The organism is Geoalkalibacter subterraneus (genome assembly GCF_000827125.1).
GTDB classification, from domain to species: Bacteria; Desulfobacterota; Desulfuromonadia; order Desulfuromonadales; family Geoalkalibacteraceae; genus Geoalkalibacter_A; species Geoalkalibacter_A subterraneus.
The window spans coordinates 1-115,343 of the sequence record NZ_CP010312.1; the positions used below are offsets into that span (position 1 = coordinate 1).

109 protein-coding genes and 5 pseudogenes (1 of these 114 running past the window's edge) are annotated in these 115,343 nt (G+C 51.6%); 94 read left to right on the top strand and 20 right to left on the bottom strand.

The annotated features are described in order from the left end of the window. Positions 1-154 precede the first annotated feature (154 nt). From traF to GSUB_RS16555, 23 genes are all read left to right on the top strand, one after another. Complete coding sequence (traF, locus tag GSUB_RS16440) at positions 155-1,108, top strand: conjugal transfer protein TraF (protein ID WP_040202984.1); 954 nt, start codon at positions 155-157, stop codon at positions 1,106-1,108. 17 nt (positions 1,109-1,125) lie between these two features. Further along, positions 1,126-2,559 carry a conjugal transfer protein TraH gene (locus GSUB_RS18835; RefSeq protein WP_084212228.1) on the top strand — a complete coding sequence of 478 codons (1,434 nt, stop codon included), beginning with the start codon at positions 1,126-1,128 and terminating at the stop codon, positions 2,557-2,559. A 14-nt stretch (positions 2,560-2,573) separates the two neighbouring features. Next, the gene (locus tag GSUB_RS16450) at positions 2,574-6,638 is read left to right on the top strand and encodes a conjugal transfer protein TraG N-terminal domain-containing protein (RefSeq protein WP_040202729.1); all 4,065 of its coding nucleotides are present in this window, start codon (positions 2,574-2,576) and stop codon (positions 6,636-6,638) included. Between the two features lie 91 nt (positions 6,639-6,729). Then, positions 6,730-7,083: a MerR family DNA-binding transcriptional regulator gene (locus GSUB_RS16455; protein WP_040202730.1), complete on the top strand. Its 354-nt coding sequence runs from the start codon at positions 6,730-6,732 to the stop codon at positions 7,081-7,083. Continuing rightward, entirely contained in the window at positions 7,080-8,276 is a 1,197-nt protein-coding gene (locus GSUB_RS16460) for an RNA-guided endonuclease InsQ/TnpB family protein (protein ID WP_040202731.1), read from the top strand. The genes GSUB_RS16455 and GSUB_RS16460 overlap by 4 nt, the downstream gene beginning before the upstream one ends. A gap of 1,399 nt (positions 8,277-9,675) precedes the next feature. Then, a complete protein-coding gene (locus GSUB_RS16470; RefSeq protein ID WP_158414117.1) occupies positions 9,676-14,070 on the top strand; it encodes an Ig-like domain-containing protein in 4,395 nt (1,464 codons plus the stop codon). An 18-nt stretch (positions 14,071-14,088) separates the two neighbouring features. Then, on the top strand, positions 14,089-14,487 hold the full coding sequence (tnpA, locus tag GSUB_RS16475) for an IS200/IS605 family transposase (RefSeq protein ID WP_040202734.1): 399 nt from the start codon (positions 14,089-14,091) through the stop codon (positions 14,485-14,487). Further along, positions 14,484-15,737, top strand: a complete 1,254-nt coding sequence (locus tag GSUB_RS16480) for an RNA-guided endonuclease InsQ/TnpB family protein (protein ID WP_052465101.1) — start codon at positions 14,484-14,486, stop codon at positions 15,735-15,737. Before tnpA (GSUB_RS16475) ends, GSUB_RS16480 begins: the two co-directional genes overlap by 4 nt. Positions 15,738-16,097: 360 nt before the next feature. Continuing rightward, on the top strand, positions 16,098-16,379 hold the full coding sequence (gene traL / locus GSUB_RS16485) for a type IV conjugative transfer system protein TraL (RefSeq protein ID WP_040202735.1): 282 nt from the start codon (positions 16,098-16,100) through the stop codon (positions 16,377-16,379). Between the two features lie 40 nt (positions 16,380-16,419). Then, positions 16,420-16,998: a TraE/TraK family type IV conjugative transfer system protein gene (locus tag GSUB_RS16490; RefSeq protein ID WP_158414118.1), complete on the top strand. Its 579-nt coding sequence runs from the start codon at positions 16,420-16,422 to the stop codon at positions 16,996-16,998. A gap of 404 nt (positions 16,999-17,402) precedes the next feature. Continuing rightward, positions 17,403-17,933 (top strand): prepilin-type N-terminal cleavage/methylation domain-containing protein, encoded by a 531-nt coding sequence (locus GSUB_RS16495; RefSeq protein ID WP_040202737.1) that lies wholly within the window; start codon positions 17,403-17,405, stop codon positions 17,931-17,933. A gap of 96 nt (positions 17,934-18,029) precedes the next feature. Further along, complete coding sequence (locus GSUB_RS16500) at positions 18,030-18,479, top strand: prepilin-type N-terminal cleavage/methylation domain-containing protein (RefSeq protein ID WP_040202738.1); 450 nt, start codon at positions 18,030-18,032, stop codon at positions 18,477-18,479. Between the two features lie 71 nt (positions 18,480-18,550). Next, the gene (locus GSUB_RS16505) at positions 18,551-20,767 is read left to right on the top strand and encodes a hypothetical protein (protein WP_040202739.1); all 2,217 of its coding nucleotides are present in this window, start codon (positions 18,551-18,553) and stop codon (positions 20,765-20,767) included. 29 nt (positions 20,768-20,796) lie between these two features. After that, positions 20,797-22,485, top strand: coding sequence for a secretin GspD/PilQ domain-containing protein (locus tag GSUB_RS16510; RefSeq protein WP_040202740.1), 1,689 nt, complete (start codon positions 20,797-20,799; stop codon positions 22,483-22,485). Between the two features lie 13 nt (positions 22,486-22,498). Continuing rightward, a complete protein-coding gene (locus tag GSUB_RS16515; protein WP_040202741.1) occupies positions 22,499-23,233 on the top strand; it encodes a PilZ domain-containing protein in 735 nt (244 codons plus the stop codon). After that, positions 23,223-24,227: a hypothetical protein gene (locus GSUB_RS16520; protein WP_040202742.1), complete on the top strand. Its 1,005-nt coding sequence runs from the start codon at positions 23,223-23,225 to the stop codon at positions 24,225-24,227. Before GSUB_RS16515 ends, GSUB_RS16520 begins: the two co-directional genes overlap by 11 nt. Further along, positions 24,190-24,489: a hypothetical protein gene (locus tag GSUB_RS19480; RefSeq protein WP_158414119.1), complete on the top strand. Its 300-nt coding sequence runs from the start codon at positions 24,190-24,192 to the stop codon at positions 24,487-24,489. Before GSUB_RS16520 ends, GSUB_RS19480 begins: the two co-directional genes overlap by 38 nt. Positions 24,490-24,512: 23 nt before the next feature. Beyond that, entirely contained in the window at positions 24,513-25,592 is a 1,080-nt protein-coding gene (locus GSUB_RS16530; protein ID WP_040202986.1) for a type IV pilus twitching motility protein PilT, read from the top strand. 12 nt (positions 25,593-25,604) lie between these two features. Then, the gene (locus GSUB_RS16535) at positions 25,605-26,837 is read left to right on the top strand and encodes a type II secretion system F family protein (protein WP_040202744.1); all 1,233 of its coding nucleotides are present in this window, start codon (positions 25,605-25,607) and stop codon (positions 26,835-26,837) included. A 16-nt stretch (positions 26,838-26,853) separates the two neighbouring features. After that, on the top strand, positions 26,854-27,531 hold the full coding sequence (locus GSUB_RS16540) for a PilZ domain-containing protein (RefSeq protein WP_040202745.1): 678 nt from the start codon (positions 26,854-26,856) through the stop codon (positions 27,529-27,531). 12 nt (positions 27,532-27,543) lie between these two features. Beyond that, positions 27,544-29,283: a GspE/PulE family protein gene (locus GSUB_RS16545; protein ID WP_040202746.1), complete on the top strand. Its 1,740-nt coding sequence runs from the start codon at positions 27,544-27,546 to the stop codon at positions 29,281-29,283. Then, positions 29,283-30,053, top strand: a complete 771-nt coding sequence (locus tag GSUB_RS16550; protein ID WP_040202747.1) for a prepilin peptidase — start codon at positions 29,283-29,285, stop codon at positions 30,051-30,053. Before GSUB_RS16545 ends, GSUB_RS16550 begins: the two co-directional genes overlap by 1 nt. 426 nt (positions 30,054-30,479) lie before the next feature. Further along, the gene (locus tag GSUB_RS16555; RefSeq protein ID WP_040202748.1) at positions 30,480-31,616 is read left to right on the top strand and encodes a hypothetical protein; all 1,137 of its coding nucleotides are present in this window, start codon (positions 30,480-30,482) and stop codon (positions 31,614-31,616) included. A gap of 71 nt (positions 31,617-31,687) precedes the next feature. On the opposite strand, the gene trfA is transcribed toward GSUB_RS16555, so the two are convergent. Beyond that, on the bottom strand, positions 31,688-32,509 hold the full coding sequence (gene trfA / locus GSUB_RS16560) for a plasmid replication initiator TrfA (RefSeq protein ID WP_158414120.1): 822 nt from the start codon (positions 32,507-32,509) through the stop codon (positions 31,688-31,690). Positions 32,510-32,611: 102 nt separating this feature from the next. Further along, positions 32,612-33,256: a hypothetical protein gene (locus tag GSUB_RS16565; protein WP_040202750.1), complete on the bottom strand. Its 645-nt coding sequence runs from the start codon at positions 33,254-33,256 to the stop codon at positions 32,612-32,614. A gap of 785 nt (positions 33,257-34,041) precedes the next feature. Here GSUB_RS16565 and mobH point away from each other — a divergent pair. From mobH to GSUB_RS16585, 4 genes are read left to right on the top strand one after another with little or no spacing between them, the layout of a single operon-like run. Next, a complete protein-coding gene (mobH, locus tag GSUB_RS18330) occupies positions 34,042-36,369 on the top strand; it encodes a MobH family relaxase (protein WP_144402092.1) in 2,328 nt (775 codons plus the stop codon). A gap of 26 nt (positions 36,370-36,395) precedes the next feature. Continuing rightward, positions 36,396-38,225, top strand: a complete 1,830-nt coding sequence (traD, locus tag GSUB_RS16575) for a conjugative transfer system coupling protein TraD (protein WP_052465103.1) — start codon at positions 36,396-36,398, stop codon at positions 38,223-38,225. Then, the gene (locus tag GSUB_RS16580; RefSeq protein WP_158414121.1) at positions 38,146-38,748 is read left to right on the top strand and encodes a hypothetical protein; all 603 of its coding nucleotides are present in this window, start codon (positions 38,146-38,148) and stop codon (positions 38,746-38,748) included. The genes traD and GSUB_RS16580 overlap by 80 nt, the downstream gene beginning before the upstream one ends. A gap of 30 nt (positions 38,749-38,778) precedes the next feature. Continuing rightward, positions 38,779-39,432, top strand: a complete 654-nt coding sequence (locus GSUB_RS16585; protein WP_040202753.1) for an IncC plasmid conjugative DNA transfer DtrJ family protein — start codon at positions 38,779-38,781, stop codon at positions 39,430-39,432. 16 nt (positions 39,433-39,448) lie between these two features. On the opposite strand, the pseudogene tnpA (GSUB_RS18840) reads toward GSUB_RS16585, so the two are convergent. Continuing rightward, a pseudogene (gene tnpA, locus GSUB_RS18840) lies at positions 39,449-39,676 on the bottom strand (IS200/IS605 family transposase); the annotation flags it as partial. 194 nt (positions 39,677-39,870) lie between these two features. On the opposite strand from tnpA (GSUB_RS18840), the gene GSUB_RS16590 reads away from it, so the two are divergent. The 11 genes and pseudogenes from GSUB_RS16590 (at position 39,871) to GSUB_RS16640 (ending at position 49,962) form a co-directional block, all read left to right on the top strand. After that, positions 39,871-40,992: a TraK domain-containing protein gene (locus tag GSUB_RS16590; protein WP_040202754.1), complete on the top strand. Its 1,122-nt coding sequence runs from the start codon at positions 39,871-39,873 to the stop codon at positions 40,990-40,992. After that, the gene (locus GSUB_RS16595) at positions 40,878-42,320 is read left to right on the top strand and encodes a TraB/TrbI/VirB10 family type IV secretion system protein (RefSeq protein WP_084212232.1); all 1,443 of its coding nucleotides are present in this window, start codon (positions 40,878-40,880) and stop codon (positions 42,318-42,320) included. The genes GSUB_RS16590 and GSUB_RS16595 overlap by 115 nt, the downstream gene beginning before the upstream one ends. A 90-nt stretch (positions 42,321-42,410) precedes the next feature. Beyond that, the gene (locus GSUB_RS16600; RefSeq protein ID WP_040202756.1) at positions 42,411-43,172 is read left to right on the top strand and encodes a DsbC family protein; all 762 of its coding nucleotides are present in this window, start codon (positions 42,411-42,413) and stop codon (positions 43,170-43,172) included. Positions 43,173-43,235: 63 nt separating this feature from the next. Continuing rightward, positions 43,236-43,733, top strand: a complete 498-nt coding sequence (locus GSUB_RS16605; RefSeq protein ID WP_268747577.1) for a TraV family lipoprotein — start codon at positions 43,236-43,238, stop codon at positions 43,731-43,733. Positions 43,734-43,735: 2 nt separating this feature from the next. Beyond that, positions 43,736-44,047: a TraA family conjugative transfer protein gene (gene traA, locus GSUB_RS16610; protein ID WP_040202989.1), complete on the top strand. Its 312-nt coding sequence runs from the start codon at positions 43,736-43,738 to the stop codon at positions 44,045-44,047. Positions 44,048-44,139: 92 nt separating this feature from the next. After that, positions 44,140-46,533 (top strand): annotated as a pseudogene (gene traC / locus GSUB_RS16615) (type IV secretion system protein TraC); the annotation flags it as partial. A 130-nt stretch (positions 46,534-46,663) separates the two neighbouring features. After that, a complete protein-coding gene (locus GSUB_RS19220) occupies positions 46,664-46,966 on the top strand; it encodes a hypothetical protein (RefSeq protein ID WP_158414123.1) in 303 nt (100 codons plus the stop codon). 39 nt (positions 46,967-47,005) lie between these two features. Continuing rightward, positions 47,006-47,494 carry a signal peptidase I gene (lepB, locus tag GSUB_RS16625; RefSeq protein WP_084212234.1) on the top strand — a complete coding sequence of 163 codons (489 nt, stop codon included), beginning with the start codon at positions 47,006-47,008 and terminating at the stop codon, positions 47,492-47,494. 27 nt (positions 47,495-47,521) lie between these two features. Beyond that, positions 47,522-47,914: a hypothetical protein gene (locus tag GSUB_RS16630; RefSeq protein WP_040202760.1), complete on the top strand. Its 393-nt coding sequence runs from the start codon at positions 47,522-47,524 to the stop codon at positions 47,912-47,914. Positions 47,915-48,013: 99 nt separating this feature from the next. Continuing rightward, the gene (locus GSUB_RS16635) at positions 48,014-48,754 is read left to right on the top strand and encodes an EAL domain-containing protein (protein WP_040202761.1); all 741 of its coding nucleotides are present in this window, start codon (positions 48,014-48,016) and stop codon (positions 48,752-48,754) included. Between the two features lie 80 nt (positions 48,755-48,834). After that, positions 48,835-49,962 carry a TrbC family F-type conjugative pilus assembly protein gene (locus GSUB_RS16640; RefSeq protein WP_158414124.1) on the top strand — a complete coding sequence of 376 codons (1,128 nt, stop codon included), beginning with the start codon at positions 48,835-48,837 and terminating at the stop codon, positions 49,960-49,962. 37 nt (positions 49,963-49,999) lie between these two features. Here the strand turns inward: GSUB_RS16640 and GSUB_RS19815 are convergent, their stop codons facing one another. Beyond that, positions 50,000-50,203, bottom strand: a complete 204-nt coding sequence (locus GSUB_RS19815; protein WP_435051175.1) for a zinc ribbon domain-containing protein — start codon at positions 50,201-50,203, stop codon at positions 50,000-50,002. Here GSUB_RS19815 and GSUB_RS18850 point away from each other — a divergent pair. From GSUB_RS18850 to traN, 4 genes and pseudogenes are all read left to right on the top strand, one after another. Next, positions 50,186-50,305: pseudogene (locus GSUB_RS18850) on the top strand (transposase); the annotation flags it as partial. The gene GSUB_RS19815 and the pseudogene GSUB_RS18850 sit on opposite strands and share 18 nt — an antisense overlap. A 78-nt stretch (positions 50,306-50,383) precedes the next feature. Further along, on the top strand, positions 50,384-51,022 hold the full coding sequence (locus tag GSUB_RS16645; RefSeq protein WP_040202763.1) for a uracil-DNA glycosylase family protein: 639 nt from the start codon (positions 50,384-50,386) through the stop codon (positions 51,020-51,022). A gap of 15 nt (positions 51,023-51,037) precedes the next feature. Beyond that, complete coding sequence (locus tag GSUB_RS16650) at positions 51,038-52,189, top strand: TraU family protein (RefSeq protein ID WP_040202764.1); 1,152 nt, start codon at positions 51,038-51,040, stop codon at positions 52,187-52,189. A gap of 7 nt (positions 52,190-52,196) precedes the next feature. Then, entirely contained in the window at positions 52,197-54,986 is a 2,790-nt protein-coding gene (traN, locus tag GSUB_RS16655) for a conjugal transfer protein TraN (protein WP_040202765.1), read from the top strand. Positions 54,987-55,043: 57 nt separating this feature from the next. On the opposite strand, the gene GSUB_RS16660 is transcribed toward traN, so the two are convergent. From GSUB_RS16660 to GSUB_RS16695, 7 genes are all read right to left on the bottom strand, one after another. After that, positions 55,044-55,877, bottom strand: a complete 834-nt coding sequence (locus GSUB_RS16660; protein ID WP_040202766.1) for a hypothetical protein — start codon at positions 55,875-55,877, stop codon at positions 55,044-55,046. Between the two features lie 221 nt (positions 55,878-56,098). After that, positions 56,099-57,148, bottom strand: a complete 1,050-nt coding sequence (locus GSUB_RS19225; RefSeq protein WP_144402094.1) for a hypothetical protein — start codon at positions 57,146-57,148, stop codon at positions 56,099-56,101. Positions 57,149-57,298: 150 nt separating this feature from the next. Beyond that, positions 57,299-57,574, bottom strand: a complete 276-nt coding sequence (locus tag GSUB_RS16675; RefSeq protein WP_040202768.1) for an HU family DNA-binding protein — start codon at positions 57,572-57,574, stop codon at positions 57,299-57,301. Between the two features lie 4 nt (positions 57,575-57,578). Further along, positions 57,579-58,085, bottom strand: coding sequence for a VRR-NUC domain-containing protein (locus tag GSUB_RS18335; RefSeq protein ID WP_158414125.1), 507 nt, complete (start codon positions 58,083-58,085; stop codon positions 57,579-57,581). A 94-nt stretch (positions 58,086-58,179) separates the two neighbouring features. Then, positions 58,180-61,023: a DUF6531 domain-containing protein gene (locus GSUB_RS16685; RefSeq protein ID WP_158414126.1), complete on the bottom strand. Its 2,844-nt coding sequence runs from the start codon at positions 61,021-61,023 to the stop codon at positions 58,180-58,182. A 1,160-nt stretch (positions 61,024-62,183) separates the two neighbouring features. Next, complete coding sequence (gene recJ / locus GSUB_RS16690; protein ID WP_040202770.1) at positions 62,184-63,923, bottom strand: single-stranded-DNA-specific exonuclease RecJ; 1,740 nt, start codon at positions 63,921-63,923, stop codon at positions 62,184-62,186. Positions 63,924-64,105: 182 nt separating this feature from the next. Then, positions 64,106-64,633, bottom strand: coding sequence for a hypothetical protein (locus GSUB_RS16695; protein ID WP_040202771.1), 528 nt, complete (start codon positions 64,631-64,633; stop codon positions 64,106-64,108). Positions 64,634-64,916: 283 nt separating this feature from the next. On the opposite strand from GSUB_RS16695, the gene GSUB_RS16700 reads away from it, so the two are divergent. After that, complete coding sequence (locus tag GSUB_RS16700; protein ID WP_144402096.1) at positions 64,917-65,930, top strand: tyrosine-type recombinase/integrase; 1,014 nt, start codon at positions 64,917-64,919, stop codon at positions 65,928-65,930. A gap of 118 nt (positions 65,931-66,048) precedes the next feature. Here the strand turns inward: GSUB_RS16700 and GSUB_RS16705 are convergent, their stop codons facing one another. Further along, the gene (locus GSUB_RS16705; protein ID WP_040202772.1) at positions 66,049-66,477 is read right to left on the bottom strand and encodes a Ros/MucR family transcriptional regulator; all 429 of its coding nucleotides are present in this window, start codon (positions 66,475-66,477) and stop codon (positions 66,049-66,051) included. A 297-nt stretch (positions 66,478-66,774) separates the two neighbouring features. On the opposite strand from GSUB_RS16705, the gene GSUB_RS16710 reads away from it, so the two are divergent. Both GSUB_RS16710 and GSUB_RS16715 read left to right on the top strand, forming a co-directional pair. Then, on the top strand, positions 66,775-68,727 hold the full coding sequence (locus tag GSUB_RS16710) for a putative bifunctional diguanylate cyclase/phosphodiesterase (RefSeq protein ID WP_052465108.1): 1,953 nt from the start codon (positions 66,775-66,777) through the stop codon (positions 68,725-68,727). Positions 68,728-68,745: 18 nt separating this feature from the next. Beyond that, the gene (locus GSUB_RS16715) at positions 68,746-69,843 is read left to right on the top strand and encodes an RHS repeat domain-containing protein (protein WP_040202773.1); all 1,098 of its coding nucleotides are present in this window, start codon (positions 68,746-68,748) and stop codon (positions 69,841-69,843) included. A 66-nt stretch (positions 69,844-69,909) separates the two neighbouring features. On the opposite strand, the pseudogene GSUB_RS19820 reads toward GSUB_RS16715, so the two are convergent. Then, a pseudogene (locus GSUB_RS19820) lies at positions 69,910-70,082 on the bottom strand (Fic family protein); the annotation flags it as partial. 268 nt (positions 70,083-70,350) lie between these two features. On the opposite strand from GSUB_RS19820, the gene GSUB_RS16720 reads away from it, so the two are divergent. Continuing rightward, on the top strand, positions 70,351-71,835 hold the full coding sequence (locus GSUB_RS16720) for a UvrD-helicase domain-containing protein (protein ID WP_052465109.1): 1,485 nt from the start codon (positions 70,351-70,353) through the stop codon (positions 71,833-71,835). Positions 71,836-71,859: 24 nt separating this feature from the next. Here GSUB_RS16720 and tnpA (GSUB_RS16725) read toward each other — a convergent pair whose 3' ends face one another. Further along, complete coding sequence (gene tnpA, locus GSUB_RS16725) at positions 71,860-72,327, bottom strand: IS200/IS605 family transposase (protein ID WP_040202774.1); 468 nt, start codon at positions 72,325-72,327, stop codon at positions 71,860-71,862. Positions 72,328-72,350: 23 nt separating this feature from the next. Here tnpA (GSUB_RS16725) and GSUB_RS20205 point away from each other — a divergent pair. Next, positions 72,351-72,401: pseudogene (locus GSUB_RS20205) on the top strand (helix-turn-helix domain-containing protein); the annotation flags it as partial. 449 nt (positions 72,402-72,850) lie between these two features. Then, positions 72,851-73,747 (top strand): RNA-guided endonuclease InsQ/TnpB family protein, encoded by an 897-nt coding sequence (locus GSUB_RS19830; protein ID WP_144402097.1) that lies wholly within the window; start codon positions 72,851-72,853, stop codon positions 73,745-73,747. Between the two features lie 252 nt (positions 73,748-73,999). Here GSUB_RS19830 and GSUB_RS16735 read toward each other — a convergent pair whose 3' ends face one another. The 3 genes from GSUB_RS16735 to GSUB_RS16745 form a co-directional block, all read right to left on the bottom strand. Continuing rightward, positions 74,000-74,464 (bottom strand): hypothetical protein, encoded by a 465-nt coding sequence (locus GSUB_RS16735; protein ID WP_040202775.1) that lies wholly within the window; start codon positions 74,462-74,464, stop codon positions 74,000-74,002. A gap of 7 nt (positions 74,465-74,471) precedes the next feature. Then, positions 74,472-76,208, bottom strand: a complete 1,737-nt coding sequence (locus GSUB_RS16740) for an ATP-dependent helicase (protein WP_084212236.1) — start codon at positions 76,206-76,208, stop codon at positions 74,472-74,474. Between the two features lie 109 nt (positions 76,209-76,317). After that, positions 76,318-77,034 carry an AcaB family transcriptional regulator gene (locus GSUB_RS16745; RefSeq protein ID WP_040202777.1) on the bottom strand — a complete coding sequence of 239 codons (717 nt, stop codon included), beginning with the start codon at positions 77,032-77,034 and terminating at the stop codon, positions 76,318-76,320. A gap of 357 nt (positions 77,035-77,391) precedes the next feature. Between GSUB_RS16745 and GSUB_RS19910 the strand changes: the two genes are divergently transcribed. From GSUB_RS19910 to GSUB_RS16905, 34 genes are all read left to right on the top strand, one after another. Further along, positions 77,392-77,517 carry a hypothetical protein gene (locus GSUB_RS19910; protein ID WP_268747578.1) on the top strand — a complete coding sequence of 42 codons (126 nt, stop codon included), beginning with the start codon at positions 77,392-77,394 and terminating at the stop codon, positions 77,515-77,517. 174 nt (positions 77,518-77,691) lie between these two features. Continuing rightward, entirely contained in the window at positions 77,692-78,255 is a 564-nt protein-coding gene (locus GSUB_RS16750) for a single-stranded DNA-binding protein (protein ID WP_040202778.1), read from the top strand. A 148-nt stretch (positions 78,256-78,403) separates the two neighbouring features. Next, on the top strand, positions 78,404-79,147 hold the full coding sequence (locus GSUB_RS16755) for a hypothetical protein (protein WP_040202779.1): 744 nt from the start codon (positions 78,404-78,406) through the stop codon (positions 79,145-79,147). 82 nt (positions 79,148-79,229) lie between these two features. Then, on the top strand, positions 79,230-79,667 hold the full coding sequence (locus tag GSUB_RS16760) for a DUF3232 domain-containing protein (RefSeq protein WP_040202780.1): 438 nt from the start codon (positions 79,230-79,232) through the stop codon (positions 79,665-79,667). 163 nt (positions 79,668-79,830) lie between these two features. Next, positions 79,831-80,250: a hypothetical protein gene (locus tag GSUB_RS16765; RefSeq protein WP_040202781.1), complete on the top strand. Its 420-nt coding sequence runs from the start codon at positions 79,831-79,833 to the stop codon at positions 80,248-80,250. Positions 80,251-80,406: 156 nt separating this feature from the next. After that, complete coding sequence (locus tag GSUB_RS18340) at positions 80,407-81,216, top strand: PD-(D/E)XK nuclease family protein (RefSeq protein WP_052465110.1); 810 nt, start codon at positions 80,407-80,409, stop codon at positions 81,214-81,216. A 600-nt stretch (positions 81,217-81,816) separates the two neighbouring features. After that, entirely contained in the window at positions 81,817-83,547 is a 1,731-nt protein-coding gene (ltrA, locus tag GSUB_RS16775) for a group II intron reverse transcriptase/maturase (RefSeq protein ID WP_040202782.1), read from the top strand. A gap of 279 nt (positions 83,548-83,826) precedes the next feature. Next, positions 83,827-83,988 carry a hypothetical protein gene (locus tag GSUB_RS19490; protein ID WP_158414128.1) on the top strand — a complete coding sequence of 54 codons (162 nt, stop codon included), beginning with the start codon at positions 83,827-83,829 and terminating at the stop codon, positions 83,986-83,988. 75 nt (positions 83,989-84,063) lie between these two features. Continuing rightward, the gene (locus GSUB_RS16780) at positions 84,064-84,795 is read left to right on the top strand and encodes a hypothetical protein (RefSeq protein WP_144402099.1); all 732 of its coding nucleotides are present in this window, start codon (positions 84,064-84,066) and stop codon (positions 84,793-84,795) included. 18 nt (positions 84,796-84,813) lie between these two features. Continuing rightward, on the top strand, positions 84,814-85,137 hold the full coding sequence (locus GSUB_RS16785; RefSeq protein ID WP_144402100.1) for a hypothetical protein: 324 nt from the start codon (positions 84,814-84,816) through the stop codon (positions 85,135-85,137). Positions 85,138-85,148: 11 nt separating this feature from the next. Beyond that, positions 85,149-85,619, top strand: a complete 471-nt coding sequence (locus GSUB_RS16790; protein ID WP_040202785.1) for a hypothetical protein — start codon at positions 85,149-85,151, stop codon at positions 85,617-85,619. Between the two features lie 68 nt (positions 85,620-85,687). After that, the gene (locus tag GSUB_RS16795; protein ID WP_040202786.1) at positions 85,688-85,891 is read left to right on the top strand and encodes a DUF6722 family protein; all 204 of its coding nucleotides are present in this window, start codon (positions 85,688-85,690) and stop codon (positions 85,889-85,891) included. A gap of 303 nt (positions 85,892-86,194) precedes the next feature. Next, positions 86,195-86,647, top strand: a complete 453-nt coding sequence (locus GSUB_RS16800) for a hypothetical protein (RefSeq protein ID WP_040202787.1) — start codon at positions 86,195-86,197, stop codon at positions 86,645-86,647. 54 nt (positions 86,648-86,701) lie between these two features. Beyond that, on the top strand, positions 86,702-86,923 hold the full coding sequence (locus tag GSUB_RS16805) for a hypothetical protein (RefSeq protein WP_040202788.1): 222 nt from the start codon (positions 86,702-86,704) through the stop codon (positions 86,921-86,923). Next, positions 86,920-87,462: a hypothetical protein gene (locus GSUB_RS16810; RefSeq protein ID WP_040202789.1), complete on the top strand. Its 543-nt coding sequence runs from the start codon at positions 86,920-86,922 to the stop codon at positions 87,460-87,462. The genes GSUB_RS16805 and GSUB_RS16810 overlap by 4 nt, the downstream gene beginning before the upstream one ends. A gap of 187 nt (positions 87,463-87,649) precedes the next feature. Beyond that, positions 87,650-88,297, top strand: a complete 648-nt coding sequence (locus GSUB_RS16815; RefSeq protein ID WP_040202790.1) for a hypothetical protein — start codon at positions 87,650-87,652, stop codon at positions 88,295-88,297. Positions 88,298-88,402: 105 nt separating this feature from the next. Next, a complete protein-coding gene (locus GSUB_RS16820) occupies positions 88,403-88,708 on the top strand; it encodes a hypothetical protein (protein ID WP_144402101.1) in 306 nt (101 codons plus the stop codon). Further along, positions 88,686-89,579, top strand: a complete 894-nt coding sequence (locus GSUB_RS16825) for a hypothetical protein (protein WP_040202792.1) — start codon at positions 88,686-88,688, stop codon at positions 89,577-89,579. The genes GSUB_RS16820 and GSUB_RS16825 overlap by 23 nt, the downstream gene beginning before the upstream one ends. A gap of 67 nt (positions 89,580-89,646) precedes the next feature. Then, a complete protein-coding gene (locus tag GSUB_RS19245; protein ID WP_144402102.1) occupies positions 89,647-89,889 on the top strand; it encodes a hypothetical protein in 243 nt (80 codons plus the stop codon). Between the two features lie 87 nt (positions 89,890-89,976). Beyond that, the gene (locus GSUB_RS16835) at positions 89,977-91,782 is read left to right on the top strand and encodes a helix-hairpin-helix domain-containing protein (protein ID WP_040202794.1); all 1,806 of its coding nucleotides are present in this window, start codon (positions 89,977-89,979) and stop codon (positions 91,780-91,782) included. 17 nt (positions 91,783-91,799) lie between these two features. After that, positions 91,800-92,012 carry a hypothetical protein gene (locus tag GSUB_RS16840; RefSeq protein ID WP_040202795.1) on the top strand — a complete coding sequence of 71 codons (213 nt, stop codon included), beginning with the start codon at positions 91,800-91,802 and terminating at the stop codon, positions 92,010-92,012. 80 nt (positions 92,013-92,092) lie between these two features. Next, a complete protein-coding gene (locus tag GSUB_RS16845) occupies positions 92,093-92,305 on the top strand; it encodes a hypothetical protein (protein WP_040202796.1) in 213 nt (70 codons plus the stop codon). Positions 92,306-92,856: 551 nt separating this feature from the next. Continuing rightward, entirely contained in the window at positions 92,857-93,837 is a 981-nt protein-coding gene (locus tag GSUB_RS16850) for an AAA family ATPase (RefSeq protein WP_040202797.1), read from the top strand. Continuing rightward, complete coding sequence (locus tag GSUB_RS16855; protein WP_040202798.1) at positions 93,837-94,190, top strand: WGR domain-containing protein; 354 nt, start codon at positions 93,837-93,839, stop codon at positions 94,188-94,190. The genes GSUB_RS16850 and GSUB_RS16855 overlap by 1 nt, the downstream gene beginning before the upstream one ends. 181 nt (positions 94,191-94,371) lie before the next feature. Further along, positions 94,372-95,421: a DUF3150 domain-containing protein gene (locus GSUB_RS16860; protein WP_052465111.1), complete on the top strand. Its 1,050-nt coding sequence runs from the start codon at positions 94,372-94,374 to the stop codon at positions 95,419-95,421. Between the two features lie 81 nt (positions 95,422-95,502). After that, positions 95,503-97,509 (top strand): cobaltochelatase CobT-related protein, encoded by a 2,007-nt coding sequence (locus tag GSUB_RS18345; RefSeq protein ID WP_052465112.1) that lies wholly within the window; start codon positions 95,503-95,505, stop codon positions 97,507-97,509. 451 nt (positions 97,510-97,960) lie between these two features. Then, a complete protein-coding gene (locus GSUB_RS16870) occupies positions 97,961-100,129 on the top strand; it encodes a ribonucleoside triphosphate reductase (RefSeq protein ID WP_052465113.1) in 2,169 nt (722 codons plus the stop codon). Positions 100,130-100,228: 99 nt separating this feature from the next. Then, entirely contained in the window at positions 100,229-100,612 is a 384-nt protein-coding gene (locus GSUB_RS16875) for a hypothetical protein (RefSeq protein WP_144402103.1), read from the top strand. A gap of 122 nt (positions 100,613-100,734) precedes the next feature. Further along, entirely contained in the window at positions 100,735-101,868 is a 1,134-nt protein-coding gene (locus GSUB_RS16880; RefSeq protein WP_052465114.1) for a DUF7146 domain-containing protein, read from the top strand. Positions 101,869-102,042: 174 nt separating this feature from the next. Continuing rightward, the gene (locus tag GSUB_RS16885; RefSeq protein ID WP_158414129.1) at positions 102,043-102,858 is read left to right on the top strand and encodes a M48 family metallopeptidase; all 816 of its coding nucleotides are present in this window, start codon (positions 102,043-102,045) and stop codon (positions 102,856-102,858) included. 287 nt (positions 102,859-103,145) lie between these two features. Continuing rightward, positions 103,146-103,631 (top strand): hypothetical protein, encoded by a 486-nt coding sequence (locus GSUB_RS16890; protein WP_040202801.1) that lies wholly within the window; start codon positions 103,146-103,148, stop codon positions 103,629-103,631. A gap of 12 nt (positions 103,632-103,643) precedes the next feature. Beyond that, positions 103,644-104,156 (top strand): metal-dependent hydrolase, encoded by a 513-nt coding sequence (locus GSUB_RS16895; protein ID WP_052465115.1) that lies wholly within the window; start codon positions 103,644-103,646, stop codon positions 104,154-104,156. Further along, complete coding sequence (locus GSUB_RS16900) at positions 104,153-105,475, top strand: hypothetical protein (protein ID WP_040202802.1); 1,323 nt, start codon at positions 104,153-104,155, stop codon at positions 105,473-105,475. Before GSUB_RS16895 ends, GSUB_RS16900 begins: the two co-directional genes overlap by 4 nt. Next, positions 105,472-106,629 carry a hypothetical protein gene (locus tag GSUB_RS16905; protein WP_040202803.1) on the top strand — a complete coding sequence of 386 codons (1,158 nt, stop codon included), beginning with the start codon at positions 105,472-105,474 and terminating at the stop codon, positions 106,627-106,629. The genes GSUB_RS16900 and GSUB_RS16905 overlap by 4 nt, the downstream gene beginning before the upstream one ends. A 167-nt stretch (positions 106,630-106,796) precedes the next feature. Here GSUB_RS16905 and GSUB_RS18855 read toward each other — a convergent pair whose 3' ends face one another. Next, the gene (locus GSUB_RS18855; protein ID WP_158414130.1) at positions 106,797-107,537 is read right to left on the bottom strand and encodes an XRE family transcriptional regulator; all 741 of its coding nucleotides are present in this window, start codon (positions 107,535-107,537) and stop codon (positions 106,797-106,799) included. A gap of 157 nt (positions 107,538-107,694) precedes the next feature. Between GSUB_RS18855 and GSUB_RS18860 the strand changes: the two genes are divergently transcribed. The 12 genes from GSUB_RS18860 to GSUB_RS19920 all read left to right on the top strand — a co-directional run bounded on the left by GSUB_RS18860 (position 107,695) and on the right by GSUB_RS19920 (position 113,587). Next, a complete protein-coding gene (locus tag GSUB_RS18860; RefSeq protein ID WP_235269967.1) occupies positions 107,695-107,931 on the top strand; it encodes a helix-turn-helix domain-containing protein in 237 nt (78 codons plus the stop codon). Positions 107,932-108,031: 100 nt separating this feature from the next. Next, a complete protein-coding gene (locus GSUB_RS19250) occupies positions 108,032-108,472 on the top strand; it encodes a lysozyme family protein (RefSeq protein WP_158414131.1) in 441 nt (146 codons plus the stop codon). A gap of 16 nt (positions 108,473-108,488) precedes the next feature. Continuing rightward, positions 108,489-108,842 carry a flagellar transcriptional regulator FlhD gene (locus GSUB_RS16920; RefSeq protein ID WP_040202805.1) on the top strand — a complete coding sequence of 118 codons (354 nt, stop codon included), beginning with the start codon at positions 108,489-108,491 and terminating at the stop codon, positions 108,840-108,842. After that, entirely contained in the window at positions 108,820-109,344 is a 525-nt protein-coding gene (locus tag GSUB_RS16925; RefSeq protein ID WP_040202806.1) for a FlhC family transcriptional regulator, read from the top strand. Before GSUB_RS16920 ends, GSUB_RS16925 begins: the two co-directional genes overlap by 23 nt. Positions 109,345-109,520: 176 nt before the next feature. Then, on the top strand, positions 109,521-109,805 hold the full coding sequence (locus GSUB_RS19965) for a hypothetical protein (protein ID WP_040202807.1): 285 nt from the start codon (positions 109,521-109,523) through the stop codon (positions 109,803-109,805). A 57-nt stretch (positions 109,806-109,862) separates the two neighbouring features. Then, on the top strand, positions 109,863-110,024 hold the full coding sequence (locus GSUB_RS19495) for a hypothetical protein (protein WP_158414132.1): 162 nt from the start codon (positions 109,863-109,865) through the stop codon (positions 110,022-110,024). Beyond that, entirely contained in the window at positions 109,996-110,457 is a 462-nt protein-coding gene (locus GSUB_RS16935) for a MauE/DoxX family redox-associated membrane protein (RefSeq protein ID WP_084212241.1), read from the top strand. Before GSUB_RS19495 ends, GSUB_RS16935 begins: the two co-directional genes overlap by 29 nt. 380 nt (positions 110,458-110,837) lie before the next feature. Then, complete coding sequence (locus tag GSUB_RS16940; RefSeq protein ID WP_040202808.1) at positions 110,838-111,611, top strand: ParA family protein; 774 nt, start codon at positions 110,838-110,840, stop codon at positions 111,609-111,611. 17 nt (positions 111,612-111,628) lie between these two features. Continuing rightward, positions 111,629-112,150 (top strand): hypothetical protein, encoded by a 522-nt coding sequence (locus GSUB_RS16945; RefSeq protein ID WP_040202809.1) that lies wholly within the window; start codon positions 111,629-111,631, stop codon positions 112,148-112,150. Positions 112,151-112,518: 368 nt separating this feature from the next. Further along, on the top strand, positions 112,519-112,650 hold the full coding sequence (locus tag GSUB_RS19915) for a hypothetical protein (protein ID WP_268747579.1): 132 nt from the start codon (positions 112,519-112,521) through the stop codon (positions 112,648-112,650). A gap of 255 nt (positions 112,651-112,905) precedes the next feature. Beyond that, the gene (locus GSUB_RS16950) at positions 112,906-113,232 is read left to right on the top strand and encodes a hypothetical protein (protein WP_040202810.1); all 327 of its coding nucleotides are present in this window, start codon (positions 112,906-112,908) and stop codon (positions 113,230-113,232) included. A gap of 226 nt (positions 113,233-113,458) precedes the next feature. Beyond that, positions 113,459-113,587, top strand: a complete 129-nt coding sequence (locus GSUB_RS19920; protein ID WP_268747580.1) for a hypothetical protein — start codon at positions 113,459-113,461, stop codon at positions 113,585-113,587. Positions 113,588-113,634: 47 nt separating this feature from the next. Here GSUB_RS19920 and GSUB_RS16955 read toward each other — a convergent pair whose 3' ends face one another. Together GSUB_RS16955 and GSUB_RS16965 are read right to left on the bottom strand one after the other, a co-directional pair. Then, positions 113,635-114,132: a thermonuclease family protein gene (locus GSUB_RS16955; RefSeq protein ID WP_144402106.1), complete on the bottom strand. Its 498-nt coding sequence runs from the start codon at positions 114,130-114,132 to the stop codon at positions 113,635-113,637. Positions 114,133-114,437: 305 nt separating this feature from the next. Continuing rightward, on the bottom strand, positions 114,438-115,343 hold the 3' portion of the coding sequence (locus tag GSUB_RS16965; protein WP_040202812.1) for a ParM/StbA family protein. Its footprint extends 69 nt past the window's final position; only the last 906 of its 975 coding nucleotides appear in the window; its start codon lies beyond the right edge, outside the window — the gene reads right to left on this strand; its stop codon occupies positions 114,438-114,440.

Genomic DNA, 115,343 nt, shown 5'->3' on the forward strand with positions numbered 1-115,343 from the left:
ACGATGACTGTCGAACCGGTCACTGTTTCTGTCTCTCCAACACAACCCTTTAAAAAGGACGTTTTTGAGCCCTTTTTCGAGGGTTGTTTGAAGAAAATGCCGGGTTAATATGCCAGCATGTTTTCTTTTTAAATTTTTCAAGAAGGGTTTTTTGATGAAAAAGATACTGTTTTTTCTCGTCTTTTTCTTGATTCTCATCCAGCCTTCTTTGGGATTCAGCGAAGGGCGCTGGTTTGAGCGAAAAGCGGAAGGATGGTTTTGGTATGAGCAGCCCGAAGTCCCCGAAGAAGAAAAAGAGCCGGAACCTCCTTCGATTGTTGTAAAGCCGAAAGAGAAGGAGCCGGTTCCAGAAGAAAAAGAGCCGGAGATCAAAAAAGAGCAAGGCCCCGCTCCGCTGTCTGCAGCGTGGATGCGGGAGAATTTGCCCAAATACAGGGACCTGGCAGTTGACAATCCGACACCTGAAAACGTCTCGATGTATCTGTATCTGCAAAAATATGCGCTCGATAAATCCCAAGTGTTTGCCGATGTCGCCAAGTCGGTTGTGATCTCAGATGCCGTTCTTGACGCCAATACCCGCAGGCCGCTGTCTTCGTTTGGCGGAGAGCAGAAAAACAAAGAGACCAGAAGGGCACGAGCAAAAGTTCTTCATGCCATTTCAAAGCAAGCAGGCCTTTGGTTTTTCTACCAAAGTGGCTGCGGACAGTGTGAGGTTCAAGAGCCCGTACTTTTTTCGCTCAAAGAGCGCTACGGAATCGAGATCTATCCTGTCTCCATTGATGGCAGCGCGCCCCCGGCCGGGATGTTTAAAAACTATGTGGTCGACCAGGGGCAGGCACAAAAGCTTGGTGTGCAAAAAACACCCGCTATTTTTCTGGTGCGCCCCGAGTCCATGGACTTTCTGCCCCTGGGCCAGACGACCATGGCTCGCGACATGCTCGAAGAGCGGATTTTGTTCGCCGCGGGGTCCAACGGATGGATTTCGAAAGAGATGCTGAATTCAACTCGTCCGATGGATGCAAATTTTCTTCTGAACACGGAGATACCCCAAGATTCTTTCTCAGAAAAAAAACCTGATGAGATAATCCAGTATCTTAAAGAACAGTAAAATAAAGGGAATGATCAATGAAACACAAATTCATATCTAAAGCGATCTTATTTTTAGCCCTTGTTCTACCTTTGAATGCAAATGCTGGATTGTCAGAAGAGTTCGATACAATATTCGGATCAATGTCGAACGTGACAAATCCTGTAGCATACCAGGGACAATCAAGAGGTGTTATCTCTGGAGGATCAGCTTACACGAGAAATCCTATGTGGAACGGTGATCTCTTTACGATTAAACCGCCAAGAGTAGATGCTGGTTGTGGTGGAATAGATATGTTTACAGGAAGTTTTAGCTATATAAACGCTGATCGTATGATTGAAGCGTTTAGAGCTATTGCATCGAACGCGGCAGGTTATGCCTTTAAGATGGCTTTAGAGACCATGTGCCCTACATGTAGTGCAGTTATGGGAGAAATTGATAAGATTGCACGAAATCTTAGTAGTATGAATTTTGATTCCTGTCAAGTTGCAACAAAACTTGTAGATACAGCACTTCCTTTTCCAACACAACCACAACAATCTGAACTTGGTAAAAAAGTCTCAGATAGGTTCAAACAATGGGGAGAGTATTCTGATGATTTTCAAGCCTGGGGTTCAGGACTACTTAGGGCTTCTCCTATAAGTGACGCGACTGAAGCTCAAAAAGAGAAGCTTAAAGATGAAAAGATGCTCGGCAATATTGCCTGGGCATCTTTGACAGAATCCCCGACGCTGGGAGGTTCCGCAGTCATCAGCTGGGCCTCTCACGGCGACAAAGAGATGGCAAAAATCATTATGAGCCTGACAGGCTCTCTTGTCATAACCGCAGAACAGGATTCAGACACCGATAAGGAAGCGCCCAAAGTTGAAGAATGGATCCCTATTCTCAACATCAAGGACGTGCTTGGCAGCACGAAAATCGAAAGACCGAACCTGAGCATCTATTCCTGCCCGGATGACGATTGCATGGAAAAAGCAACGGAGCAAATGGCTATTCCTACAATGGTCGATCGAGTCAGCACGATGTTTTTTGGCGAAAGCGGCTCCATCGGGATTGTCGAGAAATTCATCACCAACCAGGGTTCTCTATCCGATGAGGAGATGGCCTTTATGGAGGCTATTCCTATCCATGGAAAAAGGATTCGAGATCTGGCGATCGTGAGCCCAGGGGGGGCGCGCTATTACGCCAAGAGTGCAATTGAGACAATTGCTGCCGAACTCGTTGACGAATTTATCGCAACAGCTATTCGTTCAATCAGAAAAGCGGCCCATGCTCACAGCTACGAAATGAATACTTCCTTCCTGAAGAAGCTTGCTGAGCATGAAGATAAAATCCTTGCTGAAATAAAAGAGTATCGAAATCAGGTGGTTTACAGCGGAGCTTTGGATCAGATCTATGAAGGTATTAGAAATTCGGGAGAGAAGAAAAAGCTTCAGATGGAACCTCCTACTGAAACCAAAAGCAATAAATAGTCAGGGGCTTTGAAATGACGATGGAAATTTGGAGCATCGGAGATGCGGAGTATCTAGCATCAATACTGAATTCCGTTGCAATGTTTGTAGGGACAGGAGCGCCGTATCAACTTGCATCGATAGGGATGATTCTCAGCATTCTGGCGTTCTCGGTGCAAAGCATTCTTCAGGGTGGCAAGTCTGTTCCTTTCCAAAATGTTCTTATTGGCTGGCTTCTGTTCTCTGCACTTTTTGGCCCCCCGGCAACAGTAATCGTCAATGACGCCTACGAAACGGCGGCTTATCCTGTCGACAATGTGCCCTGGGGCGTGGCGGCAACAGGCCATGTCATGTCTACGATGGGCTACGAGGTTACTCAGTATATGGAACAGGCGTTTAGCCTGCCCACAATGATAAGCAATGGATTCGCAGCACCTCTTGAAGCGCTGCTTAAAGCCAGAGATCTCGATTTTGCAACGGCTTCAGTCGGGGGCAACGACAACGTAAACACCAGTGAAGTGGGAGACATAGAAACATCGATTGTTAATTATATTAAAGATTGCGTTGCCGTAGGGCTAAAAAGGGAAGAGTTGAATCCTAAACAGATCGCCCTGTCCAACCCTGCCTGGAGCGCGCTTAAGTACAATAGCAATGTTTATTGGACAAAAATTCACCTTCCTGACCAGCCTCCTGAGTCCCTTTCATGCTCTGAAGCTTATGCAGAACTTGATAGCTTGTTAAGGAGTGGGGATTTTTGGGTCAACTGGGACAATTATCTTTCTTCAACGATAGACAGCACAGACCCTATCGGAGATATGCAGTCAGCAATTAACGCCTTTAGTCTGTCATCAACAAACGCGCAAAGCTTCATGATAACGTCAATTTTGAGCAAGCTTTATTCAAAAGGCATCAGTCTAAGCCATGCCCAGGATGGAGACGTAGCCGAAGCTATTTTGGTTGAAAGCGCAAGACAGCAGCGCAATATTCAATGGGCCGCAGAGGGAAGTCTTTTTTCAACAATCGTTCGTCCCATGATGACTTTTTTCGAGGCTTTCTGGTATTGCCTGACCCCGTTTATGGCTTTTCTGGCGGTTTTTCTGCCCATGGGTCCAAAAATTATCATGAAATACCTAAGCCTTGCCATCTGGATACAACTCTGGATGCCGACAATGGCCGTTTTGAATTATTACATCAACTGGACTGTGCAACGAAAATTCGAGCAACTCGGACAAACTTATGCCCTTGATAGCTTCGACGGATTTTATCTTGCCTCAACCATGCTTCAGGATCAGCTTGCGGTAGCCGGGAAACTCGCCTCGGCAACGCCAGTCCTGACCATGGTCTTGCTGGGGTCGACCTATGCCGCCGTAAGTCTTTCCGGGCAACTCTCCGGCGGGGATCATGTCAACGAAAAAGCGGTTGCTCCCGATCCTGTCAATACAGGCGCAGGCCTCAATGTCGACTCAGCCTTTTCACACAATCGCGTCTCAGGGTCGCGATTCACAGGAGCGAAGGACCTGGCTGGAAGCTTCGATATCGGGCAGAACCTGCAGCAGTCAGTCAGCTCCGCACAGTCGGCCGTCTCGAGCAGCACCATGAATTTCGGCCAATCCCTGGGGCGCTCGATCTCAAGCGAATTCGGGCAAAGCGACTCTTTGTCCAATACACAGGGACTGCATCAAAGACTAAGTGCCTCAAGCAGCCAGACAGACCAGACAATGGCTAAGTGGGGTGCAGACCTGACCAAAGAACTGGGCCTTGGCCAGCAGCATCAGGATGTAGTCACAGGCTCCCTCCTCGCAAACCTTAAAGCAGGCGGTGGCCCCGGAGATCTTGGCAAGATCCTTGGAGCACAGCTTAGCGGAAGTGTTAGTGCGAGCATTGGCAACCAATTCTCCGAATCCGGAATTGCCTCGGCCATGGATAGGGTGGCCGGCACCGAAGGGCATCAAGGCAGCCAGGCGTTTATGGCGCAGCTTGCAGAAAGTGTCGATAAGGATTCCGGATCACAGGCAACCAGCACAGTCATGGGTGGCGAGAAGGTCTCCGATAACGAAAATCTCACTGAATCGGCACAAAAGGTTCTCAGTGCTCAAGACAGCTACGAGCAGGCAACCTCACACCAGACAGCTTTTGGAGGAAGAAGCAGCGTCGACGCTGTGACCCTGGGTCACCAGGCGACCTCCAACCCGCAGTTGATGGAGGAGATGCGCTCGTCACTCGATAAAAGAAAATTGCTTGATGACGCCATGGCCTATGGCCAAAATCAACTCGGGATGAACGGCAATGCTGGGATGTTTGCCGGAGGCCTGATGATGCTCAACCGATATGCCCAGCAAAACGCAGGCACTGAGGCCGGCACGGAAGCCTCCAATGAACTGCTTAATTTCGCGGCTCGGGCCGATGGACGCCAAGGCTTTGATAACCATATCGATCCAAACGCCAACCAGAGCGTGGTTGATACAGGAAAAGTTAAGGGTAAGGCCAATGACGCCCAAGCTGCTGTTCAAACTGGGGTGCCGGGGCCAAGCGATAAGGCACGAGAGCTTGCTGCAGGAGGCCGCCCCGGCGTCGATGGAAGGATTGCGGACGGTCAGCAAAAGATTGAAAACGGAGACCCCCGCGCTAACCACGCCGAATACCAAAACAGAGTTGCCACTGCCGCGGCTGGTCAGCAGGGAGCCTTTAACGACAAAGCAAAAGATGAAGCTCTTAACCGTATGGTTGCGAGTCTGGAGAATAAAAGCCCTGCTGGGGTGGCAACAGAGGCCGCAAGAACAGCTTTGTCGACAGCCACAGATATGACTAAAAAGGGCTTTGATATTCTCGGAACAACCATTGGTGCTGGCGCCGCAGGAGCCCTTGGTGGGGCAGAACAAGCATATTACGAATTTCTAGAGCACCAAGAAAAACTCAATCCTAACGGGATCACTCTGGATGAAAACGGAAATGCTGTTGCGAACATAGATGAAAAAGGTCTTCATTTGTATGAAAACCTTATGGAAAAAGTGCAAGTGGCTCGTGATGATATCGCCAATTTCCCGGAGCATGGACAAAAAGCCATGAGCGAAGAGCAGCAATCGCTGTTTTCTAAAGGAAAAGAACTTCTGGAAGCTGGCTTGTCTGCAACACCAGCAGTGATGGCGTACCAGTGGTTGGTAAATGGGGATGGGGCAGCAACGGCAAATATAGAGAAGCAATGGGATGAGGCGGTTGAGGCTGTTCCTGAAGCCAGCGTTGCTAGAGCTGTCGCGTCTGCACACCCCGCTGTTATGCTCTACCAAGAGGTAGCAAACGGCCCAGGGGCAGCAGCGGCACACCTGGGTAAACGAGTAGCGGAGGCTGAGGAACATGTCCCGGAATTTAAAATGGTGTCATATCCAATCAAAGGGGCACTGAACGCAATTATGGATAATATGGAGGAGCGTCACGAGGAATGGACACAGGATGCCAGGGAAGAAGCTCTGGGATATGGCCTCACTCCAGAGCAAGCTGATCTTTTTGCCGCAGTTAGGATGAATGCCCTCTCTCGTGGGCTAGAAGGGATTGTGGGGGGCCTTCCTTTGGGAGAGCAAATGAACGATATCTATCAGGAGGGAATGTATAAGGAGCAAATAGAAGCCGTTGGCGATCCAAGGATTGCACAATTAATCATGCACGATGCAGCCGTTGGTAGCAGCACTTATGTGTCACAAATAGGCAACTTGAACGCAACTGGCGAAGTTGGCAATTTGGACCCCGCCATTCCGAAATCTCCTGCATCACCACCAGCATCAGGTGGGGGCGGTCCTTTCCTTGAAGATGGAGGTGGTGGGCCCTCAAAGCCACAAATAGATAACGAAGTTGGCAATTTGGACCCCGCCATTCCGAAATCTCCTGCATCACCACCAGCATCAGGTGGGGGCGGTCCTTTCCTTGAAGATGGAGGTGGTGGGCCCTCAAAGCCACAAATAGATAACGAAGTTGGCAATTTGGGTTCCGCCATTCCGAAATCCGCCGTCCGGCCAACATCGGACAGGGGTGGTCCTTCTCTTGAAAATAGAAGTGGTGCCTCCCAGAAGCCAGATATGAAAAAAGAAGTGATGATGCCTGAGTCCTGAACAAAAAGCGCGGCAATCCCTCCACTTCAGGATGGAGAGGGATTTAACAGTTAGCTTGAAATATCACCATAATTAGTCTAATCTGTACAATATGAATAGATATGTAAGCATAAGTGATGCAGCTAAGGCGCTGGGTGTGTCTGTCACCACCCTGCGCCGCTGGGAAGCAGCGGGCAAGTTGGTGCCGGAGCACACGGCAGGCGGCCATCGCCGTTACGACTTGGCGAAACTACGTCCCGAGATGTTTCGGGCCGAGGAAGCTGCGGCGAGACGCACCATCGCCTACGCCCGCGTTTCCAGCCACGATCAAAAGGATGATCTGGAAAGACAAAAGCAAGTGCTGGAGATCATCACGGTCTTTAGCGCCAGGCTGTATGGCAGCCGCTCGCGCAAAAACCAGAAATCACTTGATAGCGTAAAGAAAGCCGTGGAGGACGCGACATGATCGTTGCGCACAAGATCGCGCTTGCGCCCAACAACAAACAGGGGACATATTTCGCCAAGGCAGCCGGGACGGCGCGGTTCGCCTACAACTGGGCGCTGGTCGAGTGGCAACGCCAGTATGACGCATGGAAGCAGGACAACAGCCTGCCCAAGCCATCACAGGCGGCGCTGCGCCGTCAATTAAATACCATCAAACGTGAGCAGTTTCCGTGGATGCTCGAAGTCACCAAAAATGCGCCACAAATGGCGATCATGCAGTTGGGCGATGCCTTTAAGAATTTCTTTGCCGGTCGCGCCAAGTACCCGAAGTTCCGCAAGAAGGGAGTGCGTGATCGATTCACCCTTACCAACGACCAATTCAGCATCGACGGCTGCCGCATACGCATCCCCAATCTGGGCTGGGTGCGTATGCGAGAGTCGTTGCGCTTTACTGGCAAGATCCTGTCGGCCACGGTCTACCGTGTGGCCGACCGCTGGTTTGTCAGTATTGCTGTGGACACCCAGGACGATCCACGCCTGCCAGAAGCCGAAAACCAAGGCGTAGTAGGTGTGGACCTGGGTGTCTCGGCATTAGCAACACTCTCGACGGGAGAAACCATCATCGGCCCCAAGGCGCACACACTATTGCTCAAGCGGCTTCGGCGGCTATCGCGTAGCCTGTCGCGCAAGCAGAAAGGCTCCAGCAACCGAAACAAGGCCAAGGCCAAACTGGCGCGGCTTCATGCCCGTATTGCGAATGTCCGCTCCGATGCCTTGCACAAACTGACCGCCGACCTAACACGACGGTTTCATACCATCGGGATCGAAGATCTGAATGTGCGCGGCATGATGGCAAACCGACACTTGGCCCGATCTATTGCCGATATGGGCTTTTTCGAGTTTCGTCGGCAATTGAACTACAAGGCATCGCAACGGGGCGGGTTGGTGGTCGTGGCTGATCGCTGGTTTCCGAGCAGCAAGACATACTCGGCCTGCGGCTCGGCGCTGAACGACATGCCGCTATCCCTGCGGCACTGGATCTGCCCGGACTGTGGCTCGCGCCACGACCGGGATCTGAATGCGGCCAGAAATCTGGCTACATACGCCGTGAGTTCCACGGTGTCAGCCTGTGGAGAGGAAGGCGCTGGCCGTGCTTGCAAAAGCACGGTGAAACCGGCCTCTGTGAAGCAGGAAATCAGCACTGAACCGGTTTAGATACGTCTGAGCAGGTTTGGGTAGGTCTGATAGAACGGTGTCAATTCCATGTGTCTGCCAAAAAATCTTTAAATAAGGCAGTGAAACGCCCTTTTTCGGCAGCAAAAAGTCTTCTCGAACAGTTTACTCTTGGGTGCAATGAGCATTCTGTTTGTAGGAGGCTTTCTGCTGTTTCGAGAAAGGGGACAAGGCGATGTTTGCACTGACAAGACGATTTTCCCTTCCGGCGCTTTTGCTGCTTGCGCTGTTTTTTCTGCCGGTAGTCTCACCAGGGCAGGCTTGGTCCGCAGAGTCTGTGGAGCAGTGGGTCGATGAGATTTTGGGCAGCGACTATCGCGACGATGACCGGGCGTGTCCGCCAGGCTATGAGTTTGATCAGCCAAGCGGCAAATGCCTGAGTGACAACGTGGTTTGCCCCTCGGGAAGTACGCTTAATCCCGAAACCGATCAGTGCGAAATCGATTTTAGCTATGAGTGCCCCGCCGGCTATACCCGAAGCGGTTCACAGTGCAGTGCTACGCCTCAGTGTCCCATGCCGGGAACCTACAGCGCTTCGCAGAACAAGTGTCTTGCCAGCTACAATTCCATCTCCTGCCCCAGCGGCTATTCGTTTAACGGCTCGCAGTGCGAAAGAGCACCGGTGTGTAGCTACCCTGGAACCTACAGCGCTTCGCAGAACAAGTGCCTTGCTGATTTCACCTCCCGCAGCTGCCCGTCCGGAACCACGCTTAGCGGTTCGCAGTGTTTGTCTTCGCCTTCATGCTCTTATCCGGGGAGTTATTCGACCTCGCAGAACAAATGCGTAGCCAATACCAGCGGCACTATTTGTCCAAGCGGAAGTCATTTTGACGGGACCCGGTGTGTGGCTGAGCCGTCATGTAGCTATCCTGGGACTTATCACCTAAGCCATAATTTGTGCATTGCAAGTTCTGATGGAGCACCAGGGTGTCCTTCGGGGACTGTCTTGGTGGGCGGAGAATGCCGTAGACCTGTTTGTGGACAAGGAAACTACTTTTATGATTGGCAAGAAGATAAAACTTACTGCAGAGAACTCGAAAGTCCAATACATAGAGTCTATGTAGATGCTATAGCCACTTACTGGAAAGGATGTTCAGTTTTTTATGAAGACCAAGGGTGTGGAGCTTCTTGCCAGATACTATTTGATGGGTCTGGTATAAATCATAAGTGTGAATTATATTCATGTGGCAGCTATGTGGCAACCGCTACATTTAACCACATGTGCTCAGTCTCCTTGAATGGATTGGGAGGTCCTTTTATTTATCCAGGGACGCCTCAAGAAACTCACGGAGGAACGGTATATACCAGCAAAACATATCACGTTACTTGTCCGTCAGGGTACTATCCAAGCGGAACAACTGGAACAAGGTGTGGGAAAACCGTGCCTGCCACATATACCATCCACGAGGAAAACCCAAGCTGTGGACCAGGGGAAACGCAAAGAGGGGAATATTGCTACTCCCTTCCAAACGAACCCTGCCCGAGCGGCTACAGCTATTCAAGCAGCTTGGGAAAATGCACCAAAAGCTCAACCTGCTCGGTAGGCTCACTCAATACGTCACTGGATCTCTGCACGGCCAGCGGTTCTCCGGACTGCCCCACAGGTTACAGTTACTCAAGCAGCCTGGGAAAATGCACCAAAAGTGCTACCTGCTCGCAGGGCTCTTTAAGCACCAGTCTCGATAAATGCGCCAGCACGGCAAGCTACAATTGCCCCAGCGGTTATTCGTGGAGTGCCTCATTAGGCAAATGCACCCGCAGCAGCAGCTGCCCCTCGGGCGGCTCGCTTAATACCTCAGTCGATAAATGTCAGGCCTCCGAGACCTACAACTGCATCAACGGCTACGCCTGGAGCAGCGCGCTCAGTAAATGCAGCAAGATTGTGGACTGCCCCTCAGGAGGCTATCTGGACGGTTCAAGTGATTTGTGCCGGCGAACAGCCGATAAGGTCTGCCCCTCGCAGCTAAGCCTTTTTGAAGGGCGCATCTGCCAAGCCGACCCTGACTGTACGCAAAACGGCGATTTTGTGCCCGCAACCGATCTGTGCGACAGAGGCCTCGCCCCGGACACAAAGGCTCCGCATCTCTATTTTGCCAAGCGCGATAATCTGTTTACCGGCGGGGCGGTTGCCTACTTTGAGGATCTGCGCGTGGTGATGGCCGACAACCTCGATGATGCTCCGCAGCTGACCGGGCTTAAACTCACAGGCGGCCCGGACGATGTATCGATTGATCTTTCGCCTATGGGGCCGCTGCCGGTCTATACCTTTGATGTACCGCTGCTGCCGCGCACCAAGGAGTCGCCCTACACGCTGACCGCCTACGCTAAAGACTGGCGTGAGAATAGCGTACAAAAAAGCGTTGATCTTGAATATGTTCCGCGCATCGTTGAGATCAACGGCGGGCTTGTCAAGCTTCCTGCTGCTGCACACACCTTTGGCCGCATGGACGGGCAATCCGGGATAGCTTCTCCGGTGATAGAATTAATCGACGGTGGCGGCATAAACGGCAGCGCCGATGTAGAGGTGATGCTTGAGAGCGATTCCGAAGTCTCGTTGTCGGTGGGTGGGCAAGCCTTGTCCGCAGGCGAGCGCGGCCTGATCGAAGGGTATGATTTCAGCAGCAGCCGCGGCAAGATCGGGATTACTCTGGCGCCGCAGGACCAAAGCGTTGGGGCCTCCACCGTGCTTCTCAAACCCAAAGTGCCTTACGCACCAACGGTCAGAGCGCAAGTCGAAACTTGGCTTGGAGCACTATCCTGGGACCCGTCTGAGGATCTTCAGATCGAGCAGATGCTTGAAGTGGCCGACTTGTCCGCACAGAGCAATGGCCTGATGAACTGCACCCTGACGACTAGCGAGGACAACGCCCGTTCACGACCTGCGCTCTCAAGCAATCCGTACTGCTTGATGCAATGGGAGCCAAGCGCTTCGGGCCTTGAGAATTATTTTCTATCCCCGCCGCGATTCCGCGGCCGGGTACATGAACTTGGTCCCCAAGGAATCGATTACACGGTCAGTGTTTTTGATCATGCGGGCAATAAGGTTGATTTATTCTCCGACCGTTTTGATTTTGAAGTGATCGCCCCGCAGGATTTTGAGTATGGACCCAACGCAGATCTCAACGACATTGCCCGCACGGTGGAAAAACTTGACTTTGAACTTGAGCAAAAAAGCGGCATTCCCTGCCGGTTGGCGGTAACCTCTCAAGAAGCCAAGGATGCAGCCAGCCGCGACAAGGTACTGTGCTACCCACGCTTTACCCTCTTACCCGGCACGCTTGCGTTTTCGCAAAACGCTTATACGCCGAGATTGCAGGGACAAATCGATGAACTGGGTGAACACGAGATGGCGTGGGAGATTTTGACCTTTACCCGTGAGGGTGAAGAGATTGTGCTGGGCGAGGGATCTTCAACCATTACGGTCAACGACCCGCCGGCACCGACGCTGAGCATTCTTTCGCGCATGGAACAGCTAGAGAATGGTACTTACGTTGGCTCTCAGCGCGGCGGCACTCTGGGCTATGCGCAGGTGGGTGTTCCACGAAAGGCGGCGCGGGTGACCATGGAGGTCAAAGGCGTTGAAGATTCCGATCGCTCTTATCAGTATGCTACGCGCAGCTGGATGGGGGCCGATGACATTGTGACCTTTACTCGCCTGCTTCAAATGGACGAAGCGCCTCTTTGGAGCAAGGAGCCTGTGCAGATCAAGGCCTACTACACAGAGCTTCCTGAGATCAGCGCAACCATCGAGCCCAAGGTACTGCGTGTGCCCGATGAGCGCACCAAGCTGATTTTAAAACCCAACGGCGAGGCGCTTGATACCACAGGGGTTCCGTTTAAACTCAAACTGGGCGAGGTGGTTGGCGCTGATGTGATCTACAACGAAGACCGCCACGGGCTGTGGACGGTTCAGATGGGAATGTACGAAAACCGCGAGATCACCCCTTTAATGGAGCCTCGACCTATGACCGACGGGGTGTGGGAGGGCGTTCTAAACGATGTGTCCGCGGGCAAATACAGCTTCATCGCCGAGTCGACCATTAAATCCCCGGACGGCGAGTACGAGCGCACCATCGAATCGAATCGCTACTACACCGTGGTTTTCAAAGGCACAGAGCCCGATGCCAAGGTCAACCCGTCGCGCTACTCAGGCGTTGCACCTTTCAGTACGGTGCTGATGCTGCAGATGGATACTGAATCGCGTATGGTACTGGGAGAGATTACCTGGGAGGTCAGCGAGGACGGAGGTAAGACTTGGAAACCTCTGGAGCAGGAATCTTATGTTCCGTGGCGTAAATACGTTACGTTTGAAGCCGGAATCTACCAGGTACGCGCCGAGGTGGAGAACTCAAAAACTGGCGCTCGGGGCTATACCGAGACAATCGAGATCAACAGCTTTCATGTCCCAAAGCTTGAACTTTCAGGGCCCAAGGCGGTTTTTGTCGGCGACGAGCTGACAATTGATGCCAAAACCACCATCGACGGCGAGCCGGTCGATGCAATCATTCAGTGGGAGACCCTTCGCGGGGAGCTACTCTCGACAGGTGATACGTACAACTACAAAAGCGATGAGCCTACCACTTTGATGCTCAACGTGCGGGCCAAACTGCCTGATTCTCCCGACGACAACCCCAGGGCCTGGGATGAGCAGCGCTACTACGTCAAAATCATGCCGCCGCGCGCTCCGCGAGGCCGCGTAGTGGTTCCCGGCTACATGGAGGCCGGAAAGACCTACACGATAAACGCCTCCAATCTGCTTTTGCCCTACACGGGTATGGACACCGAGCGCTATCCCATTGAGGGGCGGTGGACGCTGCCTGATGGCACCACGATTGACGAGCCGGTATATGAATATACGGCAACCGTGGCTGATGCCGAAGCGAAGCGGATAAGCTTCTACTACTCGGCCTGGATCAAAGGGCATAAAAGCGATGAGCTGACCGCCACCTGGCAGCGCCGCGTGGCCACAGGACAGTATATCTGGCCAGATTTTGAGATTCGGCAGATAATTAAGCTGCCGCAGGCTCCAGCCGATGTGACCTTGTACGCGCTGTCCACCGACACCAATATCCGGCTTGAAGACCCGCAGTATACCTGGAGTCTGCCCGCTTCGGCCGAGGTGGTTTATGATGCCGGCATGCGTCTGCAGGCCCGGTTCAAGGAGCCTGGCATCCATGAGGTCACCTGCGACATCGTTGACCGACGCGGCTTTGAGGCAACGGTGACTGCGGAGGTCGAAGTGGTTGAACCCGACCCCTTCGATATCGAGTTCTACACCTATGAGAGCAACCCCTACGGACGTGCGCCTCTAAGCGTGCGGCTTTCACCGCGAGTTTCCGGCGGTCATCCCCGTGACCGTATGGGTGAATTCGACTATTTTCTCAACGATGAGAAGCTGCCAGATACCGGCTCAACCGGCATCGCGCTCGATCTTGAGGCGGGTATCCATGTTATTGATGTCCAAGGAACCTCTCAGATGGGGGCCACAGCAAGTGCTCAGCATGTGGTAGTAGTCAACGAAAACACCCCTCCTGAGTGCGAGGTGGAAAAAAGTTTCTACGATGGCAGCTACCCGGTCTATCGTTTCAAGGCCAACTGCGAGGACGCAGACGGGCGGGTGACCGGCTATCAGTGGCTTATCGATGGCAAAAGCTACGGAAGTTCCTCAAATCTACTCAGCTTGGCCGCCCCCAAAGGGGATCAGACGGTACGCATCACAATGACCGCCACAGACGATTCCGGCGATAGCGTGACGATTGAGGAGATTATCCCCTAAAGCCTTACGCAGTTGACTATGACCGCACGATGGACGACAAGCAACAAGGCCGTGTTTAATATCGGCTACCACTTGATTTGGTGTACCAAATACCGTCGGCCGTTGTTGACCGGCGATATCGAATCGCGGCTCAAACAATTGCTTGGCGACAAGTGCCGTGAGCGGGGGTGGCGAATCGAAACGATGGAGGTGATGCCCGATCACGTCCATCTTTTTGTAAAGGCTTCTCCCGTGGACAGTCCCCACTACATCGTCCAGCAGCTCAAGGGGGCGTCGTCGCGGATACTGCGCGCCGAGTTTTCCCTTACAAGAAGCCGGGTGCCGACGCTGTGGACCCGAAGCTATTATTGCGAAACGGTCGGTCATATTTCGGCCGAGACCATAACCCGGTACATCGAGGACCAGAAGCTGCGATGATCAAGGCGCGTCACCATATCCTGCAAACGACGCCGGAGCAGTGCGACCTGTTGAAGCAGGTGCAGCAGGAAGCCGCCGGGTGTTGGAACGCCATCGTTGCCGAGGCCAAGGCGCACTACGATGCCGGCGGCGGCTGGATCTCGAAAAACGATCTGCAAAAGCGGCTCAAGGGACGTTTCGACCTGCACAGCCAGACGGTGCAGGGACTCGTTGACCGCTTTTGCGGCAACCGCCGGACGGCCGCCGAGAACCGGCGCATGGGTCTTGATAAGAACTACCCGTGGCGCGAGAAGCGGTTTGTGACGGTTCCGTTCAAACAGATGGCGATCCGTTGCAGCGCAAGCGGAACCGTTCAGCTCACTTTGAAAGCAGGCATCCGTTTCGACACCGGGTTTCCGTTTTCCGACGGCATCCACACCTGCGAGATCATGTGGCGCCACGGGCGGTACGTTTTGAGTTGCACGGCTGAATACCAACCGGCCGAGCCCGCCGAGCAGGGCCTTCGGGCCGGGATCGACATCGGCGAGATTCACCCGGTGGCCGTTTGCGCCGAAAACGGAGCCGGGCTGGTGGTTTCCGGCAGGCAGATCCGGTCGGCCAAGCAGCAGCGCAACAAGAGTCTTGGAACTTTCGCCAAAAGGCTGTCGCGCTGCAAGAAGGGCAGTCGTCGCTGGAAGAAGCTGCGGCGAGCCAAGGCGCGTCTGCGGGCAAAGACCGACCGCCAGGTGCGCGACCTGCTCCACCATGCGACGCGCAAGGCGATCGATTGGTGCCGGGAGCAAGGCGTTTCGGAACTGGTGATCGGCAACCCGGCCGGGGTTGAGAAAAACACCCGCAAGGCTAAACGCCTCAACCGCAAGGCCCGGCAGAAGGTTTCGCAGATGGAAACCGGGCGCATCAAGCAGTACCTGAGCTACAAGGCCGAGGAAGCCGGAATTCAAACGTGCCTCGTTGTCGAGCGAGGCACCAGTCGGGATTGTCCCGTGTGCGGTTCGCAAAACCGTGCCCGGGGGCGGTTGTTCGTATGCGCGGCCTGCGGTTTTTCCGCGCACCGCGACGGCAAGGCCGGTTTTATGATGCTTTGGAAAAAGCATCCGCAAATCCCCTTGCCGCAGCTTCGAATCGAGCACCGCCAGGCGTATCCAAAGTATCGCAAGCGGCTTTCGCCGGCTTGCGTAGATGGCCCCGACGTGGCCCCAAGTAGCTTGGCCATACCCGGACCGCTGCTCGGCGAGCATATCGCCGCGTAAGCCCGGGGTTCCCAAGAATTCCACAGGCTTTAGCCGTGGGAGTACGTCAACCTCTCTATCTTCTAAAACTCTAAAGCCCCAGCAAATATTACTGCTGGGGCTTTTCTGCGCCAACTCTACTAATAAGTGAAAAACCTTATCAAAGACTCTGCAACAAAAAACTTCCTCGAAATAGGGCGAAAATTCCGGTTTTTTCGAGGGTATCAATGGCTTTTTTTAAAACGATAATCACTCTCGCTGCGAAACACGAAAAAGGTTTAAGGAGAGTTCACCCCTTGAAAAAGGTCAAAATAGAGGTTTTTTCAGGGGTAGAAATGAAAAATTTTCTCAGATAATAGATCCAGAATTGAAGAGGTAAAGATGGAGCCAACCAAAATACCAACAAAAATTGATGACCCACACCAAGTTCTTATGTGGAGTGCTGACGAACTTGTTCCGATGATGGTCATGATTACCTTCGGTGTCATGTTTGAAAGGGTCTTGATTTTCATGTTGCTGGGTTGGGCGGCCGTAAGGGTTTACAGAAGATATAAAAACAGCCGTCCAGACGGATTTATACTTCACTTTTTTTACTGGGTCGGATTCCTGCCAGATAAAGGTGTCACACTTGTCAACCCTTATAAGAGACGTTTTCTGCCGTAAGTGATTGTTTGATGTTTTCGAAGAAGGCTGGAGAAAAAAATTGATCTTTAAAGAATATAAAAAATCATTCAGAGCGGCGGTCAAAGAACTTCAGTGGCGAAGATTTGCAGACGTTGCCCAGCTTCTGATCATCATTGTCCTTTTATTTTTCCTCGGGACAAAAAGCACGGTAGTTACTGTTGTCCCCCCGAACTTGCAGGAAGATGCCGTTATTGAGAAAAGCGGAGCGAGCGAGAATTACAAGCTGGCCTGGGGCTGGTTTATGGCTGACATTATTGGCAACGTCACACCCAAGAACGTGGACTTCGTTCGCGAAAGTATTTCCCTGTACCTGTCTCCGACCCTCTACCAGGAGGTCAGAAAATCGATCACGGAGCAGGCCCGGGTTCTTCGTGAAGATGATATTGCCGTCTCCTTCAGCCCTTCGTCGGCCCAGTATCAAAAATCCCGCAACCGCGTATTTATTACGGGGGAGACCACCACGACAGGACCCTTCGGCGACCCCCGCAGAGAAGTAAGGACGTATGAATTCGTCATCGAGGTGAAAAATTACATGCCGGTTTTCACGCTGTTCGACGTGTATGAGGGCGCGGCCCAACTTCGCCCGAAAGCAGAATAGGCGTCGAACATAGGCGCCGCGGACATCACGAGAATGCTGACTTTAACGCCGCTGGGGTCATCAAGCAGCGTGGCGTTAAGGCATTGCTCGCGGGTGAGATCCAGTTCAAACAGCCGCACAAAAGCGGTATACGGAAACAACCAGGGGTGGGACGACCCGAAGTTGCGCTCGGAAGAGAGGATGTCAGTCGCACGCGGCAACCGTCGCAGGCGCAGACCTCGTTGACCCGAGAAGAAACCCCCACCACAACCAATGCGGTTTAGTGGCGGGAGCGTTCATCGACATAAATGAAAGAAAGGAGGACAGTGCCTATCGCGTAGCTACCATCAATTTCTGATTCCTTGGTTTTCGTGAAAGATTTTTGTTCTTCAACCCAAACAAAACAAAAACAGGAGAAAAACAACATGCTTAAGTTCAAAAAGTCCGAAAAAGGTTTCACTCTGATCGAAATGGTTATTGCAGCCGTGCTGGTCCTGATGGCCGGTGCTGTGGTCACCCCCATGCTGCTGGGCTATGTCGATGACCAGAAAGTGGCCTCGCTGAACGAGACCCTGATAAACACCCGTGCGGCCTTTGAAGCCTTCTACACCGATAATCTGGGTGTTCTTGCAGAACCTGTCGATGGCGACTACTTCCCTGACCTCGTTGACGCAGGTTTCATGAGCCGTGTGCCGCAAACCGAAGGTGTTGAATACGAAATCAATCTTGACGATTCTACCACCAACAGCGGCACCGCTTTCTTCGTCAAAGGAACCTTTGCCCCTAACGATGCCCAGGTAATTGACCGTCTGACCAGGCTTGACGAACGCATTGACGGCGACAGCGGTGAATCCGCAGGCATCCTGCAGTGGGACGCAACCACCGGCTACTTTGCCTACCTGCTCTACGGCACCGGCGTTGATCTGAACACCTCCGCCTGGCACAGCAACATCTAAGTTCACTTTTGCCACAAAAGCAGTCTTGGCATAACCGCAAAGGGGGCGGGGGAGACCCCGCCCCCTTTGCTTTAACCTTAAAAGGGGATAAAGGGAATGAAAAAAACTCAAGAAAAAGGTTTTACTCTGGTTGAGATTGTGGTCGCAATCGCCCTGGTTCTTCTGGCCGCAGCCATTGTCGTCCCGATGCTTTTTAAACACATTGATCGGGAAAAAGTGGCTTCAGTCAACGCCGAAGTTCTTTCCCTGCGGGCCGCAGTTAAAGCGGCAATCCTTCGTGACGGCGGGCTCAAAGACAATAACGGCGACGGTAACTTTCTCGATGATCTGGTCGACACCGACTATCTCGACCGCGCACCGAAATCACTGCCTGGAGCGACCTGGCTTCTCAAGCAGACCACGCATACCAGCGGACGCAAGGTGTTTTACCTCGATATCGAGTGCCCGGATGCCGAGTGCGTCAAAGTCGCCCAGGAACTCGATCTGATGGTGGATGAAGAAAGCGGGGAAAGCAGCGGCAATATCCAGTGGGCGCTGGGTTCCTGATCCGTTTTTTTCGACAAACCAAATCTTGCAACCCAACAGATTGACCTGCAAAGCCTCCATGCGGAGTTTTTATGATTGAATTAGGGCCTTACACTTTTTGTACCGTTGAGGAATTTCTGAGCGAAGAAAACGCTCATAAAAAGGATGTTCTTTATGCGGTGTTCAGCGCAGAGATCAAGCCTTTGGAGATCATGCTCCCGGCTCAAAGCAGAAGGCGAGAAGACGACCGGCGCATAAGAACAAAGCTTGAAGGGATGTCATTCCAGCAGATACCATGTTTTGCTTACAGCAAGCACAAAAACAAGGCTCAGGTTTTTTATCTGCCCAGCATCCCTTTTAAAAACAGAAGAGACTATGGCGTGGGCTTTCTGCCGGGGTCAATCGTGTTGTCTGCCCTTAATCGCGCTTTTGAGTCCGGGGAGAAAAGCCGCCTTTTTGCCATCTATCTCAAAGATAAACACGGCAGTGTCTCCTTTAGTTTCATCCATAAAGGGCAGGACGTTTTTACGCGCATCATCACTCCTTCCAATATGGAAGATTTTGAGATCGAATTCGCAGAAACCCAGCGCCACCTTCAACGCGAATTCCAGGGTGTGCCCTACGAGGTTGTGGCGGTAGGTTTTCCTGACGCGGAGATCTTCAACCTGCCCCCGCAGACGCCGTGTCACACTTTGAACTCTCTCTCAAAGGGGGTACATCTTGACTCCACGGGCTTTTTCTACGAACCGAAAAGATACCCGGTAAAAACGGCCTTTGCAGCAGCGGTACTGGCCACAACTCTTGCGGCAACCGCATTTCTGGGCACTCATGGCGTTCAATATGCCATGACAAAAATGGAATCAGCCCAACTTCTGGCCCAGAAGTCAGAGATCGAGATTTCAGTTAATGAAAAAGAATCTCTGAAAAAGGCATATCAAAAACATAAGCCCGGCACAAGATGGGGTGATTTCGTCTCAACCATCGATCTTCTGAAGCAAGCCCTCGAGCCGTATCCCTTTACTATCACCAGCATCAATATCCGTGGCGAAAATATCGATATCAGAGGCAAATTCTGGTCCTTTAAGGAACAGTACGTTCAAGACAATGTAGAGGAGGCGGGCAGAAAACTGCGTCCTTTCTTGAAGATGTTTCCCAGCGGCAAAGTCGAAAAAAAACGGGATTGGGTTTCCCAAGCGGTTCAAATAGGAGGAAAGATTTTCGATGACCCTCAAAAACGTGATTTCCAGGATAAGGTCCTGGGAGAGTTCCCCCGGGGGATGGCGCCCGATCGTCGTCCTATTCGTTCTGAGTCTGACAATGCTCTATATGGGCAATCTCTTCGAGAAAAAACACTCTCAGCTCTCGACGCAAAACACGATATTGACTACCGATATATCTATCCTCTCGGACCGATTGCAGAGATTGGAAAAGCACTCCTCACCAGTGCCTATCATTTCGCAACAGGCGTGGCTTACGCAGCTCCAGGACAAGATGCCGATGGCATGGGATATCAAAACGGAAGTATCCCAAACCCCACACCTAAGTACAATCAAGGCCAAGCTCAAATGGGAGGGGCAGACCCCTTTGACCATCAAGGATCTCAAGGCCCTGCCTTTCAGCACGATGAGCCCTACCCCTTCGATCGACCGGATACTCATCAACGAGAACATCCAGACGATGGAGCTGTCCCTGGTCGGCCGGATCAAGCAAAACCGCTCATAATCTCAGATCCCGAGCAAGACTCTTCGATCAGCTTCAAGGCTCTTAAAATTACATTGGATAGAGCCGAAGAAGAAAACAAAAAGCTCCAGAAAGAATTAGAGAAAATCAAAAAACAGCGCGAAAAAGCGCAGAAAAATATGACGCACTACAATCCGCCGGGTTTTTACCTTGTCAGCATGACGCCTGAATGTGTGGTGATGTCCGACGACGACGGAAACTCCTTCTTCGTTGAAAAGGGCGCGGCTTTTTTCTACGAAAAAACTCTTTTTCATCTTGTTGAAATCGAGATGGGAGAAAAGGCTGTTTTTGTTTCGGACGCTGACGCTTTGGACCTCGAAGAAAAGCTGATCTTTTTACAGCGAAGCGGCAACAAGACTCGGGGCTTCTCAAATATTGCCCGCATGGCGGCGCAGACCGAGGAAGAAAACCTGATGAGAGAGCCCGTTCTGAGCAAAAACAAGCCAAAGCCGAGTTCTTCGCAAACTCCCGATCAGAACTCTGTTGACCCGCAGAAATTCGGCAATCCGCCGACTCCAGGGATGCTTGATGGAGTCCGGCCGGACAACCTCTCTGTTTCGAGAAAATAATAGAAAAATCCTTTTGGGAGATATTTGATATGCGTATTTGGGCCTTCATTCTCACCGTTTTTCTTTTGGCAGGGTGCAGCACCATGCACAAAAGTCCGACCCTGCAGGACAAAATGGAAAAAGACTACAGTGCGGTACTCGAAGCGGAAAAAACTCCGCCGCCTTCGGTTGTTTTCTTTATAGAAGAACACGATTCCCTGGAAAGATTCAAAAATCACCCGGCTGCGCAAGACCAGATCAATTTGGTCAGCGGCGGAGGCGAGAGTCTGGCAAACATCGTTCGGCTGATTCAGATGCAGACCTCCCTGGTGATGGTTCCCAAAGACCTCGAAAATATCGATGCAGGAATTGTAAGTTTTCGCAAAATGCCTCTTTTAAAAGTGCTGCAGTTTATACGCAGCCGCTATGACGTTGAGTTCAACTACGACCGGCAAGCCGATATTTTTGAAGTCAAAAAAGACATCACCCGCCGCATCATTCTGCCACCGATTCTTGACTCCCAATCGGGAGTTATCGGTGGCGAAGACGGGGTAAGCGTCGCGGCAGAACCAGATCATCTGCGAGATATCATTATGGAGACCGCAAAAACTCTGGAAGTCCAGGTAGTTGCGGTCAGCGAAACTACAGGTTTGATGCACCTCAAAGGCCGCCCCTCCAAGGTGCGTGAACTCTCGCGCATTATTGAGTCTGAAGCCACAGAAAGGCTTAAGTTTGTCACCTTGCACGTCATGTTTCTTGAGGTGCGGCGCAACAATTCCTTTGACCGTGATTTTCGACTGGAATACCTGCCCAACCTTTCATTTCTCGGCAACGATGTGTTTGGAACATTCAAATTCGCCATGCCTGTCTCTCTTCTGCCCAACGATCAAAATTCATCCGGCTCCACTCAATCGCTGGCTGGAAACGGACAGTCCTCAGACGATCAGCAAGGCGGGATTCCTGTACCTTCAAGTGATAACGGGGACACAAATGGCGACGATGGATCTGGACTTTTGCCGGCTGTGGCAGGAAGCAGCATGTTTGTTCCCACCGACAAGGCAAGCGCGGGCGTGCGCGGCAGCAAGTTTGCCTCTCTTCTGACGCTTCTTGAGCAGTGGGGGGACAGCGAACTTGTGACAGCCCCTGCAGTTATGACGCCCAATGGCGTGCCGGTAAGCTTCGATGTGGTCGATGAGATAGGCTACTGGGAACCCGGCGATATCGACACGTCCCTGGGAGACTCTTTCGGAAAATCAATCACCGAAGGCAAGCCCGAATTTGTCAGCGACGAGGTGGGATTGAAACTGCGAATTCGCCCCAAAATCATCGAAGATGCCGCCACAGGGGATTTCATGGTGGAACTCGATATCGCACTGGAGAACTCCAAGGTCAGAGAATACGCCTCGATTCAATGGCAGAGATCTTCCGATACCGATCCGGTAATGCTCTCAAAACCATTGAAAAGCACCAAAAGGGTTTCTTCCCGAGCAGTGCTGCGTCCGGACGAACTGCTTCTGCTTGCGCGGCTCGACAATAAGGATAATGCAGGGGCCAAGGCGGGTTTGCCCGGAACCGTTGGAAGCGACAGCATTCTGGCCAAGCCTTTTGTCAGCGAGGCTTCCCGCATCAACGAAAGTCAGCTTTTTATCGTCGTTGACGCAATCTTGCCACCCAACTTGACCAACACCAAAGAGGAGCCGGTCGAACAGAAGGTCAAAAACCTCTCGGCCTATCGGTAAGAAGGAAAAGAAGATGCCCAGAAAAAAAGATGAGATCAGCCTGATCATTTTATGTTCCCTGTCCAACCGAGACCTGCTGGAGAAAATCCCCCAGGAAATGGGAGCCAGCTTCGATACCGTTTTCAGTGTCGATGACATCTACCATCATCCGGTGGTCACAAAGAAATATCATGGCTTTGTTTTGGATACGGCCAATGTGCAAAAGCTCGAGAAGCATCAGCGGACAATTATCCAGCGTATGCAGCAGGCATTCCCCATGCTCTTTCTCGATACGACCACACTCTATCAAAAAGAGAACGACCCGCAATGGTTTTGGTCGGATCGTTTTGTTGAGCGGTTTGTTGAAGCCGTCAACAAGTTTTCTCCCCGCCCGGTCAGAAATCAGGCCCGGGTCAGGTTGCCGCTGCATGGGCATATCTGCATGGCCTCTCACTTCAAAAACAGCTTACGAGTTGTTACAGAGAATATTTCCGAGGGGGGCGCTTTCTTGCTGCTCAACGAAAGCGAACGCTTTGAAACAGGGGATATGGCATGGGTCAAAATAAGCGAGATCTGCGAAGATAATCCGATAAAGGCTTCAGTGCGGTGGGTTTCCAAGTGGGGCGAAAACGGCAAATTTCCCGGCGTTGGCGTTGAGTTTGTGCGGATTGAGACGGAACATAAAGAAAAAATCAAACAGATTCTTGAACAGGCAAAAAACGAGCAGGAGTCGTCATTGTCGCCAGAGGGAGTTGTAGATGCGATTTAATAATCAAAAAGGTTTGGCTTTACTGGAAGTTGTGATTGCCGCAGCCATTGTTGCCATCATGGGCTCTGTCGGCATGGTGAGTTGGGCACAAATCTCGAACGTGAAATCTCAAAAAAATACCGAGCAAAACATCCTTGCGGCCAAATCAGCCTACATCCAGCACTACGAAAATACCGGCTCAAGGGCTTCCTCGCTTCAGGATCTGGTCTACCTGATCGGCAAGGCTCCCCGGGACGGATGGAGGCAGCCTCTGACCCTGTGGGAAGATGTCTCTTATGACCCGGACGGAAACGGCGCCGTCGAATATGACGCCGTGATTATCTCTCCCGGCCAGGATACGGTTGTTGACTCCTCGGTTGACGCATCAGGGAACCTAACCCTTTCCAGCAAAGATACCGCGACACTGGTCTCCCTTGAAACCCAGCGCCTTGAAAAGCTCGACCAGGCGGCAGAGGAGATGAAGCTTATCCTTCAGGCCGCTTTGTCCTACTACGACAAAACCGGCACGAAGCCTTCGACCATCGCAGACCTTGACGGGCACATCCCTTTTAACAGAAAGGACAGCTCAGGCAACCTTCTGGACCCCTGGCGCAGTCCCTATCAGAGTCAGGACAGCACTTCTGCACCGGGCGGTTTTTTCAGCGTATCGAGTTACGGTCCCGATCGCAGCGGATCAACCTCCGACGATCTGGAGAATTTCGTTCCGCAGTCTCAATACGACGGGGTGGCGCGCAATGTTTCCCTGCGCAGGATCGCTTCAGCAAATGCGGCATTGAGTATTTACGAAACAAACTGGGGCGACCCCGGCTGCAGCACAGACCCGGCTCAGTGCGTGACGTACCTGGTGGTGGACCCTCTCGGAAACGCCTTGATGGACGGCAAAAACGCCTACGATGCGTGGGGACGCATTTTGATCTACGATGCGTCTCTTGGAGGCTTTTTTTCCACAGGTCCTGATGGAGACAGCTCTACCTTATCGGACAACGTTCGTTGAGGGGATAGTAGCGGCGGCGGCAGTTCGTCGCTCCCAGAATGCTCTACCCCTCAAGGCGTCTACCCGCCAGAAACACCTCCCGGTGGTGGTCCTCCCGGTGGCGGACCTCCCGGTGGCGGCCCTCCCGGTGGTGGTCCTCCCGGTGGTGGTCCTCCCGGTGGCGGACCTCCCGGTGGCGGACCTCCCGGTGGTGGTCGCTGGAAATGATAAAAAACAAAAACAACGAGGAGACTTTCTTTGGAACCCGCACCCTGTTTTTTAAACAAAGAGCCCGAAGGCAACGACGTGTTGGACCTTAAATATCTGCTGCAAAAAGCGGTTGAAAAAGGTGCGTCGGATCTGCATATCACAATAAACAACCCTCCGCGGATGCGTATTGACGGAGAGCTTTGCAATGCCGGGACTCAACTGCTTGATGCCTCTCAGACGCAAGAGCTGTGCATGCAGATTCTTTCCCCGGAACAAAAAAAACAGCTGCAGGAAGGAAAAAAAGAGCTTGATTTTGCTTTTGAGATAGAAGGCGTCAGCCGTTTTCGGTGCAACATCTTCCATAATCTCAAAAGCATCTGCGGGGTTTTTCGCGTCATTCCCTATAAGATCTTGAGTTTTGAGGAACTTGGTCTTCCGCGGATCGGATTCAGTATGATCGATGCTCGTCCCGGCCTGGTGTTGATCACCGGAGCAACCGGAAGCGGCAAGTCTACGACCCTTGCGGCCATGGTAGATAAGATCAATTCGGATAGAAATCACCATGTTTTGACCATAGAGGATCCGGTCGAATTTGTTCATCCAAAGAAGAAAGCCATCGTTACCCAGCGTGAGGTTGGGGTCGACACGGACAGCTTTGCCTCGGCCCTGAAATATGCCCTGCGTGAAGATCCCGATGTTGTGTTGGTAGGGGAGATGCGTGACCTTGAAACAATCTCCAATGCGCTGACCATCGCAGAGACAGGGCATCTCGTTTTAGCCACTCTGCACACCAACTCGGCCGTGCAGTCAATCAATCGCATCATTGATGTTTTCCCCTCCCACCAGCAACCGCAGGTCAGAACTCAGCTCTCCTTTGTGCTAAAAGGTGTCTTTTCACAAAAACTCGTTCCTGCCGCCAACGGATCTGGCCGGGTTCTGGCCCTTGAAACACTTTGCCCCAACAATGCGATAAGGCAGTTGATTCGTGAGGACAAGCTTCATCAAATTGAATCTCACATGCTTTCAGGTCAAAGATCACACGGGATGCAAGTTATGGATATGCACCTGGTTTCTCTAGTAAAAGAGGGGAAAATTCGTAGGGAAACAGCCATCCAACATGCCAAAAACCCAGAAGACATGCAGTCCGAACTGCCGCAGACCGGCCTTGGTTTTTAACGGAGAACAAAAATGCCTCAATTCAAATACGTTGCACGCACCGCGGACGGAAAGAAAAAAACCAAGGGAGTCATGATTGCCTCCTCCAAAATCGATCTGGCAAACAAAATTGAGTCCCAGGGAGACTTTCTGATCTGGTGCGAGGAAAAAAACAGCGAGGAAAACTCCCGAGCTTTCATGGATAACCTTTCGAGAATTTTCCAGAAAAAGGTTCCCAAAAAACATGTCGCCGATTTTCTGAAACAACTCAAGGTTTACATCAGAGCCGGCATCGCAATCCCGGCAGCTCTGGAAGAAACCCAAAAGACGACAGGGAATAAAAAGTTTCAAGAAATCATCCAGTCGGTCAAAGCGACAATCGAAAACGGAGAAACTTTGGCTGAGGCGCTGGCAACCTTTCCCGGCGTTTTTGATACCATGCTGGTTGAATCTATCCGGATGGGGGAAGAAAGCGGGAGTTTGCCAGAGGTCATTCAAGGGCAATCCGACAGGTTGGCTCGCGAAGCAAAATTGGTCTCAAAGATGAAAAGCCAAAGCGTTTATCCGGTACTGCTTTGCACAATCGTTTTTACGCTGCTGATTGTCATGAACACCATCATCGTTCCGAACCTTATGAATTCCTATGAGAGCTTTCTTCCCAAGGGAGATGTTCCCCCAAAAACGGCATTGATTATGGGAATCAATCAATGGCTGATGGACTATGGATGGCTTCTCCCTTCTTTCATGGTGGTCTTTTTCTTCAGCTTTGTCTTTGCTGAACTTCATCCGGCAACAAAAAAATTGAAAGACGCATTTAAGCTCAAAATACCAATCATCAAAACGTTTATCCTCTACAGCAATCTCTCTCGTGTCTGTGACGGGATAAAGGTCGGGTATTCCTCCGGGATGCCGATAACAAAAATCCTGCAATTTCTGGAAAAACACGTCAACAATATGGTTGTTCAGGAAAGAGTTCGTGGAATTTATACCGAAATAATCAATGGGACAACTTTCTCTTTAGCTGTGAAACAGAACCATCTCGATCATGTTTTTTCTTCTCTAGCCTCGGCAGGAGAGGGGACAGGTAATCTGACTTACACCATGGATATCGGGATGGACCACTATAATGAAAAGCTCGACTCTCTGATCGGCGTTGCCACAACCGTCGGAAGCTTTATGGTCGTTATATTCCTGGGGCTTATTGTCATGTTTACCGTTATGTCGATCATCATACCAATGTACGAACTACCTTCAGCATTGATATGAGGAAGGGGTAGAGGTGATGAATAAAACAGTTTGGGACAACATTAAACAAGCCACCCTGTCCCAGCCGGTTCCAACCGAAATTTATCTGCCGGCAGGAGACTCCTCCAAAATTGTTCAGTTCGATGGTGTTCTTCGTGTCAAGAAAAAGCCCTACATCCACTTCAGACTGGTGGGGCATGACCAGATTCTGAAAGAAATAAAAGTAGGTCAGATCGCTCTTATCAACACCGATCCGATAGACGGGAATTTCTTCTCTGCCGCCATCATCGAGCATATTGCTCCCGGCGGGGTTCTTCTCAGGCTCTACGATGAAAAAAGAGGTCCCTTAAGAGTTGATGCAGAGTGCCCCGTTGAAATGACCTTTTTCACCATCGACCAAGAAAAAGAAGACTATGAAAAACATCTACAAATTCGGGTCGGAAAAACGCTCAATATATCAAAAGAAGGAATTCTGGTTAATTCCGACTTGCCAATGCCTGTCGGTATCACAGTCGTTTCGAAAATCTTCATTGATGAACACAGCACTCCGATTATGGTAACAAGCAAGGTTCTGCGGTGTGAGGAAAACATCTCCAACAGTTACCATGTCGCTCTTGAGCCGATATATTGTAGTTCCCAGGAGTTGGAAAAAATTGAACATTTCTGTTTGGTTCAAAAATGCCGGCAACTTCAATCCTCAGAAATTGAAATCTAAAAGGGCCTGATTATGTCTTTTTTAAACACCGTGAGAAATAAAACCGCCAATGTGGTTGAAAAGGAAAAAGAGGAAGAAAAAAACTTTCGACTTGGAGACCTGCTTAAAGAACAGGGTTTACTGTCTGATCGCGACATTCAGATCATTGCGACAGAACAAAAAGCAATCGGAGGTCGTTTCGGCGAAATCGCTCTGAATCTCGGGCTTGTCAATGAGACTCAGATCACCCAGGCGCTGGCTAAGCAGGCAGGCATGCAGTATTTCGATCTTCGCTCAGAAGATATCGATGTCGATGCCGCCCAGTTTATCGATTCCGAAAAATCCAGGGAACATGAAATTCTCCCTCTGGCCTTAAACGACAATACGCTTCTCGTTGGGATCACAGAGCCGACCAATGTAAAAAAAAGGGATCTGGCCAAAAAGTTTCTTGGCCAGCATAAACTCGAATTTTGCGCCATCGACAAATCAGAACTATTTCTGGTCCAATCGCGGGTTTTTCCGGATCTCAACTTCCAGACCAAGGCGCTTGAACTGGCAGAACAGATGGGCAAGGACCAGAACAAGGATACAAGCTCTCTGACTCCCCGCCTGGTCAACGCGATCGTCTGGGACGCACTCTCCAATAAAGCAAGCGATATCCACCTTGTTTATGGCGGCGATATCTTTCGCATCTTCTATCGCATTGCCGGGGCTTTGCGCTACATGTACGGATTTAAACCTCAACTCTACTCCCGGGTTGCCGCCCAGATCAAGCAGGCCGCGGGCATGGAACCCGGAGACAAACTTCACGCCCAGGGCGGGAATTTCAATTTCCAGACCGGATCGCGCACGGTCAACACTCGTGTCAGTAAACTCCCTACGGTGCCCCTGCAAGAGGGCGAATCACTGGTTTTGCGCCTTCTTGACCAAAACAGGGTTTCTCTCAACCTTAAAACACTTGGGTTCTACCCTGAAGACGTTGAAAAACTCAAGAAATCCTGCACCATGCCCTACGGCATGATTCTCTGCACAGGCCCAACCGGCAGCGGTAAAACAACGACTCTCTACTCCATGCTCTCAGCCATCAGCGCGTTTGACACCAAAATACTGACCATCGAAGATCCGGTGGAATATCAGCTCCCCGGAATCTGTCAGGTTCAAGTCAACGCCCGAGCGGAGATCACCTTCGCCTCGGCCTTGAGAGAATTTCTGCGCCAGGACCCGGACGTAATTCTCGTAGGCGAGACTCGAGATCCGGAAACCGCAAAAATCTCCATTCAGGCGGCTTTGACAGGACACCTTCTGTTCTCAACTCTTCATACCAACGATGCAGCAGGCGCTATCCCACGACTGCTTAACTATGATGTCGATATCAACGGGTTGCAGTCCTCTTTGGCCGTCATTATTGCTCAGCGCCTGGTGCGAAAACTCTGCAAGCACTGTCACGAAGAAAGGCCTCTGACCGCAGACGAAAAAGAGCTTTTTCTGCGCCACAGCGTCAAAGCCCCGGAAACCGTGCGTATTGCCTCCGAGAAAAAAAGCAGCACCTGTAAATTCTGCAACGGCGGGTACTCCTCTCCCACCATTATCTACGAAACTATTTACATGGATGAAGACCTGCGCGAGATGATCCGCAAAGGCATCTCCCATCGGGAGTTTCAGAGCGCGGCAATCAAAAAGGGGATGAAAACCATGATTCAGTGCGGTCTGCAAAAGGTGGCAGACCATACAACTTCTTTTAGCGAAGTGCTCAAGGTCACGAGGGTCGGCTAATGATCGATATCTACTTCACGACGTTTCTTGCGGTCATGGGTGCCGTAATCGGGTCTTTTCTGAATGTTGTCATTTATCGATTGCCACTTGGGAAAAACTGGGCAAACGGGCGCTCGGCCTGCCCAAAGTGCGAAGCTCCGATCACTTGGAAACAAAACATTCCTGTTTTGAGCTACCTTGTCCTAAAAGGACGCTGCGCCCGGTGTCGCAAACCTATATCCGTGCGCTATCCGCTTGTTGAGATGGTAACGGCCGCTCTTTTTGGGGCGGCCTATCTCGAATTCGGCTTCGGGTCTGATCTTGCGGCCAGTCTGCTTCTGATCGTCACATTGGTTGTTATCACTGGAATTGACATCGATCACCAGATCATTCCGGACGTGATTACCTACCCGGCTGCAGTTGCAGGGGTGCTTTTCGCTTTTTCGAACAACTCCCCCGAGTTAGCTGATGCTCTGATTGGTGCAGCAACAGGCTATGGCGTTTTCTTCGCACTCAATTGGACTTACATTCTTGTGCGCAAACGTGAAGCCATGGGAATGGGTGACGCCAAGCTTTTTGCTGTTCTTGGACTTTTTCTGGGATGGCAGGCTCTTTTGCCTATCTTCATCGTCGCCGTTTTTTCCTGCTTCTTTTTTATCCTTGCCCACGCGCTCGTTTGCAAGGGAACCCCACCCAAAATTCTTCCGTTCGGCCCCTTTTTGTCCCTTGGCGGATTGAGTTGTCTTTTCTTCGACCCCGCCGCTATCCAATCCCTACTGTTCAGATTCTGAAAATGGCCGGGAAAATCTTTAAATAGGGCAGAAAATAGCACTTATTCGACAGTAAGAAGCCCTGAAGTCTGCGCTACTCTCTTGCAAAAGTGGATTTTCTGCAACCAGGAAAATTGAAGCTGCGGCCATCACGAGAATGCTGACTTTAACGCCGCTGGGGTCATCAAGCACAGAGGCGTTAACGCATTGCTCGCGGGTGAGATCCAGTTCAAACAGCCGCGCAAAAGCGGTATACGGAAACAACCAGGGGTGGGACGACCCGAAGTTACGCTCGGAAGAGAGGATGTCAGTCGCACGCGGCAACCGTCGCAGGCGCAGACCTCGTTGACCCGAGAAGAACCCCCACTACAACCAATACGGTTTAGTGGCGGGAGCGTTTATAACACATTCTTGCAAAAGGAGGCAGTCGTGAAGAAGTCTTGATTAATGGTGCTGTTTTTCTCGCTGTTTTTTGTGCAGGGGGGATGGGCAGCCTCGCCACCGCATACGCTCGATTTTTCGTTCGACAAAACCAGCCCTGCCGTTCAGAACAACGATGATTATGCGGTCAGGATGACCAACATCCACGTCGCAGGTGAAGCTTCGGACGACATAAACTATTACGAGATAGCCTGCGAGACTTACGGCCCGGATGGGGCAAGGGTTTTAGGCAGTTTTACCAACTGGCGACAAGTCTCCTATGTCGAAAACAAATTGATAGTCGTCTCTTTGCAAACAAACCGCGCACCGGGCACCTTTACGGTTGTAGTGCGTGCGAAAAACCAAGGAGCCCCGGACGATCAATATATTGAGACAACCAAAACCTTCGAGGTAACAGCAGCTGCAGCACCTCACACACTCGATTTTTCGTTTGATAAGGCCAGCCCTGCCGTTCAGAACAACGATGATTATGAGGTCAGGATGACCAACATCCACGTCGCAGGTGAAGCTTCGGACGACATAAACTATTACTATTACGAGATAGCCTACGAGACTTACGGCCCGGATGGGGCAAGGGTTCTAGGCAGTTTTACCGACTGGCGACAAGTCACCTTTGTCGGAGACAAATTTGTGGTCGTCTATTTGCATACAGCCTACGCACCGGGCACATATACGGTTGTAGCACGTGCGAAAAATTACCAAGCCCCGGACGATCAATACATTGAGACAACCAAAACCTTTGAGGTCTTAGCCGCGGATTCCCCAACCGCAGCAAGCCTCTCCGTAGAGGGTCCTGTTTACCAGGACACCGCCACAACAGCTCAGGCTTCGGTAGAAGGCCCAGGTATCTACACTTACCGCTTCTGGCACGATTCGGGCAGTGGATACACGCTGCTTAGCGACTGGTCCAGTAGCCTGTCTGTGAGCATTCCCGCTTCGGAGACGGCAGAGGTTGGCACCAATCGGGTCAAACTCGAAGTACAGGCCCAGGACAGCGGCACCATCACGGTACGCACAGCGTCCTACCAGGTCGAGCTGGGCGATAATGTCCCGTTTGAATTCGACCCGCCGGAGAAAAACGATCCGGCCTATGCGCCGGAGGTCGGAAAAGGTCGCGTGTTTATCATGCTTGAAGCGTTCTGAATGACGTAAAACAAAAACCCCGACCTGGCTGTGTGCCGGATCGGGGTTTTTGTTTTAAATTCAGTGCCAGATCAGTTCGAACGGGCAAATTTCAAAAGGTTACTATCTATCTCATACCAGCAGACAATGCCCATGTTTTTAAGACTCTCCATGGCGCTGTGCACATCAAACCTCACCTTATTCAAAGGTCTCTCAGGGCTTATGCGCGCCAGTTCCTTGATTTTGCCCAGATGAATTTTGGAGGGCTCTTTGACCGTGGCATCGTGGGAGTTGATATAGCAGTGAAGCCATCGAGCCAGATCCCCTTTGATGGTTCTGCGAACCGGCCACTCAATACGGGTAAATTCCAGAGCAAAAAGTTTCGCCATGCCCGGGTCGATCATGACCTTGTATTTTTTGCGCGAAAAATCGTAATCGAAAGACGTGATAAATCCTCCGGCAAAGTGACGAAAGTCGCTGATAATTTCAATCGTCACTTTTTTAAGCCGCCTCATACTCTCCTTGAGCCTTTCGTAATTGTTCTTCCCCTTGCTTTTGCCCAAGACATCAAGAATATCCCCTGCAGTCAGATACAGGGGATGATAGAGGTCTTTGTCGCGAAAAAAATGCAAAACGGCCAGCCAAACATCGAGATCTCGCTGATCGAGGGTCTCGCCGGTGAAAAGGATGCGGTTTCCTTTCCAGCAGCGAACCTCGTGGTTGACCATCCATTCACGCTTGACTCCCTTAACGGCCATTCCAAAAACTTCGGATCTCACAATTTCGTTGGGAATCGCTCTTGAGTCATTGGACCAGGCCGGCAATTTTTCGGCCTGAGCAATGATTCTTTTCTTCGTCTGTATCAGAGAGAATTCAAGAGTTTCCTCCATCCGGAGGCTGGACGGCTGTGCCATGGGTGTGCCTTCTGCACCGGCGCCAAAATTTAAGCTTGCTTGCTGCATTAATAAAACTCCGTCATGATTTCTGAAGACGTTTCCAATCGCGCGATGCACTCCCTATTTAGGCGGCAGGCAGCGGTCGCGGTACTGGGGAGGGATCTTGTATTTGTGAGATTCAAGAAGCGCAATGTCTTCATCCGTTAAATCTTCTCCATTCCGGCAATATTTCATCCACGCCCTGTCCAGCGCAGAGAGATCTGGCCCTTCACTGCGGACAGAGGCATTTGATTTTCGTTCGTTGAGAAAGTCGCGGGCTTTTTGTAGAGCCTGATTTTGGTCTGAATTCTGTTGCGCGAGCTTGGAGGATTCTTCGTTGATGGGAAAAACTCCGACTTTTGGCCCATCTTCAGTCGTTTTTTTGTCAGATACGGATTTTTGACAGGGCCTATCCCCCTTTTTGAAGGGGCAGGGTTTTTTCTTTGCACAAGGAGTCTTTTTTTCCTCCTCCGTGCGTTCTCCCCAGATAATCTCCGGAAGCCTTTGATTTTGAGCCCTGATGACATGATCGGGGCGAGTCACTAAAAGAACGGCCCCTGACGCTTCGGGGGAAACAACGCCGTAGCCTGTTTCATAAGCCCACTGCTGAGCGGGTTCTTGCCCATGCGTTAAAAAAGGGGAAACCTCTTCCACCGACTTGCCGGCACATCCCAAATTAACTCCGACCACAAAAGCAAGCAGCGTTCCAATATAAACCTTGCTCATGAAAAATACCTCCAGGAAACCCACTACTTCAGTAATGGGAGGAATGGAGCTACGCCGTCAGGCGTATGAATAGCCATCCGCTTTATGCAGCAGCCGGCAATGTCGCCAGCCGATGCCTTGAAGGGTGGCTACCTCCGTTTTGATGTTGAATGAGCCGGTAGCGCGAACCGCTACCCGCCCGACGTAAGTCCCTGCTTTCCTTCCCGCTACTACAACCGCCTTAACAATGTCGCCGGTTGTTATCAAGAACGAATACTTGTTGCATACTGTTACCGTACTTTCTCCGCTTACGCGGGTGATGTTTCCCTCGCCAATGTTATCCAACGGTTTGTCGGCAACCGCACCGACTTAACCCCTTACGTCTGTTTAATGGTTGCCCGTAGAGCCTGGGGCTGGGAAATGCACTCCAGGGTACCTATGTATTCGCCGGTAACGTAGCTGAAAGACCTGAGAGGCTTTCAGCTGAGGCTGGTCAGGTTAGGGCTTGCAAACCATCGACTTTAGTCGTGGGTTCCTGACCTTTTCTATGTCCTCCTAAGAAATCCCGGGTAGAGACGCAAAAATCCCTCCGGCTTTTGCCACGACGTTTTTGACCCATTGGGCGACAGCAGGAGATTGGAGTGAGTACCATCCTCCCGCCACAAAGGCTGTAAACAGCAAGACCAACCTGAACATTTTGTTGATTCCTTTCTTTGGCGATTTGTTTGACCACCAAAGGGTAACGGCAAAAGGATCCAAAGTTTCCTTTGAATAAGGCGGAAAAAACGGTTTATTCGGGAGGTTGTTTGAAAAAGAAAGCGTGTATGATTTGCGCCATGAATTTACTTTTCTGGCGAAAAAAACCTAAGAAAACAGCCATGTGGGAGGATGAAATCCCACGATACCCGCCTTTTGCCCGAGGACTTCCACTGGCGCCGGTCGATGTGCTGCTTGAGCATCAAGCGGAGAAGATCTCCCAAATCCGGGAAGCTATGCGCTCTGGCGGGGAGATTTTCGACAAATTCTATATGCCAATGCTCAGGCGTTATGCAGCTTTTGTCCATCTGCTGCCGGCCAGCGAATCTCACCACCATCGCGGCGCAGGCGGACTTTTGCGCCACGGACTCGAAGTCGCCCTGTGGTCGGTGCAAGCGTCAGACCGCGTGATGTTCGGGCATAACTTGACCGCTGCAGAGAGAAAAAAGGTTTTGCCACGCTACGAAATGGCCACCTTTATCGCAGGACTTACACACGATTTGGGTAAGCCTATCGCCGATATGGAGGTGGTTGACTCAACGGGCAACCATTGCTGGAACCCTTTTGGTAAAGACATTGTGTTGTGGGGCGAGCAGGCAGGAATTGATCGTTACTACATTCGTTGGAGAACAGCGCGAGAGCATAAGCAACATGAAAAATTCTCCGCCCAGGTTTTACGAAAAATCGTTCCCGAAGAGATTGAAAACTACCTGATGGATGCAGGCGTTGGCGCAGACCCTTTCCAGAAGATGCTTGATACCATCATGGGGACAGTTACCGGCAAAAACGTCATCTACGACATTGTGTATAAGTACGACAAGGAAAGTTGCGCCAAAGACCTGAGAGAGAATTCGACAGGATCGGATCTGGGTTCTCAGTATGGCGTACCGGTCGAACGGTATCTGCTCGATGCTATGAGGCGATTGATCAAAGACGGAGTGTGGGAGCACAACAAGCGCGGAGCAAGGCTCTGGATGCTCGATTCCCAGCTTTATTGCGTTTGGCCTCATGGCGCAAAAGACATTACCGAATACCTCAAAAGAGACAATATTCCAGGGATCCCGCAGGACCCGAGCACTATTGCTGAAATTCTGCTCGATCGCGACTTTATCGTGCCTGCAGAGGGCGACACGCGCCGAGTTCTGTGGCAGATAAGCCCTGAAATTCTGTGCGAGAAGCGTCCGACCCAGCTTGGCGCTATCCGGTTTAGTGCGCCAGATCTTCTTCTTGACCCGGCCCCCGCTTCCGTCCCGGGCTTTGTGACCAGTGAAATACTGAGTGACGCCCGCGAACAGGACGTCTCGCAAGAGACGGAAGCACAAGACTGCAAAGAGCCTTCTGCATCCCCGCCCCCCACAATGGAACCTGCACCACCCGAACCGTGGAATGAACCCGCAAGCTCGGAGTCCAACTCGGACGACAAAGAGAAGCATCCGCAGGGTACTGAGAAGCCCTCAGTAGAGAAGCCGAAGGTTCCGGCGGAACAGGGGAAGAGTCACAAGGCTGCGAAAAAGGGTAAGGAGCCGGCCCAGTCAAAACAAACTCAAGGTCCCAAAGCTCCTCCCTTGCCGGAGATTATCGCAGATGAGGAAGGCGAAACATCCCAGGGGGCGGCTCAAAACAAGGGATTTGAAAAACCTTGCTCTGGGCAGTATGAAATACAGGAAAAAATCCAGGATGCAAGATCCTTTTTCGAGGAAATCAAGGGCGTTGGTCCTATCTTCGAGGCTTTTGCCGAGGACCTGGCGGCAGGGAGAAAAAAGTGGGGGCAAGATGCCACACTTTACGAAAACAACTGCCTGGCCCTGGCACATCCTCGCGCTTTGAGCGGATACGGTCTCGATATCTCAGCCATCACAAAAGAGCTTCTGGAGCAGGAATGGATTCTGCCGGACCCCGCCAGTTCAGGACTCAAGGCGGTTCGGGAAATAGACGCCTTCGGGAGAAAAAATGCCAAGGCATTGATTGTCAACAAGGATATAACCGCGCTGGTTCTGACCCTGAGCGAGCCTGGCGGCAAAAAACAAAAGCCGGCCGTTCCGTCCAAATCAAATCCACCGGCACCGACTACTGTTGCGCAAGAAAAGGAAGGAAAGACAAAAGGGGAAAATTTACCCCCTGAGAAACAGAAGGCGCCAGAAGATGAACTCACAGAAATAGAGATCATCACCCGCGCTCTTAAAGAAGAGATCAAGGCGAACCCAACTTTCATGGGCGTTAAATACTCTTCGGCAGGGATTTGTGTGCGCCAGAAAGATTTTGAGGAATGGGTGAAGATTCTCGGGGTTTCAAAACGAGGAATTCTGAAGCTGACGCTGGCCGGAGATATCCGCGAAGGAGATGGCCCCGAAGCTGAATATTACATTATTGCGAACTAAAAATTGACAGCGACGGAGTTAAATCATTGAAAACGTTTGAGATACCTTACCGCCCCAATATTGAAAAGTGGGCCTTTGTGTCTTGGGCCCTATGTCTGGCCGTGATGTTTTTTGTCGTGCGCAAAACAGATATGCCGATGGTGCCCTTTGTGGTTATGGCCTCAGTCTGCTCTTTGATGACCTTGTGGCGCGGTGCTCAGTCTCTCAGGCAGCACTCCCGGCTGGCCAGACTTAAAAAAGGGGTGATGGAGTTTCTTACGTGGAACAAGTTTCTCAAAAAAATCTCACTCAAAGAGGGAACCTGGATGGGCAGCGGGTTTTCCTGGGGCCAGACAGAAATAGAGCGAGCTACAGAATTGCTTAAAAAAGACCCCCAGCGGGTCCTTGGCAAAAGAGCCTTGAAGTATGGAGCGCAATGGATTCATGGCCTGGGAGATGAAGATAAACCCCTTCTCTTTCCGCTGGGGCTTCAAAACGGCCATACCTTGATTGCCGGGACCACCGGTGCCGGAAAGACGCAGCTTTTCGGTCTTGCTGTCACCCAGGCGGTCATGCGCAACGAGCCGGTGATCATCTTTGACCCCAAAGGCGACCATGCCCTGCGCGAAAAAGCGCGTATGGCCTGTGTTCAGGCCGGGCAGCCGGAGAGGTTTATGGTCTTTCATCCGGCCTATCCTGAAAACTCGGTGCGTATCGACCCGCTTCGCAACTGGAACCGCCCCACCGAGATCGCAAGCCGCCTTGCGGCTTTGATGAGCGCCGAATCGTCCAACGATCCTTTCGTAGCCTTCGGTTGGATGGCCATGAACAACATCGTCAATGGACTTCTTGCTATTGATGAGCGCCCCAACCTCGTCAAGATCAGACGCTATGTCGAGGGCGAACCCGGGCCTCTGGTTGTCCGGGCCCTTAGAAGCTACTTCGACAAGAACGTGGAAGACTGGTCGGAGAAAATTCAACCGTACCTGAATCGATTTAAAGGTAAGGGCAACGAGGTCGACGCATATATCCAGTTCTACAACAACGTAATCAAACCTGTTTTGCCCTCAACGGAAATGGACGGATTGATCAATGCCTACACGCACAACCGAGAGCACATGCAGAAAATGCTGGCTTCGCTTATTCCGATCCTGAGCATGCTTACAGGCGGGACTCTCGGCGATCTGCTCTCTCCAGAGCCTTCGGCCGATGACGATAGAATCATCACGGATATGTCGAAAATTATTCATAACAACAAGGTCGTCTATGTCGGCCTTGACTCTCTCTCTGACGGGACCGTGGGCAGCGCCATAGGTTCAATTCTTTTGGCAGACCTGACGGCGGTAGCAGGAGACATCTACAACTATGGCGAGGGCAAAATCTCGATGGTCAACATCTTTGTAGATGAAGCGGCAGAGATCATCAACAAGCCCACCATACAGCTTCTCAATAAAGGTCGCGGAGCAGGATTCAGACTTTGGGTGGCCACTCAGACCTTGGCCGATTTTGAGGTCAGAACGGGGAGCGAGGCGGCTGCACGACAGGCTTTGGGCAACTTGAACAACCTGATAACACTTCGCGTCCTTGATGGCGAGACGCAAAAGTATATTGCGGAAAACCTGCCCAAAACGGTTGTCAGATCCATTGAACAACAATATCGAAGCGGGACAACGACAAACAGTCCTTCTGATTTTAGCGGAATGTATGGTGAGAGTTTGAAAGAGGAAGAGGCGGATTTAATTCCTCCTGCACTTCTAGGCCTGCTGCCGAATCTGCATTATTTCATGAAATTATCCGATGGGAAGATTGTCAAAGGCAAACTCCCGATTTTGCAGTTGGAAGAAGAGGGCCAAAACAAAAAAAGAAAGGGAAAATAAAAAGATGGCCCCCAAGGTAAAAGCAAAGATTGAAGATTCTGAAAAGCTTCTGGAACGAGCAATTCGAAAAAGCCAAACTGGACGATTTTTCAACTGGCTGGAACTTCTCTGGCCCAATGTCAGAAACATTCTACTGCGCCTGACCGAATCCTTATGCGCAAAGGTCGAGAACAAAGACAATCAGTTCAAAATTCTTGCGGCCTGCCTGCATATCTCAAAGAAAAGGGTGACCGATGCACGCCCTGAACTTCTTGGACATGTGGGTAAAGACCGCCTGATTCTTGTTCTTTTCCTCCAGGGCGTAGTTGAGGCATGCGCCGACAAGATCTACAGCGTCCAGAGTGTCGGCGGCAAAAGCACATCCGGAGCAAAACCAACGCGTCCGACGCCTGAATTGGCGAAAAAAACCCTGGATCGCCTTTTGTGCGAAAGAGATCGCGACATTCTGGGGCAAGACATCGAGGATGTTTTCAACTTCACGCCTGTTGCAGACAGGTATCGGTTAGACAAGGCGATTATTTGAACCGCTTTTAGAAGAAAAGGTTAAGCACAGATGCCGTCGAAAGAAAAACAAAATAACCAAAAACCAAGGCACCCGATTTTCGTTTTTCTGACTTTTTTTCTCGTCGTACTTGGACTTGTTTTTCTTTTTGTACCAAAGACGATGCTCGCCTCTGCTCTGGAAAAAGAACAACAGGTGGTGGCTTCCTCTCTGGGAGAAAAGACCGCAAAAAGGATAAAGGCGGATGCAGACGCATGGTATGTCGCCTCATTTATCGAAACCGGCATGCTGCATGCCACCTACGATTTTCTGATTGGGCAATGGGACCAGGAAGGCGATCTTCAATTTGACGACCGCGGGATAGGCAAATGGAGCGAGCAGCGCCTGGATACAACATGGCTTGTTCTTTATCTCGTCTACTACCGCGTGGCTGTTATTACTACCTGGCTTCCGTATCTTTTTCCGTTTTTGCTCGCAGTCGGTATCGACAGTGTGGCGCATCGGGAAATCAGTAAGTGGAGATTTTCGTTCTCAAGCCCCCTGGCGCACTCCTCGGGACTTAAGGGAATCTACGGCTCAATTTTCATCCTATTGACGTTGCCTTTTTTACCGATTGCGCCACCTCCCATGACAACGCCTTTTGTTTTTATGGTGATCGCAATCTTTATGTGGTTGTGTCTGGCCAATGTCCATAAACGAGTTTAACTGACAGGAGAAAAACTTTCAGACTGTTCACCAGTTTCGAGATCGGAACGGTGGGGGGATAATTCACCAGGAGATGAACGTAATCCCTCTCCCCGTCCGTCTCGACCAGCTCGGCGCCGAAGTCGGCGCAGACCTTGGCGAACACCTCCCGCATGGTTTCGTAGTGTGCCGGGGAAAAGATGTCCCGCCGGTAGCGCGTCACGAAGACCAAGTGCGCGTGAATCTGGAAAACACAACTCCGAATGTGCTTTTACCTCCTGAAGCAACCACTAGCCCCGCACAAACATCGTGCGGGGCTTTTTCGTCTAAATAAGGGCAAAAAAAGGGGTTTATTCAAAGGTTTTTCTGGAAATTTTTAAGGCAAGATATTTCTCGCGTTCCCCCCGAAAACCAAAAATATGCAGTGAAAAATCTCACAATTCCAAGAGGAAAGGCTGTATGCAACTAAAAACCACGTTCACATTTCTGACTGCGCTTTACTTGCTTTCGCTGTCTTGTGCAGCCTTTGCCGCGCCCACAGCGCAAGATCTGCCCGGCGTACCCTTGAAATCAATCATCGATACGTCTGGCCAGAACCAGAAAAGCCCCTCGATGACTCCGGATTTTTCCTCTTCCACGCCACGGGTCACAGAAATCAGGCCCTCCGCGGACGGACAAGAGGAGTCCATCCCTCTCTCACTTCCTGGGGTCTTAAAGGAAACGGTGGCCGAAGCAAAAGAAACGGCAGATCGTCAATCGACGCCCGCGCCTTCTGTGTCAAAGAAAACAAAAGCTGTCATCCCGCCGGGACAGGAATCGAACAAGTCAGAGCAGGAGCCGGAAAGCACCCGGGTCGCAATCGAGGTTTACCCCGGCGAGAACATGATCTTGCCTGTGGCAAACAACCATACCAACCGACTGATCACCCCCTTTGGTACGGCTAAGGTTCACACCGCTTCCAGTGCTGCGATCGAAGTGGATGCTGACGATGAGTCCATCGTCTATGTCACCCCCGACAGCAAGGACCTGATCACTATGTTCGTAACGGAGAAAGAGGGTGATCAGACCAAGGCGTTGTCGCTAACGCTTGTGCCTCGCGCCATTCCTCCCCGTGAAGTCAGAGTCCTTGTCGCAGGCGAAGAAGGCCAAACCATAGGCTTCTCACAAGCTGCCGCCCAGCAGTGGGAGGTCCAGGACGAATACACCCGTATGCTCGAGAAGCTGATGGTTGAGATCGCAAAGCAAAACACGCCCCAGGGCTACGGGCTAAGGCTTCCTTCGGCGAAAGATCCGGTTATTACCTGCGATATCCCGGGGGTAACGGTCGAGACAGGACAGATTCTTGACGGACACAACATGTTTGTCGTGGTCAGCAAGATTTCCAATATCTCCGACCAGACCATCGAGATCAACGAGCGGGCCTGCTATCAGCGCGGGATGCTTGCAGCGGCTCCCTGGCCTTATGTATGGCTCGAACCGGGTCAGGCGACAGAACTCTACACGATCTTCCGTCGCCCCTCGCCGGAGGAACAAAAGCCCCATCGGCCATCTTTGATTTCTCAGTCGGGAGGTGCTCGGTAATGAGTTCGAATAAAAGAAGCGCATTTAGCTCGTTGATGGAAAAAATCCCGGCCAAGCAAAGGCGCTGGCTTTCAATCGGGCTTATCGCCACAGCGTTTATCGGCATTTTGTGGATTTTTGTCTCTGGCGATACCGATACGCGCAGAGAGCGCGTTTCGCGTGATGACGTCGTAAAGGAGATCTTTACCGGCGCAAACGTCAGAGAGCAGGGCCTGCAAGGGCTAACCAGCGAAGTCAGTCGCCTGAGAAAAGAAATCGCCAAAATGCAGCAGCAAAACGAAAACCTCAATAAACGCATCGAAAAACAGCAGGAAGACCGCAAGAAAATTGTGGAGTTCGATGAAGAGCGTGTCAGCCGGGCTGCTGCCTCAGAAGCGGTGAAAAGGGTTGAAGAGATCTACAACAAAAAACTTAAGAACATGCAAAACCTCCTTGAAGTTCAACAGGGCAAGCAAGGTGATGTGTCAAGCCCTCGAAGCGCTTCATCGCAAGGACAGCAACCTCTGGGATCGACACAAGATCCTTCGCAGCTCTACGATGTGGATTGGGAAAATCAATCGGCTGCCCCCGCTCAAGGTACAGCTGGACAGGAGCAGCAGACATCCAAAAAGAAAAAGACTCAGTTTCGCGTTATCACCGCTCAGGAAGATCCAAAGCAAAAAAAAGAAAAGGAAGAAGAGCCGCAGGAATTTTTTATCCCTGCCGGTTCAATTCTTAGCGGAACGCTTCTGACCGGCCTTGACGCGCCTACCGCCCAGGTCGCTCGCAGCAATCCTTATCCGGTTGTGCTTCGCCTTAAAAAGGAGGCCATCTTGCCCAACCGCCATCGTGCCGATGTGCGCGAGTGCTTTCTGGTGGCCTCTGGTTACGGGGACTTGAGTTCGGAGCGTGCCTACCTTCGTTCGGAGCTGATCTCCTGTGTGCGCGAAGATGGCGGCGTGATCGAGGCACCCATCGATATGTTCGCCTCCGGCGAAGACGGAAAGGCCGGTGTGCGAGGGCGCCTGGTCAGCAAGCAGGGACAGTTCCTGGCGCGTGCGCTTATGGCTGGGTTTATGGATGGGTTCAGCGACGTGTTCTCGTCAACGCCTGTTCCCACGCTGGTCACCAATTCCGATTCAGATTCAAAAGTTTTCCAGCAGAACTTCTCACAACAGGCCCTGGAAAGTGCCGGGATCCGGGGCGTGGGTGACGCATTAGAGAAGCTGGCTGACTTCTATATGGACATGGCCGCAAACATCTTTCCCATCATTGAAATTGATGCCGGTCGCGAAATCGATTTCCTGATGACGCGCGGCACCAAGCTCAAGATGGTTTCCGGAGGCTGAAAAAGAGTCGAAAAAGTGTCAAAAAAGGACTTTATTCAACAGGTGGTCGACAAAAAACACGCATAGAATGCAAATCAAAAAGGAGAAGGTATGACAACAACGTATTTCCGTAAAAACTTTATCGCAGCAGCAATTCTGGCCTTTGCGGCCATCTCCGCGCCCGTTATGGCGGCAGAGCAGCTTCCCACCGCCATGAAGAACCTCCCGCCGGGGATGGTCGACCCGAACAAGGAGGCGGTTGATGCCATGCAGATGATTCCCTCGGAAGGGTTTCAGATGGTTGAGGCCAACGGCAAGACTTTTCTTCTCTCAATCGATGGCCGCTACATGGTGCGTGGCGAGCTTCACGATTTGTGGAGCGGGCAGACCATCTCTTCGGTCAAGCAGCTCACCGACACCATGGATCGGCTCGATTTCGAAAAAGTCGGACTCGATGTGCAGGAACTCTTCGGCCTTGACTACGGCTCGGGAGATAAGCAGGTCGTGGTTTTTGTCGCCCCTGGCTGCCCCCACTGCCACACCTTGATGCAAAAGATGCCGGAGCTTGCCTCCGAATACACCTTTCGCCTGATCCCACTGCCGTTTATGGGCCCGGAGTCGGTCAAGCACACAAAACAGGTGGCGTGTGCGGCAGATCGGTATCCCGAAGAGGCCACACAGGCCCTTATGAGTGAGAACTACGACCTTCTCCCTGTCAAAGAAGAGATGTGTGACCTCGATGGGGTCCGCAAAAGCCTGATCAGCTCAAAAATTCTTGGCATCAAAGGTGTGCCCTATGTGGTCTCGCACGACAAACGTGTAAGCCGGGGAGCACCCCGAGATCTTAAAGCTTTTTTGGAAGGAGGTGAATAAATGAGGCGGGGCCTCAAATTCGCAGCACTGGTCTTGTTGAGCCTGTTGGCCAGTGGCTGCTCGATGGGTCTGGGAAACGGCAACTACGGGTGCGAAGGCTTCCCCGAAGGCGTCAATTGCATGTCTGCCCGTGACGTTTACAACCTCACAGACTTCGATGGAGAGATTCAGGCACAGCTGCAGGCGCAGGAAAATAAAAAAAGCGACCAACAATCACAGATGCCAGTTCCTGCTCAAACTCTGCATCGTGACGAAATCGCCCAACGCATGCTTGATACGAACGGCTCTATCCCGATCAGGACTCCGGCCCAGGTCATCAGGATCACAGTCTTTTCCTGGGAGGATAAGTACGGGGCTCTGCATTCCGGAGACACGATTTATTCGGAAGTTGAACAAAGGCGCTGGATGGTGGGGGAGAAGGCTCCAAAAAGGGCTGCATCTCTTAAACCTCTTGACGTCCGGTCAAGACAACCTGAAGGCAAAAACAACAAACCGGCCGATTTTTCCCAATATCAGTCAATCGTGCCGCAAACCCAAAACAAAGGAGAAGAAAGACAGTGAACATGGAAGACAAAAAACGCAACTGGGCAAAACCCTTTGCCCTCTGCCTGATGCTACTGGCTGCGATTTCAGTGGTCCCTGATATCGCGATGGCCGGCGGCGTAGGCGGTCCTCTTGATGACGTTTACACCGAGCTGACCACCTGGACCCAAGGTTCGGTCGGCAAGCTGATTACCCTGGCATTTATAATCGTCGGGGTTGTCGCGGGGATTGTGCGCCAGTCGCTGATGGCTTTTGCGGTTGGTATCGGCGCAGGCCTTGGGGTCTACAATGCCGAAGGCATCGTGGAGACCATCTTTAGCGCAACCATTTAACCCCTCTTTGTATCGGCGCATCCTGCTGCCGGCCAACGCTTGTGCAAGCAGGGTGCGCCTTCTTTGAATTGTAGAATGAAAAGGGCTTTTTTATGAAAAGCTATAAACGAGACGTCGCCGCAGAACTTCTCCCTGCGCTTGCTTTCTCCGAAGAAGACAGGCTGTTTCTTCTCGAAAAAGACACCATAGGCTTTGGTTTTTTGTGCCAACCCATGTATGGGGCAGACGAAAAGGCCGGAGACCGTCTCAATGTTTTACTCAACCAGGACTGGCCAACAAACACGATTGTTCAGTTCAGCCTTTGGACCTCTCCCGACATCGAAGATACTCTGTATGCCTACACTACCATGGGCATTGCCGAAAAAGGCCTGTTGGGGCAGGTCCGTCCCGAGCGAGCGATATTTCTGCGCGAAAAAACTGAGGAGCCTTTCGCAGGAGCCGGAAATCTGCGTCTGCGCAACATCCAGCTTATTGTGACCGTGAAGGTTCCGACAAAAAGTCACATCCCGACTGACAAGGAACTTGAAAACGCGGCGATCTTGCGGCGCACCACCCGCCAGTCTCTGGAAACATCAGGCATCAGGGATATTGAGGAATTGGATCCGGGTAAATATATCCGGTTGATGTCCTCTATTCTTAATCAAAGCCCCAAAGCGTCCTGGCGCGGCAATGTTGACAGCGGATGGGACAAAAACACCCTGATCCGCGATCAGATCTTCGATTTCAATACCGAGGTCAAGGTAGACCGCAAGGGGGTGTTTTTCGGAGATACGCGGGTCAAGACGCTCTCTATTAAAAAATTTCCTGAATACTCGATTCTCGGAATGGCTCGTCGCTTTCTGACCGAACCCATGACCGGCTCTCGCGGGATTCGCGAAAGGGTCCTTCTGACAGCTTCACTGGTGTTCCCCGATTCAGAAGGAGTTCGGGGCCGGATGGAGAAAGAAAGACAGTGGGTGACCAATCAGGCCTATGGGCCGCTTCTGAAGTGGTCCCCACGCCTGGCGGACAAAAAATACTCCTTCGACGCTCTTTTCGATGCCCTTGATGACGGTGATCGCGTGGTCAAGCTCTACCTTGGGATGACTCTTTTTACCGACAAGGACAATGAGGATGCAGCTGTTTCCAACGCCAGAACTTACTGGCGTGAAAGCGGCTATCAACTCATGGAGGATAAATATCTCTGCCTGCCCCTGGCGCTAAACAATATGCCCTTTGGCGCAGAAAGAGATGTGATCAACGAGCTTTTTCGCTATCGCACCATGGCCACACGGCACGTTATCACCCAGCTTCCGATCTTTGCCGGCTGGAAAGGGACAGGATCTCAGGTCCTTAACTTTGTTGGTCGTGACGGGCAGTTGATGAATCTGTGTCTGTTTGACAGCTCCACCAATTACAACTGCGTCATTGCCGCCCGAAGCGGGTCGGGAAAATCCTTCCTGACCAACGAAATAATTCTGTCCTATCTCTCCATCGGTGGCCGCTCCTGGATTATCGATGTGGGACGAAGCTACCAAAAGCTCTGCACTCATCTCGATGGGCAGTTTATGGAATTCGGTGAAGACTCCCCCGTATGTCTCAACCCATTCGATGTGGTCCAAAACTATGAGGAAGAAGCTGACATGCTCGTGGGTATTCTCGCCTCGATGGCTGCGCCTACCGAGCAGTTGAGCGACTTTCAGTCTTCGGGACTAAGGCGCGTTCTCGGCGAGTGCTGGGCCAAAAAGGGCTCAAACCTAAACATCGACTTTTTAGCCGAAGAACTCAAAAAAGACAACGATCCCAGAGGTCGCATTCGTGACATCGGACACCAGCTTTTCCCCTTTACCTCCAAGGGAGAATACGGGCATTTCTTCAACGGCAAAAACAACGTCAAATTCAGCGACCGGCTGGCCGTTATCGAACTCGAAGAACTCAAAGGCAAAAAGCATCTGCAGCAGGTCGTTTTGCTGCAGACCATCTATCAGATTTCCAACGATGTTTTCTTAGGAGACCGTGACCGGCGCAAGGTGCTGGTCATCGATGAGGCCTGGGATCTTCTCAAGCGCGGCGATATCGCCGACTTTATCGAGGCCGCGGTGCGCCGCTTCAGAAAATACGGAGCCTCGTTGATTATCTGCACACAGTCCATGAACGACCTCTATAACAACCCCAACGGGGTTGCCATTGCGGAAAACAGCTCCTTTAAGTTCCTGCTCGGGCAGAACAAGGAGACGGTTGCCCAACTCAAAGAACAAAAGCGCATCGATGTGGGGGACTATGGCTTCGAACTGCTGCGCACTGTTCACACCCTTGCGGGACAGTATTCGGAGATTTTTCTGATTGCCGATCAATCCGTCGCTGTCGGCAGACTCTATGTCGAACCGTTCAAGCAGCTTCTTTATTCAACCGCCCCCCAGGATGTCCATGAGATCGAAACGCTGCTCAAACAGGGGTATCCGCTGGATGAGGCGATCAACGAGATTTTGCGCCGCAGAAATCGGCAGCAGGATGGATCCAGCGACAAGACCAAGGGGCCCTATACCAGCCTGCCAGTCGACTCTCTGGTTGATGATGACGATGATGAAAACGCCGCTTAAAAGGGAGGTGTAGGTTTTGTCAGGGTTTTTCGAAAAGATGGTTCTTGTTGTCCTCGCCGCCCTGATTGGGGCCGGCGCAGGCTGGTATCTCAACGAAAACAACAGCGCAAAAGCTGAAATGCCGATCGCGATAGTGGATAAGTACAAGATTATGGACATGACTCTTGAGCAGGTCAAAGGCACGGACAAAGAGCAGGAGTTTGTCAAAATCGCCCTTGATAAAACCAACCAGGTTGCCGCCGAACTCAAAGATCAAGGGTTTGTTGTCCTTGAAGCAGAAAGTGTTTTGAGCGCTCCAGATTTTTATTTTGTCCCCAGAAAAGAAGAAAGGAAAGATTGACGTGTTTAAAAAAAAAAGAAGCCAACTTCAGTTTTCGCTTTGCAGGCGATTGCCACAATCGTTCTAACCGTTACGGTTTTTCATCTTGCAACGTCGAGATTTTCGTTCGGGCTTGAGGCGCAAGAAGAGGCCTGCTTGCCCTACACACTGTTTGTCATCGACAAAAAAGACACATCCGTTGCATTGGGAGACTTTGTGGCCTTTTACGCCGATGAACGCACCCGTCCCTGGTTCGAACCGGGCACTTTGATGATAAAGGAGGTGAGGGCTACCGCAGGAGATCGCATTCGGATAGAAAAGGGGCAGATGTTTATCAACGATGCCGAAGTTGATTATGGAAGGATCGACCCGGAAGTGGTTTCAAAAATAGAAGAGAAAAAGAAGGTCACACCGAGTTTTGACAGGGAAATGGTTCTTGAAGAGATGCGTTTCTGGGTCATGGGCAATCAGCCTCGCACTTTTGACTCAAGGTACTGGGGGCCCATTTCTTCGGAACAGATTGTGGGGCAGGCATACCCCTTATTTTAAAAACACACAACACAAAAAGGAGAAACAATGGAAAAGCAGGTTCATCTCGAAAGTCTTCAGGCAAACATCCGTCGCTATGGCTGGCAGTCCCTGGCGGTTCGAATGACAGCGGCCATCTCGCTGAGCCTTCTTCTGGCCTTCAGCATGATTGCGCCGGTATCGGTTGCTGGAACAAGCCTCAAACTTGGGCTGGGTGTAATTTTGTGCATGCTTCTTTGGATTACCGATGGCCATTTCTGCGATATGCAGGAGCGTTATGCCGGTCTTTACTCCAGCGCGATTAAAGAGGATGGAGTGGGGGAGATGAGAATTGACGTCCCTCACAATCTCAATGCCAAAGCGCTCTGGCGGCCCATCGTCGCGGCCTATTATCTGCCGATTATGGGAATTTTGGCCTTCATCAGCATGGGTGCCAAATAATCGCAATATTTAGGCCGCACCCACCTGATTCTCGATGGGTGCGGCCTAAATATCAATCCTTCAACTCGTTTCAAACGAAAAGACCACAGGCGGGTTTCTATGGAATTCGGAGTTTACTTTCAAAAAATTATGATCACAGGTCGGGGGCAAACGTCCGTTTTTGCCCGAGAGGCATTGATTCGTGGTCCAGTCGGGTCACCTGTTGAATCCCCAATCAATCTTTTTGCCTTTGCCCGGCTCAAGGGGCGGCTTGCCAGCATCGATGTTCAGATCATGAAGACCGCCTGCCGCGTCTTTGCCGCCAACGACCCGGGCGGCAAGCTTTTTCTCAATATGTTTCCTGAAAGCATTCTCTCCGAGGAGTTTGACACCCAGGAATTTCTGACAATTCTCAACGACATCAATCTTGAGCCAAAACGAATCGTAATCGAGGTTCTTGAATCTGAGCGAATTGTCGATTGTCAGGCAATCAAAACAAAGCTGTTTCCGTTGGAGAACAAAGGGGTGGAATTGGCCCTTGACGACTTCGGTACCGGCTTTGCCGATCTGCAGAAATGGATTGAGCTTTGCCCCACCTATATCAAATGTGATCGCAACCTGCTGGTTGGCGCCAAGCATGACGCCCGAAGAGGCCATCTGCTCAAGGCCATAGAAACCATGTGCAAAGGGACCAATACCCTGATGATTGCAGAGGGCATAGAGACAGAAGAGGAAGAGGCATGGCTTAAAGCGCATACCTCGATTTTTCTGGTGCAGGGGTTTCGCTACCATATTCCCCAACCAATTGACCCCAATGAACACATCCTTGTCATTGAAGATAAACCATGCGCGCATGCTTGATTAAAATAATCCCTCTCGTCCTGCTTCTTCTGAGCGCTGCGTTCGCTGCAGGGGCTCAAGACCCCCTGTCCGAGCAAGACATGCAATGGATTGAAAAATCGCTTAGCATCATGAGCGATGCGCAAAAACAGCAACAAATCCTGGGCGATTTGGATCTGAAATCTCCCACTGTGTCCGAAAAGGACAAGCAGATCGCCCGCAAGATGTGGGAAAAATCAAAAAAAATCGCGGAAGAATCTTTGGGGGAAGATGTTCTCTCCCAAAGTCTTGACGTTGAGATCGGTAAAAAAGTCATTGTCTTTTTTACCCTGGGGAAAAAAGTCCGGAACAAGGAAAAAATCAAAGAGCTGGTTCGCTCTTTATCCGAATCTGAACACAACGTCATCTTTGCTCTAAGCGGTTTGCCAGACGGCACAAGACGCATCAACGATGCGATTAGAATCATGGCGGAACTGACTCAGGAGATTGAATCGGCTCCGGCCGTCTACCTTGACCCGATGCGATACAAAAAGTACCGCGTCGAAAATGCGCCAACCCTAATGCTTGAAGAACATGATCAGGCCGTGGCCTGGGTCGAAGGTGTGACAGACCCGCAATGGATAATGAAGAAAATAGAGCAGGGCGAGACTGGTTTTTTAGGCACCCATGGACCGATAGAGCCTGTTGCCGAGAAAAACTTGATGGATGAGATCGCCTCACGGCTAAAGCAGATCGACTGGGATCAAAAGAAAAAAGAGGTTCGGCAACGATACTGGAAGCGCTATCAGTTTACCGACCTGCCAACCGCTCAAAAACCAAGAGCTTATGCGTTCAAACCTTTGTATGAGGCGCAGCAGGATATCACCGACGACAAAGGCAACATTATTGTCAAAAAGGGCACACGCATCAACCCCATGGAAGTCATGCCTCCGACGTTCGCCTTGATTGTTTTCAACGGCAGCGAGCCCAAACAAGTTGAGGCGGCAATCAAAATGGGGCATCTCTACGGGCAAAAATACAGAACCAAGTTTATCACCACCACAATCCCGAGGGACAACGGCTGGAAGGCCTACCAAAGTCTGGAAGAAAAAATAGGGCATCCGGTCTACCTTCTTCAGGATCACCTGGCGCAGACTTTCCATCTGCAAAACGTCCCGGCCGCAGTCAGTGCCGAAGGACAGCAGTTTGTTGTTCGTGAATATCCGCCCGAAACCGATTTATTGCCTTGACATCCTCCCGGCCGTGAACAGACCGGGATTTCAAGGATCAACGGCTGCGGCCTACCTCTTGCGAGGCGGGTCTTACGCAGCCTCCCCTTCCAGGCGATGCCCCCGCCTGGTGAGCGAAAAGGCGAAGGCCTTCGCGCTCGATATTGATGGCGGCGTTCGCGTCTCGATCGTGATGCGATGCGCAACGTGAACAGGTCCACTCCCGGTCCCGAAGGGATAGCACCCGGAGATCGGGCGGCACTACTGGAAAGGCGGACTCTGGTTGCCGTCTTACTTCGCCGCCTCTTGCGGCGGCGCGCCGATCTCCATCATCAGGCAGTACATCGAAAAACAACGGCAATGACCGCAAGCGGTCAGCACCTTATATCCCGGCCGTGAACTGACCGGGTTTTACGGCGCGCCAGATAAGACGGAGCAAGTGATGGTTTTAGAAAAATCTTTCAATAACTGCTGGCAATGCCCCTTCTGGTCGAGCAACGACGGGAAGATCCATGCTTTTGTCCCAGGCGAATCGAACTGCGAAATTCTCGATATGGTCAAGGTGTTGGTCTTAGCTGAGGCTCCGGCAAAGAACGAGTGGAGCGCGTCAAGGCCTCTTGCTCCCCAGGGAACGGCCGGCAAAAGGTTCAGGACCCAGATGGAGAGATCAGGCCTGGCCAAGATCCCACACTATATCGCCAATGTGGTGATGTGTACCAATCTTGAAAATACTTCAAAAAATCGGATCAAAAACCATAATCCGCCGGAAAACGTGCGCCTGCGCTGTCTTTCTCACTGGCAAAGGCTGGTCCAGGCCTGTCGTCCAGAAGTTGTTTTTCTCCTTGGAGCAACCGCGCTTAAATCGGTGTGCCCTCAAATGGACCTGGGGAAAAACTCCTTTGCTCAAATCCGCCGGGAATCTAACGGATCCAGACTTAACTTCCTGCCGGGCTGCCCGCAGGTTGTAGTCACCCATCATCCAAGCCGGCTGACCTATCAGGCTGCGGGCAACAGTGTTTGGCAGCAATTCACTGAAGATTTTGAAACGGTCGTTCGCCTTGCAGAAAAGGCGTCCGAATAGGACAAGGACCGCCTGATGTCTCATGAAATCCATAAAACGCTTCTTGCCACAATCGTCTCTCTATTATTAGGACTGGCCGCCCCTTTCATCACTTTTGCTGAAAATGGAGGGGCAACCGAAGAGAGTAGATCGATCAATCCGGTCTGCCCGGACAACAAACTCTTAAGTGGCAAACTGATCACGGATGTCTCCTGGTCGACCTTGTTTCCTATCCGCATTGCGGGCGTGCCGGTCGGGGGAGGAGATGTGCCAGACGGTGCGGCGCCGGCAAGACCCATGTGTTACTGCCTTGATAACAATGGGGTTCCAGAGCTTGGTTCTCAGCTTGGCATGTTTGAGCCAGCCCGGGTGATCGATGTGACCCGCGTGCCGTGGTGTGCCCCATCCCTTGGCGGAGTCATGCTGAGAAGCTCTCCTCGCGCCATTGGCGGATCAGGCGATGCGGAAAAAGATTCCACGGGAAAATCCACTTTCCACTATACCTACTTTGCTTTTCCTCTGCTGGTCATCATGGATCTTTTTGTAGACGAATACTGCAACAAAGACGGATTCATGGATATGGACCTGATGTATATCTCCGCAACAGATCCAACGTGGCTGGACGATGAATTGGCGTTCCACCTCGCCCCGGAAACAGCCTGGGCCGCGCTGCCTGTTGCCCAAGCCATGCAGCCTGTTGACTGCGTAGCCTCAACCACAGGAAACCCCATAAAGAAATTTTTCTGGACTGCAGGCTGTTGGGGCTCTCTGTATCCATTCACCGGCAATGTTCTGACCAATGCGTCCGCTCCTCGCGAATCAAGCCTTGTTGCAACACGTTCTCTTGCAGCTCTGCATCGACGCGGGCTGGCTCGGCTGACCATGGGCGATGACGCCATGTGTAAAGGCAAGATTTTCCCCACCATCCCCAAAACCCAATACAAAATGTCCCAATTTTTCCCTCTGGCCGAAGTTAAGGGCGACTACAGCATGTCCGGCCGAAGCGATGAGAGCAATGAGGATTCCAGCAACCCGGCTCCCAATAATGGTGCCTCCAACATTACCCTTAAAGGATCTCACTTTATTGGCGAAAGCACGTTTACCTGGGGGGAGTGGCGCTCTATCCCCGCAGTTGGAGAAGACTACTCGTATTTTCTGTGGCGCTGGAATGACTGCTGTCTGAGGTGATGATTTTATGCCACGCAATGCTTTAAAAACCGTATCTGTCCTGGTCCTGATGTTTTTTAACTGGGCCATTGCCTATCCCGCATGGGCTGATGCTTTCTCCGATGCCGCCAACAAGGGACAGAGTTCCGCTGAGAGTTTCATGCCGGACTTTAATCGCATGGGAACCGCGGATAGCTCGGGCAACATAACCCTGTACCCGCAAGATTCCTCTTCAACCATGAACATAAATGTCGGAGAGATCTTTCAGGAACTGGATCAAAACCCCAACGAAGAATCCCATGACTCTCTTTATGGAGACAATAACGGGATATTCGGAGCAACGGAGACGACCCTCGAATTCTTAAGAGATTCCCCCAGCAATACCGGCGAGGCTTACCGTGTCGTCAAGTCAGGACAATCTCGTTCCCATCCGGATATGAGAAATGACCCGATCTGGGGGCAAACAGATTCAGTCCTTGCGGATGTCTTCAGTGGCGAATTTGCCGACTGCCAGCAGATAACCTCAATCAACCGGACAAGCTGGGGAGCGCACATGCCCGACCTGCAGACTTGTGACAGGCTGAGAAAACCTGATCGGTGTGAAAAAATAAGAAAAGTCGACGTGACTCAAACCACTGTGCCAGAAAGAAAAGTCTTTAGCTATCAAGGGTGTTTCGACCATAACATAAAATCATTCAAAATATACGAAGATAATCTCGATAGTAGCTATTATTACAAGGACCTTTTCCCAAGTGAAGTTGAAGAGTTGTATCCCGGATTTTTTGAGGGTGGGTCCAATAGAGGCAATTCAGAAGATGAAAAAATGGCGGGCAGTTACTATTTTTATCCATTAAATCCCGACCATCTCCCTTCCTCGGGGATGGAGGCGTTCGTTCGTCTAAAAAGTTCTTTTCAATACTCAGTATCTGAAGCATCAGCAGTCGTTAAAAGCCAACCGAGCAACGATAATGGCTGGACCGTAACTTTAGACCTGAATGATCCAGGGAGGGGAAATGGGACCCCCCCCTGTGCCAAAGGAATAACTGATTACAAGAGAGGGTGGGTGGATCTTGATCTATATGTGTCCGCTATAGGATACGAGGTTTCAGAGTATGGAGATGAAAGCCTAATAGATAGCACAGAAAACGAGGAAGAAGTTATCAGGGAAGATTCCTGTGATTACCCCGAAGGGTTTTGTGATGTTACATGGGTGTGTGATGAAATAGATAATGGAAAAATAATTAATGGTTTAGAGATAACGCCTGAATTTGCGAGAGAGAATTTGTCTCCTCTGTACCCTGGCGACCCAATGACTGATGTTTGCTGGAAAGCTTCAGCCGAATATCAGTGTGATTATAATGTTGGACACATGGATTGTTGGACTGACCCACAGGGCGATGTTCATTGTCCTTACAACGAAGGAGACGTTCTTGATTCTTGCGAAGAATTTGAAAAAAATCCTTCATGTGCTTTCATCCGAACAGAGTGCGTAGAAGGGTCACTTTCTCCAACAGGCTTTTGCTATGTCACAACCGATGTCTACGATTGCGGCTACGGCGTCGGTATCCCTTCGGCGTCCCGGGAAGACTCCTACAATTGCCCGGGAGAAATTCGCTGCATGGGAAATGACTGCGTTGAGCAGCAGTCCATGACCAGCAGTGACTTTCAAAAAGCCGTGGCACTTTTGAACGCGGCCGATTATATGGGCAACGACATGCAATGCAATGAAAATATGACAGGCTGCACGGTTTTTGGCGGTGAGCCCTATACCTGCAAAATGGCCTTGGGGGGATGGCAGGATTGTTGTGAAACCCCGGGGACGGTTTCGCTTGGCGACTATATTTCGTTGATTTCCGGGATGAACAAACTTGCCAGCGCTGAAAAAATAATGGGGATGCAAAATCCGGTTTATGGAAGTTGGACAAGTTTGAAAGATGGGGGAACAAATGTCGCCGAAACCATGGCTAAACCATTCACAACAGCTTGGGAGTCTGTCGCTGGGCGAATTGGACTAGACGCGGGCAAGGAAGCCGGTGAGCAAGGGTTGGTAACAGCGGCTCAATCCGCCATCGGGGAGACGGTACAGCAAATCACCAACCAAATGGCTCAATGGGTGTATGAAAAATTTGGAGCCGCCGCCGTTAATACTTTTTTCAGCGGAGTTGGAGGAGCGGGAGGCAGTGAAATTGCTTCTGAGGCTTTAGCTAACAATGGAAATGTGGCGTTCGGAGGATACTTTGGCGCGGCCTTGACAGTTGTTGGTTATGCTTATTTGATCTACCAGATCTCCAATATTTTGGTTCAAATTATATGGGAATGCGAGGAACAAGAGTTCGAATTAGGAGTTAAACGCGAACAAAAAAACTGCTCATACAAAGGGTCCTATTGTGCAAGCAAGGTCTTAGGCTCTTGCGTTGAAAAAAGAAAATCATACTGCTGTTTTGAATCTCCGCTCTCCAGAATCATTCATGAACAAGTTCTAAAACAGGTGGAAGTCAATATCCACCCAGGATCGGCAAAAAACCCCAATTGCGAGGGGATTCCTCTGCAAAAAATGGAATTGGTCGATTGGGACAGAATCGATCTAAGTGAGTGGATTGCAATTTTGGCGATAACCGACAACCTTCCTGATGTTGATGATCAAAGACTTAATATCGATGACCTGACAGGATCTGGATCTGAACTTAACTTTGATAGCAACGACCCAAATATCCCGTCTCGAACCAATACGGCAGAAAGAACGATAGAAAGACTCGATTCTGACGATTGGAAGAACGCGGCAGAAGACTCCAGGCAGGAGTTGTGGGGGCAAAATTGAAAAAAGGCCTGCTGGTTCTCAAAAATCACGCTGAAACAGCAGGCCTTCCTCCTAAGATCAATCGGGTTTTACGAAAAAGTAACTTTCGCCTTGGTTGAAAACAACCGGGTAATTGAGCATCTCGAAATCATTTTCTGTCCTGACTGAAACATAGCCATGTTTACCAGGAGCCAAATATAGAAAAACCCACTCCGGAAGATATTTGCTGGCTTCAAGGTAAACCTGATAGTCTGGAGAGATCGTGGGAAAATCACGCTTATTAGAATAAAAATAAAGAAGTGGAGCATTTTTATCCTCAAATGTGAAAATCCATGCCGGACTTCCTCCTAGAAAATCAGGTGAAAAGCCTTTTTTGCCTGGTTTTTTTCGAGTCGAAATACTGTACTGACATCCTATCTTGGGTCCGTCACACCCCTTGCCCGTAATCTCGACAAAATATTCTTCGATTTCACCAACTTCAAACCAGGACGGTAACTCGACTGCATTTTCACCGGTCAATGCCCGGGCAAACGCCTTGGCGACAATCCTTCGAAGTTTGTCGTTTGCCTCCTTGCCATTTTCGGCCATATCTTCCGGCATCCAGGCAAAAACAAAGGATGTCGCTTCAGGTGCATCGTCATGGACACTCCAGTAAGACAAAGCCGGCAAAAAACCTCCTCCGAGCAAGGTAATCATGGCGGGAATTGCGGGACCTCCTCGCTTGACTCCTTCCACCTTCTGCTTCTCAAAATCCTCAGCCTTTACATCCTTGATATACCTTGCGCCCGCCGCCCGAAGAACATTGAGCGCATGGGAGCTTTCAGGATCACTGACATAGGGTTTGGGCGCGGCACATCCGGTGGCCACCATCAGACACAGCGCCATGGCAATAAAAAGAGCCCCTTTTTTCATTTTTTTTCTTCTCCTTAATTTCTATTCTGTGTGCGCAATCGACAAGACGTTCCACGGCATCTTCCCCTAAATTTTGCACAATCCCTTTTGAGAAAGAGTGTCGTTTCGGCAAAACCTTCTCCGAAAGAAGATCTGCAGCATGAAGCATGTTGACATACTCCCACGACTAAAGTTCCTGGGCTCTCCCGCTTCCGGCCTCGGTAGAGCGCAGACACTCTTTCTCACCGATAACCCCCTCCTTGCTGGTATCCGCCCTGGGGCTGCTGCCGACCGCCATGGGGGTTGGCGTTGCGAGGCTGAGACTGCGGCTGGCGCTGCTTTCGTCCAACAACAACGGCCTTGACCAGAGAGACCACATCCATGCCGGAGAGCCAGGGCGCATTCTTTCGAAGCTGGCGCACAAAGAGCTGAGCGACATAGAAGGCGTCCTCCGCAGTCACCGGCACAGCTTTGACCGGAGAATCCTTGGCGAAAATCTTGATAAAGAGCTTATCCCCCTGATCCTCAATGGAGAATCCCTTATCCTTGGCAACGCCATGATTTCTGTATTCACAGCTTGGCAGAAGTCCAAGCAAAACAGCGGTCACCACGGGCAGCTCATCACGAGTCAACTGGATGCGCACCTTGTTGGCCCAATCATATTGCCGCGGCGCAGTCGAAGCCGCTCCATCAAGAGCGATAGTAAAAATAGCGTTTTTGCCATCTTTGCCGCCACGGGTTGTGTCCGTTTCAAAGCAAAGAGCCGCCTTGCCGCCATAAACATGATGAGAGAGATTTTCATCCTGCAAAACATTGCCGCCACCCTGACCTTGCCCCTGACCAGAGGATGGGGCTGATGCTGACCGGGCGGCAGAAGGACCATTCGATGCCGGCTGCTGGCGTGCGGACTCAGGAGGCTGGCGATAATTACCCTGCTGCAGGGGAGGCTGCTGGTAGCTTCCCTGCTGCGGAGATGGCGGCTCTTGGGCGTAACCTTGAGGAGGCGCAGGCATGGGAGGAGGCTCGTTGGAGGGCATTGCGCCACGAGGAGGCTGCGCGGGCGTGCTTGGAACATTGAGGGAATCCACCCCGATCAAACGAGCCAGAAAAGCGCGGGCCCCCTGGTCATTCTGCGCAAGATTGAGTGCCCGTGCCAGACGTTCGGGAGGATTGCTGGCAACGATCTGGTCATATTTTTGTCGATCGATTGTAGGAAAGTACAACCGGGCCAACTCGTCATTGAACTCTTTGAGATTGGTTGGGTTTGCGAAGTAAGGCTGTGGCTGATTCATATATCTCCCTTTAAAGTCCGAGTAATGATCTCTATATTTAAGGGGATTATCTCACGTTGTAAATTAAAAGTCAATATAAAAAATTAAATTGTAGAGAAAAAAATGCCCCGCCTAAAAAGCGGGGCGATACAGAGGAGTCCTGCTGGGGAATTAGTCGTTTAAAGCTTCGCGAATGTTTTTCAAGGGCTTGAACCCCACGTATTTCGCTGCCGGAATATCGATACTTTCTCCGGTTGCGGGATTGCGCCCTTTTCGTGCCTTGCGCTCTTTGACCACAAAGGTCCCGATGCCTGGCAGGAGAGCCTTTTCGTCGTTCTGCAGTTTTTCAAGGACAATCATCTCGATCGCCTTGATTGTTTTGCCGGCGTCAGCCTTGGTGACTCCGGCCTTCTCGGAAATACCTTTAATCAGATCTTCCTTTGTCACAATTTTACTCCTTTTTCGTGCATAGTGCAGTCATTGGCAAATTGGTTTTATTCCCAGCATGGCACCGGCCAGAGACCAGGGTTTCATAGCCCATCTCTCGCATCACTGCCTTGGCAGATTCGGCCCCATGACACACAAAGACAGCCCAGTTTTTCTCCCTCAGAGACTTAATCCACCTTTCCTGATCAGGTGAAACTCGCCCGCTGTCAAAACGTTTAAGCTCGATAACCACCCCTGGCCGCCAAGGCTCTTTAGGGGGAGGGTCCACAATGAAATTGTCAGGAACACCAGCCTTGACACCCTGGGCTTTGAGCTTGCCTCCTTCGGCGGCATTGCGGGCCCCGCCGTTCGGGACATGAAACCATTCGACGCCCAAAGAATCGAGATAGTCCGCAAGATTTCTCTGTTCGCCCTCCTCGCTTAAACCTCCATCCTTGCAAATAAGACCCGAGGAACGCGGACGCTTGCTTTTCTGCTTACTCAAGATCTCGCGGTATTGCTTGAAACTCATCCTCTCCAACAACAAAACTCCTGTTTTTATTGTCGAAGTTAGCATGGACAAATTATTAAGTAAAGAAAAAATGATTGCGGAATCAATGGAGGAGCTAAAACTTTGGACCAAAATGCTTCTGGGGCATGTTGGCCCAGAATCGCCCGAACGGGTCGTATTTAAACGTGACTGTGGTGCCTGGCTTGGAGGCCTCGATCAGTTGATTCTCCCCGTTCCAGGCAAGCGCCCATGTTCCATCGGTGACATTGCGAACCGTCTGATTGCCGCGCTCATCGTATTGGTAGCTGCCGTCACGACCGGCGCTCATGCGGTTGGCCGCATCGTGAGAATAGCTCTCGGAACCGGCAGGCCCTGCGGTGCGATTGCCCACCGGATCGAAGGAGTAGGCCTCGGCGCCGGCGCTTACGAGCTGGTAGATGTCATCGTAGCCGTAGCTGGTCGGCACCCCGTCGCGGGTTTTCTGCAGGCGGTTGCCGAGCAGATCGTGGCTCGGGTAGGCGATGCTCAGAAGAGTACCGCCGCTGCCCTGGTAGTCGAGACCCGCCAGCCAGTCGCGATCGGGCGCATAGCCGTAGACTGCAACCACCCCGTTCGGGTAGGACAGGGTGCTGCGGCGAGATCGTGCGTCGTAGCCGAAGAAGAATGTGCCGGCGGCGCTGGCAATCGTTTCCAGCCGACCGGCGGTGTCGTAGCCATAGCCCAGCGTCTTCTCATCGACCGTGCCGGGCAGATACGTTATTTGCGTTTTCTGCCCGGCGCCGTTGTATTGATCGTAGGAGATCACTCGGCCGTTGGAGTCGGTGACTTTTTCAAGCCAGCCGTTGGCATAATATTCGAGCGTGTAGCCGATGGCGGGGTTGATTGCCGCCTGCAGCCGTCCGTTCGGGTCATAGCTGAAGGTGGTCGTCTCGCCGGTGACATGATCGGTCTTGCCGACAAGGCGGCCGTTATTGGCGTAGTGGTAGCTCACCAGCAGCTCATCACCGCCGTCGACCTCGCCATCGCCGTTGGTGTCACGCAGCTTCTTCTCCAATGCTCCGCCTGCGGTGTAGACGTAGAGGATCGTGTGGCCCAGCGGATCGGTTTCGCTCTTGAGGTTTCCGTTGGGATCATAGCGAAAGCTTGTCGTCTGGTTCTTGGCGTCGGTCAGGGCAATGAGCTTGTCCACCCCGTTGCCGCCGCAGGAAGGGCACCCGGCGCCGCTGTATGCAAGCGCGGTCTTTTGAGAAAGAGCATCGGTGATGTTTGTCACCTGTCCCTTGTAATTGTGATCAAAAGTGGTGGTGCGATTCTCGGCATCGGTGACCGAGACGCGATTGCCCATCAGGTCGTAGCCGTACACGGTGGTCGATGAAGGACTTGCGGCCTGGGTGGTGGAGACAACCCGCGCCAGCGCATCGTAGGAGAGGGTGGTCGTTTGCGCCGACTGATCGGTGCCGACGCTTCGGATCGTTTGCGGCAGGCCCAGCTCGGTGTAATTTGAAAGCTCGGTCACAACCCCTTCGGGGGAGGTCACCGACGCCAGAGTGCCGTCCGGATGATACGCATAGGAGGTGGTGCGCCCCTCGCCGTCGACCAGCTGGGCCACAGCCCCCTTGGCATTGAGGTGCGTCACGCTCTGGTTGCCCGCCGGGTCGGTGACCGTGACGACTTCCGAGCCGTCCGGATCGGTGGCGTAGGCAAAAGTGGTCACGGTATCCGGGTCATCCATCAGGTTTGTGATGCTGGTCACCCGGTCGAAATTTTGGGTGTCGTAGGTGTACTGCAGATGCGAATCCGCCGGGTCGTTGGTGCCGTCGGTGTGCCGGGCGTGGCCGGTGATCTCCAGCGGGTTGCCGTAAGCGTCATAGGAGGCATAAGTGGTCACATAGTCGGTATCGGCATCGACTGGGGCGATCTTCTCGTAGAGCAGGCCTTCGGCGTTATAGACATAGCGAATCGCGTTTCCGTCAGGGTCCTGCTTGGCCAGAAGCACTCCTTCAGCTTCATCATAGGAGTAGACCCACTGGCCGCCGTCCTTCTCGATAAAGGTAGTCTGGCCAGGGGAGGGATAGTCGTAATAGAGGGCTTTGGAGTGCCCCTCGGGGCTTTCGTTGCCGGCGGTGTCGAACACGCCTTCGGGATCGATGGAGGAGGCGACACGGTGCTGGTCGTCGTAGGTGTATTTGACGATCTGGCCTTCGGGGTCGATCTTGTACTGCATGAAGCCTGCCGCATCATAGAGATATTCCCATGTGCCATTGACGGAACCGGCGTCGGCCGCCGGATAATGCACTTTCCAGAGCATGCCTGAGTCAGCGTGATATTCGAAGGTGTAGACGTTTTGCGCCGGGTCGGTGATAGAGGTAATGCGCTCGTTGGAGTCATAAGAGATAACCGTCGTTCTTCCCGCCGGATCGATAATGGTGGTCTGGTCGGCGCTGTGGGACAAGGAAAGCGTGTTTCCGAAGCGATCTGTCATGGCACTCAAGCGCCCGTTTGTGTCGAACTCGTATGTTTGCCCGTCGCGAAAGTCCAACTGGTAGGAACCATCGCCGTTTTTCACCAGGCTCGAAAAATCGCCTTTGCGCGTGGTGTAGCCGGAAGCTCCATCCGAATAGTAAAAACGCTTTTGCGCCGCATCGGTCAGGACCATTGAGCCGTCGCTGTTGGCGTGCAGACGAATTGCGTAGCTATGGCCCCACCCGGGGCCAAGAGATCCGTCAAGTCGGTCAAGGCTGTTGTAGTAGAGCGAAAGGCTTGTTGCAAGAGGCCCGCCCTTGGCGGAGAAAAGCATCTGGTCGTGGGCGATGTTGCCGGTCATTACATTGAAGGTGGACTCACCCAGAGCCGCCAGTTTGCAGGTGTCGCGAGGCCAATCCTGGGGGCGAATTTCATCTACCCATATTTCTTCCTGATCGCTGTTTTCGGCACCGCCTCCAGTGGCGGTAAGCTTCACACTGTAGGGGCCACCCTGGTCAATTTCAAGTTGCGGATAATCAAAAAGACATTCCTGGTCGTAGCAAGATATCGATGAAAAAGTATATCCGTTGATTGAGGCGTCAATCCTGCCTTTATATGTATCTGAGGTGGGAGCAAAATTTACGACACCTTTGATACTTAACGGAGAGTTCGCATTTTTTACGGGCGTAATAAGATCGACATCAGGGGTTCGATCAACGACGAGGGAAGTTTCATCACTGCTTGAGGTTCCCCCCGCTTCGGCGATTAGGTGCAAGAGGTAGCTTCCGTGTTGCAATTCATACAGCTCACCGGATTGCTCCAGATAACTATATGTGCAACTTAGGTCGTAGCAATATTTTGTTGATACCAGAGAGTCGTTAATATACGCCTTGATGGTCCCCTTTACCGTGTCTATGGTAGGCTTAAATGTCGCCTCGCCCGTAATATCGAAAGGTCCTTCTGCGACAGAAGGGGTGGTAAAGCTGACTTGCGGTGTTTTGTCGACAACAACATATTTCTGTCTTTCCGAAATTGCTTCGCCGCTTTCTGCTTTTACGACAATTGTGTGAGTTCCATGATCTGGATCGTACAGAGAAGATGTCAGCTGTTCGTAGTCGTAACTGCATTGCTCGTCATAGCAGCTTTTGTAGGAAATTTGAGACCCATCGACGTAAACTCTTATTCTTCCCTTAATACTGTAGAGAGATGGGGTAAATGTAACGTTTGTTGTGATATTGAATGGTTCAGATGTCGCTTCAGGAACAGAGATTTCATCGATAACCGGAGTGTTGTCGAAAAAGGTCTGATGTTCAAAAGATTTTGTTTCAACGCAATCTTCGACCTGCGCCCGAAAGGTCTTTGTCCCGTGAAGAAGCGTTCTGTTGAATGTCCAGGTGTAGGAATAAGTGGAGTTCGACGTGGTTTTTCGACTCACTCTTGATCCGTCGAGATAAAGGGTGAGAAATCCTCCGGATTCGCTGGTGCAATTTTCGCCATTTTCGTCACACTGTTCGCATGTCGAGAAAGTCGCATCCACAGAGACAAAAACACGGCCGTCTCCATTGTCTTGATGCGAAATCTCAGCGTAGGCCCCCAGGCAGGGAGTTGTTGAGAGGACGAGCAAAAATAAACCTAAAAACAATCTGAGCATTTTCCCTATCCTTTCTTGATGTCTTTTATTTCCAGTTGAGCAGAGCGCTCTCCTCTCCACTCGTTGATTCCCAGGCTAAACAAAATATCAAACGAACCCTGCTGTATTTCTTGGGCTCTTTGCGCCATACCGAAGGCGATGCAACGCACTCGGCTGCCATTTTGCTGTGCGATGAACGATAAATGTTTTTCTCCCACCACCCGCACGTTGTCTGCCGTAACCTGCTTACAGATAAAGCAGGGGGTTGGATTTTCCATGCCATGAGGCTGCAGAAGTTCCAGACCTGCAGCACGCTCAACGGTACACATCTCAAGTGGAAGATGATCGTCGTAAAAAGCCCGTGGGATCATGTCTTCTTCGGAGAGAGAAGACAGGGCCAGATCATCAAAGGCATGGGCGAAGGCGGCAATATTCTTTCGCTGGATTTTAAGCCCTGCTGCAGCTTTATGCCCCCCGAATCCGTCCAGAAATTCTGAGCACTGCTTCAGGGAATCATAAAGGTGAAAGTTGGTAATTGATCTCCCAGAGCCTTTTCCTTGGTCCTGATCAAGAGCGATTAGGATGGAGGGGCGATGGTACTTCTCTATAAGCCGAGAGCAGCAAATACCAATTACACCAGGATGGAAAGTGGGGTCGGCCAGCACAATTGTTCTCTGTCCCGTCTCCCCTTGATCAATGCGCCGAATTGCTTTTTCAAGAGTCAGATCCTCAATTCTTTGACGCTCTCGATTTAAGGCATCGAGTTGCCTGGCGATGCTTTGTGCCTGCTGTTCGTCCTGCGTCAGCAAAAGCTCTACTCCCAAAGAAGCCGATTCCAGCCGGCCGCTTGCATTTAGCCGCGGAGCAATATTGAAGGCAATGCTGCCGCAGGATATCTTTTTCACCCCTGCGGCCTGGCACAGTGCGGAGAAGCCGATAGGGGGATTTGTCTGCAAAACTCCAAGTCCCGCTTCGACAAGGACGCGGTTGATCCCTTTCAGGGGAACCAAGTCCGCAATTGTGCCTATGGCGAGAAAGGGAAGCAGGGGCTTGAGAGGAGGCTCCGCCTGGCCTTCAAACCAGCCGCGCTGACGAAGCTCTCTGCGAATGGCGCCGGCGAGAAAAAAGGCAACTCCAACGCCTGCCAGATCTTTAAAAGGGAAAGGGCAGTCGTGTTGGTGAGGGTTGATGATGGAATAGGCCTTGGGAAGGGTGTCCGGAGGACGATGATGATCAGTCACCAGGAGTGTGACCCCGAGAGAGTGCGCGATTTCGGCTTCTTTGTGAGCAGTGATGCCACAATCGGTTGAAATGATAAGCCGTGTACCCTCAGCGGCGCATTGACGGATAGCTTCTTCTGAAAGACCGTATCCTTCTTCACGCGAAGGGATAGAGTAGGAGGCATTGGCCCCCAGCATCTTGAAAAAGGTCATCAGGCAGGCGGCACTGGTAATTCCGTCGCAATCGAAGTCGGAATGTATGCTGATTTTTTCCTTGTTTATAACCGCATCTGCAATCCGCGCAGCAGCCTTTTTCATCCCTTTCATTTCATCAGGACATGGCAGAGAGGACAGATTTCCGTGCAGAAAATTCTGTGCCTGTTCAGCAGAAGAGATGCCGCGCAAATAAAGCAGGCGTGCGATCAAAGGGTCAAGATAAGGGTTGCCCGACATTATGGCGTCGATTACAGCCTGCGCTTGCTCAACGTCCTCTTTCTCTAACTTTTCTTCTCTTGAGACCCATTTTTTCTCTAAATCTCCAGCCATAAAGCCTAAAACCTTTCCTTGTTTTTATTTTTTCTTTTCTTTTTATATCGATTGGGGTAGCGAAAAGCCCTGATTGTCAGGACTTTTCTTTGGCTTTCAAATTTGCCCTGTATTGGACGTTCGATGGGTCCCGAAGGGTAAGGGCAGGGTGTTTTTACTCATATACTTCCTTTCGGTGGACACTAAAATCCAGTGTATGCCTCGACGGCACTAAAGTCGGCGGCTTTATCGCCGGGCGCAGAAGACTCTTCGTTTTCGCTGTCGGAATTAGACTCAGAATTATCGATTTCGGTTTTTTGCTCGTCAGCATCATTGATATCAGAGCTGTTTTGCTCCTGTTCGGGCTCTTTATCTTTTTCCGGCGCGTTAAGATCGATCACGAAGAGATCTTCTTCGGTATTGTGGTGCAGAGCATATCTGCGGGTCTGCTGGTAATCGATTCCGTAGTAGTCGAGAAATTTTTTAACCCCCAGGCCAAAACCACCTTTATCTCTCCAACTCAGAGCTACCGTATGAGGTTCGTCCAAGGTGTCGTGAAACTTCAAGCCAATCAGTCTGCGTTCGGGATCAAAGAACAAAGAGGCTGTTTTGGCCTTGTCCAGGCCGTAAAGATTCACGGCTCCCGGACTGACATTGATTTGCCCTTGCTTCCAGATTGTCACCCGGTTATTGATCGTTTGACCGACTTTTTCCCATCTTTCAAAAGCCATTTCTCTCTCCCTTTCTTTACGTTTGCAAAGCAAATTATTGGCAATAATATTACTTAAATTACAAATAGTCAAGACAATTTCTTTTGCATATATGCCCCATATCCTTTCTGTGGAAGAAATTCTCCTTGTTTTCGGGCAATTTTTTACTTATTATAATCGTTGTTATAAAAAGCTAGGAGAAAGACAGGATTTGGGGCTATTGTTTTGAGGTTTGATTCTAGGGATGTTTTAATGACACTTCCTTTCCGTTTCTAGGCAGATTTAAAAATATAACGCAGAGGATTTGGTTGAATATTTCCTCGAAAATAAAGGAGTGACGATGAACCGGAAGGACGAAGAAAAAGAAACGCCTTTTGAAGTTGTTTTGAAAGATGTTTCGGAGACAATAGAATCGCCAAAATTAAACCCTGCACTGCTTTACCTCAATTCTTTGGACAGTTCTCACAGCCGCTGCAACATGAGGTCACGACTGCTGCAGATTGCCCGTATTCTTACGGACAATCCGGAGGCCGAATCTCTTGACCTTCCCTGGCACATGTTACGTCACCAGCATATCGAAGCCATCAAAAGAAAGCTGGTCGATCAGGGCAAATCGCCGGCCACAGTAAAGTTGACTCTTGCCGCTCTTCGCGGAGTGCTTAAGGCTGCATTTAATAATGGAGATTACAGCAGCGAGGAGTTGCTGCGAGCCAACAACGTCAAATCGGGCCGAGGTTCCCGTCTGCCGCGTGGCCGTGCCCTGTCTGCGCAGGAAATCGCGGCGCTGTTTGCTGCATGTCGCGACGGAACGCCTGCCGGAGTCCGGGACCTGGCTCTTTTTTCTCTAATGTATGGTGCGGGATTAAGGCGAGAGGAAGTTGTCAAGCTTCAGGGGGAAAACTTTAATTTCAACCAGAGGACTTTGCGAATCATTGGCAAGGGCGACAAGGAGCGTGAAGTTCCCCTGCCGGAAGCGGCAGTCGATCATGTTTCAAACTGGCTTAAGGTCCGCGGCAATGATGAGGGAGCGATATTTTGCCGCATCCTTCGCAGCGGCGTTGTTCGCCGGGACATGGGGCTAACTGCTCAAGGCGTCTATCATATCCTTGAAAAACGCTATCTACTTGCAGGTATCGAAAAGTGCAGTCCTCATGATCTAAGGCGCACCTATGCAACAACGTTGATCGATAAGAAAGGCGACATCAACCTGGTGAGAAAGCTTCTCGGGCACAGCAATATAGAAACTACGTCCAAGTACGACAAGAGGGATGAAAAAGAAATGAGGCGTGCAGTGGAAGATTTGTGGATGCCAGTTTGATGTGCTTCCCTCGGGAATCCAGGGAGTTTGCGCAAGTATTTTCTAGAGGGCTACAGACAAAGAAACGGCCTCCTCAAATTGGGGCCGTTTCTTTGTCTGTAATTCTGCTGTCTGATTGTTATTTTTTTCGGGCAGCCCGTGCTTTCGCCAGATTCTCGCCAAGACCCCTTTCCTTTGCCATTTCACGGCGCTTTTCAGAATAATTTTTTGCCGCCAGAGGTTGAGAGCGAGGAATATCGAAACGCTTACGATACTCTGTTGGCTTCATATCATGGGATGTTTTGAGATGACGAGAAAGAGTGGTCATTTCCTTGCCGCAAATCATACAGGTGACCTTATCCTTGCCGAATGCTTTCTTTCGAGATACAACAGGTTCGTTGCTTTGTTCTTTCACCTCTCCTTCCTTCGGTAGTTCTTCGCCCTTTTCAATTGCGGAGAGTGCATCATGAATCTCACGTATTTCTGCGACAAGATCCTCTTTGCTCATCTGCGTGGTTGAAGCATGTGCTGCCACAATCTCGGCCGCCATTTCTAACAAAGTTGCCATTTTTTGTTTCCTCCGAAGAATGTTTTTCGCCCATTTAAGATATTTCGAGAGAAAACTGTATCATGGATTTTATTTTGTTGTAAATTTTATCCTGTCGTTTTCTTTTGAACATTTTAGAAATTTTCGACAATTCCCCTCTTTGAAAATCACCCATCAGACAAGCCAGAGAAAAGCAAACACCAAATAGGGGCCTAAAATGGGTCTTTTTCGAGAGTAGCTTTGACCTTGAGTCGCCCTAAACTTTTCACACTGACGAAATCCCTTCCCGAACGATAAGAAAGCGAGAGGTATTGGAAGATGAGCAAGGCCACAAAAAGCCTGACCCGAAAGCTTGGTGTCCACCTGTTTTTGGTTGCCATGCTTGTGTCTATGTGTGAATACATTTCAGGCTGGATTGCCCACACATTTTCAGCCCCTTATGCAGACTTTGTGCATATAGGGTTGCTTCTTGCCTTCCTGGGGCCAGTTTTTCACTTCATTCTTTTCAGGCCGGTCATTCGAGTTTCAAAAGAGAGAGACCAAGCAGAAGAACAGTTTCGTAAGAGCAAGGAGGACGAGAGGGCTCTGATCGAAGCGATTGAAGAAGGCATCATTCGCATGGACCGCAGAGGGCGCTGCGTTTTTGCCAACAATGCGGCAATCAAAATGCTGGGCTATGAAAAAGAAGAGGACCTTTTAGGGAAAGATATTCACGACACGATTCATCATTCATCAAAGGATGGAGAAAAAATATCCAAAGAAGACTGTTCTGCGCATCAGGTCTTTGTAGGCGGCGGACAGTTTAAAGAAGAAGAGATTCTCTGGCGCAAGGACGGATCGAGCTTCCCCGCGGAGTTTCGCTCCTACCCAATCTTTTCTGAAGAGAGGGTTGCCGGAGCGATGATTGTATTCAATGACGTTTCCGAGAAACAGGCCCGGGAAGAAAAAATCCGCCGACTTGCCTTCTTTGATGTTCTGACCGGGTTGCCGAACAGGGAGACTTTACAGGACCGCATGAAGCAGGCCCTGATGATGGCTGAGCGTAACAAGCAGCATGTGGCAGTCATGTTTTTAGATCTCGACCGCTTTAAACGCATCAACGACTCTTTAGGGCATGACTTTGGTGACGAACTGCTAAAGAGTGTCGCCCGAACGCTTAAAAACACGGTGAGAAAAAGCGATACGGTTGCCCGGCTTGGAGGCGATGAGTTTGTGGTTCTTCTCCCCTTTCTCGACGGGCCGGGCGGTGCAACGGTTGTAGCGCGTAAAATTCTCGACCGTTTCAACGAACCATTCGTCATAAATGGCAAGGAGATTCATACCGCAACCAGTATTGGGATTGCCATGTACCCGGAGAATGGCAGCGACGGAGCCGCTTTGCTCAAAAGTGCCGACGCCGCCATGTACCACGCCAAAAACAATGGCCGCAGACATTACAAGTTTTTCTCCAAGGATATCAGCGATCAGATTGAAAAACGGGTAGCCATGGAGGAGGATCTACGGCAAGCCGTTGAATATGACCAGCTTCAGCTTCATTACCAGCCTCAGTTTGACACGAAAAAAGGATGTATTTGCGGGGTTGAGGCCCTTTTGCGGTGGGAACATCCTCAAAAAGGCTTTATCCCTCCCAATGAGTTTATCCCGATTGCAGAGGAGTCTGGCCTGATTCTCGACATCGGAAGCCAGGTCCTTGCCAAAGCCTGTACGCAGCTTTTTTATTGGAACAGCGGGCCTCTGCCCGACATAAAGATGGCGATTAATATCAGCAGCGCTTTTTTTTCTCACCCAGATTTCATCAAGATGCTTGAGATGGCGATTAAGGCTACCAATATTCCCCGTGGATACCTTGACCTGGAAATCAACGAGAAAACGGTTATGGATATCGCCTCTACCGATATTTTGCAAAAGTTAATCGACCTCGATGTTCATCTGTCAATTGATGATTTCGGAACGGGTTATTCCTCCTTGACATATCTGAAAGACTTCCCGATCAGCAAAATCAAAATAGACAAAAGCTTCGTGCATGGAATTACCGGAAGTGACAACGGCGCCATAATTGTCCAGACCATTATTGCCATGAGTCATGCTCTGGGGCTTCGTACTATCGCGGAAGGTGTTGAAGACATGAGCCAGGTTAATTTCTTGTGCAAGCATAAATGTAATGAACTCCAAGGCTATCTTTTTGCCCGGCCCATGCCCGCAGAGGAAGCTGAAGACTTCATGATTAACTGGAGAAAACCTGACATCTCACCCTGCGCTAACGCAAATTAAACCAGCATCACAAACCTGATGGATGCTCCGGACACCACAACCACCCTTGCCTACGGCACCGATCAGGCGGCGCAAACGACCACCCTTTCCTACGATGCGCTGGCGCGGGTTGTCTCCACCACCCAAACCGGGAGTCCTTCATCGACCACCGTGTACGGCTACGACCTGATGGGCAATCGCGTCTCGGTCACCGATGCCGAGAATCGCACCACCACCTTCGATCACAATTACAAGGGGCAGGTGACAACCATCACCGATGCTCTTTCTCAAAAGACCGCGCTTGCATACAGCGGCGCCGGGTGTCCTTCCTGCGGCGGCAACGGGGTGGACAAGCTCATTTCCCTGACTGACGCCAAAAACCAGACAACCAGCTTTCGCTATGATCCCAACGGAAACCTCAAAAGCGAAACCGACCCGCTGGGCCACACGATCCTCTACGTCTACACCGCAGGCGGGATGCTGGAGAAGAAGCTTCGTGACACCAACGGCGATAAAGAGGTCGACGGCGGTGATGAGCTGCTGGTGAGCTACCACTACGCCGACAACGGCCAGCTTATCGGCAAGACCGATCATATCACCGGAGAGACGACCACCTTCAGCTATGACCCGAACGGGCGGCTGCAGACGGCAATCAACCCCGCGATTGGCTACACGCTCGAATATTATGCCAACGGCTGGCTGAAAAAGGTCACCGACTCCAACGGCCGGGTGATCTCCTACGATCAATACACCGGCGCCGGGCAGAAAACGCAAGTCACGTATCTGCCCGGCACGGTCGATGAGAAGACGCTGGGCTATGGCTACGACACCGCCGGTCGGCTGGAAACGATTGCCAGCGCCGCCGGCACATTCTCCTTCGGCTACGACGCACGCAGCCGCCGCAGCACCCTGTCCTACCCGAACGGGGTGGTTGCAGTCTACGGCTATGCGCCCGATCGCGACTGGCTGGCGGGTCTCGACTACCAGGGCAGCGGCGGCACTCTTCTGAGCATCGCCTACCCGAGCCATGATCTTGTCGGCAACCGCCTGCAGAAAACCCGCGACGGGGTTCCGACCAGCTACGGCTACGATGACATCTACCAGCTTGTAAGCGCCGGAGCCGAGGACTGCAGATAGTCGACAAAAAAGGGCCGCACCATTGACATTGACAAGGTGCGGCCCTTCTCTTTTTTCGGAGTATGCACTTGCCTCCTCAAGAGCGGCCATATACGCAGCTCTCGCCTGGACGGGGACGACGATCCAAGGATAGCCGCCGACGGCGCACATCAGGTTCATCAGAAAACGCCCGATTCGGCCGTTGCCATCTATCTATGGATGGCAACGAAGGCGAAATGGCCGAGCACTACCCGGATGGCTGTCAAGCCCAGCTGCTGTAGCTGGTGCCGAATTTCCAGAGATGAGGCAAGCTTTTCGGGAGGGGTCGGCATTGCGTGGGATCCCTTTGGTTATTAGCTTTTTAAGTCATGCAAATATTAGCTTTTTCGGTTTCCCTCTAGGACCCAAAAAGATGCGTGTCCCATAGCGCCCCTTGAGTTTGGTGGAGTTAAGATTCCCCGAAGAAAAATACAAAAAGGATTGAAAATAAATAAAAAATAAAGTATATTGTGCCTTAGAGGAAAGAGGATGGAATTAACCGAAGAGCAAAAAACTGTAGTCAATCATCAGGGCGATGCCTGTGTTAATGCTGTGGCCGGATCAGGGAAAACATCTACCCTGATCAGCTATGCTCAGGCCAGGCCTCAAGGGCGAATTCTTTATCTGGCGTTCAATCGCAGCGTAAAAGATGAAGCTGTTCGTAAATTTAGGGCGGCAGGGTGTCGCAACGTGACGGTGGAAACAGCTCACTCTCTGGCCTTCCGGATGCTCGATGTTCGCAACCAGTTCCAACTGCTGCAAGGTGGGAGTTTGCGCATTCCGGAAATTCTGGAAATGTGTGATATCTTCCCCAGCCCTAAAGAACCAACCGCCCACCTTGTCCTTGCCAGGCACGTCCAACGCCTGATCTCCATGTTCTGCAACAGCGAGAAGCGCTCGTTTAGCGAAATTGACTATCTCTCAACAGTTAAAGATGGCAAGGCTAAAGAATTTGTCACTCGCCATGCTCCCTTGATTTATGATTTAGCTCGCGACCTTCTGGGGCGCATGTATAAAAAAGAAATCCCGGTCAGCCATGACGCTTATCTGAAGTTCTGGCAGCTTCAGGGCCCGCAGATGCAGAACTTCTCCCATCTATGTTTTGACGAAGGACAGGACGCAAGCCCCGTTATGCTTGATGTCTTTTTGCGACAACGGGGCGAAAAAATCATTGTGGGCGATCAGTATCAATCAATTTACGGCTTTCGTTTTGCGGTAAACAGTCTGGAAAAAGTAGATTTCCCCAGATATCAACTCAGCCGAAGCTTTCGGTTCGGCCAGGATTTAGCCGATACAGCCATGAGAGTTTTAGAAATCAGAAAACTCCTCGGGCTCTACAAAAATCCTCTTTTTATCACCGGAGCGGCCGAAGAAGGTCGTAAAATTCAAAGCAAGGCTATTGTTGCAAGGACCAACCTCAAGCTTCTCAAAGAAGCGATCGACGCAATGTCTGAAGGCTGCGATAAAATGTATTTTGAAGGGGATATTAACTCCTACACCTACCTCAACGAAGGAGCCTCCCTTTTTGATGTCCTCTATCTCAACATGGGACGAAAAGAAAAAATCAAAAGCAGCTTCATCAAGGGATTTGCCGACTACCAACAACTTCTTGAATATATTGCTGCAACGGAAGATTCGGAACTTAATCTGGTTTGCGAAATTGTCTCGGAGTATGGACGAGAGCTGTTCTCTTACATCAGAGAGCTTAAAGAAAAACAGGTCCAAAGAGATAAGGCCGAAATGGTTTTTTCTACCGTCCACAAGGTTAAGGGTATGGAATTTGACCAGGTGAAAGTCTGCGATGATTTTATTACAGAAAGGAAGCTGTGGTCAGAAATAGATAAGGCAAAAAAAGACCCAAAGAAGAAAATAGACCGTCAAGCCTTGGCTGAAGAAATCAATATGCTCTATGTCGCCGCAACACGTTCTCGCTGTGACCTTGACCTTCCGAACAATCTTTTCCTGGAAGCTTGAACAAGACCGAGCGCATTCCCCCTGCTAGGCGCGCAGCGCCAGGAGGCGGGTCAAGCGAGGGGGTTTTGATTTTCGCGGTTTTTCCTTCGTGCCTTGGGATTCGATATAACGCTGGATCGTCTCCAGCGACACTTCCCCGACGCTCCCGACAAAATAGGCCCGATGCCAGAAAACCGGCTTCCAATAAAATTGAGCGACATGCTCCGCGAAGCGGTTCCGGGTCCGTCGCGCCGAAGCGGTTTTGAGATTGTTGACCAAAACCGAAATATCCAGCGCCGGATGGATGGATACCAGCAGATGGGCATGGTCGGCCTCGCCGCCGAACTCGATCAACTCGCATCGCCAGTCGTCCAGAATTTCCGAGAACGCCGTTTTCAGATAGTCGAGAAGCGGCGGGGAGAGTACCCGCCGCCGATATTTGGTGACGAAAACAATATGCAGCCTAATCGAATAGACGGCATGACTTAGCGATTTTGTTGTTTGATTTCCCATGCGGCTTAATGTATCATAATCGTATGCAAACCGGCAATAAATTCCGCATCTACCCGACGCCCGAACAGCAGCAGGTCCTTTTGCGCTGGATCGGCTGCCAACGGTTCATTTACAACGCCAAGGTCGGCGAGGACCGTTATTTTCGCCGGTTCTCCCGCAAGTCCCCGGCGTTGTGCGGAGTGCCGATTCCTCGGGATCAGCAGTATGCCCATTTCATCACCGAACAGACCGCGTTTCTGCGGGAAGTCCCTGCCGTCGTGTTGCGAAACGGAGCCTACCGCTGGCGGCAGGCGTACCAGCGGTTCTTCTCCGGGGCCTGCCAGGGCCGCCCGAAGATCAAATCCCGCAAGGGCCGGCAATCGGTCCTGCTCACCCGCGAGCTGTTCGAGCTGGCCCCTCACGAAGACGGCATCCGTTTGGCGGTCGGAACCAAAAAGTTCCCTCTGGGCGAGATCCCGGTAAGAGCGCACCGCCCGGTCGAGAAGACGCCCGCGTCGATTATTCTCAGCGTCGAATCGGGACAATGGCATCTGTCCTTTGCCGTCGAGGACGGAGCGCCGGAACAGACCGAAGCCCAGATCGCCGCCGAACTGCAACGGATGGGCGAAGAGACTCTGCTTCAGGCGGCCCGGGGCATCGACCGGGGCGTGGCAATTCCGGCGGCGGCCTGCGACGGCAGCCGGTTCGATTTCTCTCCTATTCAGAAAAGCGGTTGGCCGGAGCCGAACGCCACCGCAAACGCTGGCAGAAGATCGCCGCCCGGCGGGAAAAAGGCTCGCGCCGGAGAACCAAGGCCCATCAGCGGGCAGCCCGGTATGCCCTCTACGAAGCCCGGGTCCGTTCCGACATGGCTCACAAAGCCAGCCGAGCCCTGGTGGACGATCTTCAGGCCCGGCTGTTCGTCTTCGAGGATCTGCGGACAAAAAACATGACCCGTTCGGCCAAGGGAACCGTCGACAAGCCGGGGCGCAACGTCCGCCAGAAAGCCGGACTCAACCGGGCGATTCTGCATAGCGCCTGGGGCCGGATTCATCAGTTCACCCGTTACAAGGCCCGGCGCATGGGCAAGCTCGCCATCGTCGTGCCGCCTCACCACAGTTCGCAGGAATGCCGACTCTGCGGCTTCACCGCCCCGGGCAATCGGCTCACCCAAGCCGAATTCGCCTGCCAACGCTGCGGACATGCCGAGAACGCCGATTTAAACGCCGCCGGAGTCGTCAAGCTCCGGGGTGTGCGTCTGCTTCTCGCGGGTGAGATCGAGTTCAAAACGCCGCGCCGCAGCGGCATACGGAAACAACTAGGGCCGGAACGGTCCGAAGTTACGCCCGGGGAGAAGGTGTTAGTCGTTCGGGAGCCAACGCCCCGAACGCCGTCTTCGCTGAACCGGGAAACCCCCACTACAACACCGATAGGTGTTTAGTGGCGGGAGAGTTCATGGGCCGAAAAGCCAGTTTAGGCTCCCCCGAAAAATCCTTGATTGACATCCTCCCGGCCGTGAACTGACCGGGTTTTACGGTGCGCCAGGTAATGAAAAATGCAAATTCTGTTCGTTGAGCTTACAGGAAGAAGAAAAGCACTCCAGCGAAAATGTTCATCTTCACTGTCAACAAATCCAAAGGAAGGCAACGAAAGCCTACAGCCCTTGGTGCTATCGCAGACACCATGAAAGATATTAGCCGGAAAGCACATCAAGAACCATCCGAGCTTGATCTTTAGCTTGATCCAGGGCGTTGAGACATTTGTCGTGCTGTCTGTGATAGCTTTGCTCAAATTCATAGAAAAAGAACTGGTGAGTTCCGAATTCTTTTTGTAGTTGTTTCCACAAATCTTTATTCGGAAATTCCTTTTCCGGCAATGATTTGCCTTTATAGAAGCTCTGAAGCCTAAGCGCCCGATCAATAATCGGCAGATAATTACAGAACGCCTGCACGCAGCAAGGTTTCTTAAGCTTCCCCGCGCCGGTCAAAATCCCCAAAAGAGATGCCCCCTCCCAATCGAGGCGATGCAGCACTCCCCCAAAAAAACTCTCATGCCCGCAGAAATAGAGCATGCCTCCAAAATTGAGATCAACACTGTTCTGGCCCGGGGCAACAAGAAGATAGAGATCGACCAAGGGCAGGTTTTCTTGCACAGGCATCACTGGGTCAGACTCCTGAAACAATGCCAGCCTCTTCAAGAAACATACTGGGCTGAACGTCAGTGATCGAATGGCTGATTATGAGCCGTCGCTGTGCTCTTGTTATTCCGACATAAAACAAACGCCTCTCCTCTTCATTATCGGAATTTTTAAGGGGCAGCACTCCATCCTCTACGGCAAGAATCCAGACATTGGGAAATTCAAGCCCCTTGGAAGCATGCAAGGTCATGAGTTTGACCGCCTTGCTGTCCTGGGTGTCTTTACTTCTCTGCGTCAGAAAATGAATGCGTTGGTCGATACTGCCGGAGAGTTTGTTGAAAATATCTTCACACCATCCAAAAATAGACTTCTTATCGCCCCCCACTTGTTTGCCTTGATGAGATTCACACCAACGGGCAACGCCTGAGACAACCAGGCGGATGCGACTACTGGCAACAGCCTGACGCCACTCTTTGTTGCGGGCGATAAAGCCGGATAATACTTTTTTGGTTGGTCTATCTTCGACCGAAAGAGACTTGCGGATCTCAGTCAGCACCTTGATTAAGGAAGCATTGTCTTTGGGGTGCCTGTCATGGATCATGTTGATGATGCGGGAAGAAACCCCCGCCCACTGCAAGGCCTGAATTGCGCCAATGGCGTCATTTCGACTCAGTGATCGAAGAAGGCCCAGAAAGACAGAAGGCTCAGGCTCCTCCCAGAAACTTTTTCCCCCAACCCTCACGCAGGGAATCTTTGCCGCTCTAAGCGCACACTCGACCCATCCAAGCAGTCGATTGGTGCGAGCAAGAACAGCCCATCCCGCATCAGGGTTTTGCCGGATAACCCGCAAAACATTATGGGCCTCGTCTTTGCGGTCAGTGACCTTTATGACCTCAATCGTGCCGGGTTCGCTGACATGGGGATGGATGGATTTAATGACCCGGGTCTTGTTGTGCGTAATCAGCCGGGTGGCCGCGTTAATGATCTCAGCAGAGCTGCGATAATTGACGGACAAGACCAGATGTTCAGCTTTGTTTTTTTTGACAAAATCGGTCATCCCCCGATACCCCATTGCACTTCGCCAACCGAAAATGCTCTGGTCATCGTCCCCAACAATTGTAACACGGGTGCCGTTGGCTACATGGCACTGCATCCACTCATACTGGACTTCATCCATGTCCTGTGCTTCATCCACTAACATGAAGTCGACCGGGAGAGGAGAGATTTCACCGGACTTCATGGCAAAGACCGCACGCCTGAGCATATCTGAAAAATCCTGAGACTCTGCCCTCTCAAGTAGATCCTGATAGGCCTTAAACATTTTTCCCAAAGGTTTGTCAATCCCAGGAGGCGGGTCCATGGAAGCCTTAATAGCATCGACCTGCTCAACCACCAGGTCGAAATCGGACTGGGAAATCTCCGGGGTCATATCAAAGGCCCGCCGCAAATAGACATATCGCTCCTTGCCGGAAAGTATCCGCAGTCGTTTTTTAAACCCCCGCGACTGCCTCAACGCAAGGGAGTGAAAGGTTCCCACATAAAGTCTTTTCCCAGGAGGCTTGTCGCACTGCGCTTCGATTCTCTCCTTTAACTCGTTTGCCGCATCGCGGGTAAAGGTTACCGCGGCGAGGCTGGAGTAACTTCCGCAGAGAAGTTGAGCTGCGCGAACAGCAAGCACACGAGTCTTGCCAGAGCCGGGTACTGCTGCTACACAGCAATGGCCAGAACTGTTGACCGCCTGCTGCTGTTGATGATTAAGCTGCACTCTAAAAACCCCTGTTCAAAGAGCCTATCCCTGAAGAAACTCCAGGGATAGGCGTTGGCAGACTGCTTTTGGCAAGCAAAGCCCAGGTGAAATCCCAGGACCTTAAAAATCAGGCTGTGGCGACCTTCTTCTCTTCAACAGGACTTTCAGCGCCAGAATCAGAATCTTTCGATTTCTCACCTTCCTGAGTTGGATTAGCTGCAGGCGCTTTCTCTTTTTGCTTTTCTTTGTCTTTTGCTCGCTGATTTTGCGCCTGGTTCCTCTTGCGATACGCAGCAAAACGTGCCCGCCGAGCGATGTTGCGAATGGTGGCCGAAATCTTCAACAACCGCCGCTGCAGGTGAAAGGCGCCATTAGTATATTGTCCGTCGGTCAAAACGCCCGAGAGCCACAGCAGCGTCATAGAACGAATTACGCTGTCAACCTCGCTGATCAAAGAAAGATAGCGGCCGGCGCGAGGGTTGAAAATCTGCGCCTCGGTCGATAGGGGGTCGGTAAACTGCGGGTCGCCGACAATGCCGTTTTCATCCAGCAGCTTCTGCATCCGCTCCTTTTCCTGCTTAAGCTCCGTGGACACTTTATCGAGCATATCATCCACGACCTTCTCAACGGCCTTGGCCTCCTCCTCTGTCCCGACAATGCGCAAAACAATGCCGATTTCAGAGAACGCATCGCTTGTCACCTCAAAGCCGCGCTTGTAGACCTGCTGCGCCTGGTGACTGCCCAGGGTGATCTTGCGTGAGAAAAAAGGACGGCTCGGTAGCTCCGGCTGTCGCGCCCGAGCGTTTCTGGGCTTTTGTGCTGCTTTTTGTTTTTTTTCACTCATAAATAACCTCCGTGATTGTTTTTAAAATCTCTGCGGAAACAGGATGTCCTTATCCTAAACCCGCTCTTGCGCAAACAATCCTTTAAATAAGACAGAAAAAAGACCTTATTTAGAGGTTTTTTTTGAATTTGGGCTGATATAGTAGGGCCAATCATCCACGAAACATTACTGCTATGTTCGTGGGAGAGGTAGCTGGCCTCGTTAAATCAACCAGCCAAAAATCCCTCCGGGGAGAGAGCGCATCTCTTCCCGCAGGGGGAAAACCATGCCTTCTCTCTCCGGGCTCTAAACCGCCCGGAATTCGCACTCCCGGGCTTTTCTTTTTTCTCCGGAAAGTGCGACCGGAGAGGAGGAAAAATGAAAGAATATATCATGGCGGCCATAACCCTTGCGGTTATTGCAGCCGCAATGGCCGGGACCTACTATTCGCCGCAAGGCGAACTCGGGGCCCGAGTCACAACCGTTTTGACGGCCTCTAAATAGCGGAGGCCACCCCCTTCCGGGGAGGCTTTGAGTTTTCCCGGAAAGGGAATCGACTCACGCCTCCTCGGTTTTTTGCACAGGTCTCCGGGGTTGCGCTCCCGGATGATCCATTAAGACTGGGAGTCGCGCATCCCGACCCAGACCGGCGGCAAGAAACGCTGCCAAGGAGGCATTATGTCGATCAACAAAGTCATTCTGGTAGGAAACCTCGGTAAGGACCCCGAACTGCGCTACACTCCGTCAGGAGTCCCCGTGGCGACCTTCTCTCTTGCCACCAGCGAACGCTTCAAGGACCGCAACGGTCAGCAGCAGGAAAAAACAGAGTGGCACAACATCGTGGCCTGGCGGCAGCTGGCCGAGATCTGCGGCAAATACCTGCATAAAGGCAAGCAGGTTTATCTGGAAGGCAAGATCCAGACCCGCAAATACCAGGATCGCGACGGAAACGATCGCTACATCACCGAGATCGTCGCCGATCAGATGCAGATGCTCGGTGGCGCCGGTGACGGCGCCAGGCAACAGTCGCATGCACCGCAAGGCGGAGGCGGCTACCAACAACAGCCCCAACAACCCCAAGGTGGCTATCAGCAGCAACCGCCCCAGAATAATCAGGGCGGCTACCAACAGCCCCAGGGTCAGCAAGCCGCCCAAGGCGGCCAAGCACAACCACAGCAAGGTGGTGGAGGCGGATATCAACCAGATATGGGATTTAATCCCGATGATGATATTCCCTTTTGAGAACCAAATATGGTAAAAAATACCATTTAGGGTTTCCAGTTAAAATCATCACCTAAAAACCTGCACAAGCCCCGACCCGGGGATCAGCTAACCCCCGGGAGGGCCGGAAGTCTTAGGACTTTCCGCCGGGGGGTTATGGAGGTGTAAGATGGCCAAGGTTGTCGAAATATTCAACAAGGATGGGACTGTCTCAGAGTATTTGCCGTTATCGGCAAGGCTGGGACACTTCCTGGAAACGTACCCACCTTCCAAGGGTTTCCAGGTCATTATTGAACCCTGCGACCCTCTGGGCCTTAAACCCGGCATGGCAAGTCTGCTTAAAGCAGGGATTGAGGCCGGCCGGGAGGTCAAGGAGATCACCGCCTCTCCGGCAATGGCTGGGGTAATTTTCAAGGCTTCCTTGATCGACCCCGAAGGTCGGGTGTTGGCCACCGCGTCATCCTATCAGATGAAAGTCTCCCAGCCGAAAGACTGGGAAATTGGCGAGACAAGCGCTCGCCAGCGGCTCTTGGCGGCTCTTGGCTTTGGGGGCGACGTCCTCGATGAGGACGAAGAAGGTGATATGAAAGGGCAAGGCCTGAAATTCCAGGTCAAAAAGCCCTCCACCAAATCGCCGCAGCCCCCCTCCCCCGCTCCTGCCGCAAAGCAGGAACAAAAGGAGAAGGCCGAAGCTGTTCCGGAGGTGGCGGACAAAAAGCAGCCTGTAGAGCCAGAACCTCCGAAAAAAGAGGAGGCGAAGCAGGAAAAAACCGCTGCCAGCAACAACGTGCCTGCCGCACTTATGCGGCAGATCGAACATCAAGCAAGATTGAAGGGGATCGAGCCCCCCGAGGTCAAAAACCTCGATGAGGCCCGCGAAGCCCTAAAAAAAATGATGGCCATGGCCACGTAGCTCGGCTATCACCCATTAAACCCCAAGGGGACATTGCTTCCCTTGGGGGAGTTTTGTCCTCTGTCTCTATGAGGAGGACAAGATGGACAGAAAAAGTTATATTCTTGGGCACTTCCGGGGAAAGGAGGAATGTGCTTTGGAGAGATTTAACAAGGTAGTCGAAGTGGTGGCCGGTGATGATGTGGCCGTTTCTCTTCTGGAGAAACTGCTGGATTCGGCCGAGCGATATTTCGGCACCGTATGCAAGATGGAGGCGCGCCTTAAAATGGCCCGCTTTCGTCTGGAAGGTGAGGAACTTCGCGACCTCACCGAAACCCTTGACCGGAATCGGCGCATGGCACATGAGGCGCTGATTTCCAATCTGCATATCTTTAACAGATATGCGCTGAAAGAATTCGGTGAAGACATGCCGATTGGTGGAGTGTTCTCAAAGAACCCTGAAGCCATTCGCGACCGCATAGCGGTCGGCGATTGGGCAGGAGAGCTTCTCTGCGCACTTTACGTTCGTCGCAAGCGCTAAACCGAAACCTTTCAAAAACCCCGCGCCCGGGGGAGCCTTTCATGTCTTCCCCGGTCAGGGGATCATGATTTGCTCCACCCGGGCTTTTTTATTTCAAAGTCCGGGCCCTTCGCGCACCCCGGATAAAACTTTACCCGGCAGCGCACCGGGAAGGAGCAAAGTCATGATCGCATTCGGCTTCTTCTTTAATGGTTCTTTTTCTGGCAATAAAGACTTTGAAAAGGCGGTGGATCAGACCATCGCCAACCTCGAAGTTCTGTTGGCAGATAGCGAGATCACCTCCAACATCAATATGGACGACAATCGTGACGGAACCTTCTCCCTGGTGGTCGAGGTTCCCCAGCACATGGTTGTCCATCATCTGGTGATGGGGGTGGAAGAGATTTTGGCCGAACTTGGCTTCATGTCCGAGCACGGCCTGGCCGTCGAATCCCTCTATGAGGGCGAAGAATCGGTCGACTTCTACGGGTTCCCATCTGAAGTTGAGGATCTGCAGAAGAACTACCAGCCTATCGGCGCTGAGTCGGTGGTGGGTCTTTCGGACTGGTCCGAACGTGACTGCTACGAGGTCATGTTCGGATAAAAAACAACCCCGGCCCGGGGGAAGCATATATCATCTCCCGAGGTTCGGGGAATGTTATCTGCCTCCTTCGGGCCTTTTTTGTTCAAGGGCCCGATGATTCGCGCATCGGGCTTTTTCGTTTGGCCGGAAAAAGCGCGTATCCGGCAGGAGGTAGGTATGGGAAAAATCATTCGAGTCCGTCCTTCTGAGATCCTGAAAAGAGAAGAATGCCCGTTCGCGCGGCATCTCTTCTACGACAAAGGAATTCGGAGCGAGGCCGAGAGTTGCAACCTGGTGTTTGGCAGCTGCGTTGATGACGCAACGGCCAAATATCTCGAAGCTCTCCATGCTGGGGTCGATTTCGACCCCGAAACCCATTTTCTCTTAAAGTGGGACGAGGCGGTTGAGTCGAAGATCATCAAATATTCTTCGATCTGGAATGCCGCAGACCTTCGGGAAACCGGCAAGAAACTCTGTGCCGACTTCCCGCAAGCGTGGGCTAAGCTCGGGCTTATGATCCTGGCCGACGAAAAGGGGCCGCTCGTGCGGCGGCGCCTGATCGCCAAGATCTCCCCCGACGTCGAATTGTCGGGGGAGATGGATGTCGTGGGGCTAAACCTTGATGGTTATGCCGTTATAGTCGACGTCAAGACCCCGGCTGCGGCCAGTAGCGAAAATTTTGCCCTGGTCGGCGACCAGCTCACCGCCTATGACATCCTTGTGAGTGCGTATGTTGACAAGCTGGGCATCATGGGCGTTGCCAAAGTTGGATATCTGGAGGGGTTGAAGAAAAAAATCCCCAAGACCAACCGCGGTACGGGACCCATCTGGACCCACAACCTGGTTGCGGCTCGAACCGAGGCAATGAAACAGGACTACATCAACAAGGTTCTGTTTGAAGTCGCAGGAATTCGAAGCGGCTACCACCCGCGCAGGGGTCGCATGGCGTACAATACGCCCTGCGATCTCTGCGGTGCGACCAGCTAAGGTCGTCTGTTTGATTGTCAAAACGGACAGAAACACGGTCCGGCTTTGACCAGGAATGTCACTTCCTGAGCCTACCAGGGCATGCAGGATCAGTAATGAACCTGTGTGAAGCCCCTGGGACAAGTGTACCCGGATGGAAACATGGACCAAACGCCGTGAGGCTATTAGGGACTACTGCTAGCAGTAGAGCGGTTACGGGGCTGAGGCTGAAAGGTATGGCTAACACATGTGAACTGTCGTGAGAAGCATCGTCAACGCAGACTCACCAAAACTGCTGATAGGTGTGAACGAGAGGAGGATACTGTTCTCGCATATAACAGTACGTGACCAACAGACCTCTCCGGTGCATAGACAGAGCCTAACCCTTTCGTTAGTCAACAGATGGCAACTGGGTAAGCCCGTATTTCTGCCTACTAATGGGCAAGGAAGCCGCAAGGTAACCTGTTGGGAATGCGGGTAAAGGATGTCGGAGAAAGCGAATGCCACCCTGTAATGGGGTGGATACGGATTGAAACATTGTCCGGCCCGAAAGGGAGCAGACTTCCGACTGGTCACTAATCACGAAAGAACCTATAGAACCCCCTAAAGGAGGGAATGCAAATGAACGCAAAAAGAAAAACTGTTGCGTGTGCGCCCTCTGCGGGTTGCGTTGACTGGCACCAGATTGACTGGAAAAAAGCCAACGCAAACGTAAGGAGGCTGCAGGCGCGTATCGTGAAGGCTACCAAGGAGGGCAGATGGGGCAAGGTGAAGGCCTTGCAACGTCTGCTTACAACGTCATTCAGTGGAAAAGCTCTGGCAGTTCGTAGAGTCACTGAAAACCGTGGTAAAGCCACAGCAGGAGTGGACGGTGAAAAATGGGCCACTCCGAAACAAAAAGCTGAAGCAATCACAAGAATGAAGCGTAGGGGCTACAAGCCCCAACCGCTCAGAAGAGTCTATATCCCAAAAGCCAACGGGAAGAAACGACCATTGGGCATCCCAACGATGCTGGACAGGGCAATGCAAGCAATTTACTTGCTTGCTCTTGCACCGGTGGCCGAGACCACTGCCGATCCGAATTCTTATGGATTTCGGCCGGAGCGGTCCGCCCACGATGCAAGGGAATGGGTCCATACCCTGCTAGCACAAAGAACAGCACCCGAATGGGTGTTGGATGCGGATATAGAAGGTTGCTTCGACCATATAAGTCACCAATGGCTGATCGCCAACATCCCTATGGATAAGGCGATCCTTAGTAAGTGGCTGAAGGCTGGAGTAGTCTTTAATGGGGAATTCAACCCCACAACCGAGGGTACACCGCAAGGAGGTATCATCTCCCCTACCCTGGCGAACATGGCACTAGATGGGCTTGAAACGATGCTAAACCGGAAGTTTCCCAAGATTAACACGGGAAAACAAAAAGGTGAGCTATCAATCCCGCCTTATGCTCTGACCAAAGGGGTAATTCGGGAGTACCGAAATAACGTGTACTTCAACCCCAAGGTAAAAATTGCCCGGTACGCGGACGATTTTATCGTAACAGGGGAAGATAAGACGTTTCTGGAAGAGGTGGTTAAGCCCGAGATTGAAAGTTTTCTCAAAGAAAGAGGACTAAGGCTTTCTGCGGAAAAATCAAGGGTCACCCACATCGCTGAAGGATTCGACTTCCTTGGTTGGAACGTGCGGAAATACGATGGAACACTGCTGATCAAGCCGGCGAAAACATCCATCGCCAAATTGATCCGCTCCATACGGGCTACCGTGCGGGAACTCAGGACTGCCCCAGGCCATGAAGTGGTGAGGAGACTCAATCCAATCCTTAGGGGTTGGTCTAACTATCACAAGGTAGCGGTCTCCAAAGAGATCTTTTCGAAGATCGACAGCTTCGTATGGCAAAAGCTGTGGAGATGGGCAAAGCGGAGACATCCTAACAAAGGAAGCAAGTGGATCCTCCGGAAATATTTTGCTCACCATCAACTGGCGAGCAAAACCTTTGCTCCTCAAAATGAAAGTGGCAAGTTTCGGAATTACATCTGGAGGCTCGGGGAAGTTCATATTACTCGTTACGACAGAATTAAAGCCGAAGCAAATCCTTACGACCCTGAATGGGAAGAATACTTCGAAAGGCGCCTTGCTAAGGAGTTGTTCAAGACCATGACGGGCAAAGGAAAGCTCTCTAGGTTGTGGAGAAAACAAAAAGGCCTGTGTCCCAAATGTGGAGGAAAAATCACCACAGACACCGGCTGGCATGTTCACCACAAAGTTAGTCGAGCTAAGGGCGGTGGAGATAACCAGGAGAATTTGGAAGTCTATCACCCCTTTTGCCACATTCAGCATCACCACGGATAAAGACGCCTTGTAACCGGAGCGCGTCACAGCGCTTTTATAGTGGCTTGAGCCGTGTGCGGGGAAACTTGCACGCACGGTTCTTAGGGGAGGATGAATCGGCAACGGTTTGTTCTTACCCGACATTTTGCCGGGTACTGCCTCAAGGGAGAGACCGAAGACCTCTCCTTCCCGTCCGAGCAAGACTCGGAGGATGATGCAGCCTGACGAAACAACCCCAGAAGGGGGCATACGCCCCCGCCGGGGCCTCTGTGCCCTCTTCTCTTTTTCAAGGAGGACGGCATGGAGATCATTCGATCAAAAACGACGAAAGCCTTGGTAATTGGCTGGATTAAGTTCGTCATCGCTTTTTTGGTCGTGGCGGCCTATGCCGCCGTTGCAGGACACGAGGCAGAAGTAAGCCGCACTATGGCTTCTCCGGCCTACGTTCAAATCTGCAAATAACAACCCCGCAGGGGAGGCACAATCCCCACTTGCGGGGTTGTGTCTTTTCTGCCCGGCCATCAAGGAGGGCACAAGATGGCAACAAGAATGCTTGAATACCATTTCCAGCGGGTTGCCGCTGAAAAAGGGTACGGAGATTCAAAGGCCTGTTTTTCTCTTGGCTTCTGTCAAGGCGACCATGTGTCGTTCGATGGAGAAAATCCCGATCTGGAACTGCTGGCCGAACGTCTTCTTGGAGGAAAACAACTGGAAGCAGCCAAACAGGCCATTGACAAAGACATGGACGTCAGTATCCGCGACGGCCGCGCCTACGACAATGACCTGGGGCAGGACCTGACCTCTGCGGAAGAGCACGCGGCCAAGGAACTTTTCTTCGCCATTGAGGAGGACCTGAAAAATCTTCAGCGGGAACTCCTTCGCCAAGGACATGACCTGATCCTCAACGGACCCGGCTACGAGGGCGAAGTGCTCTACGAAAGATCGACGGAGCGCTTTACCCTTAAAGTCATCCTGTTCGATGAACAGGAATATGACTCCTGGGATGCGTCCGGGGAAGAGGATTACGACTGGGCCGGGATCTTCGACATCATCTACGGACACATGAAATTTGGGTACGTCCGAGTTGTGGTTGAAAATGAAGATGGAGAGGAACTTGGAACTTCCTTGATCGGAAATGTCTGGGCTGATGCCAAGAACCCTTGGAAATCAGTCCGAGTAGGCCTCCGTGACACGATTGAGGAGGCCATCTCCGAGGCTCGAAAAACAGTCGGCATGGTCAAGGACGAACTTTCCGAAGAATCTGCCTAAAGGAGGCGATTTATGCAGATGTTACACAAAAAAGTCTCCAAGGGCCGCGTCGTGTTCTGGTCCATTGAGACGACAAGCAATGCCCTGAGCATCAAGGCAGGGTTTGTTGGCGGACCAATACGCCATTCGGAAATCCCCTTCGAAAAATGCACCGAGGGGATCACAACCGAGTTGTCCCGGAACATCAACAGGATGCTAAAGGCTGGCTTCGTCCAGAATGCCGAAGAGTTTAAAAAACTCTCCGGCCCTGCTTCTGAAGCTTATCATCGATACCAGAAGGAGGTCGAAAATCAAAGGATGGTTCAAGCGTCCAAGATTTCTTCCCCCTTCGTCTGGTTTTGAGGAGGTTTTCCATGAGATGCACAACCCATCAAGACAACCTTGCTCTGAATCAGAAAATTTTCGCCCGCGCAGACCACACCAACCAATTCGACCACGCCTGGGTTTTTGATCCGAACGTGGGAGAAGTTGTCTGTCGCGACTGCGGCTCTTGGGCGCGTGGCACCATCGGCGGCTGCCAGGCCAAAGCTTACGGCTTTAGCTATATTGGCGATTGTCGTTACCTGATCAACCAGGACAATAGTGCTCTGGATATGATTAAGCAGATGGTGGCCGAAGCTGAGCCCATCAGCCGGGAGGAGTTCGAAACCTGTTGCGAATTGCCCGAAGGGCATGACGCGGACATGGCCCAGGACCCCGGCAGCGGGTATTTCCGGTCGAAGTTCGACGGCAAACCCGCCCTTTTCTACCAAACATCAGGCTTCGAGTTCATTTATCTTGGAGCCAGGTCAACCCGATTTAGAAAGGTTGACCTTTTATACTAAACCCCGGCGGGGAGGAAACTCCCCACCAGGGGCTCCTCTCTGTCAATTCTCAATAATGGGAGGAGCCTATGAAATGGTTTAACAGAAAAAGAAAAGAAGGCTTCACCAACTACCTCTACGAGATCAGCAAACTTTTCGTGGCAGGAGTTGGTTTGGCCGGCATTATGCAGAAAGGACCGTTGGCCCTGATTGCCGTTGGGTTTGTGGTTGGGTTCTTCGCCCTGCTGTTGGCACTTTATCTGGAGGGTGATGGCGATAGCGACGACTTATAGACAGTGTGTCTTGTCGATTTCCATTTTTTCTTATAAAATGAAAAAGAAAGGAGCGCTAAAATGACCTACCACACCTTCTTCGCCATCCTGGCCCCGGTGAGCGTCTTGGCTGTTGCCATTGTTATGATCATTCATGACAAGATTGTTGACCGGAAGAAAAAGCAAAAACAGCAATAACCCTTTCTTGCATAAAGTCACAAAAAGGTTGCCTCGCTCACAGAGGCAGCCTTTTTTATTACCTCAACCCCAAGCCGGGGAGCTTTCCCCGGTCACAGGGGATTGGCTCTCCCAAGGGAGCGGCCTATGAACTTTGAGGTTGAAAACCTGCTGGATCTGAGACCGGAGGACATGGCTCCACCGGAAACGGTCCAACTCCACAACTCACGAATCGATCCATCGGGCAAAAACGGGAACAAGTTTCCTCGTTGGCAGCCGGTGGTGATCGAGAACCTGACTTCGGGCGGCTGGACTATCCGGCACGCTCGAGGAGGCATTGGAAAGACAGGCCTGACCAAAAATTCGATCGTGCTTGATTATGACGCTCGGATCGAATTGGCGATTGTACCCGAAGCAGCCAACATCATCAGGGTGCGAAAGGCTAACTGGAGAGAGGTTTACCGCTTTTACTGGCGGCACAAAAACTCCCTGATCCGCATCACCACCCGCCTGGCTGTTATCAGTGTGGCCTTGGGGGCGGTCGGGCTGGCTCTTGGATTTGCTGGCCTTGCGGTCAGTCTCCTCTCGCTTTCCTCTTAACCCCTTACCGGGGGCTTCCCCGGAACAGGGGAAGGTCTCCAATGGAGAAGGTCGATGGAGATTCCAACTATACGTTGTCCAAAGTGCGAAGAAAAAACATCTTTCGCACTTTGGGTTCGCGAAACAGGCAAGGAAAAGCTTCTCGAAAATAAACTCGGGGATTACCCTCGTTGTGGCGCCAAGGATATTGACTTGTCAGCCGTCAAGGGCGACCCCGAAGAGTGGCAGCCGTTTTTCAAGCGCCTTGAAGAAAGTTGCCTATGGAGGGAATCATGAAGTCTCTCGAAAAGGCCAAACTCGAACTCAAGTCCTTCGCGTATTTAGAGTCGAAGGGCAAGGACGTTCTGGAGGATAAGGGACTGTGGGCCAAGGTTGAAATGAAAGATTTTCTTTTAGATCACCTGCAGTATGTCATGCCCGTTGCCCGCGCCTTCAACGAGATCATGGAACGGCACAATGGCAAGCCTGTCGGTGTCGAGTACGAGCACCACAAAAACACTGGCCGCTTCGCTGTCGTTCTTCCCGATGCTGCAGTCCCGGGAAAATTCCGGGTGCAATTTTTCGATAAAAACGGCTTTTCCTCCCACGATACGATCGGACCGGTGGAAAAAGCTGCGGAAGAGATGGTGCGGCAGGGCTACCGAGTGCTTTCCGAAGGCGAGATGGACCGTCTTTCTCAAACCAGAGATTGGCAGATAGGCAACGCAACCGCGACTCTTCTGCAGAAACTCAATGCGGGGCAAATGTCCTATCAGGAGTTTCTTCTGCAAAGAGAAGCACTGCTATGCCCTGACGAAACGTCGGACGCTATCTAAGCCTTAAACCAAAAAGAAAGGATGAGATTATGCAGGAGATTGCCGACATAATCTTTTACCTCTGGCTGTTTTTGTCTTAACCGAACAGCCAAAAGTGCCCGCTCCGGGCTTTTGTTTTTTCTCCAGCCCGGGCTTCACGCACCCGGGTTTTCTTTGTTCGGGCTGCGTGACCCGAAAAGGAGAAATCATGAATATCGAAAAGGTCTGCGACCAAAGCCAGCCCCAATTCCGTCTTTTCAGGCACAAGGAGATGGTCGGCGCAACAGACGGTCGAATAATTCTTGTCACAAACAAAAGCGAGAATTCGGACTATGAACAGGCTTCAGAGCCAATCAAAGAGTTCCTGGAGAAATTCGCAGAGCCTTCCGAGGTAAACCATGGCTTGCCCATGCCTCGATTCACCCAGGAGAAAGATCCCTGCCTGGAATGTCTGGGGACAGGAAAAACCCTGGTTTGTCCTGAATGCGAAGGGTCAGGGAATTTGACGTTTTCAACTTCGCACAATGAATACGAGGTTGATTGCGATACCTGCAACGGCGCCGGTCGGATACAGATGAAATCCGCCGAGTTTGAAAAAGCCGAAGTGTGCGAGGCGTGCGGCGGAAAAGGGTCGACCTTTCCAGAAACTCCCGTACTTCTTGCCAAAAACGAAGCAGGCAATCGCCTATGTCTGAATTCAGCGATCCTGCACAGGATGAAAGAGAATCTTGAAAACATCCTCTTTTATCCTTCTCAAAACATGCAAGAGGAGAATTTCTCATATTCTCCCGTAGAATTCACCTTCAATGGAGGATGGGGCGTTATTATGCCAGTCATGCCTCCGCAGGAGGTGTAAGCATGTTCGAGATCGTATTTCTGGCGAGTCTGGTTGCCGTGGTAGCAATAACCATGCTTCCTTCTAAACGAGAAAAATAAACTCCCAAGGGAGGCTTGACTTCCCTTGGGGGGAGATCATGCCTTCCTTTATTCTTCAGAAAGGAATTACAAAATGGTCTTAGTCAATCATTGCAAGGAGGATATTGCTTTGACATTTTCGCTGCTTGATCCAAAAGAAGCCCTTGTCGCAGCCTTTGAGCAAGGGCGAGGCAATTTCTCAACCTGGACATACCGGCCAGCGGACGAATATCCCATCCAGGAAGATGCTGTTGCCTTTCGTCTGGGCTCCTGGGTTGTCGCCAAAAACTCTGGCTGCGAAGTAGAAACGAGAGTCAGGGAGGTGTGTCATGCACAGCCTTCTCTCTTTTAAAGATCGAGGAAAGTGGGGTGATTCCCGCTGGCGCGGCAATTGTAGTGGCCACGTCATTCGGGAACTGGTCGACCACTTCTGCCCTTCCCTCTTTGTCGATGTCTGCGAAGGCTCAGGTACAAGCCGGGATGTCTGCAAAGAACTAGGCGTTGAATATGTAGGGCTCGACCTGCACAGGGGGCAGGATTTCACACGAGACTTCGTACTGAAGTTTCTGCCTCGCCCCGCCGATATGGCGTTCTCCCATCCTCCCTACGGAGCCATGATCGATTATGGTTCTGTCGGCAAGTGGGAAAACCCGGATCAAAAAGAGGCTGACCTGTCGCGGTGCGACTCGGTGGAGCAGTTTCTGGAATTTTCCCAGACCATGCTGCAAAACCAGAGACTCGCAACGCGGCCGGGTGGTCACTACGCAACGCTGATAGGCGACCTTCGAAAGAAGGGCGAGTTTCACTCCTTCCAGGCAGACTACATCAAATTAATGCCAAAGGATGAACTTGTTTCAGTTGTTATCAAGGCACAGCATAACTGTGTCTCCGACAGGCGTTCCTATCGAGGGTCTTTTGTGCCGATCATGCACGAATATCTCCTGATTTGGAAAAGGTCGGAAAAAACCATGCTGGCCATCACATTCGACAAGATCGCCGAACTCGAGCTTCAGAAAGAGTGGAGCTGGCGAAACCTTGTCCGAATGGCGCTGATCGCCAAGGGCGGCAAAGCCAATCTGCAGGAACTCTATGCGCTGATCGAGCGCATGTCCGAGTCCAAAGCTCGCCGGGAGCAAAACTCTCATTGGCAGGCAAAGGTCAGACAGACCCTGCAGCGCCATTTCTCGCGGATTGACCGCGGGCAGTGGGCATTGGCGGCGTAGAACCAAGCCATTAAAAGCTTGGTTTTACCTTTAAAAAGGCACTTATTTCCGGCTTATTCGGAGGTAGGTGCCTTTTTTTTCTGCTATAAAGGAATTATTCTCAACCCGCCTGCTTTCTGCAAAGTTCTTAGAACCTCCAGAAAAACGGGCGGTCAAAGGTGAGGTAGCTGGCCTCATCAATAAAAAGAACCAGCATAAATCGCGCATGGAAAATATTCCCTGTGCGCTCAATATCGTTCCCGCCTGGGGAAAAAACTTTTCTCCGGGAGGGATCAGTTTTATCTTCTCTGGGTTTTGGCAGTTCGTATAAGACCGTAAAGACCCAGGGATTGCGCACCTGGGTCTCTAGTTCACCTGTTCCGAGTACGCGCAGACTCGGGAAAAAAGGAGACCCAAAATGGATTTGTTTGATTCAAAAGACACCCTGATTGAAGAGGCCAACAAAGCCTATAACCAGGGAAACCCCGTATTGACCGACCCCGAATTCGACCTTTTGGCCGAAACAGGGCTTAAGGTTGATACGCGAAACTTTCGAACAAAAGTCGCTCACCCTTTCCCTATGGGAAGCTTGAGCAAAATCAAAGATGCCGAAAGCCTCTCTAAGTGGGCCAAAGGCGCAACCGGGACAATCATTGGCCCGAAAGTCGACGGGGCAGCCGTAAGGCTATCCTACCGCGACGGGAGACTTGTTCAGGTTGCAACCCGCGGCGACGGGGTAACGGGTAATGATATTACGGGCAACGCGAGAAATTGTGTTGTATCCGAAACCCTCCCCTACCCTTTGACCCTTGAGATTCGCTGCGAAGCGGTGATTCGCAAGTGTCACGCAGATAAGTTCGAGAAAAATCTGCGCAACGTGGTATCCGGAATGCTGGGGGCCAAAGACCCTCGGCCCGAGCTGGCTCTGGTTGAGTTTCTCGCCATTGAAATCGTCAGCGAGGATCCGCTGACCCTGGCCGCCAAAAGAGATCTTCTTCGGGAGATCTGCATGAAAGAGTTGACGGTGCCCTCGGTCATTTATGACCAGGCGCCGAGTTTCGATGAAATTGAGGAACTTTTCAACTCCTGGAAGCAAAATTTCCCCTGGGCTATTGATGGCGTTGTTGTGGAGAAGTTTCATGACCTTCATGCCATGGTTGAAAAGGAAACCGAACTGCTACCCAAGCATAAAGTCGCGGTAAAGTTCGGCAACGAAGCCGCCGTGACGGTCATTGAGGAAATTGATTGGAAACTTGGCCAGCACGGCAAACTCACCCCGGTTCTTCAGATTCGTCCGGTGGAAATAGACGGCACCACTGTCAGCAAGGTGTCTGCGTCAAATTACGCTCTGCTTAAAAGTGCAGGGCTTGGCGTCGGGGCCGAAGTCGGCGTGGTCAAAAGCGGAGATATTATTCCCTACGTGAAGGAGGTCCACACCCCCTCGCAAGAAGGGCTTGATATCCCCTCTTGCCCTTCCTGCGACACACAGGCAACGCTTTCAAGCACAGGTATTGACGCCTTGTGTTCCAATCCTGAGTGCGAAGGTGCAACTCTGGTTCGTCTGCAGAGACAATTCGATCTTTTCGGGATCGATTTTATCTCCGGATCAACCATTGAAGCCCTGGTTGCCGCAGGCCATGACTCACTGGAGAAGATCTTCTCCCTGTCCGAGTCTGACATTGCAGCCCTTGACGGATTTGGCCGCAAGTCGGCGCATTACATTGTCACCTCCCTGCACAAGATCGAGGTTACTGAAGCCAAGGTGATCAAAAGTGCCTTTCTTAAGGGCATTGGCGAGCGCAAGGGCACAGCCCTGCTCAATCACTATGGCAATCTCGATACGATGATTGCCACAATCAAAGAGCAAGGCATGACCTCTATCGAAGGTTTTGGGCCGATTCAAACGGATCTGCTCAACACGCAGATTGGTTTGATTGAAACCCAGCTGCAGCTTTATCGCAGCCTGGGCATTAAGGTCGCGCCGCATACAGCGCCAGCAAAGGACGCAAAAACTGTGTGCTGCACGGGCTCCTGCCCCGGCAAGTCGCGCAAGGAACTCAAGGAGGTCCTTGCGGAGATGGGGTTTGTGATGGCCAGCAGTGTCACCAAGGACTGCTGTCTTCTTCTTTGTGACGACCCCGAAGGAAACTCTTCAAAGCTCACCAAGGCCCGCAAGCTGGGTATTGAAATCAAGAGCTACGAGGATTTCTTCGAGAACCAGTAAAAAGAAAGGAGCTTGCCATGGCTTTGGAAGCCCGACATGAAAACGGGGTCCTGTTTAGCCGCTACGGCGGAGTGCAGGAACTTGAGGATGGTTTCTATGGAGTCATTGAGACCGAAAAAGAATCCGTAAATTTTGGTCCATACTCGACAAAAGTTGAAGCTTCGCGAGCAGCCCTTGGAGAAATAAGGGCTGTTGCAAAATGGTGCAGAGGCTACAGCCTGGTCAGATAGACAACTAAAAACAAAACCCTATGCGGGGGCGTTATGTCCCCCGTGTGGGGGCATAGCGTCTTTTTACAGGAGATGTCGCTATGCAAGAACTGCAGATGGACTGGGTTCAGGCCCAGGCTAAAGCAGAAGCCAAGCTTGAGACCCTTCGCGCGATAATCTCAAGGGAAATCAAGCGGCCCATGCCTTTCTCCGAATCCTTGATCAATATCACGTTGATGATGATTCGCAGAAACTATGGCAAAAAAGAAGAAACCCGAACCAGAAACCTCTTTGGGATTCCCGGTTCGGGCTAATGCTTGACACAAAAAGGTGCTTGGCTCCCGCAAAAGGGGCTGAGCACCTTTTTTGCTTTAAATAAGGCAGAAAAAACCGCTTATTTAAGAGCATAAACCACTCCTTTGGCTGATATAAAAGAATCAGGCAGAAAAAGTCTGCCGTGCTATCAGGTAGCTGGCCTGACTAAATCAACCAGCCTTTAAGTTTTTAACACCCTGCGCCAACTCCGACCTTTGGTCCGAGAATGCCTAGGGTGTCACTCAGGTAGCTGACCTGACTAAATCAACCAGCAAGAGCGTCGTCTTTGTACGACGCCGATAAAGAGGTGTCTGCGCTTTTGCGCTGACATCGACTCAAAACGAGGGTCTGTGCAGATGCGCAGGTCCTTTTTATTTATCCGTTCCCCGCCCGGGGAAAGCACGAAAGGTTGCTCTTCTCCGGTTAAGGGGAGAACTGCCTAATCTGCTTTCCTCCGGGCTTTTTTATTCAAAAAGGCCTGGGCTTCGCGCGCTCGGTCCTCAAACACCACTTTTTTCCGGTTGGCGCGAACCGGAAGGAGGAAACAAAAATGGCAGATCGTAAAATCAAGATGTATCCCGTCACCGAAACATTCGGAATCAAGGCCCCGAAAGAGGCCGTTGTTCCCGGTTTCGAGCCGGATCCCAACGCTCCGGCTGCGCATCTTGTGCCGGCGGTTGATCCCAACCACGTCTTCCCGAAGGACTTCCTTCGGGACATCCTCGCCTGGTGGCGAGGAACCCACGAGGGGTTCGTGAAAAAAGAGGGGTTTTTCTGCTTCGGGCCGAAAGGTTCGGGCAAGTCCTCCGGCATTCTCCAGGTCGCAGCGCGACTCAATATCCCGGTTTTCCGAGACTGCGGGTCGGAGGTCTATGACGTGGAAGCCGCCATCGCGCACCCGACCGTCATCGGTGGTGACACCATGATGGCTGATGGTCCGATGACCATGGCCGCTCGGATCGGGGCGTGGTTTCTCCTCGATGAGGTAGACCAGATCGAACCCTCCAATCAGGTTGGTTTCAACCCGATCGCGGAAGGTTCCTCCTGGGCCCTCCCTCGCACGGGTGAAGTCATTACCCCTCATCCCAACTTTCGGTTCTTTGCAACCGGAAACTCCAACTTCGGGGGTGATGCAACCGGCCTCTATCAAGGGGTCAAACGGCAGAACTCAGCTTTTGGGGATCGGTGGTTCATCACCAAGATGGACTACATCGACCCCGAAAGCGAAAAGGCGATCCTTAAAAACGCCGTACCCGGCATCACTGATGTCCAGGTCGAGGGGATGGTGAAGTTTGCGAATATGATTCGTTCCATCTTCCGCGGTGAGGAATCGGGTCAGGCACCGATCGAGATCGAACTGTCCACCCGTTCCCTCGTTCGGTGGGCGGTCAATACCGCCATGTTCCAGAATACCGAATGCCCCATCGTTTACGCGATGGACCGGGCCTTCGGATTCGGCTGTGACCCCGAAACCCGCGACGTGCTGGTCGAAACTCTGCAGCGTGTCTTCGGGAAGGAGGTGACAAAATAATGGTTATCGCTCACCTCCGCTTCGACAATCCCGACGGAAGCTCGAAGGACTGGATTATCCGGCGCACGTCGGATGGTTTTGCCACCGAATGGGGCAGAACAGGGAAAGCCCTTCAGTCAAAGAACTTCCCCGGCAAGAATTTTAGTAATGTGGACGCTGAAATTCAGCGCCGCATTTCTGAAAAATACAAAAAGGGCTATCAAGATGTCGTCTCTTCAGCACCCGACGATCCTGCCATGAAGGCGGTCAAAAAAAGGGTGGAACAAGAGGCTAAGGCAGAAGCCCAAAAAAAGGCGGAAAAAGAACTCGCAAAGATCTCCAAGATCGACAGCGTGTTCTCAAACTGGTTCTGAACCAGATTTTTCCGCCTCCCACAACCCCGCCCGGGGGAAACATTTGCACACATTGTCTCCCTCGGACAGGGAGAGTGCATGTTTCCTCCGGGCTTTTTCTTTTTCAAGAGAAAGTCCGGGCCTTGCGCACCCGGAACAACGAACCATTTTTCCGGGTTGGCGCACCCCGGGAGGAGGAACTATGCAGCAAAAAGTTCTCGAGAAGGTCATCTGTGTATTCCTGGACGTTCACCTCTGGACCGGGCGCAAAAAACTGCGTCCGGAAGATCTGAAGGTGACGGCCGGGGAAATCCCGCCCGACAAACTCGCTTCGCTGGGGTCGAAAAAAATCTGTGACCACAGCGAACTCTCCGTTTTCAGCTCGCTCAAGAAGCGAGCTGAACGAGAGTGCGAGAAGGTCGGGGTCCGATTCCTGGGCGGCTATGCCGTTCCGGAGGACCAGGCCGAGAATCTCGCTACAGAACTTGCCTCAATTCAGGGCGAGTTCGAGGTGGCTAAGAAGAAGTTTGTCGGACAGTACGACCAAGCCATTGAAGCCTGGATCGCCGACAACGGCGAGTGGGGCAGCATCATCCGTGGTGCTGTCGAACCCGTCTCAACAGTCAAACGGCAGCTGCGATTTGCCTACCAGGCGTTTAAGATCGCTTCCGCCGGCGATGACTGTGGGTCTCTCAACTCCGGTCTTGATAACAAGGTCGGCTCCCTGGGAGACCGGTTGATCTTCGAGGTCAGCCGAGACGCTGAGCGCGCCTGGGAGAATTCCTTCCGCGGGAAGGATCGCGTAACGCAAAAAGCGTTGCGTCCCATCCGGGCGCTTATCGAAAAACTCAAGGGACTCTCTTTCCTCGATGGAAAGATCGGGCGCCTTGTCACTCGTCTGGAGACGGGCCTTGCCGCCCTGCCCCAGAACGGCCCCATCGAGGGGCAGGATCTGAACGCGCTTGTCGGGCTGGTGCTCATGCTGGCCGACCCGGAAGCAACCAAAGGTCTTGCCGCCGACGATTGGGGGGCTCAGCCCGAAGAAGAGGAGGACATTGACCAGGAGGTTGAAGAAGCCTCCGAGACTTCGGTCGAGGTACCCGGTGTGCAGGAGCCAGTCTCTGAAACCCCGGCGGCCGAAACCGAAGAGGAAGACGAAGAAGAGGTCGAGGAGGATGTTGTTATCGATTACGACGACGCTGATCCTGCTCCGGCCGACGAGGCTCCGGCTTTTCCGGTCAACTGGTTCTAAATTGCCCCGCCGCTTCGGGGTGCTGTTCACTTTTGTTGAACGCACCCCAAGCGGGGGGTGCCTTATCTTTTCGGAGGGCACATGAAAGCAAAAAATCTGATGAAGACCTTTCCCTACGTCGCAAAGGCGCTGGGGGAAAAATCAGGGATAAAGGTTGCTGTTGGCCCCGGTCCAGCAGCAACTAATGGCATCGACCATATCAACATCCCCATCCTCCCCGAGGATGACGAAGGGGCGCTGATTCTCGGTCGGCGTTGGTTAGACCACGAAATCGGCCATATTCGCAACTCGGATATGGATGCGGTCAACGGCAAACTCAAGCCGGGCTCGTTCTCTTTCGCAGTCTGGAACTGCGTTGAGGACCCGCGCTCGGATGCGCTTATGGGCGCAACCTTCCCTGGGTCGAAAATCAACCTTCGCGAGGGGATTGAATATATGATTCAGAAGGGCATCGCCCGGCGACTTCCCGAAAGTGGAGAAATCCACACCGGGGAGTGTTTTTTGACCTGGATACTCAATCGACTCCAGGTCAACCGTCTCGGAAATGATTTCTGCCGACCGATTCTCGAGGAAGCGCAGGAGGCAATGGAAGAGATCTTCCAGCCCCACCTGATGGCAGAACTCGAAAAGATGGCCGATGAGGCCGAGACCATCGAGACCACCGAAGACGGGGTAGAGCTGACACTGAAGATCGTCAGCACACTGGAGAAGTGGCTTGACGACCCACCCGAGCCGCCGGAAAACCCCGACCCCTCCGATGAGGGTGAGGACGGCGATTCTGATGAAAACGATCAGGATCAATCCGGTGATTGCTCCGGCGACAACTCCGACGATGGAGACGATAGCCAGAGTCAAGGATCAGGGTCGGGTAATTCCGACCAAGAAGGCGGTGACGACTCCGACGATGGGGACGGCAGCGGTGGTCAGAACGGAGGTTTTGACCAGGATGTCGATGACCAGGACTCGGGTTCCGGGTCTGGCTCCGACCAGGACGACGATCCCAAGGATGGGGATAGCTCCAAGGATGGGGATAGCTCCAAGGATGGGGATAGCTCCAAGGATGGAGACAGCGACGATCAGGACGGAGACGATGACGGCCAGGACGATGCGTCCGACAAGGATCAGGGAGATGACGGCGATGCCAACAACTCCCAGTCTCAGTCAAACGGCAACGATAATGGCCGTGGCGCCGGCCACGGTGGCGGCAAAGAGTTGATTCAGGCTCTTCAGCAGATCCTCGAAACACCGGAGGAGATCTGCAACCGCTTCGACCAGGGCAAACAGCTTCAGCAGGAACTTGATGAATTGGCTGAAGATATCGACCCCTGGGACAATCGCCATGTCTGTATGCCGGAAGAGGACGATCCGTGGCAAGGCCCGGTGGATGTCTCTGCTGTACGCAGAGTCACCAGCCAGTTACGGGCCAAGCTCACGGGTCTTGTCCAGGCAAGTCGCCATCAGGCCTCACCACCCCGGCGACGGGGCAAAAGGCTCGATACCCGAGTCCTACACCGCCTGTCGGTAGAGGATGATCGGGTGTTTAGCACCAAGAGGAAAGATACTGCTGTCAATACAGCGGTCATGATCCTCGTTGATCGCTCCGGGTCGATGGGCAGCCACCAGATGGAGGTTGCCAAATCTTCGGCTCTGGCAGCGGCCTTGGCCCTGGAAGCCATCCCCGGCGTTACACCTGGGGTGGCAGCTTTCCCGGGTCCGTCAGGAGGGGTCATTCCTCTGACACGGCTTGGGCAAAGCCCGCGGCGCACCTCCAGCAACTTCGCTATCGGAAGCGGTGGCGGAACTCCCCTCGGGGAGGCGATGTGGTGGGCCGGCTATCAGCTCCTTTCTCGTCGTGAGACGAGAAAGATCCTGATTGTGGCCACAGACGGCGATCCCAACTGCCCCGCCGGCGTACACAAGGCGGTGGCAGAACTTGGGCAAGCCGGGATCGAGATGATGGGTCTTGGAATTTGCTACGGCAGAATTCAAAACTTCATCAAAAACTCGGCCACCATCCAGAATGTCGAAGAGATGCCCAAGGCTCTCTTCGACATGTTGCAAAAAACCCTACTCAACAGGGCGGCATAAGCCGCCCTTCTCTTAAGGGAGAACACAATGGCACAACTTGCCTCAATCTCTGCCGCCACGAGTGGCGGATGTAAATACTGCCGGACAAGTACCAAGCATCCGGCAGCATCTGCCTGCCCGGATAAAAACTGGGCAGATTGGCTAAGAGGCGTAAGGACTCTCTCGCACTACATGTTCGGGCGAGACCTAACAGCAAACATCCCTGAGTCAAAACTAAGAGAGCTTTACGACGAGGGGACCCTGATGACAACGGTCGTTGCCAGGGCGAAATCAGGAAATATCTAATCTCCCAAAAGCCGGGGGAAGCGTCTTGTTTTACAAGTCTTCCTCCGGGGAGACCTTTAAATAAGGCGTTTTTTCCGGCTTTTTCAACGGTTCCGGAGCTGCGCAACCGGGATAGGATGAAAACCGTAACCTAAAACATCCCGGGAACGCCCCGGAGGAGGAAGACATGGAAAAGCATGAATTCCCGGCCTACGCCGGAAAATACGTCAGAAAACGGCACGGCGGGATCGTGCCGTTCTCGGCAAAACCAATATTTGCGGCCATCAAGAAGGCCGTTATCGCCTGTGGCGGTAGCGACTTCGAGAAGGTTGCACGGTTGACCAGCAAGGTGGTCGAGGCGATGAACGATGAGTTCGCCGTCCGCACCGCCAGTCTCTCTGTCGAAGAATCGCGCAAAGCTATTCATTCGGTTGAAGAGATTCAGGACCTCGTGGTGAAGGCCTTGATCAAGGGTGGTCACGATGAGGTCGGCTTGGCTTATGTGAAATATCGCCTCAAGCGGGCGGAACTTCGCGAGGGGCAGGCTCTGGTCAAGGCCAGCGTCGAAAATATCTCGGCGTATGTCGGTGATGTGGATTGGCAGGTTAAGGAGAACGCCAATATGGGTTACTCCGTACAAGGCCTCAATATCCATATCGCCGAGGAGGCCACCAAGGCCTTCTGGCTGCATCAGTATTCCACGGATGTTAAGGACGCGCATGTGCGAGGCGATATGCACATGCACGACCTTGGATTCCTGGGAAACTACTGTTGCGGCTGGGATCTGAAGGCTCTGCTTCTCAAGGGCTTTAACGGCGTAGCCTACAAGGTCGCCGCCGGCCCGGCGAAGCATCTCGATACCGCGCTTCTGCAGCTTGTAAACTTCCTCTACACCATGCAGGGGGAGTCGGCAGGAGCGCAGGCCGTGTCGAACTTCGACACTCTGCTTGCCCCCTTTGTTCGGCATGATGGCCTCTCTTATAAGCAAGTAAAAAGGGCCATGCAGCAGTTCATCTTCAATATGAACGTGCCGACGCGGGTCGGTTTCCAGACCCCCTTTACCAACATTACCCTCGATCTTTTCTGCCCTAGCAATATGGCAGATGAGGCCGTGGTGGTCGGAGGGGAGCTGCAGGAAACCACCTACGGGCAATACCAGGAGGAAATGGACATGATCAACCGCGCATTTTGCGAGGTGATGATGGCCGGAGACTCCGAGGGGCGCATCTTCTCTTATCCCATCCCGACGTTTAACGTCTCAAAGGATTGGGACTGGAGCGCTCCCCAGCTTGAGTGGCCGTTTCAGATGGCCGCCAAGTTCGGTATTCCATATTTCAGCAATTTCATCAACTCGGATATGGACCCGGAAGATGCCCGCAGTATGTGCTGCAGGCTTCGGCTGGACAATACCGAGCTTTTGAAACGGGGCGGCGGCCTCTTTGGCGCCAACCCCCTGACCGGCAGCATCGGCGTAGTCACCCTCAACTTGCCTTTGGCAGCGTATGAGGCGGGCGACAAGGACGGGTTTCTGACCCGTATCGCCGAGCTGATCGATCTGGCCAGCGAATCGTTGGAGCTTAAGAGGAAGATCCTCGAGGGCTACTTCGACCAGGGCCTTTACCCATACAGCAAGGCTTACCTCGCTGACGTAAAGGCCCGCACCGGTCAGTACCTGGCCAATCACTTCAGCACGATCGGCCTGGTCGGAATGCACGAGGCTCTTTTGAACCTTGGCATCGAAGGGGGCATCACCTCGAAAGAAGGCCATACCTTCGCGGTGGAAACGCTCACGTTTATGCGTGAGAACATCCAGGCCAAGCAGATCGCCACCGGCAATCTGTACAACCTGGAGGCCACCCCGGCCGAGTCGACTTGTTACAGGTTGGCTAAAAAGGCTCTGAAGGTCGCTCCGAAGATCATCGTCTCCGGAGATGAAGAGCCGTATTTCACCAACAGCTCGCAGCTGCCGGTGGGATACACCGAGGACATCTTCGAAGCTCTTACGCTTCAGGATGATCTGCAGACTCAGTATACCGGCGGCACTGTGCTTCACGGTTTTCTGGGCGAGCAGATCGAGGATTGGAAAATGGCGATGATGCTGGTGAAAAAATCCTTCACCAACTTCAAGCTTCCCTACCTTTCCTTGACTCCGACCTTCAGTATCTGCTCCGAGCATGGCTATCTTGCCGGCGAGCACTTTGCGTGTCCGCACTGCGGCAAGGATGCCGAGGTCTGGAGCCGGGTCACCGGCTTCTACCGCCCGGTGCAGGCCTACAACCCCGGGAAGCAGCAGGAGTACCGGGACCGGTCAGAATATCAACTAAACGATAAGGATGAAGCGGTCAAAGCCGCCTGATCCCTTTAAACCAACCCGCCCTTGTCGGGCAGATCACGCATCTCCCGATAAGAGGGGCGTGGTCTACCCGGCAGGGACTTAACCTTAATGGAGGAAGTCATGGCAAAGCCGACATTCGCAATCGTTCTTCCCTGTGTTCGTGTTGGTGTAGGCAACCTTCTCGATGTTTGCGAAGGCAAGCAGCGCCCCGAGGTCTGGGGCATTTTCACCTTCGATAAACCCCGCAGAGCGGTTGCCGGTCCTGCCCAGGATCAGCCGACATATCAGGAAGCCGTCTCGGTGGCAAGCAAAATGGCCCAGGAGGTCATCACCTCCATCGAAGTCTTCCCGGTAGCCGATTTCTGGGCGATCCACCTGATCAACCAGCATGGCGAATCCATTTGGTTCGATGACAGATGGACCAGGGATGAAGCCGTAGAACAAGCCGCGGCTTACGGTCTTCCGGTTCATATCCGCGAAGGTCGCAGTCAGATTGCGGCATAGGAGAAGCAATGAAAAAGCTCCTCTTACGGCAATAGTCCCGCCGGAGAAAGATAGTGCTCCGGTTTTCTCGAACCTCAGACCCAGTATGGAGAGGCCATCCTGGGGCCTGAAAGGAGAAATCCATGTCGAAAACAAACCGCATCCACCTGGATGCCGACGAAGTAAGAAGGGAGGCCCGTGGTCGCTGGGAATCGATTCTCAGCTCTCTGGCTTCCGGCTTCGACCCGGCACTCCAGCGGGTCGGAAAACATGTAGATTGCCCCATGCCGAGTCACGGCGGCAAGAACGACTTCCGGTTTTTCAAGGATGTCGCCGAAACCGGTGGGGCCATTTGCTCCTGCGGAAAATGGGGTGACGGGTTTGCCCTGCTCATGGCTAAAAACGGCTGGAGCTTTCCCGATGCCCTGCAGGAAGTTGGCAGCTACCTTGGCTTGACCGACCAGAAAGAACGGGAGGAACGGGCCAAGCGGCGCAACGACCCCAGGGAGCAAGAAAGGCTTGCAAAAGAGCGAGCCGAAAAAGAAGCGAAACGCAAAAAAGACGATCAGACGCTTCGCAGGGGGCTCAATGAGGTCTGGAGCAACAGTGTTGCGATCGACCACCCCCAGGCAGAGCCAGCACGGCTCTATCTGGCACGCAGAGGCCTTAAGGTGCGAAATCTTCCCCAAACTTTGCGTTGCCACCCCTACCTTCCCTACTACGAGGAAGGTGAAAAAATCGGGGTATTCCCTGCACTGGTTGCCATGGTGCAGGCCCCCGACGGCGCACCTGTGACTCTTCACCGGATATATCTTACCGATGAAGGGTTTAAAGCGCCGGTTCCCTCTCCCAAAAAACTCATGGCCTATCCTTCGGATAGAACCTTGAGGGGCGCAGCTATCCGGCTGGGTCCACTTACCAAGGAGAGGACTCTTGGGGTCGCTGAGGGCATAGAAACCGCTCTTGCCGTCCAACAGGGGTCGGATGAGATGCCGGTGTGGGCAACCATCTCTGCATCAATTCTGGAAAATTTCGAACCTCCCAGTGAGGTTGTGCTTCTTTGCATCTGGGCTGACAAAGACCGGTCAGAGGCCGGCCAAAAGGCCGCAAAGGAACTCAAAAAGAAGGTAGGCATCCAGGCGGTTGGACTTCTGCCTGGAGAACCGATCCCAGAAAACAAGAAAAGCATCGACTGGCTCGATATCGTTGCCAAGTACGGTTTCTCTGGAATCTACAGCCTGAAATCAATCAAGCAATTGATCAAAAAGGCTGGATAAACACAAAGGGCGCCTTCGGGCGCCCTTTTCTTTTGGGGGAAATTAATGCTCTCTTGTCTCAGGCTGTCTCTTGTTTTTTTGTCGTTGTTCTCCGGGTGGGGTCTAACCTTTGGGCTCTCACTGCTCCTCGTTTGGGCCCTCTGGAAATATGGGGCCACATTTATCTTGGATGGGTTGAGTTTCTTCGATATCCACGCATCACTAAATGCTCCTCCGCAGTTAAACGAGATGCTGCTTGCAGGAGGTGCTGCAGCAATCCTTCTTGTGTTTCTGCAATATTTTATATTTTCTATTTCGCCTTTGAAATACCGACTCAAAAAAATCTTTCCGGGAACAAATCTTAAAAAAGTCGATAAAGAATCCGTGCTCGCCAAACACTGGCAAAACATCTGCACTATGCTCAACATTGAACCACCTCCCCTTTTTATTGCCGAAACCCATACCCTTAATGCCTTCGCTTATGAAGCCGGATGGAAAAAAGCGGTTATCGTCTCAGCAGGACTGATTAATCACTTCCACATTGCCGAAATTCTGTGGGTCTTAAGCCATGAAGCGGCGCACATAAAATATAAAGACGCAAAAGCCTTGACGTTGATGACCTCTGGCTCTCGGTCCATTATTTTCGGATGTCGTATTCGAAACTTTATTCTATCTCTTATTGCCCGATCGCTTTCTTTCCTGCGTTTTGTGCCTGGCTCAAAGTTAATCATCCTTATTCTTATCTTCCCTCTGAATCTGATATCTATCCTCTCCTCCTTTACCCTTAAAACATCACTTTTTATCTTCAACGTCCTCGATTCGATGATCTCCCGACGAATGGAGTTGCGCTGCGATAAGGTCGCAGCCGAGACTGTCGGTTATGAACCCGCCATAAGCGCTTTGCATAAATTGAATCAAAAAAAGCCACCTCTTCTTGGGCTAAACACACACCCTTGCACCAAGAGAAGAATACGTCTTCTGGAAAAACACAAAAAAAGCCCGGCAATTTAGCCGGGCATTACAAAGAAGAAGGGCCTTCTGGTGGAGCGGCGCTCCACTGAAGATGGTGTGCGTGTTTTGGATGGCTGGCAGTATAGATGAGAAAAAGGGCTTCCGTACTGCCGAAAAGGGCCTTTTTACTGTCGAATTTAAAGAAAAACGGAATTCTCGTGGATTCTAAAAGTTAATTTGTGACAAAATCCTTTTCAAATAAAACCATAAGGTAGAAATATAAATTAAAACTCTTGACAAAAAATAAAAATGAATGTAGCCTTAGCTAAAAACAAAAGGAGAACGATATGAAAAAAATCAAAATTCTACTGGCCCTCATTCCCGCGCTTGCAGTATGCGCATGTTCCACCACCTACCCTCCGGCCCCTATCGGAGACTCAATTATCTGGTCGACTCACGATGAGCGCCCTGGATGGAGCGTTGAAGCTCCGGATATCGATGAAGGCGATGAGTACGTTTTCGTCGGACAGTCCTTGTATCATTCCACTGAGCGCGGTGCGCGAGTCAACGCTGAAGCCAACGCAGCCCAACAGGCTGCACTCTTTCTCTCCCGCCACGTCGAAGGACAGTACGCAGAGTCCACAACCGGTGGCGGCACCGAATCAGGAATTCAGGATCCCAATGTTTCCATCGATGGAGTTTTGAAGATAAGTACCGATCAGGTTCTGAACAAGATGCAGGTCGATGAGTGGTATCTGGAGAACTGGCGAAAGGGCCCTGACACGCTTTGGAAAGCTTTTGTCCGGGTAAAAATCCCTAAAGACCGCTTCTAAGAGGCAAAAATCATGATGGCTCCAACACACGCACTCACCGGTATTGCCGCCTATCTTGCTCTGGCCCAGGCATTCCCCCAGGTCTTGGCGGTCAACGCGGTCACAATTGCGGCAGCAACCTTGGGCAGCGTGGCCCCGGATATTGACGAACCCCGCAGCTGGATCGGAAAGCGTCTGATGTTTTTATCGGTGCCGTTGCTCTTTATCGCACGGCATCGCGGTTTTACGCACTCTCTTCTTGCTGCGGCTCTTGGTTCCGTTGGAGTTTTCTGGCTTTTCCATCCTCAATACGGGCTCACGTGGGTTCTTGCCTTTTTTGTCGGATTTGTGGCTCATCTTTTCGGGGATTGGAACACTAACTCCGGGGTCCCTCTTTTGTGGCCCTGCGAGAAAAGATACAGGGCTCCGTGGGCCTTTGCGACCGGCGGTTTTTTTGAAACAATTTTTCTTCTGGTACTCTCTGTCCTGATTTTTCTTGCCGGAAAACAGTGGGCCGCCGATTTCTTGAGAGATTTCAAGATATGAAATTCTTCAATCTGCAAAAACTGGTTTTCTGTCTTTTGATCCTGCTTGCCACCTCCGGCGGATGCTCGGTTCCGTTAGGCCTGAAATCGCCTCCGGAATGGATCAAATCTCCTCTGGTAGAAACCCCCGAGGGTCTGGTTGTCGTGGGTGTAAGCTATCCCAGTAGCGACGAGCGAAGCGCACGCGATGGCGCACTGCTCCATGCACTGCAGCAGACATTGCGCTTTGCGGGGATGCACATTGACACCTACACCCGGATCGTTGCGACAGAACGAATGTCCGACCAGGACCATCAGGCGCAAAACGAAACCATCGAGAAAACAGCCATTGCGACTCAAGGGTTTATCGAGCGCATCGAACAACAGGACTGGGCCCTGATTCCTGCCGACGAAAGCAGCAGGATTGCTTACGTCAAAGTATTTGTTCCGTCCCGGGAAATCGATAGGTTGAAAAACGAGAGAAAAAGGCTGCAGGACCAGGCTTACGCACCCTACAAAAAGGTTCGAAGAGCATTTTCCGACGCTATTGCGCAGCACGATGTTGCGCGGGCACTGACCCTTGCACGGCAGGTTTGCACAGCCTACGAGCAGATGATTGCTGCCTGGCCGGGAGAGAATCTCCCCGAAAACAGGCCCATTCTTGAGGGGTTGTACCAGCAGGTGCTGATTGATGTTAGCTTCGAACTGAAAAGCAAGCAGATAAAAGTTCCGGACAAGAGAACGAATTCGGAAGTCGCTGTTTCAATTTTGCATCAGGGACAGCCGACTGTCCCCGGAGTTGATATCTCGCTGGAGCTGCCATCGGGGAAAAAAGTGGCTTGTCGAAGCAAAGATAAGTCTGTGGCCTTCTGCAACATTGCTCCTGCAGCTTATCCAGGCACCTACTCATTGAAAGTTGCGCCTGTTCTGCCAAACGGAGAGCAGGCGGAGGATTATTCACAAAAAGTTACACTGACGGTTGTCGGGGAACCCTCCTTTCTGGCCTCTGGAGAATTTCACGATTTTATCGAAGTCAGCGCAACTGGATCCGTGGATCCATCCGGTTACGATACTGTCGAAGATGTCGTCTCTATGGCAGTTAAAACAGCAAGAACCCTGGCTTATGCCAAGCTTGTCGAGAAGATAGAGGGCATGCAGATCCAAACCAGACAGCAGATCGAAGACGGCTCTTTAGTGGCCGCTAAAATTGTCAGCACCTCTGAAGGACACGTCCGGGCCAAAGTCACCGACGCCAAGATTCGCTGGCGAAGCGATCGGCCGGTTGCAGATATTACCCTGCGTGCCTATCTGGCAAAAAACCATCATGGAGGCGATCGATGAAAAAAACACTGATCCTGATTGCCCTGCTTTGCACTCTGCCGAGCTTGAGCAATGCTCAGAATGGAGGCCTCACAGAAATCAGTGTCGCGTGCAGCGGTCAAGACAAAAATGAAGCCTTGAAAAACTGCTTCGATTTGGCCGTCAACGATGTGTTCGGGGTCTATGTCTACAGCCGAAACAAAATAAAAAACTCTCAAAGTCTGCAAAGCGAGACCAGGATGGTTAGCAGCGGCTACATTGTTGATTATACCGTCTTGTTCGAAGAAAAAATAAACGACCGGGTGCATCTTACGCTTGATGTGACAGTCGATACCCGTCAGATCCAGAAAACTGATGCTGAAGCGCCAGGTTTCTCTTTTGAAGAAAAGATAAGCGATCTCGCTATCGCCGATCACTCTCAAGAAAAGCTCAGCAATGCGGCTGCCATCCTATCCGAACTGGTCGGAGATAAAGAACATCTGTTGGAAAAAGGATACAGATTCACAAAGGCTGGATATAGGGTTAGCGATGTGGGCGCAGACTCGATTCGAGGCTATTTTTTGGTGAAAATTTCAAGGAATGATCTTTTCTGGGATCGATATTGGAGAGTGATTGAGAGTCTAAAGGAGACACCGGGTCCCAATACCATCACTGAAGGATTTTACGGCTATACTGCTTACGACGGGACCTGCCTTGATTTTAATCCGCGAGTTTCTAAAGGCTACGGGCAAAAACTCTATACCAATGTTGAGCCCCGCTACGTTCACCGAAGCCTAAAGCCCTACCTTGCCCCAGTGGTAGAGGGTGTTATTGAAATCGGAGGGCACAGTTTAAGTATAGGTTTTCATAAAAACGCCATCATGGTTCCGTTCTCGGGGAAAAAATTCGAGCATTTCGCCGAAAGAAACGACTCGGCCGACTTCGAGGGCTTTGTCGGGTGGAAACCTGTTGATGAAAAAAACAACCGCTCACCCAACCGTTTTATCGAGACGGCGCCCTTGAAGCCAGGGTCGTACTATTATGGAAGCAATGGGGCTTATCCGAAATCCACAGAGATTGTCGTTGCGACTAAAAAGGACCTGATTGTGAGGATCCCATTCGAAGTCCAAGATACACAGGATATTGTGGAGGCTTACCAGGATGGTTTGAGTCTGCCAAACACACAGAATATTTGACATACTCCCACGACTAAAGCATTCAGTCGCAAGGAACAACGGAAAAACCGCCTCGCTAGACCCACCTCATGGCGAACGCCTAGCAGGGGAAATGAGCTCGGCATTCTTCAAACACAAAAAGCCGAGATCTTAGAATCTCGGCTTTTGTGTTTCTGTTTGCGAGTCGGTCAGATCGCGTGGCCGACAAAAACGACTCTGCCGAAAAGAACAAATTTCGATTCGTTGTTCATGTCATCGTCAGGACCGACAATATCTGACAAACTTACTTCGTAATCATTATAGCGTTTATTGTCGGACAAAATTCCAACCCGGTCGCCCTGTCGCTGGAGCCTGCGAACGATGATGGCCCCGCCGCTGCCAAGAATATAAATCCCGTCTCGTGTGAAATCCCCTCCCTCCGCCCGCTGTGCAATGAGCATATTGCCGTTACGCAATTGAGGTTCCATGCAGTCACCGTCCATACAGTAAAGGAAAAGATTTTCCTTCGGGTCGCCATTGTCACAAAAAGCCGAAAGAAAATCTCTGCTCCAGCGGATGGTGCGTGCCCTTTTCTCGCAATTGTGATGTTTTTCTCGTTGGCTATGAACAACCAAAGGATGGTCGAGATAAGGCAGAGGAAAAAACTCATCATCTTCCATTTGTTTGCGAAGTGAAACCAGGGATTCTTCACCAAATGCAAGCCAGCCCGGGTTACATCCCAGGGCCTTGGCCAAAGCGATAATAACTGGGCGTGTCGGCTCAGACGCTCCTGAACGATACCGCCTGAGCACACTTTCACTCGTCTTTGAAAGCCGCGCCAATTCACGCACACTGATGTCGCGCTCGTCCATTACCTGGCCCAGTCTTTTCGCAAAATCATTGCGGCTTTCTGCGCTTATTGAATTATCTCGTTGCGACACAGATACCACAGAGTTACGCCTCCTCTGAAAATTAACGAAAAACAATTTTAAGATAAAAATTCTTTCCTTTTTATATAGCATACTCCGTTTAAAAAGAAAATATTTTTTACAGTCTGCGCTATTTATTGTTGACAATCCAACACTAAATAAATATATTATGCGCATTATGTTTAAAGATCCTGAAGAAAAGAACGCATGGATTAAATACCAACTGGGGCGACAGGGAAGCAGTTTCGCCAAGATCGCCAAGAAATTAGGGGTCTCCAGGGAAGCTCCCCGGCGTGCTCTTTGTCGTCCGTATCCTCGCATGGAAAAAGCAATTGCTGAAGAGATGGGGTATTCTCCCGAACAAATCTGGCCGGAACGATATGATGAGTGGGGACGTCATAAAAATAGTCGCTAAAACGATCTTCACAATATTGTTGGCTTGCGCTATATTGTGTTGCAATAATGCGGCTGCTCAAGAAGATCCTCTAGGACTTGCACCTACGATCTGGGGCCAAGTGTCCGAAAAATACGGGCTGGACCCCTACCTTCTTTACTCTGTGGCCCTAACGGAATCAGCGAAGACCTGGGAGGATGGCCTTATCAGACCGTGGCCGTGGACGCTCAATGTAACCGGCAAAGGTCATTATCCTGCGACACGCAAAGAAGCAGCTCAAATGCTGGCGCAGATGAGCAAAAAAACCAAGATCATTGACGTCGGCATGCTGCAGGTCAATCTGCATTACCACGGGCACAGAGTCAATCACCCTGAAGACCTCCTCGACTTCACCACTAATCTGCAGGTTGCAGCACAAATCCTCAAAGAAACTCTCGAATCATCCCCTCATGATTTGATCCTGGGGGTCGGAAGATATCACTCCTGGCGCGACCACCTTGCCAGACCCTATGGAATTAAGGTTGTTAGTCTAGCCCAAACCCTGCGGGCGCAAAATTATTAAAGAGGGAGTAAGAACTGTGGACACAAAGTACGAGCGCGACATCAAGACCCTGAACAGACGATATCTAATGCTTGTGCGGGAAATGGAGCGTGAAGACTCCGATTACGCCCACACTGTCACTGGAGTCCCCTACCAGATTCGTCGCAAGCTAAAGGATATGACCATCGAAGAGGTCGAAGAGATGGTTGAGCACCTGCCGATTATGCCTTTCACGTTCCGATTGATGGAGCGGCACTGGAAACGGATTGCTGATGCGATCAGAACCTCGCGGTTCGATGCCCGTAAAACGGCAGAAACCATCAGTTTCATGACTGTTGCGGCGGCACTTCAAGAGGAGGACAAGGGCGGTGAAGGTTTCGCAGATTGTTAAAGATATCTCGGTCTGGCAAGTCGCAGAGCAAATGATCGTGCGTGGCGCACGCCCGCCTATCGTTATTGCCAGCACCAACCTCCCTCGCGATGCCGTCAGGGACATGTACTACTCAATCCATGGCAAACGCCCGCCGTCAGGCCTATTGCCAGACTCCTCCTTAAACGTGATCAAAAAGGTTATCCACGCTTCGCAGGCGACCATTTTTTACCACTGTTACCGAAAAGTCGCTGAAGCCGATATCTTTAAAACAAGTCCTGCCCGAGACGTTCTGAGAGGTTTTGACTTTTATCAAAAGGTCTGCGGCGCCGGCTGCACGGAGAGTATCGATTTTTCCGTTGCATGGTTTATTGCTCGAGACCTGCGCACCCGAAATATTGAAACAAAATATTGTCCGAAGTGTGGGATGGACTACCTTTTCTCGCTCACAAACAGCCTGCTTCACAGCTGTCCCTTCTGTAAAAACCTTGGAGACAAAAACAAGAAAAACAGGGCTGAGTAGTCAGGAACCCACGACTAAAGTCGAGGGCTTGCAAGCCCTAACCTGACCAGCCTCAGCTGAAAGCCCCACAGGTCTTTCAGCTACGTTACCGGCGAATACATAGGTACCCTGGAGTGCATTTCCCAGCCCCAGGCTCTACGGGCAACCATTAAACAGACGTAAGGGGTTAAGTCGGTGTGGTTGCCGACAAACCGCTGGATAACATTGGCGAGGGAAACATCACCCGCGTAAGTGGAGAAAGTACGGTAACAGTATGCAACAAGTATTCGTTCTTGATAACAACCGGCGACATTGTTAAGGCGGTTGTAGTAGCGGGAAGGAAAGCAGGGACTTACGTCGGGCGGGTAGCGGTTCGCGCTACCGGCTCATTCAACATCAAAACGGAGGTAGCTACCCTTCAAGGCATCGGCTGGCGACATTGCCGGCTGCTGCATAAAGCGGATGGCTATTCATACGCCTGACGGCGTAGCTCCATTCCTCCCATTACTGAAGTAGTGGGTTACCTGGAGGTGTTTTCCATGATTCAGACGATTGCCAAGATGACAGCAATTTTCGCCTGTTCGGCAGTCATAGGGGGGCTGGTCAACCTCGACTATCTCTGCAAATCCGGACAAGAACTTGCGCAGCCCTCGCAGTGCCAGGGACAACAAGATGTTGATTCGCTGCTTGAAAACTTCTAAGACTATCTCACGCATCTCTTTTCTGAGCGCAATTGCTGCAGGCAGCATTTTCGTATATGCCGGAGTCCTTAAGGCTCTTGATGTTGCGGGGCTTACAGAGTCGATCGCGGCCTACCAGATCCTGCCCATACAGATGGTCCCTTTTGTCGCCGCTACCCTACCCTACGTTGAAATCGGAGCAGGGCTGCTGGTTCTTCTGAGGCCCTGGCGCGGAGCTGCACTTGCGACACTGGCGGTGCTTAATGGCGTATTTATGGTCGCGTTGTCCAGCTTGATTATTCGAGGGATAAATATCGACTGCGGGTGTTTTTCCTCGGCCACAACCTCCGATCCAACCTCTGTCTCCTCAGCTCTCCTACGAGATCTCGTTATCATGGCCGTTATCGCCTTTGCCTCCCTTTCTGCTGTCCGGCGGGAAAGTTCAGGAACTTAAAATTTAAATCAAACCATTTAGGATTAAATAGGACACGTTTATTCTTTATTTGTTTAAATGGGTTTAATTGGGTTCAAGTTTGTTTAGTTTAGTTTATATGGAATGTCGCGCGTACCATTCAAATCAGCTCATACAAGCCCATCCAACCGAAAACATGGCCGGAGCTTAGCTTGTTTGCATGGTTGGCCGTACACATCTAAAAGATACTTGTTTAAATGTGTTTGAAGTTGTTTAAATCTTTTCATTTTAATTGAATTTAAACTTGTTTAAACGTGTATAGCATCTTTTGCTTTGATTTGTTTATCCTTGCTTTTGTTTAGTATATATGGTATGTGTTTTTGGCATGCCTAATTACTTTCGCCTTCAAAAGGAGGTTTTTTGTGGATATTGTCGCCATTGCGTCACAGAAGGGCGGGGTCGCCAAAACGACAACAGCGCTGGCTCTGTCGGCCGGGCTTGCGAACCTGGGACATAGAGTTCTCGGGGTCGATGTCGACCCACAATACAATTTCAGTTTAGGGGCAGCGGTTCCCACTGATGATGTTGGCCAATCGCTTTTCTCGGTTTTTGTCGACAATAAAGCGCTGTCTGAAATTATTGTCTCATCCCCTCAAGGGTTTGATGTGGCCCGATCATTGCCTGCGATGTATCAAACCGAGCGTGCTTTGGCCGGGAAAATGATGATCGAGCTTAAACTGGCCAAAGCCCTTAAATCCGTGCAAGAGCAATATGATTTCTGCATTATCGACTGCCCGCCGGCTCTCGACCTGCTAACGACAAACGCTTTGCTTGCAGCGACTCACGTTATTATCCCCGCACAGCTTCATTCGTTCGGAGCTGCAGGAGTTGTCCAGATTTTCGACATGCTTGACCGGATAGAGCCCGAAACGGGAATCCCCGCTCCAAAAATCCTTGGCGTTTTGCCAACTTTCTATGATGCACGGAAAAATTTGAGCAAAGATCTTCTGGCAGAGTTGAGGAAATTCTACAAAAGCCAGGTTTTTGACGCCGTTGTACCAACCAGTGCTCCGCTTGAAGCAACGGCATCGGTGGGTAGGTCGATTTATCAATTCGCCCCATCATCGAGCGGTGCCAGGGCGTATAAGCGTGTTTGCCTTGAAACCCTTGCACGTCTTGAAGGACGCTATAAATAGACGCCTCGGAGGAGACGATGACAGCTCAAGAGAAAAAAAGTTCGCGGGAAGAGGTGAAAAACAGCCTGGGCGCAATGTTTGCCCGGCACAAACATTCGCCCGAAGAAATAAAGAAATATCTCGACGAAGAGGTAACAGAAGTCCAGCCAGAAGAAAAACAAGACGAAAAGCCGAAAGCACCTCAACCAAGGAAAAAGACAAAGCCTGCGCCCCGTGCTGAAAAAGTGGTTCAAAAAAAGCCTTCTTCCTCACACAAGAAGCCAGATGAGAAGTCAGTGCAGGGGAGTGCACAACAGGATTCTGAGCGTGAAGGAAAAAAAAAGACCGTGCGAGAACGGGCGATCTATGAAGGGTTTAATTTGGACCGTGATTTGCGACGCAAGGTGGACGAACTGGTCGCAAGCCCTTTTTTCACAATCGACGGGCAAAAAGTAACGAATCGCACCGAATTCTGGCATTTGGCCGGCAAGCATGTTATCGAGGTTTTCGGGTCCAAAGCGGATGAAATGGAGAAAGTTTTCGAAAAAATCCATAAATAAGGCAGTATCTTGACCTTATTTAGGGGGCTGACAATATTTTTTTCTGTTATAGTTGCACCATATTCACCTTTATGACATTGCGTCCATAAAGGTTAGATCTTCTCGATATTGCATCGAGGGATCACTTCTGTTCAGGCATTGCGCCCTGATCAGAGCGGTTCCTTGAAAGCCTTGCGCTTTTAAGGAACATAAGAGGTAGCTGGCCTCTTAAAAGCAACCAGCATAAAAATTCCCTCCGGGGAGAGTCTGTGACTTTTCCCGCAGGGGGAAAAGTACGCCTTCTCTCCCCGGGACTTGCTTAACCGACCCGGGTCTCGCACTCCCGGGTTTTCTTTTTCCCCGGAAAGTGCGGCCGGGAAGGAGGCGTCATGAAAGTATTTTTTGTAATTATTGCGATTGCGGTCGTCGCAATCTCCGTTGCTGGAAAATCAGCGACGGAAATGGTTTCTGCTGCTGCGGAAACTAGAACAGCCGCGATCGAGGAAATCTTCCCTCAATAAGGGAAATTTCCTGAGAAGCATCCATCCTTTTCTAAGGGTGGGTGCTTTTATTATCGAGCGCGAAGGCTTGCGCCTTTTCGCTCACCAGGCGGGGCATCGCCTGGAAGGGGAGGCTGCGTAAGACCTGCCCTGTGCAGGCCGCAGCCGTCGATCCTTGGAATCCCTGTCGCTTCAGGGCCGGGAGGATGTCAACTTTTAACCTCAAGGAGGGAGAAATCCCTACCTTGGGGTCTCTCCCTCGGAAGGGAGAGAAACATGTCCAACGAAATGGTCGTGGTGATGGTTGCTCTTGGTTTCCTTCTCGCTTTCCTCAAGAAGGAAACCAGGCCCGCCAATCGGCGGGTCCATCCCAAGGGGGTAATTACCCCCTTCCAGCCCCCGAAAGAGGGCTGGAAGCCAGCTCTATCGCCGGATGAAATGCGGGAGCTTGAAGTTCCTGCCTTTATCCGCAGAAAACAATATTCATCAACATCTTCCTCTGTCCTTCTTTTGGATGGCAAAAAAGAAGAAGTTGAGAATGACTCTACCTCCTCTTTTGAGGAAGAAGAGTCAAGGGACCTGATTGTTCCCGAAATAATTTAAACTTCTTTCCCAGCGGCTGACTGTTTGGTTGGTCGCTGGCTCGTTGTCTTCACTTCTGCTGGAGACAACGAGCCAGCGACCAACCACATAAAAACAGTCACCCCAACGGAAAGGAGTTTTATCATGTTTAAAATTGAAGAAGGATGGGTGCGCAGAATTATCGTGCTGTCTTCCCTCGGTTTCGCCATTGTTTTCCTTGCAGCGACCATGGGAGGAGGGTACTGATATGACCAGCACACATGCCATTCTGAGGAAAATTGTCTCAAACCACGCAATGGTTGAGAAAAAAATCAAAGACCTCCGCACTGAAAAATGGAGAAAAATGCAGGCAGGCGCCAAGCAGGTCGCCGCCTAAGAGAAAAAGGCCGGCTGAGGTTTATACCTTGGCCGGCCTTTTTTTGTCTAAAAAAACCGATCAGTCCCTTCCTTCTCACGCAAAAGCATCTCACGATACTCCCAAGGAGGGGTAGGGTCCTCGATCTGCCACAACCCCTTCTTCTGCCTCTTGGCTTCTTCCTGGAGCTTCGACAAAGCTTCATCGTCTGAACTATTCCAAGCCAGGCCTTTTTCGAGCAGAAGACGATTCAGGCTTCTTCCATCTTCAAGAAAGACCTCCCCGATGATATTGCCCTCTTGATCCGCGCCATAATGTTCGAGTACCACATCTTTCTGAGCCACCATACTTAAAAGAAATTGTTTACCCTGCCGGTTAAAAGGTTGGCCTTTCTCCGGAGCGTCAATCCCGACCAAGTTCACACGATAAGAACTATCTTGGTGAGATATTGTCAAAGTATCTCCATCTAAAACCCTGATAACCCTTACAGTAACCCCGGCAAACGCCGGGGATGAAGACAGGATAAAAACAAGAAAAAAACACATGGCAAAAAACTTTCTCCACACTTCTCTAACCTCCAATCCGCAAAGATTTCTTCATGGCGTTGAGCTTGGGCCGGGGATTTTGTTCCTGCTTCTTGTCGGGTTCGGCAGAATTGCCTCCGACCGTCAACTTCTTCTGCATAACCGTCATCCCGAGAAACGCCAAATCTTTTAACCTCTCAGATCGATGTCCCCGCGGCAGCCCGCAAATCGTTTCGTAAAGCTCGGGGTTGCCCTCCGGGGACAGTCTGACTTTTACAATAATTATGTTATCGGCCATTGGATTGCCTTTTTCGCATAAGAGCTTAAAAGAAATTTACCCAACCAGCTTATGCGGGCAGCCCGTAGTACCAGTAGCCTCTTGCATTTGTCAGGACAGGCTCTGAGGGAAGAAGGATCTCGGCTTTCGGAAAAGTTGCGCTCACTGCGTCGCGGTAATACTGCGCACCGCCTCCGGCCAGGATAACAATATCGACATCGCCGGCCTTGGAGCGAAGAGAGGTTTTGACCGTATCCATCACGGTTGCGCCCATCGTCTCCGCCGCTTTGTTGAGGTAGGGTGCGTAGGGAACTCGGTTGCCGAAGATGCGAATGGTTTCTCGCTGGGCGCGGATCGCCTTCTCTATTTTCTCGACCGTAACTTTCGCATCATGATCGGCCCCGATCTTCTCGGCTGCGCTTTCCAGCAGCATGGATGTTGCCTGGACCGAAGACCCCGAGAAACGATACTGCACGTCATTGCCGCTGATCAAAACCCAATCGACGGAAAAAAAGCCTGGATCGATCACCAAAATGTCAGCGTCGATAAATTCTTCCTCGCGCCCTGTCGCCACCGCAACGTCAAAATAACAACCAACCGGCTGCGGGATCACTTCCACGTTGCGGATATCGATAATTCTGTGGTCATCGATGGTATGGACACCATTGAGTCGCCTCGCCAGGTTCTCCTTGCGTCCCGGTTCCTGGAAATGACTGACAGGCAATCCGGTCACCAGGCTATCGACAACTTCGCGCTGGGTCGACATCAGGCCTCCCAGGAAAAGGGCCTTGTATGTGGGAGTTGTCGCATACTCCTCATGCAGTGCTCTTTGCCAATTCGCCAGTTTGTCTGGCTCCACGCAGGAGATATACTTCTTCTCCTCGACCTTGACGCAAAATCCATCGCTGTTGCCGTTCACGCTGCCGGCAAAACACTCCTGCGGGGCCGCGCCCACCGGAAAAACCTGAGAAACAAG

What these genes read in the sequence shown, in the direction of transcription:
- traF (WP_040202984.1), top strand. Translation starts at nt 155, where the DNA reads ATGAAAAAGATACTGTTTTTTCTCGTCTTTTTCTTGATTCTCATCCAG.
- GSUB_RS18835 (WP_084212228.1), top strand. Translation starts at nt 1,126, where the DNA reads ATGAAACACAAATTCATATCTAAAGCGATCTTATTTTTAGCCCTTGTT.
- GSUB_RS16450 (WP_040202729.1), top strand. Translation starts at nt 2,574, where the DNA reads ATGACGATGGAAATTTGGAGCATCGGAGATGCGGAGTATCTAGCATCA.
- GSUB_RS16455 (WP_040202730.1), top strand. Translation starts at nt 6,730, where the DNA reads ATGAATAGATATGTAAGCATAAGTGATGCAGCTAAGGCGCTGGGTGTG.
- GSUB_RS16460 (WP_040202731.1), top strand. Translation starts at nt 7,080, where the DNA reads ATGATCGTTGCGCACAAGATCGCGCTTGCGCCCAACAACAAACAGGGG.
- tnpA (WP_040202734.1), top strand. Translation starts at nt 14,089, where the DNA reads ATGACCGCACGATGGACGACAAGCAACAAGGCCGTGTTTAATATCGGC.
- GSUB_RS16480 (WP_052465101.1), top strand. Translation starts at nt 14,484, where the DNA reads ATGATCAAGGCGCGTCACCATATCCTGCAAACGACGCCGGAGCAGTGC.
- traL (WP_040202735.1), top strand. Translation starts at nt 16,098, where the DNA reads ATGGAGCCAACCAAAATACCAACAAAAATTGATGACCCACACCAAGTT.
- GSUB_RS16495 (WP_040202737.1), top strand. Translation starts at nt 17,403, where the DNA reads ATGCTTAAGTTCAAAAAGTCCGAAAAAGGTTTCACTCTGATCGAAATG.
- GSUB_RS16500 (WP_040202738.1), top strand. Translation starts at nt 18,030, where the DNA reads ATGAAAAAAACTCAAGAAAAAGGTTTTACTCTGGTTGAGATTGTGGTC.
- GSUB_RS16505 (WP_040202739.1), top strand. Translation starts at nt 18,551, where the DNA reads ATGATTGAATTAGGGCCTTACACTTTTTGTACCGTTGAGGAATTTCTG.
- GSUB_RS16510 (WP_040202740.1), top strand. Translation starts at nt 20,797, where the DNA reads ATGCGTATTTGGGCCTTCATTCTCACCGTTTTTCTTTTGGCAGGGTGC.
- GSUB_RS16515 (WP_040202741.1), top strand. Translation starts at nt 22,499, where the DNA reads ATGCCCAGAAAAAAAGATGAGATCAGCCTGATCATTTTATGTTCCCTG.
- GSUB_RS16520 (WP_040202742.1), top strand. Translation starts at nt 23,223, where the DNA reads ATGCGATTTAATAATCAAAAAGGTTTGGCTTTACTGGAAGTTGTGATT.
- GSUB_RS19480 (WP_158414119.1), top strand. Translation starts at nt 24,190, where the DNA reads ATGGAGACAGCTCTACCTTATCGGACAACGTTCGTTGAGGGGATAGTA.
- GSUB_RS16535 (WP_040202744.1), top strand. Translation starts at nt 25,605, where the DNA reads ATGCCTCAATTCAAATACGTTGCACGCACCGCGGACGGAAAGAAAAAA.
- GSUB_RS16540 (WP_040202745.1), top strand. Translation starts at nt 26,854, where the DNA reads ATGAATAAAACAGTTTGGGACAACATTAAACAAGCCACCCTGTCCCAG.
- GSUB_RS16545 (WP_040202746.1), top strand. Translation starts at nt 27,544, where the DNA reads ATGTCTTTTTTAAACACCGTGAGAAATAAAACCGCCAATGTGGTTGAA.
- GSUB_RS16550 (WP_040202747.1), top strand. Translation starts at nt 29,283, where the DNA reads ATGATCGATATCTACTTCACGACGTTTCTTGCGGTCATGGGTGCCGTA.
- GSUB_RS16555 (WP_040202748.1), top strand. Translation starts at nt 30,480, where the DNA reads ATGGTGCTGTTTTTCTCGCTGTTTTTTGTGCAGGGGGGATGGGCAGCC.
- trfA (WP_158414120.1), bottom strand. Translation starts at nt 32,509, where the DNA reads ATGGCACAGCCGTCCAGCCTCCGGATGGAGGAAACTCTTGAATTCTCT.
- GSUB_RS16565 (WP_040202750.1), bottom strand. Translation starts at nt 33,256, where the DNA reads ATGAGCAAGGTTTATATTGGAACGCTGCTTGCTTTTGTGGTCGGAGTT.
- GSUB_RS16580 (WP_158414121.1), top strand. Translation starts at nt 38,146, where the DNA reads ATGGGAAGATTGTCAAAGGCAAACTCCCGATTTTGCAGTTGGAAGAAG.
- GSUB_RS16585 (WP_040202753.1), top strand. Translation starts at nt 38,779, where the DNA reads ATGCCGTCGAAAGAAAAACAAAATAACCAAAAACCAAGGCACCCGATT.
- GSUB_RS16590 (WP_040202754.1), top strand. Translation starts at nt 39,871, where the DNA reads ATGCAACTAAAAACCACGTTCACATTTCTGACTGCGCTTTACTTGCTT.
- GSUB_RS16595 (WP_084212232.1), top strand. Translation starts at nt 40,878, where the DNA reads ATGGCTCGAACCGGGTCAGGCGACAGAACTCTACACGATCTTCCGTCG.
- GSUB_RS16600 (WP_040202756.1), top strand. Translation starts at nt 42,411, where the DNA reads ATGACAACAACGTATTTCCGTAAAAACTTTATCGCAGCAGCAATTCTG.
- GSUB_RS16605 (WP_268747577.1), top strand. Translation starts at nt 43,236, where the DNA reads ATGGGTCTGGGAAACGGCAACTACGGGTGCGAAGGCTTCCCCGAAGGC.
- traA (WP_040202989.1), top strand. Translation starts at nt 43,736, where the DNA reads ATGGAAGACAAAAAACGCAACTGGGCAAAACCCTTTGCCCTCTGCCTG.
- GSUB_RS19220 (WP_158414123.1), top strand. Translation starts at nt 46,664, where the DNA reads ATGGTTCTTGTTGTCCTCGCCGCCCTGATTGGGGCCGGCGCAGGCTGG.
- GSUB_RS16630 (WP_040202760.1), top strand. Translation starts at nt 47,522, where the DNA reads ATGGAAAAGCAGGTTCATCTCGAAAGTCTTCAGGCAAACATCCGTCGC.
- GSUB_RS16635 (WP_040202761.1), top strand. Translation starts at nt 48,014, where the DNA reads ATGGAATTCGGAGTTTACTTTCAAAAAATTATGATCACAGGTCGGGGG.
- GSUB_RS16640 (WP_158414124.1), top strand. Translation starts at nt 48,835, where the DNA reads ATGCAATGGATTGAAAAATCGCTTAGCATCATGAGCGATGCGCAAAAA.
- GSUB_RS16645 (WP_040202763.1), top strand. Translation starts at nt 50,384, where the DNA reads ATGGTTTTAGAAAAATCTTTCAATAACTGCTGGCAATGCCCCTTCTGG.
- GSUB_RS16650 (WP_040202764.1), top strand. Translation starts at nt 51,038, where the DNA reads ATGTCTCATGAAATCCATAAAACGCTTCTTGCCACAATCGTCTCTCTA.
- traN (WP_040202765.1), top strand. Translation starts at nt 52,197, where the DNA reads ATGCCACGCAATGCTTTAAAAACCGTATCTGTCCTGGTCCTGATGTTT.
- GSUB_RS16660 (WP_040202766.1), bottom strand. Translation starts at nt 55,877, where the DNA reads ATGAAAAAAGGGGCTCTTTTTATTGCCATGGCGCTGTGTCTGATGGTG.
- GSUB_RS19225 (WP_144402094.1), bottom strand. Translation starts at nt 57,148, where the DNA reads ATGAATCAGCCACAGCCTTACTTCGCAAACCCAACCAATCTCAAAGAG.
- GSUB_RS18335 (WP_158414125.1), bottom strand. Translation starts at nt 58,085, where the DNA reads ATGAGTTTCAAGCAATACCGCGAGATCTTGAGTAAGCAGAAAAGCAAG.
- recJ (WP_040202770.1), bottom strand. Translation starts at nt 63,923, where the DNA reads ATGGCTGGAGATTTAGAGAAAAAATGGGTCTCAAGAGAAGAAAAGTTA.
- GSUB_RS16695 (WP_040202771.1), bottom strand. Translation starts at nt 64,633, where the DNA reads ATGGCTTTTGAAAGATGGGAAAAAGTCGGTCAAACGATCAATAACCGG.
- GSUB_RS16705 (WP_040202772.1), bottom strand. Translation starts at nt 66,477, where the DNA reads ATGGCAACTTTGTTAGAAATGGCGGCCGAGATTGTGGCAGCACATGCT.
- GSUB_RS16710 (WP_052465108.1), top strand. Translation starts at nt 66,775, where the DNA reads ATGAGCAAGGCCACAAAAAGCCTGACCCGAAAGCTTGGTGTCCACCTG.
- GSUB_RS16715 (WP_040202773.1), top strand. Translation starts at nt 68,746, where the DNA reads ATGGATGCTCCGGACACCACAACCACCCTTGCCTACGGCACCGATCAG.
- GSUB_RS16720 (WP_052465109.1), top strand. Translation starts at nt 70,351, where the DNA reads ATGGAATTAACCGAAGAGCAAAAAACTGTAGTCAATCATCAGGGCGAT.
- tnpA (WP_040202774.1), bottom strand. Translation starts at nt 72,327, where the DNA reads ATGGGAAATCAAACAACAAAATCGCTAAGTCATGCCGTCTATTCGATT.
- GSUB_RS19830 (WP_144402097.1), top strand. Translation starts at nt 72,851, where the DNA reads ATGGCATCTGTCCTTTGCCGTCGAGGACGGAGCGCCGGAACAGACCGA.
- GSUB_RS16735 (WP_040202775.1), bottom strand. Translation starts at nt 74,464, where the DNA reads ATGCCTGTGCAAGAAAACCTGCCCTTGGTCGATCTCTATCTTCTTGTT.
- GSUB_RS16745 (WP_040202777.1), bottom strand. Translation starts at nt 77,034, where the DNA reads ATGAGTGAAAAAAAACAAAAAGCAGCACAAAAGCCCAGAAACGCTCGG.
- GSUB_RS19910 (WP_268747578.1), top strand. Translation starts at nt 77,392, where the DNA reads ATGAAAGAATATATCATGGCGGCCATAACCCTTGCGGTTATTGCAGCC.
- GSUB_RS16750 (WP_040202778.1), top strand. Translation starts at nt 77,692, where the DNA reads ATGTCGATCAACAAAGTCATTCTGGTAGGAAACCTCGGTAAGGACCCC.
- GSUB_RS16755 (WP_040202779.1), top strand. Translation starts at nt 78,404, where the DNA reads ATGGCCAAGGTTGTCGAAATATTCAACAAGGATGGGACTGTCTCAGAG.
- GSUB_RS16760 (WP_040202780.1), top strand. Translation starts at nt 79,230, where the DNA reads ATGGACAGAAAAAGTTATATTCTTGGGCACTTCCGGGGAAAGGAGGAA.
- GSUB_RS16765 (WP_040202781.1), top strand. Translation starts at nt 79,831, where the DNA reads ATGATCGCATTCGGCTTCTTCTTTAATGGTTCTTTTTCTGGCAATAAA.
- GSUB_RS18340 (WP_052465110.1), top strand. Translation starts at nt 80,407, where the DNA reads ATGGGAAAAATCATTCGAGTCCGTCCTTCTGAGATCCTGAAAAGAGAA.
- ltrA (WP_040202782.1), top strand. Translation starts at nt 81,817, where the DNA reads ATGAACGCAAAAAGAAAAACTGTTGCGTGTGCGCCCTCTGCGGGTTGC.
- GSUB_RS19490 (WP_158414128.1), top strand. Translation starts at nt 83,827, where the DNA reads ATGGAGATCATTCGATCAAAAACGACGAAAGCCTTGGTAATTGGCTGG.
- GSUB_RS16780 (WP_144402099.1), top strand. Translation starts at nt 84,064, where the DNA reads ATGGCAACAAGAATGCTTGAATACCATTTCCAGCGGGTTGCCGCTGAA.
- GSUB_RS16785 (WP_144402100.1), top strand. Translation starts at nt 84,814, where the DNA reads ATGTTACACAAAAAAGTCTCCAAGGGCCGCGTCGTGTTCTGGTCCATT.
- GSUB_RS16790 (WP_040202785.1), top strand. Translation starts at nt 85,149, where the DNA reads ATGAGATGCACAACCCATCAAGACAACCTTGCTCTGAATCAGAAAATT.
- GSUB_RS16795 (WP_040202786.1), top strand. Translation starts at nt 85,688, where the DNA reads ATGAAATGGTTTAACAGAAAAAGAAAAGAAGGCTTCACCAACTACCTC.
- GSUB_RS16800 (WP_040202787.1), top strand. Translation starts at nt 86,195, where the DNA reads ATGAACTTTGAGGTTGAAAACCTGCTGGATCTGAGACCGGAGGACATG.
- GSUB_RS16805 (WP_040202788.1), top strand. Translation starts at nt 86,702, where the DNA reads ATGGAGATTCCAACTATACGTTGTCCAAAGTGCGAAGAAAAAACATCT.
- GSUB_RS16810 (WP_040202789.1), top strand. Translation starts at nt 86,920, where the DNA reads ATGAAGTCTCTCGAAAAGGCCAAACTCGAACTCAAGTCCTTCGCGTAT.
- GSUB_RS16815 (WP_040202790.1), top strand. Translation starts at nt 87,650, where the DNA reads ATGAATATCGAAAAGGTCTGCGACCAAAGCCAGCCCCAATTCCGTCTT.
- GSUB_RS16825 (WP_040202792.1), top strand. Translation starts at nt 88,686, where the DNA reads ATGCACAGCCTTCTCTCTTTTAAAGATCGAGGAAAGTGGGGTGATTCC.
- GSUB_RS16835 (WP_040202794.1), top strand. Translation starts at nt 89,977, where the DNA reads ATGGATTTGTTTGATTCAAAAGACACCCTGATTGAAGAGGCCAACAAA.
- GSUB_RS16840 (WP_040202795.1), top strand. Translation starts at nt 91,800, where the DNA reads ATGGCTTTGGAAGCCCGACATGAAAACGGGGTCCTGTTTAGCCGCTAC.
- GSUB_RS16845 (WP_040202796.1), top strand. Translation starts at nt 92,093, where the DNA reads ATGCAAGAACTGCAGATGGACTGGGTTCAGGCCCAGGCTAAAGCAGAA.
- GSUB_RS16850 (WP_040202797.1), top strand. Translation starts at nt 92,857, where the DNA reads ATGGCAGATCGTAAAATCAAGATGTATCCCGTCACCGAAACATTCGGA.
- GSUB_RS16855 (WP_040202798.1), top strand. Translation starts at nt 93,837, where the DNA reads ATGGTTATCGCTCACCTCCGCTTCGACAATCCCGACGGAAGCTCGAAG.
- GSUB_RS16860 (WP_052465111.1), top strand. Translation starts at nt 94,372, where the DNA reads ATGCAGCAAAAAGTTCTCGAGAAGGTCATCTGTGTATTCCTGGACGTT.
- GSUB_RS18345 (WP_052465112.1), top strand. Translation starts at nt 95,503, where the DNA reads ATGAAAGCAAAAAATCTGATGAAGACCTTTCCCTACGTCGCAAAGGCG.
- GSUB_RS16870 (WP_052465113.1), top strand. Translation starts at nt 97,961, where the DNA reads ATGGAAAAGCATGAATTCCCGGCCTACGCCGGAAAATACGTCAGAAAA.
- GSUB_RS16875 (WP_144402103.1), top strand. Translation starts at nt 100,229, where the DNA reads ATGGCAAAGCCGACATTCGCAATCGTTCTTCCCTGTGTTCGTGTTGGT.
- GSUB_RS16880 (WP_052465114.1), top strand. Translation starts at nt 100,735, where the DNA reads ATGTCGAAAACAAACCGCATCCACCTGGATGCCGACGAAGTAAGAAGG.
- GSUB_RS16890 (WP_040202801.1), top strand. Translation starts at nt 103,146, where the DNA reads ATGAAAAAAATCAAAATTCTACTGGCCCTCATTCCCGCGCTTGCAGTA.
- GSUB_RS16895 (WP_052465115.1), top strand. Translation starts at nt 103,644, where the DNA reads ATGATGGCTCCAACACACGCACTCACCGGTATTGCCGCCTATCTTGCT.
- GSUB_RS16900 (WP_040202802.1), top strand. Translation starts at nt 104,153, where the DNA reads ATGAAATTCTTCAATCTGCAAAAACTGGTTTTCTGTCTTTTGATCCTG.
- GSUB_RS16905 (WP_040202803.1), top strand. Translation starts at nt 105,472, where the DNA reads ATGAAAAAAACACTGATCCTGATTGCCCTGCTTTGCACTCTGCCGAGC.
- GSUB_RS18860 (WP_235269967.1), top strand. Translation starts at nt 107,695, where the DNA reads ATGTTTAAAGATCCTGAAGAAAAGAACGCATGGATTAAATACCAACTG.
- GSUB_RS19495 (WP_158414132.1), top strand. Translation starts at nt 109,863, where the DNA reads ATGATTCAGACGATTGCCAAGATGACAGCAATTTTCGCCTGTTCGGCA.
- GSUB_RS16935 (WP_084212241.1), top strand. Translation starts at nt 109,996, where the DNA reads ATGTTGATTCGCTGCTTGAAAACTTCTAAGACTATCTCACGCATCTCT.
- GSUB_RS16945 (WP_040202809.1), top strand. Translation starts at nt 111,629, where the DNA reads ATGACAGCTCAAGAGAAAAAAAGTTCGCGGGAAGAGGTGAAAAACAGC.
- GSUB_RS19915 (WP_268747579.1), top strand. Translation starts at nt 112,519, where the DNA reads ATGAAAGTATTTTTTGTAATTATTGCGATTGCGGTCGTCGCAATCTCC.
- GSUB_RS16950 (WP_040202810.1), top strand. Translation starts at nt 112,906, where the DNA reads ATGTCCAACGAAATGGTCGTGGTGATGGTTGCTCTTGGTTTCCTTCTC.
- GSUB_RS19920 (WP_268747580.1), top strand. Translation starts at nt 113,459, where the DNA reads ATGACCAGCACACATGCCATTCTGAGGAAAATTGTCTCAAACCACGCA.